This is a genomic window from Amycolatopsis sp. NPDC052450 (genome assembly GCF_044547565.1).
GTDB lineage: Bacteria > Actinomycetota > Actinomycetes > Mycobacteriales > Pseudonocardiaceae > Amycolatopsis.
The window spans coordinates 114,954-228,069 of sequence record NZ_JBIUAQ010000002.1 but is presented as its reverse complement, the minus strand read 5'-3'; the positions used below and the strand labels follow the sequence as shown (position 1 = coordinate 228,069).

Here is a 113,116-nt window from a genome sequence, read left to right as displayed (position 1 = left end):
GGCGCGGTGGCGTTCGGTCCGAAGACCCGCCCCGTCGCGGTCGGCCATCATCGCCGCGTGGTTCGCCGCTTTCCGGATCTGTTCCGAGTTCCTGCCCGGTAGCCGGTCTTCCAGTACCTCGTCCACCGCACGTGCGTCGTCGTCGGACAGCCACGCGGTGGCCGTGGCGACCTTCATCGCCTCGTAGCCGCCCACCTGCCCGCGATCCAGGAGCCCCAGTGTCCGTGGCAGCCGGGTGGTCAACGCCGCCGCCGTGGAGACCAGGCCGGCCGCGTGACCGTCCACAACAGACAGAGCGAACGCGACTTCCTGCGTCACACTGGACGCGCCGTCGCGGTGACGGTTCAGTTGCGCGAGAGCCCGGAAACGGACCGCTTCCAGTCGTGCGATTCCCTCCGACGCCGCCACGGCAGCGTCGACAGCATCCTTGTCCTCCAACGAATCCAGCGCGACATTGACCTCCTTCAACGCATCAGAAGAGGTGATTTCCTTGAGTAGCGCCACAGTGGCGTTGCGTGTGTCCACACAGAGAACATACGGCCGACCACCGACAGTTTCCGGATGCCGGAGCGTCGCCGATTTTCGGCAACAACGGGATCAGCCCTTCAGAACGCCTGAAGCCCGTTGCGCGCCACCACGTCCGCGTAGAACCGGGCACTGTCCTTGAGCACCCGTTCCTGCGTCTCGAAGTCGACGTGCACGAGCCCGAACCGCTGCGTGTACCCCATGGCCCACTCGAAGTTGTCCAGCAGCGACCAGGCCATGTAGCCGCGGACGTCGGCGCCCTGTTCGATCGCGTCGTGCACGGCGGCGAGGTGTTCGGCGAAGTACCGCACGCGTTTTACGTCGTGCACGCGCCCGTCGACGACCTCGTCCTCGAACGCGGCGCCGTTCTCGGCGATCACGAGAGGCAGGCCGGAGCAGTGTTCGTTCAGCCACAGCAACAGATCGGTGAACGACGACGGCCGTTGCTCCCAGCCGAGCGAGGTCAGTTCGCCGCGTGGTCGCTGGACGTCCATCCCGCGCAGGCCGGGTAGCGGGCAGTTGCTGTCGGCCTCGGGGTCGTCGAGCGGCACGGCGCGGGCCGGCGCGTAGTAGTTGACGCCCAGGACGTCCAGCGGCTGCGCGATGACCTCCAGGTCGCCGTCGGCGATCGCCGGTTCCAGTGTGCCGAGATGCGCCAGATCCGCCAGCAGTTCGGGCGGATAGCCGCGGCCGAGCAGGGGATCGAGGAAGAACCTGTTGTGCAGGAAGTCGAATTTGCGCGCGGCCTCTCGGTGCGCGGCGTCGTCCACGTCGGTCAGCACCGGGGCGAAGTTGAGCACGATGGACACTTCCTGGTCGCCGCCGCATGTCCGCAACGCCTGCGCGGCCCGGCCGTGCGCGAGCAGGAGGTTGTGCCCGGCGACCAGCGCCGCGCCCTCGTCCCGGATACCCGGCGCGTGGTCGCCGTTGCCGTAGCCGATGAAGGCGGCGCAGAACGGCTCGTTGATCGTGGTCCATTGCCGGACGCGGTCGCCGAGTGCTTTGTGGACGGTCAGCGCGTAGTCGGCGAAACGGTCCGCGAGATCGCGGTCGGGCCAGCCACCTTCCGCTTGCAGTGCCTCCGGCAGATCCCAGTGGTAGAGCGTCACCATCGGGGTGATCCCGTGCTCCAGCACCGTGTCGACAAGGCGATCGTAGAAGGCGAGGCCGCGGGGTTCGCTCGTGCGGCCGTCCGGCATCACCCGCGACCACGCGACGGAGAAGCGGTAGTACGGCACGCCGAGTCCGCTCAGCAGGCCGATGTCCTCGCGATAGCGCCGGTAGTGGTCACACGCCGGTTCGCCGGTGGCACCGTCGAGCACCCGGCCGGGCCGCGCGGTGAAAGTGTCCCAAATGGACGGTCCGCGGCCGTCGGCCGTCGTCGAACCTTCGATCTGGTACGCCGCCGTCGCCGTGCCCCAGCGGAACCCGGCCGGAAACCCGCGTGTCACGCCGTCCTCGCTCATTTGGCGGCCGCGGCGCGGCCCTCCGTCGAAGCCTGGTTCCATGCCTCGTCGAGCGATTGCCTTCCCTCCTCGACGCGGCCGAGCGCGTGGCCGTACACGGGCCGCACCTCGCCGTCACGCAGCCCGCGGTAGTTCGGCCGCAGCGCTTCGGCGGAGGCGGCGAAGATCTTGCCGACCGGCGCGTCACCGAAGTACTTGCTGGTGTGGGAAAGCACGGCACTGTCCTGGTAGGCGCCGAGCGCGCTGGGCAGCAGCCCGCTTTCCAGGAAGATCCGTTTCTGCTGTTCGGGCGCGGTGAGCCAGACGGCGAGGTCGTAGGCCTCTTTGCGGTGCGCGCCCTGCTTCGGCACGGTCAGGAACGAGCCGCCCCAGTTGCCCGCCTTGCCGGGAACCGCGGTGACGTCCCATTTGCCCGCCAGTTCCGGTCCGCCCGCCTCTTCGATCTGGGTGAGCATCCACGCGGGACAGGTGATGGCGGCGAACCGGCTCTGCTTGATCGCCACCGTCCACGGCTGCGTGAACGTGGTGACCGCCGCCGTCTCCTTCTTCAGCGCCATCCCGCCCGCCAGCTCGAATGCCTTGCGTACGTTGGGGTTCTTGTCCGCGACGAACGTGTCGTCCTTGGCGAAGTAGTTCTCCTCCGCCTGGTTGAGCATCGCCGTGTAGATCGTGCCCGCCGAGTCGGCGAATTTGACGTCTTCCGGCGCCTTGGCGCTGAACCGCTCCCCGGTTTCGGCGAACTTCTCCCAGGTCGGCCACAGCGCGGCCACCTGATCGCGGTCGGTCGGCAGGCCGGCGTTCGCGAACAGGTCGCGACGGTAGCAGAGGGCGAGGCTGCCCATGTCGGTGCCGAGGCCCATCACGAACTTCCCGCCGTCCGCGGTGCCCTGGTCCCATTTCCAGGCGGGCCACTGCTCGCGAAGACCCTGCGCGCCGAATTCGGACAGATCGGTGAACTTGTCCGTGGACTGGCGGAACTTGGGGAGGTACTGCTCCTCGATCGCGACGACGTCCGCGCTGCCGCGTCCGGCGCCGAGGCCGGTGGCGAGCTGCCGGTGGTGCGTTTCGAAGTCGGCGACCCGGCCCTCGACGGTGATGCCCGGATGCGCCTTCTCGTAGTCGTCGAAGAGTTTCTCGTATCCGAACTCGCCGAAGGTGGCGACGGTGAGCTTGATCGGGTCGCCGGGTTCCGGCGCGCCCGAACAGCCGGTGAGCAGCAGCACGACGGCCGTCAAGCCGGCCAGCACGCGGGTCATGGTTCTCCTCGGTCGTACGGTGATGATCGCCTTCACGCGAGCCGTCTGTGTCATCGCCTTCACGCGAGCCGTCTTGGCAGCTGATCGCCGACGGTCAGCCGGGAATCCGCGTGCAGTTTGGTCAGCACCCTCGACACCAGCGACTGCACCGTCCTCCTCGGCAGGCTCAGCTCCGCGGCGATCTCGGGATTGGACAGTTTCGCCGCCACCAGCCGCGCGACCCGCAGTTCCAGTGGCGACAACGCGCCGCTGTGCCGGGGTCCGCGTTCGGCGCGGCTCAGCACGCCGTAGCGGCGCAGCCGGTTTTCCGCGCGACGGATGCTCCAGGTGGCGCCCACTGGCCCGAGCACCTCACACGCCTCGGTGAGCGAGCGGGTGGCCGCTTCGAGGTAGCCGGCGCGGCCGAGCAGTTCGGCGGCGTCCTCCAGCGCGGCGGCGAGTTCGGTCGGGCGGCCGACCTCGCGGTAGTGATCGGCCGCGGACAGCATGCCTTCGGGATCGCCGTCGATCAGCGCGCGGCATCGGGCGGCGGCCGCGGCGGCCCTGGCGGGCACGGTCTCCTGGCTCGCCTCTTCGGCGCAGACGGCGAGTGCCTCCCGCGCGACGGTGTCGTTCCCGGCCGCGAGCGCGACGCGGACGACGTCGGGAAGCCATTGGTGGCGCAGCATCATCCGGGCGTAGTCGGGGCGCAGCACCGGCGCGATCAGCCGTAGCGCGTCGTCGAGCGCGCCGCGCTGTTCGGCGGCCATCGCCAGGGCGGCGAGGTAGAAGTCGCAGCTCTCGCGCTCGGACGAGTTCGACGGCGAATGCGCCTCGGCGGCTTCCAGATGGGCGCGGACGGAGACGCGTTCGCCCCGGTGGCCCGCGATGAGGGCGGCGACCCCGTGCAGCAACAGCGCGGCGGCGCCCGGCTCACGCACCCCGTAGAAGGTGATCGCCGGGCCGTCCTCGGTGACCGAGTCCAGTTCGGCCAGCGCCTCGTCCCAGCGGCCGGTCCAGTAGTAGTGCACGGCCGCCGAAACCTGCGGACCGGTCGGCAGGCCGTGCCGGGCCGCCGTCTCGTATCCGGTGTGCAGCGTCGCGTCGGCCTCGGCGAGCCGGTCGAGGTTCTGCAGGGTGAAGAGGCGGTTGTCGAGCAGGTCGAAGCGCAGGGTCGCCAGCTCGGCCTGGTCGCCGGTGGTCTCGAGCGCGGCGTCGATCGCGGTCAACGCCCGGTCGTGCTCGCGGCGGATCGAGTGCACGAGCCACAACGTCTGCTGCGCGTGCGCGGCGGGATAGCGTTCGCCCGCCTCGACGGCTTCGGTGTGCAGGCGCCGCGCGATCCGTTCGGTCTCGTCGAGATCGTCGAGGGTGCCGCGCCGGAAGTTGGCGAGCAGCGTCCGGGTGCTGGTGCGCCACAGTTCCGGTATCGATGGATCGTCCGCGGTGTCGGCGAGTGCCTCGATCGCGCCGGGCGTGTCGCCCCGGCGGTAGCGCAGTGCTGCGAGGAAATGCCGCATCTGCGCCAGATCCGCCTTGTCTTCGACGGTCTTCACCGCCTGCTCGGCTTCGGTCTCCGGCGCCTGTTCGAGACGGAACAGCACCCGCACCAGCGCGGCGATCAGCGTTCCCCGCTGTTCTCGGGTGGGCACCGTGCTGTCGAGCGCGCCGCGGAGGAGATCGGCCGCGATATGCGGGGCACGGTTGGACACCGCGACGTGGTTGGCGGTGAGCCAGCCCGCCAGCCACGGGTCGAACGGCACCGGCCCGGCGGCCAGCTGCTCGGCGACCCGTTTGACCGGCGCGCCCGCCCGCGCGAGCGACTCGGCGGCACGCCGGTGCAGCGCGGCGCGGACCGGTTCGGCGATGCCGCCGTAGAGCGCCTGTCGCTGGAACGGATGGTGGAAGGCGAGTTTGTCACCGGCGTACTCGATCACGCCCGCGGTGGTGGCCGGTTCCAGCTTCCGCAGCACCTCCAGCGGGCTCTTGCCCGCCAGCGTGGCGAGGTCCTCGACGGCGAATTCCGCGCCCAGCAGGGAGGCGGTGCGCAGGATCTCGGTCGTGGCCGGATCGAGGCAGCCCAGCGTGCGGGCCACCGCGGCGAGCAGTGACCGCGGCGCGTTCTCGGTGCCGTCCAGCGTCACCTCGGCCACGCCCGCCTTGATCAGCAGCGAGCCGGTGCGCACCAGGTCGTGCGCGATTTCCCTGGCGTAGAGCGGGTTCCCGGCCACACGCCGGACCAGCGGACGCAGGCTCGGCCCCAGCTTGGCCCCCAGCACCACTTCGAACACGGCGGCGATCTCGTCGTCGCTCAGCACCTCGACCGGCATGATCTCGCCGTCCCTCGCCTCGACCCCGCGGCGCAGCCGGGCGAGGTCCCGGCGGCCGTGCCCGGTACGCGTGGCGGCGACCAGCAGCAACGGCAGCTGGCGGGTGGCGGCGGCCAGTCGCTGCCACAGCAGCACACTGGCCTCGTCGGCCCAGTGGAGGTCGTCGATCACCAGCACCAGCGGGCCCGCCGCGCAGGTGTCGTCGACCAGTGCCAGCAGCTTGTCCACAGTGGACAGGATCGGGTCGGCGGGCCCCCAGTTCCCGTGCGCGGGCTCGGCATGCAGCTCACCGGCCAGCTTGGCCTTGGCCGGATCCGCCGCACCGTGGTGGACGCCGAGGCATTCCATGATCACCTGCAGCGGGAAGCGTTGCTGGAGCTCGTCGGCCGCGGTCCAGGCGAGCTGGCAGCCGCGTGCCGCGGCACCCGACAGCCCGGCGATCAGCAGCTCCGATTTGCCGATGCCCGGTTCGCCTTCGAGCCAGACCGGACGGCCGCGGCCGGCGAGCACGTCGGTGACGAACCCGTCCAGCCGTTCGACCTGCCGGTTCCGGCCGGGCAGCCGGCTCTGGCCGCCACGTTCGATCGCCTTGGCCACCGGCGGCGGCACGACCCGGATCGGGGCCGGTTTCGCGTCGGTGACCGGCTTTTCTGTGCCGCTCAGAATGCGCTGGTGCAGGTCACGCAGCGGGGCGCCGGGTTCGACGCCGAGCTCGTCCCGGAGTATTCGCCTGGCCTCGCGGTACGCGGCGAGCGCCTCAATCTGGCGCCCGCTGGCGTGCAGGGCACGCATGAGCGTCTCGTGCAGGGACTCGCGCAACGGATGCCGCCGCACCAGCGCGGTCAGCTCGGCCACCAGTTCGCGGTGGTCGCCGAGGCGGAGCAGCGCGGTGGCGCGCAGCTCGGTGGTGGTCAGCTGGAGTTCGGTCAGGCGGACGCGTTCCGCCTCCGCGAACGGGCCAGGTACGCCGGAATAGGCCTCGCCGCGCCAGACCCCGAGCGCGGTGGTGAGCCGCGCGGCCGCGCCACGCTGGTCGGCGTGGGCGAGCAGTCTCCTGGCCGCGGCGGCGTCCTGTTCGAACCGGTGGACGTCGAGCGACTCGCGGTCCAGCCGCAGGGCGTAACTCGATCCGGACGAACGCAGCATTTCGTGCGCGTCGCCGCCCGCCTTGCGGATCGCCCCGCGCAGGCCGGAGACGTAGGTGTGGACACTGCCGGTGGCGCTGGCGGGTGCCGACTCGCCCCAGACGCTCGAAATCAGTTCGCCGAGCGAGATCGCCTGGCCGCGGCGCGCCGCCAGGGTGGCGAAAACCGCGCGCTGACGGGCGGGCCCGAGCTTCAGCTCGACGTCTTCGAGCCAGGCACGAGGCGGCCCGAGCAGCTCGACGCGCAGCCCGTTCGTCACGCCGGCTCCGTTTCTCGTCATGCACCGAAAGTGGCCGGATCACTACTGTGTCCCCGCAGTTTAGGACGTCGTCGGCGTGGTCCGGTCGCGCACCCGGGCGAGCGCGTGCAGCGGCGTGCACCAGGGCTGGGCGGGCAAGGACGGCACGGTGTCCGTTCCGGGCAGCAGCAGCGCGGCGAGTTCGCCCGCCAGGTCCTGATGCTGCTCCTCGGTGAGATTCCGTTGGCGGGAAAGCAAATGGAGCAGCTCGACGGCGGGTCCGGCCGGCAACGCGCGGACGTTGCCGAGCACCCATCGCGGGATCCAGGGCGCCGTCAGTTCGTCGCCCGCCTGGAGCAGTTGCTCGGCGACCCGGTCCGCGGGCGCGCCGGAATCCGCCATGGTCGCGGCGATCTCCTGGTGCAGCACGGCGCGGATGGCGGGCGGGGTGTTCGCGGCGAAGACCGAAGCCACCAGCGGGACGCGGAACCGCAGGCGTTCTCCCTCGGATTCCAGCACGCGCGCGGCGAGCGCCTCTTCGACCGCTGTCGGTTCGCGGCCGGTGACGTCCGCGAGTTCGGCGACCGTGAACGACGAGCCGAGCAGCGCGGCCGAGTTCAGTGTTCGCTTGCAGGCCAAGGAAAGCGTGGCGAGTTGAGCTTCCACGATCGAGGCGATCCGGCTGTGCGGCGCGGTGGTCGTCTCCCGGCCGCCGGCGAAATCGGCGAACAGTTCGCACAGGTAGCCGACGTTCCCGGCGGTGTACTCGGCGGCGAATTCGAGGAAGTCCCGGCCGGGGTCCCTGGCCAGGGTCTCCTCGGCGAGCGCGGCGACGGCCGGGGCGTCGAACGGCGGCAGCGAGACGATCTCGCCGTCGAGCCCCGAGCGGAGGAGGTCGAGCAGGCCGCGCCGGGGGAGCGGGCGCGCCGAACCGACCAGCAGCAGCGGCAGCCGCGCGGTGAACCGGTGAAGCCGCTGCCAGGCGAGCAGGCTTTCCTCGTCGGCCCAGTGCAGATCTTCGAAGACGAGCACCAGCGGCCCGTCTTCGCACAGTTCGGTGACCGTTTTGCCGAGATCGTCGAGTGCTTGGCCGCCGAGGCTGTCGGCGATGAGGTTCAGCGGGACCGCGCTGGTCAGTTCGTCGGCCGTGACCCAGCGCGTGCGGCTTCCCACCGAGGCGAGGGCCTCCGCCAGAAGCGTGGTCTTGCCGCTGCCCGCCTCGCCGTCCAGCCAGACCGTCCCGCCGCGGCCTTCGTTCAGCAGGACGGACAGGTGCCGTCGCAGCCGGGCGAGTTCGAACCCGCGGCCGGCGAAAAGGGACGGCCGTCCGGGCGGCCGGTGCCGTTCCGGCTGGTCGCGGTGATGCAGCGACGGATCGTCGTCCAGGACGCGTTGCCGCAGCGCCAGCAGTTCCGGGCCGGGTTCGAGGCCGGACTGCTCGATGATCGTCTCGCGGGCGCGGTCGAACGCGGCCACCGCCTCGGCCTGCCTGCCCGCCCGGAACAACGCGGTGACCAGCATGCGGTGCAGGCCTTCGCGCAGCGGATGGCGCTCGACCAGCACCGTGAGCTCGTCCACGAGTTCGCGGTAGCCGCCGAGGTGCAGCGCGACCTCGGCCTGGCGTTCGAGCGCGCTCATGCGCAGTTCGCCCAGCCGGGCGCGCTGGGTCTCGGCGAACGGGCCGGGGATCCCGTCCAGCGCGGACCCCCGCCACTGCCCGAGCGCGAAGCGAAGCGACTCCAGCTCCCGCTGGTGCGCGCCGGCGAGCCGATGCGCGCGGGCGTGTTCCAGCTCGGCTTCGAAGACATGGACGTCGACCTGCTGCTTCGGCAGGTCGAGGCGGTAACCGGCGCGGCTGGCGACGAGCGGTTCGCCCACCGGCTCCAGCGCGCGGCGCAGCGCGGAGATGTAGGTGTACACGATGCCGGTGGCGCTGTCCGGCGGCCGCTCGCCCCAGACGGCGTCGATGAGCTCCTTGCGGGAGACGAACTGACCCGCGTGCAGGGCGAGCACGGCGAACACCGCTTGCCGCTGAGCCGGCCCGAGGGCGATCTCGCCGGCGTCGGACCGGGCAGGGGGGCCGCCCAGCAGCCGCACCGTCAGCGAGGAAACCTCGTCCATGACCTGCCGCCTGTGCGTCCGACTGCCGAAAAAAGGGGTCCTGCTCAGCGGAAAGCCTAGTGGCGCCGATGTGGGCTTCGCAATCGACCGGGCACCCACCGTGTGGGGTGACGGGCGAGTGGGCAAACCCGGACGTTCGCAGGGGCAAAGTGTCGTCCGGCGCTGGTGGCGGGTATGCGCGGCTGTGCATGCTGTGCCGGTGAGTCAGGATCAGGAGCTGTTCGCCGGAGATGTCCTGCTCAACCTCGCCCAGAACGGCGGGCTGGTGCTCGACGCCGACGAGGCCGAAGCACGCATCACCGAGCTTCGGCGCACGCTGGCCTTCGGTCACGCCCTGCTCGCCGACCCGGACTACACCGGACCCGAGGCCAGGCTCCGCGAAATCCTCGACGAGCTGCCGAAGTACGTGGAGGCGTTTCAGCTGGCCACGAAGTCCTTCACGCCTCGTTGAGAACTCGTGGAGACTTCGTGAAGAGCTCCTTCGCAGACTGTGTCCCATCCGACTGGGGCCGCGGACAAGCGGAGGGGACGAAGTGGACACGGAAACCCGACAGATCACCGTGGCGGTGCACGCGCCCGACCCGATCACCACGGCGGGCCTTGCCAGCCAGCTGGGCACGCAGCAGGGGATCGTCAGCCGGGATTGGGAGCGGCGCGCCGAGACCGACGTACTGGTGTTCGCCACGGAACGGCTGACGCCCGAGACGGTGCTCTGGCTGCGGCGGCTCGCCGCCGAGGACGGCAAGCCGGTGGTGCTCGTGGTGAGCCAGATCAGCGAGGCGGAACTCGTACCCGCCATCGAATGCCGGGTGGTGGCGGTGCTGCCGCGATCGGCCACGACCGGCGAACGGCTGGCGCACGCCGTCCGCGCCGCGGCCACCGGCGGCGGCGTACTCCCGCCGAGCCTGCTCGGCGAACTGCTCAAACACGTCGAACGGCTCCAGCGCGAAGTGCTCGACCCGATGGGCGTCAACACCGCCGGGCTCACCACGCGGGAGATCGACGTGCTGCGGCTGATGGCCGAGGGCAAGGACACCGTCGAGATCGCCGGCGAGCTCAGCTACTCGGAACGCAGCGTGAAGCACATCATCCAGGGCATCACCGGACGGCTGAAGTTGAAGAACCGGCCGCACGCCGTCGCCTACGCCGTACGGGCCGGGGTCATCTAGTTACGGGTTGTGCCGGGCCAGGCGTTCGGTGACGACGGCCAGTTCGAGCGGCTGGGCGCGTTCGCGGGCCAGCCAGAGGCATTCGCCGGCGGGCTCCTCGCCGAGGCAGGCCCGGACCAGGTGGCGATGCAGCAACACGCGTCCCGTCGGCATCGCGGTGGCGAGAGTCTCCAGCGCGTCGAGTGCCTGCTTCGCCGCAGCCCGGTCGTTTTTCCGCAACGCGAGTTCGGCGAGATCGGCCCAGGCCATGTCCGTGCCGACGGCGAGTCCGCGGGTGGCCGCGTGCAGGCGCCGGGCGGCGCGGCCGGTTTCGCCCGCCGCGATGTCGGCGCGGGCTTCCGCGATGTCGAGGAGATGCGCCAGCGTCGGCGCCGTGGCGCGGGCCGAGGCCAGCAGTTCCCGTGCCTCGGCGGGCCGCCCCCGTGACAGCAGGATCGACACGGTCGACAGGTACATCGCGGCCGATCCGATGTCGTAGCCGCGCGGCGAACGGTCGGCGACGGCGCGGCGGGCGAAGTCGATCGCCCGGGCGGGCCGGCCACGCATGGCCGCGAGCATCGAACGTTCGCCGTCCCGCAGACCGGATTCGGGGAAGGCCTCGTCGGAGAGCAGCTTTTCCGCGCGAGCTCGTTCGCCCAGCACCAGCAACGCGGAGACGTACGAGGTGATCTGCTCGTCCCGGTGCCGGGGCACTGTCCTCAACGGCCACCGCTCGCGTTCGGTCAGGTTCGCGCCGAATCGCGCGCAACGGCCGTCCCAGAGCTCGGCCAGGCCGCCGAAGAGCTCGCCCAACATGGCGGAAGCCGCCGATTCGGTGCGCCAGGAATCGTTCTCCGCCAACAGTTCCGCCGCTGCGGACCACCGGTCCCGCAGGCACAGCGCGATCGCGCTCGAGACCATCGAGTCGGTTTCCCGTACGGCGTCCACGCCTGCCATCGTGAGCCGGCAGGGCGTTCAAGACGTGGTACGTGGCGGAGTCTGGCCCGTATGGACGCCGGGTCGGCCCGAAAGCCGCGACGGTCAGGCCGCGAGCGGTCCGAAGACCAGGGTGCCCGGCGACTCGGCGTCGTCACCCGCCCAGAACTCCAGCCACAGCGCGGCGAACTCGTCCCGGGACAGCATTCCGTCGCCGTCGGAATCCAGCAGCGGGAAGGTGGTGTCGGTGTCGGTGGGGCGGCCGTTCCAGACCTCGATCAGCTGGTGGTACTCCGCCGCGGAGATGAGGTCGTCGCGGTTCTCGTCGATCGCTTCGAACATCGCGTCGGCGGTCGCGGTCACGGCCTCTGGCGTGTCCGGCAGCTTGTCCACCACCAGCAGGACCTCGTCGAGGGTCACCTTGTCGTCGCGATTCAGATCCGAGGCCGCCAGCAACGTCGTCCACCAGCTCAGCATGATGCCGGTCAGGAGCCGCTCGTCACCCGGCCCGCGTCGCCGCGCCCAGCGCTCGGCCAGCTCTCGGAAGTCCCGCTCCTGCAGGAAACCGTCGCCGTCGGCATCCATCGCGGCGAAAACGCCCGAGATCTTGCGCCGTTGCAAGTCGCTAGCCATGCGTCCGAACGATAGAACCGGACGCAGTAAAGGCATATCGGCCATTCAGGGGCCCGGCGAGCCACGATCGGGGGACGGCGGTTCACTGGTTCCCGAGGTCATTTCCCGGTGAGCGCCGCGAGGATCTTGCCCAGCGCGGACTGCGCCACCGCCGAGGTGTACGGACCGACGGCGACCAAGGAGGCGATGAGCGCCGAGGCTTCGCCCGGCGTCAGGGAGATCGGCGGCAGCACGGGCCGTGCGTCGATGCCATAGCCGCCGCGCGGCCCCCGGTTGATCGTGATGGGAACGCCCGCTTCGCGCAGACGGGTGATGTCGCGTTCCACGGTCCGCAGGCTCACTCCGGTCGCCTCCGCCAGGCTCGCGCCCGTCACCCGGCGCGGCGCCCGCACCCGCAGGAGTTCGATGATCGCGTGCTGTCGCTCGATCAGGGGCGCCGCCTGGTGCAGCTGGATCATTCCCGCGATCCCCGGGGAACCGACCGGCCGCTGGGGCATTTCCGCTCTCCTCGACTTCGAATAACCGACCCGGCTTTGACGTCTATTGGATCTTAGGCTCGATTTTCCTTCCAGTGATCGGATTTCGATGCCTTCATCTTTCGCGTTCCCCGGTGACTTCCGGCGCCTGTGGATCGGCCAGACGATCAGCGCGTTCGGCGACAAGGTTTCGCGGATCGCGTTGCCGACCGCCGCCCTGCTCGGGCTCGGCGGGACCGCATGGGACGTCGGACTGCTGGCCGCGCTGAGGTTTTTGCCGTTCGTTCTGATCGGCACCCTGGCGGGGGTGTGGGTCGACCGGCTCCCGCTCCGCGAGACGATGATCGGGGCCGACGCCGGCAGGCTGGTGGCGATGGGGTCGATCCCGGTCGCGTACCTGTTCGACGTTCTCACCCTCACCCAGTTGTTCGTGGTCGCCGGCGTGGTCGGCGTGCTGACGGTGTTCTTCGAAATCGCCGCCCAGTCCTTTCTGCCGGTACTCGCCGGACCTGAGGCCATCGTGGCGGGGAACGAACGGCTGCAGACTTCCCGCGCGGTCGCCGAGGTCGGCGGTGCGGCCGCCGCGGGCGGGCTGATGCAGATTCTCGGCACGGCGTTGGCGATCCTGGCCGACGCCTTGTCCTTTCTCGCTTCGTTGGTGACCTTGATGCTGATGCGCCACCGGGAACTGCCCCAGGCGCGGGCCGAAGAGCCGCGATCGGCGTTGAGAGAGGCCAAGGAGGGCCTGACGGTGCTGTTGTCCGACGCCAGGTTGCGCAATCTGATGTTCGCGAGCACGACGGTGAATCTCGGCGTGGCGACGGGGAACGCCCTCGTACTGGTTTTCGCCTACGGGGACGGGAAGTTGAGCCCGGGCGCCGTCGGCCTCGCGTTCGCGATCGGCACCCTCGGCCTGATCTTCGGCGCGGTGTCGTCCGGCGCGATCGCCCGCAGGCTCACCCTCGGCCGGACGCTGACCACCTCGATCCTGCTGACAGGGGCGGGCTTCCTGCTGTTGCCGATCGGCGGAAACGAAGCAGCGTTGACCATGTTGATCGTGAGCCAGTTCCTCATCGGGTTCGCCGACTCGGTCTTCAACATCCACGTGCTCAGCCTGGTTCAGCGCGTCACGCCGCCGGAGCTGATGGGCCGGGTCAACGGGACCGCGCTCTCCGTGGTCTTCGGCACCGGAACCCTGGGTGGTCTCGCCGCCGGCTTCGTCGGCACGGTCTTCGGCACGCTGCCCGGACTGGTGCTGTCGGCCGCGATCATCTGCTGTGGCGCGGTATTCGTGCTCCGTCAACCCGATGACGGGCGTACCGGCCCGAAAGTATGTATAACGACCTAGACGGCCGGACGTCGAACCCGGAGGTGGCGGATGACAGCCGAAGTCGAGCGGGCGGCGCACGCCTACTGCTCTGTCTGCAACCCGGATCCCGGCCTCGGTGAGCGGGTCACCGCGCTCTGCGGGGCCGTCCATCCCTACTGGGGCCGCCGCGAACGGCCGGTGAACAACTGCCCTGCGTGCGAAGCCCTCGTCGCGAAGACGGTGTTCCCGTGCGGCCACACGGGTGGCGAGAGATGAGGGCCACAGCGGATACGCCGTTTCCGGAGGCGGAGGCCGGGTACCCGGTGAGAGCCGACAACGAAGGGAGGCCCTGATGAACGACAAGGCCGAGAACAAGGTCGAAGAGCTCAAGGGCAAGGCCAAGGAGGCCGTCGGCGACGCCACGGACAACGAGCAATGGCAGGCCGAAGGCAAGACCGAGCAGGGCAAGGCGAACGTCAAGCAGGCCGGCGAGAAGATCAAGGACGCGGTGAAGGGCGTCCGCGACTGACTTGCGTGCCGCCGGCGCGTGAAGGCCCCCTTCCCTCGGCTCAGCGAAGGGAAGGCGGCCTTCACGCGCGGGCCCTGCGGTACGGTCCGGATCATGGACTTCCGGGATTTCGACGGCATCAAGGTGCGGCGCCCTTCGGTCGAGCGCGACGGCCTCGAAAGCGAACCCGCCGTGTTCCGGGGCGACTTCGACTTCGACTCGGTCCATCTCGACGGCGGTGACCAGGACGGGGTCCGTGGCGGCGGCGAGATCGCGCATTCCCTCGTCTCCGACGTCAGCCTGGCGAATGCCCGCCTCGACAGGCTTGCCCTTTCCGACGTGATCCTCGAAGGGGTCGACCTGTCGAACGCGGCGATCCGCGAACTGACCGCACGCCGGGTCGAAATCCTTCGCTGCCGGGCGATCGGGCTCGGGGTCGCGATCACTTCGGCCGTCGATCTCTACGTCGAGAACGCGCGGTTCGACTACGCGTCGGTGACGGTCGAACGGGTGAAGGGTCCGGTCGTGTTCTCCGGCTGTTCGTTCCGGGAGACGGTGTTCTCCGGTGACCTGTCCCGGCTGACCTTTGTGGACTGTGAGTTCACGGATACGGAATTCGCCGCGACGGGCGCGCTGGACTGTGATCTGCGCGGTTCACGGTTGTCCGGTGTCCGGGGGCTGGTGACGTTGCGCGGCGCGAAGATCACCGGCGAACAAGCCGTGTCGGTCGCGGGGATCCTGGCGACCGAGAGTGGATTGTCGGTCGTCGGATGACCACGACGCGGACGCCGCGGCCCGCGTACCGGGGCTCGGTTTCGCCTTGAGCGGAACGTCGCCCGCGCGTCCCGGCGCGATGTCACGATGACCGTATGGCGGACATCCTCCCTTTCCAGCAGAAGCGCCCCGAACCGGAGCCGCTGTGGCGTGACGTGCTCGGCAAGAGCCTGCGCGCCGCGCGGGAGGACCAGGGTGGCCGCCTCGTCGACATCGCGGAACGCGCCGGGATCTCGCCGCAGTACCTCTCCGAGATCGAACGCGGCCGCAAGGAACCGTCCAGCGAGATGATCGCCGCGGTCACCGGCGCGCTCGGAATCGACCTGGCCGACCTCCTCTTCGGTATCGCGGGCACGATCAGCCGGGGCGGCGGCACGGGTCTCGCGGTCGGCCGCCGCCCGCGAGGGCCCGTGCTCATGGCTGCCTAGGCGCTGTCCTGCGAGTCATGTTCGCGGTCTTCGCGCCCAGGCGGTTCCTGACGGCACGGGCGGACGCGGCCGAGTACGACCCGGTACGAGGCCGATCCGCCCGCACCGTCAGGAACCACCCGGATCACGAAGCCCATCGAACAGACTCACAGGACAGCGCCTAAGCTCGCTCGTCGAGGACGCGGTCCGCGAGTCCGTAGGCGACCGCGCCCGCCGCGTCGAACACGCGGTCCCGGTCGGTGTCGTGCCGGAGATCCGAGACGGCGCGGCCGGTGTGGGCGGAAAGGATCTCCTCCAGCTGCGTCCGCACCCGCACCACTTCGTCGGCCTGCAGGATGAGGTCCGGGATGGTGCCGCGGCCCTGCGCGGCGGGCTGATGCAGCACCACCCGGGTGTGGGGCAGCACGAACCGGTGCCCCGCCTCGCCCGCGGCCAGCAGGATCGCGCCGGCCGCGACGGCCTGGCCGACGCAGGTCGTCGCCACCGGCGCCTTGATGAAGCGCATCGTGTCGTACAGCGCGAGCATCGCCGACGGGTCGCCGCCCTCGGTGTTGATGTAGAGGTTGATCTCCTGCTCGGGGTTGTCCGCCTCCAGGTACAGCAGTTGCGTGATCAGGGCGTTCGCGACGCCGGAGTCGATCGCGGTCCCGAGATAGATGATCCGCTCCGACAGCAGATGCGAGTAGACGTCCATGATCCGCTCGCCGGCGGGACTGCGGGAGATGACGTTGGGGATGGTGTAGGTGCTCATGCGCCCGCACCCCTTTCCGTGCCGAGGCCGAGTTTGTGCGTGCGGACGGGGACGACCTGGTCGAGGCTTTCGACGATGTGGTCGATGAAGCCGTATTCGCGCGCCTGCTCGGTGGTGAACCAGCGATCGTGGAGGGAATCGGCGAAGATCCGGTCGATGGGCTGCCCGGTGTCGTCGGCGATGAGGCCGAGCACCGTGTCCCGCGTGTAGCGCAGGTCGTCCGCCTGCACCTCCACCTCGACGGCCGAACCGCCGATGCCCGCCGAACCCTGGTGCATCAGGATCCGCGCGTGCGGCAGGGCGAACCGTTTGCCAGGGGTGCCCGCGGAAAGCAGGAACTGCCCGGCACTGCACGCCAGCCCGAGTGCGAGGGTGGCGACGTCGCACGGCACGAGCCGCATCACGTCGCGGATGGCGAGCATTGAGGGGACCGAACCGCCCGGCGAATGGATCCACAACGCGATGTCCTTGCGGGGGTCTTCGCTCGCCAAGGACAGCAGCTGGGTGGTGAGGACCGTGCCGTTGTCGTCGTCGAGCGCGCCGTCGAGGACCAGCACACGCTGGCTGAAGAACCGTTCCCGGAGCCGTTGGTCGAAGAGTGGCTGTTTCTCGTAGTCGGTCATGCCCCGACCATGCCGCCGGGGCGCGGGCGGCCGCCGGTTTCTCTGCTGTGAGCGGATCAGCCCACAGCAGGACGCTTGGCCGGGACCAGCCAGACGACTCCGGCCAGGACGACGGCGAAGACGAGAACGAGGACATCGATGGTGAGCCCCGGCTGAACCGGGAGGCCGAGGTGCTCTCGATCGTCGCCGAGAAAGGTCAGCAGGCACAGCGAGAACAGTGTCAGCAGTGCGGAGACGCTGAGCATGATCTGCCCTGCCCGGACCTTGGCGAGCAGGCTCGCGCCACCCGCGACCGCGGCCACTCCGGCGAGGACCAAGCTGATGTCTCCCACGGTGATCGGCAGATGCGCGAACTCGAAGAAGTAGTACGCCTGGTGCACCAGCATCGCGTTCGCGAGCAGTGCGAAGCCGAGCACGATGCCCGCCACCCCGGCCAGGACCGCGAACACGGAGGGCGGGGTCAGCCCGGGCCGCCGCGGCGCGGCCAGGATCGGCACCGGGGTTTCGACCCCGCTCGCGGCCTGGGCCAGCAGCGGGAGCGCGTGATCCGGCAGCAGGCGGGCTTGCGGCGCTTTCGCCAGCAGGCCGCGGAGGACGTCCGCGAGCGGCCCGGGCGTCCGGGCGAAGGGCGGCTGCTCGTTGACGACGGCGTACAGCGTGGCCGCGACGTTCGCCCGCTGGAAGAAGTTCCCGCCCTCGCTCGCGCTGAGCAGGGTCACGCCGAGCGACCAGAGATCCGAGTGGGGAGTGCCCTCGTGCCCCGCGATCGTTTCGGGGGCGAGGAAGGCCGGGGTACCGACCGGGTCGAGGGCCTTGGCGATCCCGAAGCCGGTCAGTTTCACCGCGCCGTCGGGACCCACCAGGATGTTCGCGGGTCGCACGTCCCCGTGCACGATGCCCGCGGTATGCGCGGCGGCGAGCGCGCCGAGCACCTTTCCGCCGATTTCTGCCACGAACCGCGGCTGCATCGGCCCCGCCGACGCCAGTTCCTCCAAGGTCCGCGCCTCCACCAGGTCCATCACGATGAACGCCGTCCCGTTGTCGGCGACGACGTCGTGCACGGGCACCACCGACGGGTGATCCACCGCGACGCGGGTCTCCCGCTGGAGGCGTTCCACGAGGGCGGGCTCGTGGGTGGGCAGCGGCAGTTCCTTGATCGCGACCTGGCGGCCGTCCGGCCCGTCCTCGCCACGCCACAGCACGGCCGTCCCGTCGCGACCCAGCTCCTCGAGCAGGGTGTAGCGCTCGGCGATCGTGCGGGAAACTGCCGTCACAGTGGCTCTCCTCGAATCCTGAAGGGTCTCCGAGGCACGCTAACCAGCGCTCATGACAAAACGATGAAATGGCCGTTCATCCATAAAGGACGTACGCGGCTGGATATATTCACAGCCATGCTGACCCTGGCGGCCCTGGTCGACGACCCGGCGCTCGAACTGCGGGTGGTCGTCCCCGGCCGCGACGGGGCGCTCACCGAGCAGGTGCTGTGGGTGCACAACACCGAGCTTCCCGACCCCGGGCCGTACGTGCGCGAGCACGAGGTCGTGCTGACCAACGGCCTGTGGCTGGACCGCGTCGAGCCGGCGGAGTTCGTCGCACGGGTGGCCGGTGCCGGAGCGGCGGGGATCATCTTCGGGCTGCGCGTGGAGCAACGCGACACCCCGCCAGCACTCACCGAGGCGTGCCGGGAAGCCGGGTTGCCGCTGCTGGAGATCTCGGTGGCGGTGCCGTTCACGGCGGTCACCCGCGCGGCGGCGGCGATCCAGGCCGCGGACCGGCAGAACGCGCTGATGTCACTGGTGCGCCGAGGGGACGAGCTCACCTCGGCGCTGTCGAGGGGCGCGGGCACGTCCGGGGTGCTCGCGGTCCTCCGCCGTGAGCACGAACTGCCGCTGGCGGTCGTGGACCGCATGGGCCGGGAGCTCGCGTCCGCCGGTGCCGAACTGGACGCCGGGCAGTCACGCGCCGCGGCGGAGGCCTTGGCCGGTCGTCCGCCGCCACTGGAGGCGGATCTCGGCGCCGGGACGCGGGCGGCGTTGTTCCCGGTGGGTGCGATCGGCGACGCGGACGCCGCGTTGCTGTGCCTGCGTCCCGCGGCCGACCTGACTCGCGAGGAGCGGGACGCGCTGGAGCAGACCGCGCGCTACCTCAGCCTGGAGGTGGCCCGGCATCAGGCGGTGCAGGCGATCGAGATGCGGTTCGCCGTCGAACTGCTGGACATGGTGCTCTCCGGCGCGCAACGCGTCGCGGAGGTGCCCGGCAGGCTGCGTGCCTTCGGGGTCGATCCGGACGGGCCGCTGTCGGTGATCGCGCTGGCGTTCGCGGGAGACGACGCCGCGACGCCGGCGGGGATGGCGGAGGCCGTGACGGACTTCCTGCTGGCGGACGGGCTGCCCGCGGTCGTGGCGGCGGGCAGCCAGGACGTCGTCGCGGTGCTGCCGTTCCGGTCGGGAAGGCAGTCGCCCGCCGCGTTCGCGCCCCGGCTGGCGGCGGCGGTGTCGCACCGGCTCGGCGGCGGGCGCGTGGTCGTCGGGCTCGCCGACCCCGTATCCGGCGCGGCCGAACTGCGCGTGCCGTTGTCGCGCAGCCGCGAAGCCTGCCGCGTGCTCCGTGGCAGGCGGGGCGGTCCGGTGGCGGCGAGTTTCGCCGAACTGGGCAGCTACCGGCTGCTGCTGGAGTCGCACGACGAGCAGTGGCGGCACACCTTCGCCGACGCCCTGCTCGGCCCGCTGCGTGAGCACGACCGCGTCCGCGACGGCGACCTGGAGACGACCCTGCGGGCGTTCCTCGACCACGACGGCCAGTGGGCGGCCACCGCCGCGGCGCTGTACGTGCATGTCAACACCTTGCGCAACCGGCTGGCCAAGGTCACCGAGCTGACCGGCCGCGACGTCGGGCGGACCGCGGACCGGGTCGACCTGTTCCTGGCGCTGGAGGCGGCTCAATCCGGATAGACCTCGGGGTCGATTTCGAGGCGCCGCAACGGTTCCACGGGCAAGGCAGGGTCGGCCAGCGCCGCGGCGGCCACGTCACGGCACCGGGCGAACAGGACGTCGCCGAGGCCGAGCCCGAACTCGATGAGCGAGCGCACCGCGGCCAGGCGTCCGGGCCTGCCCGAAAGGAACGGGTGCAGGCACAGGTTGAACAGGCATCGGTAGCGGCGCATCGCGTCCAGCTCCGCGCGCCACATCTCCAGCACCCGCACCGGAGAGGTGATCACCGAGCCGATCTGCGGTGCGGGAAGGAACGCGTACTGCTCCCAGTCGTCGAGCGACCAGTGCACCGGCAATTCCGCGATCCGGCCCGCCCCGGTCTCGATCAGGTACGGCCGGTCGTCGGCCATCAGCGACGAGTCGTAGCTCAATCCATGCTCGGCCACCAGCGCCGGAGTGTCCCAAGTGGACTCCCAGCCCGCCGCGCGATGCCCGCTGATCTCGATGCCCTGTGCGGCGAAGACCGCCATGCCCCGTTCGAAATCGGCGCGTTGCCCGGCGGCGGTCATCGTGGTCGGCGGCCGGTGGCTGTAGGAGTGGTGGGCCACCTCGTGCCCGCGCTCCACGATCGCGGCGGCGAGGCCGGGCCGCTGTTCGGCGACCCAGCCCGGCACGAAGAACGTCGCGGGCACGGCCAGTTCGTCGAGCAGGTCGAGGATGCGCGGCACCCCGACCCTGGGCCCGTACGCCTGATGGGACATGGTCGACAGGTGTTCGGCGTAGCCCCCACCTCGGGCGAGGATCGGGGACTCCGCGTCCACGTCGAAGGTCAGGGTCGCGACCGCGGCCGCGCCGCCGTGCCAGCTTGCTTCCGTCACGCTTGCCGACTCTCCCGCCAGCGGCGCGCGTTCGCCACCGTGACCGTCGGGGAGACCATCGCCCGGTCGAACTCGGCCAGTGGCCGCGCCGCGGCGACGCGGGCGGGCAGATCGGGATTGGCCAGCGCGCCATGCCCGATCGACAGCAGGTCGGCGTGCCCGCCGGCGAGGACCTCGTGCGCCTGGGTGAGGTCGTGCATCCCGCCGTTGGCGATCACCGGCAGCCCGGTGACCTGCCGGGCGAGGGCGGTGATGGTGCCGCCGTCTGCCAGCTTCGCCGTCTCGAGCCAGTTCCGGCCCTCGCTGGCGATGTGGAGGTACTGCGCGCCCGCCTCGGCGACCGCGGCGAAGATCACCTCGGCGTCGGCGCGGCCGCCAGGCCAGCGGTAAGTGAAGTCGTTGACCTTCGTCTGCGACAGCCGCACACCGGTCACCAGCTCCGGCACGGCCTCGGCGACGGCGGTCACGACACGGGCGGTCAGCCGGATCCGGTTCGCGACCGGTCCGCCGTAGGAGTCCGTGCGATTGTTGGTGTAATCGGTGAGGAACTGGTCGAGGAGGTACCCGTTGGCCGCGTGCACCTCGACGCCGTCGAACCCGGCCTGACGGGCACGCACGGCCGCGGCCGCGAAGCCGTCGATGACGTCGTCGATCTCGGCGGTGGTCAGTTCGCGGGGGACCGGCCACGGCCCGGAGCCGCCGTACGCGGGCATCATCTCCCCGCGCGGCTGGACGGCCGAAGGAGCGACGGTGTGGTCACGGTGCGGATTTCCCTGGGAGATCGCCCCGGCGTGCATGAGCTGGGCGATCATCCGGCCGCCCGCCGCGCGCACTCCGGCGGTGACCACGCGCCAGCCGGCGACGTGCTCGTCCCGCGCGAGGCCCGGCTGGTTGAAGTAGCCCTGGCTGGCCGCGCTGTCGGGGTAGGTGCCCTCGCTGAACACCAGCCCGAAGCCGCCGCGGGCGAATTCGGCGTAGTAGTCGGCCATTTCGCCGGTCGGGGTGCCGTCCGGGCTCGCCGAGACGCGGGACATGGGGGCGACGGCGTAGCGGTTGCGCAGCGCGAGGCCACCGAGTGTGGCGGGGGCCAGCGCGGGGTGTCCGACGGTCGTGGTCATGACTGAGTTCCTCCATTGTGGACGGTTTCGATGGCGAGCGGGGAGAGTCCGGCGTCGCTGATACGCACGAGGTCCTGCGGGCACGCGGAGACCACGACCACGCAGTCCAGTTCGGCGCGCAGGGTCACCGCGTCGCCGGGCCGCGAAGACGCGGTCAGCCAGCTCAGGCGCCCGCCCTCGCCGACCGGGACACGCATGAAGACGTTGATCGGCTGCGGCGTCGGACCCGTGAAGCCCAGGCCCTCGTCTGCCAGCGCCTCACGCAGGTTCGCGGCACAGGACCGGTGACCCGGAGCGCCCAGCGCGGCGTACCGGGCCGGGTCACAGGCCGGGATGAGCATGTCGTGCTCGCCGGGTGAGGTGTCCTCGACGAGGGTCAGGATCGGGCGGCGCAGGCCGGTCAGGAAGGACTCGCCGACCGCGGGGAACAGCCGGTCGACCCCGGCGCGGGTGTGCGCCGCGCTGTGGTGCTCGGCCAGCTCGGCCCCGGTGTCGGTGAACGCGAACACGTCGCCGACCTGGCCCCCTTCGACGTCGATCACCCGGACGAGGTCTCCGGCGGCCACCCGGGCGGCCTTGGCGGTGCCCGGCGGGACTTGCGTTCTGCTCATGCCTTCAGCAAACAGGGGCGGGCCGGTGGCTCGCCATGGAGGTTCCTCCATGATCGAGGGAGGTGGATGGAGAAAGCTCCATGAGACAAAGGCGTAACTCGCGTGATTGAAGCCGTAACTCGCGTGATTGAAGGCGGAACACCGTCTTACGGCTCCAATCACGCGAGTTACGGCCAGCGATAGTTTCGACTTTGATTATTTTCGCGAAGCCGGGTTAGTGTTCGGTGATGGAAGACGTGGGCGCTGTGGACGCGGCCGGGCTCGATTTCTGGTCGTTCGTGGCGCTGGCGAACCGGCGGCTCGCGCAGGAGTACGGCTTCCGGCACCAGTTGGCGACCGAGGTGCTGCTGACCCTCAATCGTGCCTCCGACCTGGTGACTTACGATCTCGAAGCCGCGGTGCACCGGCCGCGCGGCCGGTCGTGGTCGGCGTTCCGGCTGCTGTTCGTGGTCTGGCTCGCCGGGCCGCTCGAACCGACCAGCGCGGCCCGGCTGACCGGGATGAGCCGGGCGGCGGTGTCGAATCTGGTCAAGACGCTGGTCGCGGAGGGGATGCTCCATCGGGTCCCGGACGAGCGCGACGGCCGGTCGGTGCAGCTCTCGCTGACCGAGGCGGGGCACGAGGAGATGGTGTCGGTCTTCCGCGAGCACAACGAGCGCGAGTTCGGCTGGACGAACGCGCTGACCGAGACCGAACAGCGCATCCTCGTCATGCTGCTGGGCAAGCTGATCACGAGCCGCGCCGAGTTCGGCACGCGGAGCCGCAAGTAGGCCTTCCCGTCGCGACGAAGACCGGACTACGCTGCCCGAGGGGTAGTCAAAGTGTGAACTAAATCGGCGAGGAGGAGACCATGGTGGACGGCGGACGGATTCCCGCGCTCTTCGCCGGGCTGTGCGACGACGCCGCGGTGTTCCCGCCGGGGCTGGCCCCGCTGCCGGACGCCGTCGTGGCGCACGACGAGCACGTCTCCGCCTGGTACGCCGATCTGGTCGGCCCGCTCGTCATAGCCGCCACCGCGCTCGGCGAGCTCGCCGAAGTGCTGGGTGACCGGGCGACCCCACTGGCGTTCTCGGTGACCCTGCCCGGCGGGCCGGCACAGCTCGACGGCGTGCTCGACGCAGTGGAGAAGCTCCCGGTGAACCTCGACGCGCTCGAAATCGCCGTCCCGGAGGGGATGGGCCCGGACGAGGTGCTCGCCGCGATTTCCGGTGCGACCGCACCGGTTTTCGTCGAGATCCCGCGTGACGACCGGCGTCTCCCGCTGCTGACCGCGCTTTCCGGAACCGGCCACCGCGCGAAGTTCCGCACCGGTGGTGTCCGGGCCGACCTGTACCCGGGCGAAGCCGAACTCGCCGCCGCGGTCCGGGCCGCCGTCGGGGCGGGCGTTCCGTTCAAGGCCACCGCCGGGCTGCACCACGCCCTCCGCAACACCGATCCGGAGACCGGCTTCGAACAGCACGGCTTCCTCAACCTGATGCTCGCCGCGGACGCCGTCCTCACCGATGGCGACGTCGAAGCCGTTCTCGCCGAACGAGACGGCGCCGTCATCGCCGGACGGCTTCGGGCACTGGACGCGGATCGCGTCGCCGCCGTCCGCGCCGCCTTCACGTCGTTCGGCACCTGCAGCATCACCGACCCCCTGACCGAACTGGCCGGACTCGGCCTGCTCGAGGCGCCCCAAGGAGAGGCATGACCACGATCGACATCCCCGCAGGCTCGCTGTTCGGGATCGACAACCTGCCGTACGGCGTGTTCTCCGTCGACGGCGATTCCCCGCGTGTCGGCGTGCGCGTCGGCGACTCCGTTGTCGACCTGGCCGCGGCGCTCGGCGACGACGTCTTCGCCGCGCCGACGCTGAACCCGTTCATGGCGCAGGGATACGACCGCTGGGTGGCGGTCCGGGAGCGGATCCGCGACCTGGTCGCCGGCGAGGTCCCCGACGGCGCGGTCCACGCGATCGAACGGGTGACCCTCCACCTGCCGATCGAGGTCGCGGACTACGTCGACTTCTACGCCTCCGAGCACCACGCCTCGAACGTCGGCAGGTTGTTCCGCCCGGACGCGGAACCGTTGCTGCCCAACTGGAAACACCTCCCGGTCGGCTACCACGGACGGTCCGGCACCGTTCTGGTCTCCGGTACGGACATCGTGCGCCCGAGCGGCCAGCGCAAGCCCCCGGCCGAAACGGCGCCGGTGTTCGGGCCGAGCACGCGGCTGGACATCGAGGCCGAGATGGGGTTCATCGTCGGCACCGGAACGCCGCTGAACACCCCGATCACCCCGGATTCCTTCCCTCGCCACGTTTTCGGCGCCGTCCTGCTCAACGACTGGTCGGCCCGCGACATCCAGGCGTGGGAATACGTGCCGCTGGGCCCGCACCTCGGCAAGAGCTTCGCGACGTCGATCTCCCCTTGGGTGGTGCCGATCCTGGCGCTGGAGGCCGCGCGGATCCCGCTGCCCGGCCAGACGGATCCGGAGCCGCTGCCGTACCTGCGGGAAAGCGACCCGTGGGGCCTCGACATCGACCTCGTCATCGCATGGAACGGCGAGGAGGTCAGCCGCCCGCCCTTCCGCGAGATGTACTGGTCGCCCGCTCAGATGCTCGCGCACCTGACGGTCAACGGCGCCTCCTCGCGCACGGGCGACCTGTACGGCTCCGGCACGATCTCCGGACCGGAGAAGAACCAGCGCGGCGCGTTCCTCGAATTGTCCTGGGGCGGCAAGGAACCGCTCACGGTCAAGGGGGAGGAGCGCACCTTCCTGCTGGACGGCGACGAGGTCGTGATCACCGGGACCGCGCCCGGCGCGAACGGCTCGCGGATCGGTTTCGGCGAGGTGCGCGGGCGCGTTCTGCCGGCGAACTGACTCAGCTGCCCGGAATCCCGTTGGGCGGCGGCCCGTCGTTCGCGGCGGAGTCGTCCGCCTTGATGGGCGCGTCGCCGAGGTCGGACACCAGGACCGGCGTCAGATCCTTGCCGACGCCTCCCTTGAGTTCGACCACCGACATCCCGGAGATGCCCAGGTGACTGTCGGCGGAGAAGCGGAACGGCGCCAGTCCCGGTCCCTGGAACGTCTTCCCGGACTCCTGGAGCACCTCGACGATCCGTTCCCGCGTGAGGTCCTTCCCTGCCGCCTGCAACGCCTGGACGAACGTGTATGCCTGCGCCATCCCGTAAATACGGTAGTTCGTCAGGTCGCCGCCCTTGCCGTGCGCCTTCCAGACGTTCTGCCACAGCTTCGTCCACGCGTTGTCCGGCGCGTCGACGCCCGGCAGGTATTCGGTGGTGATCACGCCGTCGATGAGCGACGCGCCGTTGGTGACCTTGCCTTCGGAGAACCGCGCGAGCAGTGAACCGACGAGCGCGGGATCGGAGCCGACGTTGCTGTAGACCCACTTCGGCTTGAACCCGATCTTCAGCGACGCCAGCTGGGAAAGCGCGGTGTACGACGGAACGGTGAAGCCCAGCACCACATCCACGCCCGCGGCCTTGAGTTTCGCGATCTGCGGCGCGATGTCGGTGTTGCCGGGGGAGTACTTCGCGACCTCCACGATCTGGTCGCCGAGGTACCGCCGCGCGCCCTTCTCGCCGTCACGGCCGAAGTCGTCGTCCTGGAGGAACAGGCCGACCTTGGCGTTCGGCAGGTTCTTCCGCACCCAGTCGCCGATGATCTTGCCTTCGATCTCGTAGTCCGGCTGCCAGCCGAAGGTGACCGGCGCCTTCTTCGGATCGTCGCCCCAGCGCAGCGACCCCGACGACACGAACAGGTCCGGCACCTTCGAGGTGTTCAGGAACTCGACGACGGCGCTGTGCGTCGGCGTGCCGAGGCCGCCGACCATCGCGAAGATCTCGTCCTTGAGCACCAGTTCGTTGGTGACGGCGCTGGTGTTGGTCGGGTTGTAGCCGTCGTCCTTCACCACGAACTCGATCTTGCGGCCGTTGACGCCGCCGTTCGCGTTCACGTAGTCGTAGTAGGCCTGATGCCCGCTCGGGATCTCGCTGTAGCCCGGCGCGGCGACGCCGGTCAGCGGGAAATGCGCGCCGATCTTGATGGTCGTGTCGGTGACGCCGACCGTCGAGCCCTTCTGCTCGCCCTCGGGTCTGCCGCCCGCGCCGCAGGCGGCGGTGACCGTGACGGCCAGGAAGACGGCCACGGCCTTGGTCCAGCGTTTCATGAACTTCTCCTCGAGTGGATGAGTTTCCGCAGCCCGCCGGCGAGGCCGGCGGGTGCGAGCAGCACGATCAGGACGGTGACCAGGCCGTAGATCAACGGCGCCAGATGCGCGGCCTGCACGTCGGAGAGGCCGAGATCCGTGCCCGCGCCGGTCACCAGCGGCGGCAGGAAGGTCAGCAGCGCCGCCCCGGCGAGTGCTCCGGTGAGGCTTCCGAGACCGCCGAGCACCACCGCGGACACCAGCAGCAGCGACAACGTCAGCGCGAACCCGCTCGGCGCCGCGAGCCGCGCCGACAACGCCATGAGCGCTCCCGCCAGCCCGGCGCAGCCCGCGCTGACGACGAACGCCCGCACCCGTGTGCGGCCGAGGTCGATCCCGGCCAGTTCGGCGGCCACGTCCTCGTCGCGCACCGCCCGCCAATCACGTCCGACGCGGCCACGGGACAGGTTCGCCAGCAGCACGAACACGACGATCACCGCGAGCCAGGAAAGGTAGGCGAGATAACGGATCGACGTGAGATCCCGGCCGGTGACGAAGTACGCGGCGTCGGCCAGCCAGCCGGGTATCTCCGGCATGCGCACGGGCAAGCCCTGCTCGCCGCCGAGCGTCTCACCGAAGAACAACGGGATCCCGGGTACGGCGACGGCGAGCGCCAGTGTCGCCCCGGCGAGATACGGGCCGTGCAGCCTGGCCGCGGCGACTCCCACGAGCGCCCCGACGGCGAGCGTGATCACCACCGCCAGCAGCAGGATCACCGGCAGCGGCAAGACCGCCGGCTTCAGCAGGAGCGCCGTCGAGTACGCGCCGACGGCCATCAAGGCGCCGTGTCCGAGCGAGAGCTGCCCGTTGAGTCCGGTGAGGACGGTAAGGCCGCCCGCCGCGATCGCGAGATACGCCATCGTGGTGAATTGCGCGGTGAGGAACGGCCCGGAAGTCTCCAGGACGAGTACGACGACGACCAGCGCGGCGAGCGCGCCCAGCAGATGACCGCGCGGCAAGTCAGACCCTCCGTTCACGGACGACGGCGAACAGGCCGCCGGGTTTGAGCAGCAGCACCACCATGAGCAGCACCAGCGCGGCGAGCGGCACCAGTTCCGCGCCGACGTAACCGCTCACCAGGCTCAACGACAGGCCGAGGACGACACCGCCGACGACCGCACCGACCGGGCTGTCCAGCCCGCCGAGCACCGCGGCCACGAAGCCGTACACCACCACACCGTCCATATAGGACGGATGGACGAGGCCGCCGCCGGCGATCAGCAGGCCCGACAGCGAACCGGCGAGAGCGGCCAGCGCCCAGCCGAGGGTGAGCATCCGCCCGACCCGCACGCCGAGCAGGCGGGCCACTTCCCGGTCGAACGCCGCGGCCCGCATCCGCAGGCCGAGATCGGTACCGCGGAACAGCACCACGAGCCCGATCAGCACCACGCCGACGGCGGCGATGGTGAACACGCCGAATCCGGTCAGCGCGATCGTCGTGTCACCGACCCGGAACCCGGTGAGCCCGAACGGCGCCGGGAACGACCGGTACCGCGAGCCGAACACCAGCGCCGCCAGCGCGTGCAACACGATGAACAACCCCAGGGTGAGGATGACGGCGTTGATCTCGGCCTTGCCGTCGACGAACCGGACGACGAAGCGTTCCACCAGCGCGCCGAGCACGAGCCCGGAAAGCAGGGCCACGGCGAAACCGGCCCAGTACGACCAGCCCGCGTCGATCAGGACCAGCGCCAGATAGGTGGTGATCATCGCCATCGGCGCCTGCGCGAAGTTCACGATCCGCGTCGCCCGCCAGATCAGCACCAGCGCCAGCGCGAACGCGGCGTACACCACGCCCAGCGTCAGGCCGGTGAGCGCGGTGGTGAGCAGTTGCTGCACAGTGCTCCCTTTCAGAATCCGAGGTAGGCGTGCCGGAGGTCGTCGTCCGCGACGAGCGCGGCCGCGTCCCGCCGGACGACGACCTCACCGAGGTTGAGCACGACGCCGTGGTCGGCGATGGACAGCGCGCTGCGCGCGTTCTGCTCGACCAGGACGACGGCCAGTCCTTCGTCGTGGACGAGACCGCGCAGCAGGCCGAAGATCCGCGCCACGATCCGGGGCGCGAGCCCCAAGGAGGGCTCGTCGAGCAGCAGCACCTTCGGCCGGGAAAGCAGCGCGCGGCCGATGACCAGCATCTGCCGTTCTCCGCCGGAAAGGACGTGCGCGGAACCGTTCTTGCGGTCGGCGAGCGCCGGGAAGAGGTCGTAGATCCGGCGGAGATCGGCCGCCGACGCGCGGCCGCGTGCGCCGAGGGCGCCGAGCCGCAGGTTCTCCTCGACGGTCAGTTCGGCCAGTACGCCGCGGCCTTCGGGCACATGCGCGAGCCCGAGCGCGGGAAGGTCCTCTGTGGACACTCGGCCCAGGTCCCGTCCCGCGAGCGATACACTGCCGCCCGTCGGCCGGACGAGTCCGGAGATGGTCCGCAGCAAGGTGGTCTTGCCCGCGCCGTTCGCGCCGAGCACCGCGGTGATCTCGCCTTCCGCGGCCGAAAGGCTCACGGAATCGAGCGCGCGCACCGGGCCGTAGCTCGCCGAAAGGTTCTCAACGGTCAGCACCGGCCACCTCCTCGCCGAGGTAGGCAGCCTGGACCGCCGGGTCCGCGCGGATCTCGTCCGGTGTCCCGCGGGCGATGACCCGGCCGAAGTCCAGCACCACGATCTCGTCGCAGACGCGCATCACCAGATCCATGTGGTGCTCCACGAGCATCACCGACATGCGTTCGGTCAGCCCGCGGACCAGGTCGCCGACCTCGGTGATCTCCGCCGACGACAGGCCGCCCGCCGGTTCGTCCAGCAGCAGCAGATCCGGTTCGGCGGCCAGCGCTCGCGCCAACGCGACCCTTTTCCGTACCGGATAAGGAAGAGCGGCGGGATAGCGGTGCGCGAGGTCGGCGATGCCGAACTCCTCCAACCGTGCCATCGCCCGTTCGGTCAGCGCCTTCTCGCTCTTCGTCATGCCCAGCAACGAAGTCCAGAAGCCGGACTTCGCATGCCTTCCCGCGCCTACGAGCACGTTCTCCAGCACGGTCATCCGGTCGAACAGGCCGAGTTCCTGCAGGCTGCGGGCGATGCCGAGGCCGGCGAGGTGATGCGGGCGCAGCCGCCGCAGTTCCGTGCCGCGCCAGGTCAGCGTGCCGGTGTCCGGGTGGACGAACCCGCACGCGACGTTGAACAACGTGGTCTTGCCCGCCCCGTTCGGGCCGATCACGCCGAGCACCCGGCCGGGTGCGACGCTCAGGGAGACGTCCGACAGGGCGACGAGACCACCGAAGGTCACCGACACGCCGGACATCTCGAAGGTCGACAGGGTCACGCAAGAACTCCCAACGGAGAGAGGAGGTCCCGGCGCGGGCGCGCCGGGACCCAGGACACTCAGGCGTGCGGACACGTGTCCCGGTAGTCGCTGATCGTGCGGTCGTCCGGGGCCGGGCAGAGGAACTGTTCGAAGCGGGTGTCGTTGTCCACGAACCGCTTCAGCCACGAGATCGTGTACTTGGCCATGGTCGTGTTCGCCGTGTTCGGGAAGAAGTGGCTCGCGTTGTCCAGTTCCATGTACGCCTTCTCCGCCGAAGCGGGAATGCTGGTGTAGAACGGAATCGAGTGCGACGCCACCGGCGCGACCGAGTCGGACTCGCCGCCGACGATGAACGTCGGCACCCGCAGCGAGGACCACGACTTCTGGGTGTTCCACGGCGCCAGCGGCACCGCGGCCTGCAGCGAAGGCCGGTCCAGCGCCGCTTCGAGCGAACCGCCGCCGCCCATCGAGTGGCCAGCCACCGCGAGCCGGGTGGTGTCGACGCGGGACCGGACCGTGCTGCGCTGGGTCAGGTAGTCGAGCGCGGCGAGCAGCTGGTCACCGCGGCTGTCGGGCTGGTCGTAGATCGTGTTGGTGTCGATCGTGAACACCACGAAGCCCTGCGACGCGAGCCGTGGGCCCATCCACGCGATACTCGACTGGGTCGCGGTGAATCCCGGCGAGATGGCGACCGCGCCGAACGTGCCCTGCGTGGTGCTGGTGGGGTAGTAGATGGTGCCGCCGCCGAAGCCGGTGACAGCCAGGCTCGACACGGAGGTCTGCGACACCGCGAACGAGCCGCGGGACGCTTCGATGCTGCTTTCCGTCGGGTCGGGTCCTCGTTCGTAGGGGTTCTCGGCGGCGTAGGCCGCGGGGGCGACAGTGAGTGCCGCGACGGTGGCCAGTCCACAAAGGATCCGGGTCGTACTACGCATGGTGCCGTCTCCGTTCGCCGTTGAACACAGTCCGTGGTGATGGACTGTGGCAAACGGCCGGAGCGGGCTGCATCGGTGAAATCGCCAGTCTTGATCCGCGACCGCCCCCGCCCGGCCGGTCGCCCGTACGATCGGCGATCGTGAACCCCTCAGCCGAGGACATAGTCCGCACCGCGGCGCGGTGGATCGATCGCGGCGTCCGCGTCGACACCTCCGCCTTCGCCCAGGACCTCGGCATCTCGCGCAGCACCCTGTTCCGCCGCGTCGGCAACCGGGAAGACCTGCTCGGTGATGCCCTCTACTACCTGTCCGAGCGCACCCTGACGGCCGCCGCGCGCACCTGGGAGCGCGAAGAGGGCGACGTGGTGCGCAACGCGGCCGGTGAACTGCGCTGTCTTTCGATCATGCGCGAGTACCGGTCCGTGCTGGCGGCGAGCGCCGGGTTCCGGCGCTTCCTCGACGACGAGCCGGTGCTGGCGATCCGGCTGCTGACCGACCCGGACGGACGCGTCCAGCCGAGAGTGATCGCGGCCCACGTCGAGTTGCTTCGCCGCGACGTCGAGGACGGCGGCTTCGTGCCCGCGGTCGGCCTGGACAGCCTCTGTTACGCGATCGTCCGGCTGGGGGAGGCCTTCCTGTACTCGGACGTCCTCGCCTCCCGGACACCCGATCTCGACGCGGCGTCGACACTGCTCGGAGCCCTCGTGGAAGGACGGGTGCCGAGCAGGACCTTGTGAAACACTTGCGCCTGGTGTTTCATCGAGGGGGATCTCGAGGAGGCGCCGATGCCCGTGTACCCGCTGCGGGGCAGGGACGACCTCTTCGGCGGGCTGCGGTCGCCCGCCGGCCGCGCCGTGCTGGTCCACGGCACGGAGGGGCTCGGTAAATCGGCCCTGCTCACCGCGCTGCGCGCCACCCTCGGCGTCCGTCTCGTCGGGGTGCGGGGCCTGCGAGCCGAAAGCACACTGCCGTATGGCGCCCTGCATCGGATGTTCGGCGCGGCCGTCTCCAGCGGAGCGGAGGCCAGGGACCGGCTCGGCGCCGTTTCGGCACCGACGATCTGCTGGGTCGACGACGCGCAGTGGGTCGACCCGGAGTCCTTGGCGGCCTTGGGTTTCGCGGGCAGGCGGCTGGCCGGGGCCCCGGTCGGCATGGTGCTGGCGTCGCGATCCGGATCCGACGAGTTCGATTCCGTCGAGCTGCCGCCGTTGACCGAATCCGCCGCCGACCTGGTGCTGCGCGATCGCGGCGTGCCCGCCGGGGTACGCCCGCAGCTGGTCGAACTCGGCGACGGGAACCCCGCGGATCTCGTCGCGCTGGCGGCTTCGTTGACGCCCGTGCAGGCAGCGGGACGGGAGCCGGTTTCGCCGATCCTCCGGGAGCGTTTGCCTCGCTACGCGGCCGAACTCGACGCGATGTCGTTCGAGGAACGCCTCCGGTTCCTCGCCACCTGCATGGACTCTTCCGCGACGAAGGCGACGTGGTACGCGGCGGCGTCACCGGCCGACCGCAGGGCGGCGCACGCACGGCTGGCCTCCGCCGAGGAGGGGCCGGACGCGCTCTGGCATCGCGCGATGGCGGCCGCCACGCCGTCCGCGCCACTCGCCGACGCGCTCGCCGCCGCACCGGCGGCGGATCACGCGGCCGCGGCGCGGCAGCTGGAACGCGCCGCCGCCCTGACCGCCGATCCGGCCACCCGCGCGGACCGGCTGCTGGCCGCCGCGGACGCGGCCTGGCAGGCGGGAAGACCGGGGTGGGCTCGTCTACTGCTGTCCAAAGTGGACAGCAAGCCGGGTGCGGTGGCGTTGCAGCACGGGGAGATCGAGCTGCGCGACGGCGATCCCGCCGTCGCCACCCACGAACTCGGCGCGGCGGCGGAACTCCTGCCCGATCCGGCCGCCGCGCTCCTGCTGGCGGGCGAGGCACGGCGGCTCGGCGGCGACCTGAGCGGCTACCGGGCACTCGCGCGGACGGTCCCCGCCGGCGAGGGGCTGGCCTACTCGCATTTCCGTGGTCTGACGTCGGTCTACGCCGGACGTCACGAGGACGCGGTCCTTCCCCTGAACGAGGCCGTCGGACGGGGGATGGCCGGCGCGGACGTCGCCGGAGCCGTCTGGGCCGCCGAAGCGGCCTTCGCCCGCGGGCATGCCGAACGGGCGCACGAATACGCGGCGGCCGCCGTGAGCCGAGCGAGGCTCGGCAAACGGCACGCGGAACTGCCGTGGGCGTTGATCTACCTGTCGCTTTCGGCCATCGCGCTCGACCGGATCCCGTGCGCGCGGGCGGCATCCCGTGCTGGTCTGCACGCGCCCCACAACCTGCGGATGGAACATCTGACGTTGCTGGGACTGGCCGCCGCGCTCCTCGGCGACCGCGTACCGGAACTGGACGAGGCGACCGAAGGCATCGCCGAACGCGGTCTCGGCAGGCCCGCCGCAGTCGCCGCGTGGGCGAACGCCTGCCTGGACCTGGCCGAAGACCGGCCCGACGACGCCCTGAGCAGGCTCGAAGATCTCGCGTCGGGCGTCTCCGGCGACCAGCCGGTGATCCGGGTGCTGGCCACTCCGCAACTCGTCGAGGCCGCCGTCAGTTCCGGGCGGCCCGAACGCGCGCTGGCCGCGCTGGAGGTGTTCGACCGCTGGACCCTGGCCGGAGCGGAACCCTGCTGGCTCGCGCTGAGCCACCGCTGCCACGCGCTGACCGCGCCGGATCCGGAGACCGCGGAACGGCGTTTCCGGCTGGCCATCGACGCGCACCGGCGGGCGGGCGGCGCGGTGGAACTCGCCAGGACCCGGTTCGCCTACGCCACCCTGCTGCGCCGTCACCGGCGGACCCGGGACGCGCGCGACCAGTTCCGCGATGCCCTGCGCGGCTTCGAAAACGTCGGCGCGAAACGGTTCGCCGAACGGGCCCGCGCCGGGTTGCGCGCCACCGGCGAGACCGTCGACGTGCCGCACCGCTCACTCGCCGGGCTCACGCCGCAACAGGACGCCATCACCCGGCTGGTCGCGGCGGGGGAGACGAACAAGGAGATCGCGCGGCGGCTGGTCATCAGCCACCGGACGGTGGATCACCACCTGCGGAACATCTTCACCGCACTGGGCGTCCGGTCCCGCGTGGAACTCGCGCGCCGCGTCGCCGCCGGCGAATGACGAACTCGCGTGATCGGAGCCGTAACTCACGTGATTAGGGCCGTAACTCGCGTGATCAGAGGCGTGATTCGTGTGTTACGCCTCTGATCACGCGAGTTCCGTCTTCAAGCACGCGAGTTACGGGCAGGCGAGGACCGGGGCCTGCGGACGGCCGCCGCCGTGCAGGTCGCTCAGCGGGACCCTGGCCAGGCCGAGGATCGCCTGCGCGGTCGCGCGCGGGGCGGTCGACGGGTTCAGGCCCGTGGCGTCGTAGGCGATCGCGCCGCGGTCCGTGTCGGTGCCGGCGCAGCCGGTCTGCAGTGACCGCAGGAATTCCCGCGCCTTGACGGCGGCGGCGGGACGGTGCCCGGCCAGCGCCTGGGCGGCGAGTCCGGTGCTGTTGGCGTTCGGCGCGTTGGTGGCGAAACCGAAGCCGCCGTTCGCATGCTGTTTGGTGACCAGCCACGCGGTGCCCTCGCCGGCGTTCACCGCGTCACCGGTGGCGCGCAAGGCCTGCACGACCGTCGCGGTCGCGTCGACGTCGCTCGTGCACGTCGCTTCGCCGAAGTTCTGCGGGAAACCGCCGTCGGGGCACTGGCTGCCCGCGAGGAACGCCACGGCCGACGCGGGAGCGACGCCGGAGGTGCGGTCCAGTGCCAGCAGGGCGAGCGACTGCGTGAGGGCGTTGGAATAGTCGCCGTATTCGGAGCGGTCGGAGAACCGGCCGGACGGCGTGAGCAACGAAAGCAGGCCCGCCTTCAGATCGACCCCGCCGAACGACGCCGGGTTCTTGCCGCGAACCTGCGCGGCGAGCAGCAGTTTCGCGTGCGCGCCCGCGTACGCCTCGGTGCCGCCGCCGACGTAGCCCGTGGTGATCTCCGGTTTCGCCAGCCAGGCGATCGCCTTGCCCGCGTTCGTGTCCGACACCCCGGCCGCGGCGAACGCGAAGATCGCGTCGATCGTCAAACCCTGGTCGGGGAACTTCTGGCCGCCGAAGTCGGCCTCGAACCTTTCCCCGTCGGCCATCTGCCTCGCGAGCCAGCCCGCGGCGGCGTCCGCCTTGTTGTGGATGGCCGCGGTCGCCACCGGAGCGGCGACCAGTCCGATGCCGCACAGCATGGCGACAGCGAAAACCAAACGTCTCATGAGAATCCTTCCCCCAATGACCGCGATGAACGAACCGAAGAGTCTCACCCCGGCCGAGCGCCGGGATACCGCCGGGCGCGAAGAGCCGATGTGATCCTGGCAACCGACCTGGTCAGCGGTGCCTGCCGGAAGTGATCGGGTGTTAACCTCGGCTGGCTCGACAACCGAACACCGCCGCCCGTGACGGGGAAGCCGGTCGAAATCCGGCGCTGTCGCGCAACCGTGGGCCCTTCACCAGGGCGAGCCGGGATACCGAACGGGCGGATGAACGAACCACTGTCGCGATAAACAGGGGTGACCGCGGCGTCCGCGCCTGTCCTCCGTCATGCCGCTAGGAGGAGTCATGCGCCGCCGGTCCCTCGCCGCAGTGGCGTTCGCCGTCAGTGTCGGCGTGGTCGCCGCACTGCTCACCGGGACGGCCGCCGCCGCGAACGATCCTGGCGCCGCGAAGGCGAATTCCCGCTGGCTCGCGACGAAGCTGAAGCCGGACGGCACGCTCGAGAACCCCAACGGGGGCGAACTGCCCGACCACGGCCTGATGCTCGACGTGCTTTTCGCGTTGTACGCGTCGGGTGACGGCGCGAAGGCCGAGCCGATCATGAAGTTCCTCGACGACGAAGGCCACGCGAGCGACTACTTCACCTGGGACGGGCTGGTTCCCGGTGCCGGATACGACAAGGTCATCGTCGGGGGCTCGCTCGCCAAGATGCTGGTCGCCGCCCAGGTTTCCGGCAGGAACCCGCGAAACGTCGACGGGTACGACCTGGTCGCCGAGACCCATGCCGCGGTCATGCGCAAGGGCCCCGACAAGGGGCGGATCAGCGACTACTCCAAAGATCCGGAGCACACCGGCGCGGTGAACAACGACGCGAACTCGTTCGGCCAGGCGCTCGGCGTCATCGGGCTCGCCGCGGCGGGCGAGAACGACCGGGTCGCCATCGACAGATTGCTGTCCCAGCAGTGTTCCGAGGGCTACTTCCGCCTCTTGTTCGAATACATCCCCACGAAGGAGACCGGCGACCACGTCACCCCGAGCGGTCACAAGGTTTCGACCTGCGACGAAGGCAAGCCGCTCGACCGTTCGCCGAAGGACGGCGACGCCACCGGTCTCGGGCTCTCGGCGCTGCTGGCAGCCCGGAAGGCGGGCGCGACCGGACTCGACGCCCCGATCGCCAAGGCCGTCTCGTGGCTCAAGGCGAACCAGACTTCCGGTGGCGGCTGGGGTGGTGGCGTCAGTACCGAGGCGCCGAACACCAACAGCACCGGCATGATCGTCCAGGCGCTCGCCGACGCGGGCGGCGCCGATGGGGCGGTGGACAAGGGCGTGCGGTACCTCAAATCCGCGCAGGCGACCGCCGCCGACTCCGGCACCAAGCTCGCGGGCGAACTCGGCGCGATCGCCTACAACCCCGCCGCCTACGAGGACGCGCGAACCTCGGGTATCAGCGGGGTCGACACCTGGATCCGCGCGGGAGCCCAGGCCTCGCTCGGGTTGTCGCAGGTCGGCTTCTACGCGCTCGCGAAGGGCAAGACTCAGCCGCCGACCAGCAGCGTCCCGGCTCCCACGACGACCACCACCATCATCACGACATCCGTGACACCGCCGCCCAGACCCAAGAAGGCAGGCACGCCCAGGGCGGCCACCGTCGTCCAGCCACCGGCCACGATCGCCACTCCGGACACGGCGACACCGGCCGCCCGTCTCGGCGCCTACCTGGCGAACCGGCTCACCGACGGTGACCACGTCGAGGTGACCGAGGACGGCAAGACCTACGTCGACTACGACGCCACCGCCGACGTGGTGCTGGCCCTGCGAGCGCTGGACCAGCAGCCGGACTCGGTCGCCCGCGCGTCGCAGTTCCTGGTGAAGCCGGAAGCCGTACAGGCTTATGCCCACGGCGCGCCGTACGAGCAGGGCGAGGCGTCGTATGCCGGACCGCTCGCGAAGCTCGTGCTCGTCGCCGAATTCGCCAAGGCGGATGTCGCCGGGCAGTTGCGCGCGGATCTGGTGAAGCTGCGTGGCATCGACGGCAAGTTCACCGACACCGGATCGTTCGCCGACGCCGACGAGACCGTGGAGCGGCACGCGTGGGCGGTGCTCGCCACCGCCGCCGACCCCGGTCCGGCGGTCGAACTGCTCCTTTCGCGCCAGTGCGCCGACGGAACCTTCCCGAAGCACCTCGACACCGCGGAATGCGGTTCCGGCGACCTGGGTGCCACCGCCGCCGCGGTCACCGCGCTCGCCGCCCGTCCGCACACCGACGCCGCGCCCTCGACCAGGCGCCCGGACGGCTGGAGCGAGCGGCGCGTGTCGGCGTTCGCCGCCGCCGTGGGCGCGCTCGGCGTCCGGCCGACCGGCGAGGGTGTGGTCACCGGAGAGGGCGGCGAGCCGGACGTCGCGCTGAGCGCCGCCGTCGCCGCCGCGCGGCAGACCGCCGGTCTCGACGCGAGCGGAACCGCGCGATCACTGGGCGAACTGGTCCAAGCCGATGGCGGTTTGACCAAGGGATCCGCCGGGGCGACCGACTTCCCGACCAGTCTGGCCGCCGCGCAAGGAGTCGCGGGCCGATCGTGGCTGACCGCGGCGGATTCGCCGCTCTCGCCCGCGATCCGGCTGCCGCTGACCGAGGCGAATCCGTCCGGCGCACCGGTACTGGCCGCGGAGCAGTCCGGCTCCCCGCCGTCATGGCTGATCTGGGGGCTCGCCGGGCTGGCCGTCCTGCTGCTGCTCACCGTGATCGCACTGGTTTTCGTACTTCGCCGTTTCACCAGGAAAAAGGGGGCAACACCATGAAGAGAACGCTGGCCGTGACATCCGTCCTCATCGGACTGATCGGGCTTTCCGCCGCACCCGCGAACGCGGTCGACACCACCAAGGGTTACGCCGGGGTCTGCACCGGCTCCGACGCGACCACCGGGGTCACCGTCGTGGTCGACTTCCAGGAACTGGACGGCAACGGCGGGACCGCCGCGCCGACGATCACCCGCTGCTCGCCCAACGCCGCGCCGGGTACCGCCCGCACGGGCATCAAGGCCTTGCAGGACGCGGGGATCGCGGTCGCCGGAACCGCCCGCTGGGGGCTCGGATTCGTCTGCCGGCTGGAAGGCCGCCCGGCCGCGACGGAGACCCTCCCGCTGTCGACCAACCCCAACTACAAGGAGGCGTGCGTCACCACTCCGCCCACCGGCGCGTACTGGGGTTACTGGCACGCCGACGGTTCCGGCTCGACCTGGACCTACAGCACCTCCGGCGCCGTCAACCGGAACGTGACGCCCGGCGGCTTCGAGGGCTGGTCGTTCTCACTGAACAAGTCGGCGGCCACCAACCCGCCGCCCGGCGTCACGCCGACGGCCCCATGAGAAGGGTCCTCGGTGTGGTGGCGGCGGTCTTCCTGATCGCCGCCACGGCGCCGTCCGCGCACGCCGTCGACCAAGGCAAGGGGTATCCCGGGTTCTGCAAGGACGGCACCGGGGTCACCGTGGTGGTGGACTTCCAGCAACTCGGCGGCACGACCATCGTGCGCTGCAATCCGCAGACCACCCGCGGCACCGGGCTGGACGCGCTCAAGGGCGCCGGTTTCCAGATCGCCGGGGTGCAGCGCTGGGGCGAGTCGTTCGTCTGCCGGATCGAGAACCGCCCTTCGGCGGCCGAGAACGTCCCGATCGCCGGTCGCGACCAGTACCGGGAGCCGTGTGTCGACACGCCCCCGGCGCAGGCCTATTGGTCCTACTGGAACGCCTCGAACAACTGCGCGTGGGACTACAGCCAGTGGGGCGTCAAGAACCGTGACTTCATCCCAGGTGGCTTCGAGGGCTGGTCGTACTCCTTGAACGCCACGACCGACGACAACCCGGTCCCGCGGATCGCCGCGGTGCGGCCGGGTACCGAAAGTCAGCCTTGCGTACCGCGCGAGGAGGCCAAGCCGGCCACCGGCGATCCCGGCGAGCGGCAACAGCGGCCGCAGCCGGGGAGCGGTCAGGCCGACGGCCCGCGACCGACGGCCGGTGCGGAGCCGGGCGCGGGGGAAACCCCCGCCGCGGGACCGAACTCCGGCGCGCTCCCGCCGCCGAAGCCGCGTCCGAGCGCGTCCGCGAGGCCGAAGGCGAAGGACCCGTCGTCGAACGTCGCGTTCACCGGCGGTGAGAACGCCGAGGACGTCAACGCGGTGATCGAACGCGAGTCCGGGGCCAGCGACTGGGCGTCCTGGGCCGCCGGCGGCGCGGTACTGGCGTTGTGCGTGGCAGGCTTCTTGGTGGCACGCAGACGCAAACGCGCACAAGGATTTTGATGACGTCCTACTTCCTGCCGCGCGACCTGCATCCGGCCGCCTGGTGGGTGTGGGCGCTGGGGCTCGCCGTCGCGGCGACCCGCACGACGAACCCGTGGCTGCTGCTGACCATCGTGGCCGTCGCGGGGTACGTCGTCGTCGCCAGGCGCAGTGAAGCGCCGTGGGCGCTGGCCTTCCGGCTCTACCTGTACCTCGGCGCGTTCATCGTCGTGATCCGCGTGTTCTTCCGTGTCGTGTTCGGCGGTGCCGAGGGTTCCACGATCCTCCTGCGGCTGCCGGAGATCCCGCTGCCGGAATGGGCGGCGGGGATCCGGCTCTTCGGCGACGTGTCCGCGGAATCGTTGCTGGGCGGGCTCTACGACGGGATGCGGCTGGCGGCGATGGTGATCTGCCTCGGCGCGGCCAACGCCCTCGCGAACCCGAAACGGCTGCTCAAGGCGATGCCGCCGGCGTTGTACGAGGTGGGGACGGCGGTGATCGTCGCGCTGTCGGTGTTCCCGCAGCTCGCCGAGAGCGTGTTGCGGGTCCGGCGGGCACGCAAGCTGCGCGGCGGCTCGGGCAAGAAGAAGGTAAAGGTCCTGCACACCGTCCTCATCCCGGTGCTGGAGGACGCGCTTTCCCGTTCATTGCAGCTCGCCGCGTCGATGGACTCACGCGGTTACGGCCGCGCGGGACTGGTCGAGGCGCGGGCGAGGCTGATCACGGGAACGCTGATGATCGTCGGCCTGATCGGCGTCTGCGTCGGTGTTTACGCCACTTTGGACGGTTCGACGCCCCGGTACCTCGCCGCGCCGGTGCTATCGGCGGGACTGGTGATCGGGCTGATCGGGTTCTGGTCGGCGGGCAAGCGGGTGCGCCGCACCCGCTACCGGCCGGATCGCTGGCAGCCGCCGGAAATCGTCGTCGCGGTCAGCGGAATCGGTGTCGCGGTGATCCTGTTCGTGACGTCCAGCGTGAACCCGATGAACATGAACCCGTCGCTGATCGACCTTTCCTGGCCGGCGCTTTCGTGGGGGCCGCTGCTCGGAGTCCTGATCGGCGTGCTGCCCGCCTTCCTGACCCCGGTCCCCGAACCTCCCTACGCCGCACTGGAAAAAGAAGCGCACGCATGATCGAACTGAAGAACGTCTCCTTCACCTATCACGGCCGCTCCGAGCCGGTGCTGGCCGACGTGACACTGTCCATCGGTGAAGGCGAACTCGTGCTGTTCGCGGGCCGGACGGGGGCGGGCAAGTCGACGTTGCTCGGCACGATCAACGGTCTCGTCCCGCATTTCACCGGCGGCCACCTCGAAGGAACGGTCTCCGTCGACGGTGTCACGACGCGATCCCGGCCGCCGCGCGAGTTCGCGCACCTGGTCGGCGTCGTCGGCCAGGACCCGCTCGCGGGTTTCGTCACCGACACGGTCGAGGACGAACTCGCGTACGGCATGGAGCAACTCGGCCTGAGCCCGCAGGTGATGCGCCGCCGGGTGGAAGAGACCCTCGATCTGCTCGGCATCGCGGAGCTGCGCAGGCGCGCGCTGCGGACGCTGTCCGGCGGGCAGCAGCAACGGGTGGCGATCGGCTCGGTGCTGACCACGCATCCGAAGGTGCTGGTGCTGGACGAGCCGACGTCGGCGCTGGACCCGACCGCGGCCGAGGAGGTGCTGGCGACGCTGGCCAGGCTGGTGGAGGACCTCGGCACGACGGTGCTGATGGCCGAGCACCGGATGGAACGCGTGATCCCGTTCGCGGACCGGATGATCCACGTCCCCGGCACCGGGGGAGTGATCGACGGGACACCGCCGGAGGTGTTGCGGGACATGCCCATCGCGCCGCCGATCGTCCACTTGGGACGGTTGGCCGGCTGGGATCCGCTGCCGATGTCGGTGCGTGACGCCCGGCGGCGCGCGTCGTCGCTGTCTCTCGGCGCCCCGCCCGCGCGAAGCACAACCGACGGCGAAGAGTTGTTGACCGCGTCCGGGATCGTCGTGCGGTACGGGCCGAAGGTCGCGGTGCGGGAGGTCGACCTGACCCTGCGCGCCGGCGAGGTGCTGGCGATGATGGGGCGCAACGGTTCCGGCAAGTCGTCGCTGCTGTGGGCGGTGCAGGGCTCCGGCCCCCGGCAGGGTGGCAAGGTCACCGTCGAAGGCCAGGATCCGAAGACGCTGAGCAGCGCCGCGGCCCGCACGCTCGTCGGCATGGTGCCGCAGACCGCGAGTGACCTGCTGTACCTGCAGACCGTCGCCGCCGAATGCGAGGCCGCCGACGCGGAATCGGGTACGGAGCCGGGGCACTGCCGGGATATGCTCGACAGGCTCGCCCCGGGCATCGATCCCGCGTCGCATCCCCGGGACCTTTCGGAAGGCCAGCGGCTCGCGCTCGTGCTCGCGGTGCAGTTGTCCGCCGCGCCGCGGATCATGCTGCTGGACGAACCGACCCGCGGCCTCGACTACACCGCGAAGTCGGCGCTGGCGCGGATGATCGCGTCGCTGACCGCCGAGGGCAGGGCGGTCGTCGTGGCCACCCACGACGTCGAGTTCGTCGCGACGATCGCGCACCGCGTGCTCGTGATGGCGGAAGGGGAGGTCGTCTCCGACGGTCCGACCGGCGAGGTGCTCGGCGGTTCGCCCGCGTTCGCCACGCAGATCGCCAAGATCCTCGGCGAGCCTTGGCTCACCGTCGAAGAGGTCCGGTCGGCGCTGCCGCAGGAGGTCCCGTGAAGACGGCGCCCGCGGTCCGGCTGGGGCCGCGCTCGGCGACGGTGCTCGGCCTCGCGTCACTCGCGGGGCTGATGATGTTCCTCTGGCCGCTCCTGGTCCGCGTCGAACCCCAGTCGATGCAGCACGGCACCGACGCGCCGTTCGTGTTCCTCGGGATCCTGCCGATCCTGATCGTCATCGTGCTGGCCGAAATGTCCGAAGGGGGCATGGATTCCAAGGCCCTCGCGATGCTCGGCGTGCTTTCGGCGGTGAACGCGGCCCTGCGGCCCCTCGGCGCGGGGACCGCGGGGATCGAGACCGTGTTCTTCCTGCTGGTGCTGGCCGGGCGGGTGTTCGGGCCCGGCTTCGGTTTCGTGCTGGGCTGTACGTCGATGTTCGCCTCGGCGCTGCTGACCGCCGGGGTGGGACCGTGGCTGCCGTTCCAGATGATGTGCTCCGCGTGGATCGGGATGGGCGCGGGACTGCTGCCGCGCCGCGTCACCGGCAAGGCCGAGATCGCGATGCTGGTGGCCTTCGGGATCTTCGTCGCGTACGTGTTCGGATTCCTGATGAACCTGTGGTTCTGGCCGTTCATCACCGACGTCGAAGTGCCGTACCACGACGGGCACATCTCGTACGTCCCCGGCGCCCCGGTGCTGGAGAACCTGCACCGGTTCGCCGTGTTCACGCTGCTGACTTCGACGGCGGGATGGGACACGGGGCGCGCGATCACCAACGCGGTGGCGATCCTGGTGCTGGGGCCCGCCGTGCTCGCGACGCTGCGCCGGGCTTCGCGGAAGGCCTCCTTCGGGGTGATTCCCTCGTTCACCGACAGCGTGCCCCGCAAGTATTGAGGCGTAAGGCAAACGTGTCGTGCTCTGGGGTTGGCTGGGTTGCGAAAGTGGCTTTCGCAACACCTCACTGAGGACTTGGGGGGCTGGTCACCCTGGCGGTGTGCGCGGGGGATCGGAAGCCGGGCCTGCTCCCAATGTGGCATTGGGGACGGTCAGCGTCCCCAATGCCACATTGGGGGCATCAGACCGCGGCGCGAGCCGACACCCCAGGCAACACGCCACGTTGCCTTACCCCGCAATTAGTCACCTGCTTGCGGCGGTCAGCAGTGGGATTCGGCGGTGGCTTTGAGGTCCTTCAGCCAGGCTTCGAGGCCCCAGCCGAGGAATCGGGTCGCGGTGGGGACGTCGGCTTCGACCTGGGCGCCGGACCAGTTCTCCTCGGTGCGGACGAGGACACCGCCCTTGACCTCGGTGAAGGTCCAGACGTGGATGCCGTTGTCGATGCTGAGGCCCTCGCCGATCGCGGGCCCGCTCCACCGGAGGCACTTGCCGCGCTGGAGCTGGTGGACGGTCGAGGTGATCGACAACGTGGTCGCCGGCGTCGTCGCCGTGGGCGGTGCCGGGGTGGTCCAGCGGAACCGGGAGTTCTTCCGGAGCGGGCCCCAGTCCAGGCGCTCGTTGCTCAGCACCGGCTCCTGCCACGCCGGCCAGCGTTCGACGTCGGTCTGAAGCCGCCAGATCTTGCTCAGGGGAGCGTTGATCAGGGCCTCGGTGCGGTAGTGGATCGGGGCCTTCGTGTCGATCGTCTTGCCCTGGCAGGAAAGCGGCGCCGGGGAAGCGGCGGTGGCTTGTGCGGGGCTGACGGCGAGGAGGCCGATCACCAAGGGAAGCGCGAGCGCGGCGGCCCTGGCGACGGTGCGGCGGCGGGTCTTGGTGTCCGGCATGGTTCCTCCAGCTGCTTAGTGATACTTGCGATAGTTAGAAGTTATAACCACGACAGGGTGAGTGTCAATAGGGATAGTGATAGCCTCTAACTGGAAGGAGGGAGCGGCCGATGGACGTGGACGGGAAGACCTCGCGTGAGCGTTACCGGGCCCAGGTCCGCGCGGAGATCAAGCGGTACGCGTGGGAGCAGCTGGCCACGACGGGCGTGTCCGCGTTGTCCCTCAACGCGATCGCCAAGCACGTGGGCATGAGCGGCCCGGCGCTGTACCGGTACTTCGCCAGTCGCGACGACCTCATCACGGACCTCATCCGTGACGCCTATCTAAGCCTCGCCGACACCGTCCAGGCGGCCGCGGCTTCCGGTGGCGTGGCCGAAGTCGCCTACGCCGTCAGGGAATGGGCGCTGGCGGATCCACAGCGATACCTGTTCATCTACGGAACCCCGATCCCCGGCTATCGCGCGCCCGGCGACACGACGGCGATCTCGAACGAGATCATGGCCGCGCTGATCGAAGTCCATGCCGCGTGCCCGGACGACGGACGGGTGACGCCGTTCGACGGCCATCTCGAGGACCATCGCGAATGGGCGGGTGGTTCGCCGGTGCCGTCCGCTGTGCTCCGCCGTGCCGTGACGTTTTGGACCCGGCTCCACGGCGTCCTGTCCCTCGAACTGGCCGGGCACTTCGGCGGCATGGGATTCGACCCCGCCTTGTTGTTCGCCGCCGAGCTGGACGATCTGCTCGACGGAGTGCCCCAATCCTCGTGATCGTTGTGCTAACTTCCGCGGATGCGCAAAGGATCCAGGGTTCCTTTCGGTCGTACGCTCGCGGTACTCGCTTCGGTGCTCCTGGCTTCGCTGATCGGCCCCGGTGCCGTCGCGAACGCGTCCGGCGGCCATCCGCCTCGGCACGGCTGCGAATGCGTCACCCCCTCGATCGACCGGTTGCAGCACTGGCTCGCTTCCGGTGAAGGAACCACGGTCCCGCCGACCGGCAGCCTGCTCGTCCGCGAACGCGGCGGTTACGCGGCCAAGGTCATCTTCCTCAACGCCGAATGGCACGTGGTCGTGGTGTGGCTGGGGAATCAGTTCGAAGCGCAGGCGGATCTCTCGAAATCCGCCGGTTTCTGGATGACCTACAGCGCGACCGACGACCTCTACGTCCAGCTGCGCCCGGCCTCGCATTGGAGCGGCGGCGACAAGTGGCTCACGAAGGTGCCGTCGACCGGCGGGAAGATCGTGAAGAAGTTCTTCAGCTTCAAGGCCGACGCGTGGACGACGCTGCCCGAACTGGGTACGCCCGGCTACTCCTTCGCTTCGGCGCTGACCGAAGCGCGGGGCCTGGTCTTCGTCGGCAAGACCCCGAACAAGCTCGACTTCCGCGGTCTCTCGATCGACCGCTACCGGCCGCCCTGCCGCTGAATTCTTGGCGGTATTCACCTGTCCGGAGCGGCGAGGGCAGCGCACCGTGACCGATTTGTCCTGTACGGTGAACTTTCAGCCGCCTCTGCACGATCGATCCGAGGAGTACCCCAGATGAGCCTGTTCGACTCGCTGAAGGAAAAGGCCGCCGAACTCCTTGGCGGCGCGGGCGACAAGGTCAGCGAGCTGACCGGCGTCGACCTTTCCGGCGCCGCCGACCAGGTCACCCAGTCCGCCGGCGGACTGGCCGAGACCGGTCAGGGTCTCGCCGAGAACGCCACCGCCGCGGGCCAGGACGCCGTCGACTCGGCCACCGCGGCCGGTCAGGGCGTCGTCGACTCCACCGGTGCCCTCGGTGACGCCGCCACCGGACTCGCCGGCGACGTGATCGACCCGAACGCCCGGGGCTGACCGCCCCCGGTCTCCCCGATATCCGTGGATATCGGGGAGACCGTCATGCTCCATTCCGGCGCTTCCCGAAAAAGGATGTCCGCTCACGAGTCGTTCGGCGCTAACCTGACGGAAACGACTTCATCTGCGGGGGAGCGGACATGGTCGGAATCTGGATAGCGCTCGGGGTACTCGTCCTGGTGATCGGCATCGCCGTCTTCACCGATCTGCGCGATCGCGGACGCGGCGGGACCCGCAAGTTCATGTTGCCGGATTGGGCTTCCCGGCGTGCCGACTACACGGAGAACGACCTCGTCCACGGGCGCTGGGTGGAGAAGTCGCCGCGTGAGCAGGAAGAGGAGCTCCAACGCCGGTACAAATCCGGCGAGGAGTAGGGGACCTACGCGGCGGGCCTGGTCCAACGCCACGCGGCGTGCAGCACGGCGATCAAGGCCTCGTCGTCGTCGAAGGTGGGTTCTTCCCCGACCGGTATCCAAGTACGGTCGACGATCTCACCCGACCTGCTCCGGATCACGGCGATCCCTGGGTAGGACAGCGCCGCGCGGCCGCCGGCCACGTGGCGGAACTCCCAGCGCAGCTGGACAACGCGATCAGCGCTCATCGACCACAACTTTCCGTACTCGCGTACCGGGTAAGTCGCCTGTCGGGGCCCGCGTGTTTCACGGCTGCTTTGTGACATGCACCCTTCGTACTGCGGATTCCCGTGTCGAATTCGATTCTTCGCATGAATTCCGCAGAAAGAATGGCAAAGCGCCAAAGCGGTGACCCCGATCACAATCGTTGGTGAAGATCGTGGGAACATAAGGGGCAAGGCTGCCGGATCCCGGAGGGTGAATGCTCCGCAGAATGCGTCGCTGGCTCGAATTGCTCAGTCTCGGCGGGTTGGCGGTGGCCGGCTTCGCGGTCGGGATCGCGGAACAGCTCGGCTTGCTGGACAAAGTGGCGCCGAAGGGCATCAGCACGCTGACCCTGATCATGGTCAGCGGCGTGGTCGTGGGGCTGCTCATCGAGCTGACCCCGTTGCGCGCGCTGGAAGACATCCGCGATCGCCTCGCCGGCCTCGACATCGACACCATCGCCGCGAGCCGACGCCGTTCGCACTACGGCGGCGTGGTCGAGGTGCACAAACGCTTTCCGGACGACGAGTTCGCCGCGCATATCGCGAAGGCCAAGCAGGTGACGATCCTGAACACCTGGATCCCCAACCTGCAACGCCTGGAAAAGGAACTGGAAGCCGCGATCGTCGACCGGCGGGCCCAGGTGCGGATCATGCTGCTGCACCCGAACTCGATGCTGGTGGGGCTGCGGGAAGCGGCACTCGACCGGAGCGACGGCGCGGGCAAGACCTTCGTGAGCACGGGGATCGGGGAGTGCCTGGAGACCCTCTCCCGCCTGCACCGGCGGCTGGCGAAGCGGCAGACCAACCTGAAGGTGCGAGTGTTCAACTCGCAGGCCTCGGTCTCGGTGTACCGGGCCGACGGGCGCTACCTGGTCAGCATGTTCCTGCACGGCCAGCTGGCGATCGATTCACCGCAGTTCGAGATCGAGGGCACGCACGACACCGTGCTCGGCGAACAGATCCAGCGCGAGCTCGACACGTTGTGGGACATCGGCCGCGACGTGGACCTCGGCGACTGGAACCGAAGCATCGACATGATCCGTTTCTGACCAAGAGGTGTAGTGATGCGCGAACTCGACGAGTTCGAAGACGGCTTGATCGAACGGTTCCGGAACCACCCGGCGCTGCGTGGCGTCACCGAGCTCTCGCAGGAGGACCTGCAAACCGTCCTGCTGCAGCGGCGTTTCCTGTCGCTGGCCTTCACCATGGCCTACGACCTGGCGATCGACCTGCTCACCGACGCACAGTCCAAACGGATCGCCCGCGTCATCATCCGTGAGGAGTACCCGGACACCACATCGCCCGGCAACACGCCTTCGCATCGCGAGGACATGATGGCGGACCTCCTCGCGCTGGGCGTCCCGCGGGAAGCGCTGGTGCGGTCGCGGAAGACACTGGCCACGACGGCCTGCGTCGACACCACGATGGAGCTGATCGCGTCGGCAGGCGACTCGAAGTACGCCGACGTCGAACTGCTGACCATCCTGCGCTTCTGGGGCGAGGTGCTGGTCTCCGTCGAGTACGGCGAACTGTGGCGCCGGATCGGCCCGGTGCTCGGCGACCGGTCCGTCTTCTATTACCCGCACCACGTGCACGACGCGAAGTCCCGCCCGCTCGCCGCCGCGTCCCCGCTCTCGCTCACGCATTCCGATCAGCTCGGGCTGAGGCTGGTACAGCTGATCGACTCGAACGAGTCACGGGAGCGGTTCCGGGAGACGGAGCAGGCGGTCGTCGCGATCAAAACGGCGTTCTACGACCAGTTCCTGCCCGGGTCGTAACCGGTAAGGATGGTTCTCTTGAGGGGAAAGTCGAACGTGTCGTGTCGCGGGGCCGGTGCCGGTGCCGCGTACGGCGTTCTCCTGGTAGTGAGGGCCTCCTTGCCTACGCTGAAGGTAGGGAAAGAGGCTTTCGCTACTTTCAGATGTGATCCCTGGTGACCGTGGGGCGGCTGTGTCCTCGGCGCCGGTCGTGAAGTAAGGCGTGACTCGCGTGCTTGGGGACGTGACTCGAGTGACTGAGGGGACGGCACGTGTGATCAGACGGACGACACGCGTGTCTGGATGGACGACACGCGTGCGGCCGGATTCCGCCTCGTGTCGTCCGCCCGATCACGCGTGTCGTCCGTCTGATCACGTGTGTCGTCCGTCCAGACACGCGAAACCGCGGTTACGGGTCACTCGGCGACGAGACCGGCGAACCGGCCCAGCGTCTCCTCGCGGCCCAGCGCCTGCGTGATCGAGTGCAGGTCCGGGCTCCGGGTCGAGCCGGTGATCGCGATCCGGATGATCTGCGAAGCCTCGCGAATGGAGCCGGGGAAGCCTTCGGGGTTCTTCTTGAACTCCTTGGCGTTCTTCGCGAAGCCGTGCTTCGCCGCGACCTCGCGGATCTGCTGGAACCATTCCTGGCCGTCGTCGAGCTGCTGGTAGCTGCCGACGAAGTCCCGCGCCACGGCCCGGACGACCTCACGGTCGACGCCGAGGGCGGTGATCCGCTCGTCGTCGGGGCTCGCGACGGCGGCGTGCAGCTGCGGGAAGAAGAAGCCGTAGACGGCGCGGAACTCGCTCCACTTCTTCAGGTCCTTGCGCGGGTTCTCGGCGCCGTCGCGTTCGACGGCGAGGGCGCGGAGCGCGAGGTCCGGCTCGGCGTCGAGGACGGTCTTCAGCTCGGGGTCGAACCGCTCCGCCCAGGCGCGGACCTCTTCGAGGATCTCGGCGCCGGACAGCGTGGCGATGTGGTCGGCCGAGATGTCGTCGAGTTTAACCAGGTCGACCAGCGGGCCGGCGACGCCGCACTCATCCAGGTTGATCGGCTCGGCCAGGGCCTGGTCGAGCGGCATTTCGGCGAGCCGGCCGTTGGCGAGGCCGCGCAGGTAGTAGAGGACGGCCTTGGTGGGGTAGCCGGACTCGATGTAGAAGTCGACGCTCGCTTCCGGGTCCTTGCGCTTCGACAGCTTGCGCTTGCTGCCGCCCTCCTGCTTCATCAGCGGGGCGATGTGCGCGTAGGTGATCGGGTCGAAGCCGAGCGCGTCGAACAGCTGCTGGTGCACGGGCACCGACGAGATCCACTCGTCGCCGCGGATGACCAGGTTGACGCGCATGAGGTGGTCGTCGACGGCGTGCGCGAAGTGGTAGGTCGGCAGTCGCGGGCTCTGGTCGGAGCTCTTGAGGATGACGACGTCGTTGCGGTTGGCCTCGGCCTCCAGCGGGCCGCGGATGGCGTCGGTGAACCGGGCACGGGCGCCGGTGTCGTCCGGCGCGCGGAACCGGACGACGTACGGGTCTCCGGCGTCGAGTTTGGCCTGGACGTCGGCGGGGTCGGCGTCGCGCCAGATGGCCCACGAGCCGTAGTAGCCGGTCGGCAGCTTCGTCGCCTGCTGCCGGGCGGTGATCGCCGCCAGTTCGTCCTTGGTGGCGAAGTCGAGGTACGCGCGGCCGGAGCGGAGCAGGTGACGGACGTAGGTCAGGTAGATCTGCTCGCGCTCGGACTGCTGGTACGGGCCATAGTCGCCGCCGCGGTGGATGTCCTCGTCGGCGGCGAGGCCGAAGTAGGCGAAGCCGCGCTCGAACTGGTCGATGGCGCCTTCGACCTCGCGGGAGCGGTCGGTGTCCTCGACCCGGACGAGGTAGCGGCCGCCGCTGCGGCGGGCGACGTCCTGGTCGATGGTGGCGACGTAGACGCCGCCGATGTGGACGAACCCGGTCGGCGAGGGGCCGAACCGGGTGACCAGGGCGCCCTCGGGGAGCTCGCGGGCGGGGTATCGCTGTTCCCAGTGCTCGGGCTCGGGCAGGTCGGCGGGGAAGAGGGCGTCGATGACTGCTCGGTCCAGCATGGCGGTTCAGATCTCCCGGCGTCGTGGTGCATGGCGGTTTTCGCCACCGAAGAGCCTAACCGTCCGGCCTCCCGGCCTGGTGAGGGTGGGTACCGAAGCCGGATCGAGACGTGCTTTTCCGTCGGTGTGTCCCGGTAAAATGGGCTTGCCGGACATTCGGGGAGGAAATCGGTGACCACCGATAGCTCGCTTCGTGAAGAACCACAGCTCACCATCCGACCAAAACCCTCGGCGTTTTTTCTCCGCCGTCGTTTTCTTCGCACTTTCGGGCCCGCGTTCGCGCTGGCCGTGAGCGGCCTGATCGCCCTGCTCCTGAGCGGGACGATCGTGGTGCCGTTCCAGCAGACCCTGGTCCTGCGCGGCAAGATGGGCTCCAAATCGGATCTCTTCGAGGACGCGAAGGTTCAGGAAATCCTGATGCGCCACCGCATCCGCGTCCACGTGACCAGGGCGGGATCGCGTGATGTCGCCACCCACGACCTCAGCCAGTACGACTTCGTGTTCATGTCCGGCGAGCCAGCCGCGAGTCTCGTCCGGCGGTCGAGGGCGAACGAGTGGACGGGCACCGCGCGGCAGCCGTTCACCAGTCCGATCGTCCTCGCCACCTATCGCCGTTACGCGGAAACGCTGGCGAGCAACAAGATCGCCACGAAACCGCTGGGACAGCAGGATCCGCTGTACTACACGCTGGACACCGAGAAGTTCATCCGGACGATGCGGCAGGAGCGCACCTGGGATGCACTGGGCGTCGGCAATTTCGGCGCGGAGAACGGGAACAGGGTACTGGCGCAGACGTCGAACATCTGCGACTCCAACTCGGGCGCGACGTACCTGATCTTGCTGGCGTTCCTGGAGAACGGCCGTCAGGTCCCGGTCGTCGACCCGCGCCCGGCGGGCGCGCCCGCGGGGCCGCCGAACCTGACGAGCGCGAAGGCACTGGCCGATCGGGTCAAACCGCTCGTGGCGGCGCAAGGCTTCCCGTCGGCGGATCTGTCGGAGTCGTACGCGAACCTCGCCGAGGGCGACAAGCCGATCGTCGTCATCTACGAGCATCAGTACCTCGCGATGCAGTTGCGCGCCAAGGCGCAGAGCGGGCGGCCGGATCTCGACCGGGTCCTGCTGTACCCGAAGGACAACATCCTGACGAAACCGCAGTTCCTGGCGTTGAAGCCGGAAGCGGAACGGCTGGGCGAGCTGATCACCTTCGATCCCGAGCTGCAACGCCGCGCGATGGAGCTCGGATTCGGCGTCGCGACCCCTGCGGGCACCACGAAAAGCGCGCGGCTGTACGACTTCCTGCGCGAACAGGGGCTGACGGCCCCGGAGATCGCGGACGACGACAGCACCACGCCGCTCCCCGACAATCCGGTGCTGGAAGAGATGATCAAGACCGTCGGGGACTGCCCGTGAAGCGGGTCCTCGCGCTCCTGTGCTGCCTGCTCCTGGTGGTCGCCGCCTGTACGAGCGGCGGGCAGAAGGTGAAACTGCGCGTGCTGGCCAGTTCCGAACTGGCCGACCTCGGACCGATTCTCGACGACCTTCGCGGGGAAACGGGAATCGAACTGGAAATGGATTTCCGGGGACCCGTCGACGCGACCACTTCCCTCACGCCGGGGAAGGCCACGCACGACCTCGCCTGGCTTTCCACCGACCGGTATTTCCAGCTCAAGTACCGGCAGGCCGCGGACAAGGGGGAACGGCCGCTCGCGACCAAGACCATGGTGTCGCCGGTCATCGTCGGGATCACCCCGGCGAAGGCGGCGGAGCTGCGCCGCGGCAAACCGGACGGCAAGCTCTCCTGGGCCGATCTGGCGGACGCGGCGGCCGGTGGCGGGTTCCGGTTCGCGATGGCGGATCCGGCCAAGTCGACCAGCGGGCTGACCTCACTCGTCGGAGTGGCGACGGCCGCCTCGGGCACCGGCGCGGCGTTGCGGCTCCAGGACGTGAAATGCGACAAGCTGCAGGGCTTCCGCACCGGGCACACGCTCACGGCGGACACGTCGGCCGCGGTGACCGACCGGTTCGCCGAGCGCCAGGACGTGGACGCGATCATCGGGTACGAGTCCACTTTGCTCACCCTCAACGCGAGCGGCAGGCTCAAGACGCCGCTGGAGCTGGTGTACCCGAAGGACGGCATCGTCCAGTCCGACTACCCGCTCCTCCTGCTCGACCCGGCCAAACGGGAGGCGTACGACAAGGTCGTCTCCTGGCTGAGAAGCCCGGCGACACAGAAGAAGCTGATGGAGCGGACTCTCCGGCGGCCGATCGCCGGGGAGGTGGCGCTCGACCCGAGGTTGCCCGCCTCGATCGGGAACTCGCTGTACTTCCCCGACGAGCAGGCCGTCGTGGACAAACTGCTCGACGACTACGCGGCCCCAGCCGGCCGGACGCCCGGACGCGTGATCTTCGTGCTCGACTTCTCCGGTTCGATGAAGGGGCCGCGGATCGCCGCGCTCCGGGCGACCTTCGCCGGGCTGAGCGGCGGCCCGGACGGCGGATTCGACCGCTTCTACCGCGGCGAGCGGATCACGGTCCTCCGCTTCGGCGGGAAGATAGTGGGGGACAAGGAGTTCACCATCGGCGGGCCGCAGGATCTCGACGCGTTGCGGGCCTTCATCGCCGCCGACGAGTTCGACGGCAACACGGCGGTCTGGTCGGCGCTCGGCGAGGCGTACGCGAAGGCCGGTGCCCATCGCCGTGCCGAGCCCGGCGGCGGTGTCTCGATCGTGCTGATGACCGACGGGGAGAGCAACACCGGCCCTGGTATCGAAGAATTCCTGCGCGCGCCAAGGGATCCCGGCGTGCACACGTACACGATCCGGTTCGGAGAGGCGAACCCCGCCGAACTGGATCGCGCGGCCGTGGCCACCGGTGGCCGGATGGTCGACGCGAACGCGACATCCCTGCTCGACGCCTTCAAGGAGATCCGTGGCTGCCGATAATCTGTGGTGGGAAGTCTGGGGACTGTGGCTCGCGGTCTGGGTGCTGACCGTGGTCGCCTTCGTCGTCGCGATCGTCGTCTTCGTACGGCATTGGCGCCGTGCGCGTTCCGACGGCGATCAGGGGATGGTCCGGGGCATCGGCTTCTACCTGCACACGAAATCCGTGATGGGCCTGTACCAGCTGCATCGCTACAACGAGGCGCTGGAACAGGAAGTGGAGAAACGGAAGAGCCGGGGCTGGCGGTTCCTGGGATCGGGCGGTGTCGGTCCGCTCAGAGGGGAATCGGAGCGCACCGACACCGACGAGGAGTTCCGGCGGTACATCCGCAAGGCGGAGCCGATCACGGTGATCGGCATCGTGACGAAGGTGCTGGAGAAGCACCACGACATCATCCACGTCGACCTGGCGAAGCAGGAACTCGTCCACAATCGCGCGCTGGTGAAGGAACTCGGCTGGTCCGACGGTCCCGAAAGCACGCGGCAGCTCCAGACCCGGCTGCGTGGTGTCGAGGCGTTCGTCTCCGTGAAGGGCCTGTTCCGTAAGCGCTCCCAGACCGACACCGAGACGGTTTTCGTCGCGCCGTACGGAAACCCGGACGATCCGTCGAAGAGCAGGAGGATCCGCTTCACCTGTGTGACCAGCGACCTGCGGGACTCCGCCCCGGCCGGCGCGTTCCGGGCGCGGTGCCTCGGCAAGGTCGAGGACTGGGATCCCGAGACCGGGGAACTCGTCGTCCATCCCATCGCCATCTTCAAGTAGCGCTCGGCTGCTCCGCTCGCGCCACCCGGTTGACACGGGTGGAGCAGTCGAAAGCCACACCCCGTCCATAGCGCTTCGCACTGTCGGCCGACGGGGGTGAACCTGCACGATTTCGGTATCAAACACCGCAGGTTCGAGGGAGATCTTTCATGAAGAGCGCCATTTCCGACGATATCCGCAGTTTCTTCGCCGACTCGGGTGTCGATGTCACCGCCGCCGGGCAGGCCGACGTCGAGATCGTGATCGATCACTTCGACAACTGGAAGAACACGTCAAGCGGAGGCACCTTCGGCTGCTTCACCGGTGCCTGCTGTCTCATGGCCTGAGTGATCGGCACAGAAGCAACCGACGCCCTTCGCGATCCAGTCCCGGCCTTCCCATTCGGGGTGGCGTTCGATCATCAGCGCTTCGACCTCGGCGGCGATGGTCTCTTCGGGGAGGGACGAGTCGCGCCGCGTCCAGGTCTCGTCACGCAGCAGTTCGAGGTACTCGCGGACGTCGGTCAGGATCCGGCGTCCGGAGACGTCGCCGTGGCCGGGGACGACGAGGTCCGGTCCGGCGGCGGCCAGCCGTCGCAGCACTTCGATCCAGCGCCCTCCCGAGACGTCGGTGTCGTACGGCGGGAACCACGGGAAGATCGAGAACTGGCCGGTCTCGACCAGATCCCCGGTGAACAGCACCCCCGCGTCGGGCACGGTCACCACCTGGTCACCCTTGCTGTGGGCGCGTCCGGTGGCCGCCATGCGTACGATCCGGCCGCCGAGATCGAGGTCGTACGTGTCCTCGTAGACCACGTCCGGGGCGACCAGGCCGACGCCGTCCAGCGCCCGGGCGACCGGGGTGCCGAGACCGCGGAACATCTCGAGATAACCCGGTCCTTTGTGGACCAGATCGGCCGCCTGCGCGCGGTTGACGAGGTAGGTCGCCTGGTCCGCGAAGGCCTGTGCGCCGAAAGCGTGCTCGGGATGGAAATGCGTCGTGGTCAGGTACAGCCTGCGGCCGCGGGCGTGTTCCGCGGCGAAGGCGAGCACCTTCTCGGCGTTGCGAGGACCGAGTCCGGTGTCGACGACGAGCACCGAATGGGAGCCGCCGATGACCCCGATGTTGGGGACGAGGTCGACGCCGAGATTCGGGATCACCACGAGGTCCCGGCCGATTTCGCGGGCCTGGCCCAGGTCGACGGCGGGGTCGTGGGTGAGGGGTTCGAAGGGCATGGCCTCACTGTTCCGCCGGTCTCCGCCCATCGTCCAAGTCCGATCCTCTGGGCTCGATACCTGATGGGTATCATCGCTGGTGATGGAGCTCCGACTGCTGCGCTACTTCGTGACCGTCGCCGAGGAAAGGCACTTCGGCCGGGCCGCCGCGCGGCTGCACATGACCCAGCCGCCGCTGAGCCGGGCCATCCGGCAGCTGGAGAACGAGCTGGGCGTCGTCCTGCTGCTCCGCTCGACCGCCGGCGTCGAACCCACCGCCGCCGGGACCATCCTGTACGACGAGGCCCGCGCCCTACTGGACCAGGCCGAACGCGCCCGCGCCCGGGTGACGGCGGCGGCGGGCCCCGCCACACTCACCATCGGCACCCTCGCCGACGGAGCGGGTGAGTCGGGCATTCGGCTGGCCGAGGCGTTCCGGCGGCGCCATCCCGAGGTCTCGATCCGCTTCCGCGAGGCGGATTTCACCGACCCCACCACCGGCCTGCTCGCCGGGCTGGCCGACGTCGCGCTGACTCGCGCGCCGTTCGACGAGACCGGCATCAGCGTTCGCGTCCTGCGCTCCGACCCGGTCGGGCTGGTCCTGCGCACCGGCGACCCGCTCGCCGGTCGTGAGTCGCTGACGCTGGCCGACGTCGCCGACCGGCCCTGGTTTCAGCTGCCGGACGGGACGGATCCGCGGTGGCGTGAGTACTGGAACGGCGCGGCGCCCACCGGGGAGCGGCCCGCCGGTCCGGTGGTGCGCACGGTCAGCGAATGCCTTCAGGCTGTCCTGTGGAACGGCTCGGCCGGGATCGCGCCGCTCGGGCACACGCTGCCCGACGGGCTCACCTGGGTGCCGCTGGCCGATATGCCGCCGAGCCCGCTCGTCGTCGCGTGGGCGACCGGGCGGGAGAGCCCGCTGATCCGCTCGTTCGTCCGGATCGCCGTCGCCGGGGTGTAAAGACGCCGGCTCCGGGGAAGTCATCGCCTATGCCGGACTCATCCCCAGAACCCGACGACGCGACCGTCGACGCCGTCGGAAAGCTGGTCTTCGCGCTCGAAACGGTCGAACAGGCGCGCGGCCACCTGTACGCCTTCCACCACCTCACCGGCACCGCCGACTTCGCGCTCGGCGAGGCCGTCGAAGGGCTCCGGAAGGCCGGGCACGCGGACTGGGCCGAGCGGATCGAGACCGAACTGATCGGGCTCAACGTGCTGCCGGACCGGTGGACCTTCCAGCTGATCGAGGAGTACGACGACGGCTACTACCGGGCCTACCGCGACCTGACCCGGGACGTCGCCGAAGACCTGACCGCAGGGCGGCGGCACCTGCACGAAGAGCGGATCAAGCGGCAACGGCGGACCGAGGGGCGGCCGGGACACGAAATGGGGCGGCCCAGCACCTGAGCTACTTGCAAGGGTCGTGTCCCCAGTTCATCAGCGAATGCCGCCAGGTCGTGTCCTCGACGTCGCCCGACGGACGCTGCGCGAGGTGCCGGTGCACGTAGCCGACCACCTTGCGCATGTGCTTTTCGTCCTCTTCGGACAGATCCGCCTTCTTCGTGCGCAGGATCGTGACGATCCGGCGGCCTGATTCGTGGCCGACCGACTCGCCGCCGTTCTTGTGCTGGCCCGCCTCGCGGGACTCGTCGGTCTTCAGCCACTTCTCGAGTTCACCCGCGGTCATGTTGACCGCTTCGCCGAACTCGGTCCGGACGTCCTTGTCCTCGCTCACATCTTCTCCAGTGCCTCGGGCTTGTGCACCGCTTCGCCGCCGCTCTTGTCGCTGCGCACCAGATACTGCGGCTCCTCTTCGGACGCGCGCACGGTGCGCCCGCCCGCCTCGGTATCCGAAGTGATCTCCTTCAGGACCTCACCTTCGGCCTGCCCGCCGTGACTGTTCCAGCGGACCTTGTCGCCTTTGCGGAAGCGCCGGGTCATCGCACTCCTTCTCGTCGTGGACGGTCCGACGCGGGCCAGACATAGGGCAGGTCGTCGGGGACGTCCGGAAACCTCGGGCGGTAGTGCTCTGGTTGTTTGCGGACGAGCGCGGACTGGTGGCTGCGGTGGAAGTCCGTGTCGCCGAGCCAGGGCGGGAGCTCTTTCGCGTCCGCGAGCCGCGCTTGGGTGCGGACCTCGTCAAGCCCGGTGGCACTGAGGAGATCGAGCCGGAGCGTTTCGCGGCAGGTGTCCTGGCGGCCGGTCTCGCACCAGACCTCGCAGATGTCGAAGCCGTACCGGGCGAGCGCCTCTTCATAGCCCGCCCACATCGCCGCGGCCGGGTGATGGCGCCAGCCGTACCCCGGCACCGTCAGCGCGCGCAGGACCTGGATCGTCTCCACGCGCTGCTTTCCGAGCCTCCGCTGGTCGAGCACGGAAGCGGAGGCCCGGAAATCGGCACACGGGAGAAAGGTCTGCACGCTGGTGGCTTCCCCGTCGCCGCGGGTTCAAACCGATCAGAAGATCGACCAGCCGGTCAGGGTCGTGAACCGGTCCAGCGCCGCGACACCCGCGACGGAGTTGCCGCGCGGGTCCAGTCCGGGGCTCCACACACAGATCGCGCACCGGCCGGGGACGATCGCGACGATGCCGCCACCGACCCCGCTTTTGCCGGGAAGCCCGACGCGGTAGGCGAATTCGCCCGCCGCGTCGTAGGTGCCGCACGTCAGCATCACCGCGTTGACCCGCTTGGCCGCGCTTCGTTCGAGCAGCCGGGTGCCGTCGTTGCGCACGCCGTGGCGGGCGAGGAACACCGCCGCGCGCGCGACGTCGCCGCAGTTCATCGCGATCGAACATTGACGCACGTACTGATCGAGGACGGCGGGTATCGGATGACGCATGTTCCGGTACGACGCCATGAAATAGGCGAGCGCGCGGTTGCGATCGGCGTGCGCGGCCTCCGAAGCGGCGACCTCGTCGTCGATCCCGATGTCCGCGCGGCCGCTTTCCGCACGGAGGAACCGAAGCAGTGTTTCCGCCGCGTCGCCGTGATGCGCCAGTTCGTCGGTCACCACCAGCGCGCCGGCGTTGATGAACGGATTGCGGGGGATTCCGTCCTCGTTCTCCAATTGCACCAGCGAGTTGAACGGGTTGCCGGACGGCTCACGGCCCACCCGCTCCCACACCCCGTCGCCATGGGAGAGCGCGAGCGCCAAGGTGAAGACCTTCGACATGCTCTGGATGGAGAACGGCGTCTCCCAGTCGCCGACGCCGTGCACCCGACCGTCCACTTCGGCCACCGCCATGCCGAACTGCCGGGGTTCGACCCTGGCCAGGGCGGGGATGTAGTCCGCGACGGAGCCGCGGCCGATCTCCGGCGCGACGTCGTCGGCGATCCGGTCCAGCAGCGCTGCGAGGTCCACGGCCGTAGCGTAGAAGTGCGTCTTCGCGCGCGAAGATCGGGGTTCGCGGGTGAACTTGTCAAATCGAAACGGGAAAATCCGGTTAAACCACCCGAGTGACGTCTCGCACACCTTAAGTCTTCCTTAGCACTGTTGGTGACGTGCCGCACACGCTCTAGCGTCTGGCAACCATGGATTCCTCGCTGCTCACCGAAAAAGGTGAAAGCTACTCAAAAGCACTGGGCAACCGCCAAGTGCAGATGATCGCCATCGGCGGCGCGATCGGCGTCGGGCTGTTCCTCGGTGCCGGCGGCAAGCTCCACCAGGTCGGGCCTTCGCTGGTCCTGTCGTACGCGCTCTGCGGTATCGCCGCCTACTTCGTGATGCGCGCCCTCGGTGAGCTCGTGCTGCACGAGCCGACCTCCGGCAGTTTCGTCACCTACGCCCGCAAGTTCATCGGGCCGTGGGCGGGTTTCGCCTCCGGCTGGATGTACTGGGTGAACTGGGCGATGACCGGCATCGCGGAGATCACCGCGGTGGCGATCTACGTGCACAAGTGGCTGCCCGACGTGCCGCAGTGGATCACCGCGCTGGTCGCGCTCGGCGTGCTGATCCTGGTGAACCTGCTGTCGGTGAAACTGTTCGGCGAGCTGGAATTCTGGTTCTCGGTGGTCAAGGTGCTGGCCATCGTGGTCTTCCTGGTCACCGCGACCGGGCTGGTGCTCACCAGCGCCGACATCGGCGGCACCACGGCGGGCGTGCACAACCTGACCGCCCACAACGGTTTCTTCCCGGCGGGCATCGGCATCGCCCTGATGACGCTGCAGGCGGTCATCTTCGCGTACTCGGCGATCGAGGTCGTCGGCATCGCCGCCGGTGAGACCAAGGACGCCCGCAAGGTGCTGCCGAAGGCGATCAACGGAGTGGTCTGGCGGATCGGCGTGTTCTACGTGGGCTCCGTGCTGCTGCTGGCGATGCTGCTGCCGTGGCCGTTCTACAACGGCGGCGAGAGCCCGTTCGTCACCGTGTTCAGCAGGCTCGGGATCCCGGGGATCGGCGACGTGATGAACGCGGTCGTGCTCACCGCCGCGCTGTCGAGCTGCAACTCCGGGCTCTATTCGACCGGCCGTATCCTGCGGGCGCTCGCGGACAAGGGCGAGGCGCCCAAGTTCGTCGGCAAGATGAGCGGCCGTCACGTGCCTTACGGCGGGATCCTGTTCACCTCGGGCGCGTACGTGCTCGGCGTGGTGCTCAACTACCTGGTGCCGAAGGACGCGTTCGACATCGCGATCGCGATCGCCTCGCTCGGCGTGATCACCACCTGGGCGACGCTGATCTTCTGCCAGCTGCGAATGCGCCAGGCGGCGCTGCGCGGGGAGCTGGAAAGGCCGTCCTACCGGATGCCGTGGGCGCCCTACAGCGGCTGGGCGACGCTCGGTTTCCTCGCGCTGGTGGTCGTCCTGATGGGCTTCTCCGACGGTGCCGAGAAGATCGCGTTCTACTCGATCCCGGTGCTGGTCGTGGTGCTCGCGGTCGGCTGGCGGATCGTCGGGAAGCGGCAACGTCAAGAGGTGGGCTGACCCCACTTCGCAATTGGTCACCTACTTGCGCGAGCGCAAGTAGGTGACCAATTGCGTGGGTCAGCTTGAGGTCGGGAAGTGGAAACCGGCGGCGGAGTGCGGCCATCGCGTCGTGACGACCTTCGCCCGCGTGTAGAACCGGACGCCCGCCGGGCCGTGGATCGGGCTGTCCCCGATGAGGGAGTCCTTCCAGCCGCCGAAGGAGTAGTACGACATCGGCACCGGGATGGGCACGTTCACCCCGATCATCCCCACCTTCACCTCCCGCTGGAAGCGCCGCGCCGCCTCGCCGCTCCCGGTGAAGACGGCGGTCCCGTTGCCGTAGGGGTTGGCGTTGATCAGCTCGATCGCTTCGTCCAGAGTGGACACCCGGACGATCCCGAGCACCGGCCCGAAGATCTCGTCGCGATACGTGGACATCCCGGTGGTCACCTTGTCCAAAAGGGACGGTCCGACGAAGAATCCCTTCTCGTGACCGCCGACGCTCAGCTCCCGGCCGTCGACCACCACGGTCGCGCCCTGCTCGGCCCCGAGGGCGACGGAGTCGATCACCCGCCGCCGCGCGGCTTCGGTGACCACCGGGCCCATGTCGTTTCCGGCTTCGTGGCCGGGCCCGACCTTGATCTCGGCCGCCTTGCGCTCGAGGATCTCGACCAGCCGGTCACCCGCCGAACCGACGGCGACGCCGATGGAGATCGCCATGCAGCGCTGTCCGGCCGAACCGAACGCGGCGGCCGTGAGGTGGTTCGCGGCGTACTCGAGATCGGCGTCCGGCAGGACGACGGCGTGGTTCTTGGCCCCGCCCAGCGCCTGCACGCGTTTGCCGGTGGCCGTCGCGCGTTCGTGGACGTACTTGGCGATCGGCGTCGAGCCGACGAACGACACGGCGGCGATACCGGGATGCTCCAGGATCGCGTCGACCGCGACCTTGTCCCCGTTGACCACGTTGAACACGCCGTCGGGAAGGCCGGCCTCGGCGTACAGTTCGGCGACCAGCCGGGACGCGGACGGGACCCGCTCGCTGGGTTTGAGCACGAACGTGTTGCCCGCCGCGATGGCGATCGGATGCATCCACAGCGGGACCATGATGGGGAAGTTGAACGGCGTGATCCCGGCGACGACCCCGAGCGGCTGCCGGAAGTCGTGCACGTCGACGTCGCGCGAGACCTGGTCGGAGAAGCCGCCTTTCAGCGCGTCGGCGATCCCGCAGGCGTACTCGACGATCTCGCGGCCGCGGACGATCTCGCCACGCGCGTCGTCGATCACCTTGCCGTGCTCGGAGGAGATGATCCCGGCGAGTTCGTCCTCGTGCTTCACCAGCAACTCGCGGAAGGCGAACATCACCTTGGTCCGCTGCGAGAGCGACGAATCACCCCACGTCTCGAAGGCCTTGCCCGCGGCGGACACCGCTGTGTCCACATCGGACGGTTCCGCGAGGAGTACCTGCGCCTGCGGGCGTCCCGCGGCCGGGTCGAACACCGGCGCGGTGCGGGTGGAGCCCGCCGTGGTCGCGGTGCCGTTGATCCAGTGGTCGATGGTCTTCACGCGTTGTCCTCCACAGGTGTTCACAGCAGTCCGACGGCCGTGTCGACGGCCTTGGCGACGTCGCCGTCGTGCGGGTAGAGCAGAGAGCGGCCGACCACGAGTCCTTGCACCGTCGGCAGCGCGAGCGCCCGTTGCCAGGCGGCGAACGCGGCGTCGGGATCCTTGACCTCGCCGCCCAGCAGCACGGCGGGCAGCGTCGAGGCGGCCAGCACACGTTCCATGTCCTCGACGACCGGGAGTTTCAGCCAGGTGTACGCCGACGAGCGGCCGAGCGCGGAGGCGATGGTGATCGACCGGATCACGGCATCGGGGGAGAGGTCGTTGCGCAGACGTCCGCCGGCCCATTCGGAGAGGAACGGCTCGACCATCGCGATCAGCTTCCGGTCGGCGAGGTCGTTGACAGCCTTCGCGGTGTTCTCGAGCGCGCTCGGCGTCGCCGGGTCGCTCAGGCAGATCCTGGTGAGCGTCTTGCCGCCGTCGAACCGCATCCGCTCGATCGTTTCGGCGTCGTAGCAGGCGAACCGGTCGTCGATCTCGAAACTCGATCCCGCGAGGCCGGTGCGGTTCATCGACCCGATGACGGTCTTGCCGTCGAGGGCGCCGAGGAGCAGCAGATCGTCGATGATGTCCGGCGTCGCCAGCACCCCGGTGACCCCGGGACGTTCCAGTGCCAGACCGAGGCGGCCGAGCAGTTCGCCGCGGTCGGCCATCGCGAGCGGATCGGCGCCGACACCGTTCGCACCACGCGCCGGATGGTCCGCGGCGATGATCATCATCCGGCCGTTGTCGTTGAACGGCGATTTCGCCCGGACCCGGGTGGCCGCGGCCACCGCGACGGCCCCCGGATCGCGTACCCGCGCGGCGACTATCCGGCGCACTGTGTCCGACACTTTCGTTCCTCCCGGCTCGCGTGGTGCTTCGACCCTCGCAAGCGCTCGGAGACTTTGTCAAGACATATGGACATAAGGTCATAGTGGCTCGTCGCGGTAGGCTCCGCGCATGAAACCCTGGGCACCCGGTGAGATCGTGGTGGATCCGAACGGCCCGGAGCCGCTGTACTCGCAGGTCGCCAGGCAGCTCGGCGCCGCGATCGAAGACGGCAGGCTGCCGAACGGCGCCCGGCTGGACAACGAGCTGGACCTGGCCGCGCGGCTGCACCTGTCGCGGCCGACCATCCGCCAGGCGATCCAGTCGCTGGTCAACCAGGGGCTGCTCGTCCGCAAACGCGGTGTCGGCACCCAGGTCGTCCGCACGAAAGTCGCCCGCCCGCTGCGGTTGAGCAGCCTCTTCGACGACCTCAGCGAACTCGGGGACAGGCCGGAGTCCGTCGTCCTCGTCAACCGGGTCGAGCCCGCGGACGACGAGGCGATCGAGCAGCTCGAGACACCGGGCCTGACCCATGTCCGGCGGCTGAAACGGGTGCGCTCGACCGGCGGCGAACCGCTGGCGATCATGAACAACTACCTGCCGGACGGCCTCATCGACCCGTCCGACGACGAACTGCGGGACAAGGGGCTCTACCAGTTACTGCGCTCGGCGGGTGTCCGGTTGCACGCCGCGCAGCAGAACGTCGGCGCCCGGCAGGCGACCGAAGAGGACGCCGAACTGCTCGACGAGGAGCCGGGCGCGGCGCTGCTCACCATGCGGCGCACCACCTACGACGAGTCCGGCAAGGTCGTGGAACACGGCTGGCACGTCTACCGCGCCTCGCGCTACTCGTTCAACCTCTCACTGACCAACAGTCTCTGACGGCTTCGGCGCGGCGTCGCGTTCCAGATCGGACTCCAGCGCCGCGTACACCGAGGGCCGGAACTTGCGCAGCCAGCCGGCGAGCGCCAGCCCGGCCAGCGCGACCACCAGGAGCAGCCACGGCAGGTGCGGGACAACGCCGTTGCTCGACCCGGCGAGCGTCGGGAAGTTGAGGATCGCCAGCGTCACGATGATCCCGAGCCCCACCGCGCCCAGCCCGGGGGCGATCAGCGTCTTCACCACCCGGCGATCCCGCGTCCGGCGGAAATAGACCAGGATCGCGACCGCCGCGAACAGTTGCAGGGTGAGAATGCCCAACGTGCCGAAGCCGGTCATGCTCGCGGTGAGGTCGGCGACCGGGTCGAGCCCGGCGAGCCGGAACGCCAGCGCCACCGCCGAGCCGAAGGCCAGCTGGACGATCGAGGCGTAGCGCGGTGCTCCGTTGCGCGGACTGGTCTTGCCCAGCAGTCGCGGCAGCACGCCGACCCGGCCCAACGCGTACAGATAGCGGGTCGCCGAATTGTGCAGCGCCAGCAACGCCGCGAACAGGCTGACCACCAGAAGCAGCAACATCACCTTGGTCAGCGGGCCGCCGAGATACTCCTGTGCCACCGAGAGCACGAGATCCCCGCTCGAAAGGTGTGCGACGGCCACGTCCTGCGCCTGTTCGGCGCCGATCGCGCTGACCACTGCCCAGGTCGTGAACGCGGCGAACACCCCGATGAACCCGATGGCGATGTAGGTCGCCCGCGGGATCGTCCGCTTGGGATCCTTGGCCTCCTCGCCGAACAGCGCCGTCGCCTCGAAACCGATGAAAGCGTTGGCGGCGAACAACAACGCCAGCCCGCCGGCGCCCTGGAACAGCACGGAGGGGCTGAAGGCGGCGAACGAGAAACCGTGCCGGAACAGCACGCTGAAGTCCATGACCAGCAGGATCGACACCTCGAGGATCAGCGAGACTCCCAGCACTTTCGCGCTCACCGCGATTCCCCGGCGGCTGAGCAGCAGGACCAGCACCACCGAAACCGCGCTCCAGAAGAGCCAATCGAGGTGGAGCCCGAAGACGTCGTCGATCGCCGTGGAGGTGAAGAACCCGCTCGTGCCGATCGCGCCCGCGACGAAACAGTTGTAGCCCAGCATCGCGACGAAACCGGCGACGAGCCCCGGTGTCCTGCCCAATCCCTTGACCACGAAGGCGTAGAAGCCGCCCGCGCTGGTGAGCACCCGCGACATTTGCGCGTAGCCGACCGCGAACAGCATCAGGACGACCGTGGCCAGCAGGAAGGCCGCGACCATCCCGCCGCCGTTCCCGAGCGCGATGCCGATGGCCGCGATCACGATCATGCCGGTCAGGGGCGCGACCGCGGCGAGCACGAGGAAGACGATGCCCGGCACGCCCAAGACGTTCTTCGCGAGCGACGTGTCGTCTCGGCTCATCCGCTGCTCCTCATCTCCGCTGGACGGCCAGTATGGGAGCGGTCGGGTCGGCGGGCTTTGCCTTTGCGCGCGCGGTGGTTGTCTCTGTGCGCGTATCGAAGCCCGATGTCCTGAAGGGTCCCTTTGAGACCTTCAGCGTCTCAAAGGGACCCTTCAGGACACGCCACGTTTGCTTGCGGCGCCGGGAACGAAGGCCATCGGTGCGGCTTGTCCAGAATCTCGATGGTCGCCTGGTCGACCAGGAAGTACTGCCCGCCGTCCTCGCGCGGATTCGTATACGCCGCCGTCGCGACCAGACGGTCGAAGTCGGCCATCACCGCGATGGGGTAGCCGCCGTCGAAGATCTCACCGTGCGCGGCCGTCGCGACGGTCCCGGTTTCGTACCAGGTGACGAAGTACTGCGCCGGCCCGGTTTCGAAGACCCGCAGTGTCGCTTCTTTCTGCCGGACACCGGCGAAGTCGCCGGACACACCCGTCCAGATCATCGTGGTCCGGTCCGCGTAGTGCTGCTCCAGCACGTTTCCGGAGCCGTAGTGGAAGTTCGCGCGGAGTCCGACGAGGTCGGTGCTGAGCGGGTGAGTCCCGGTCACGGGGAAGAAGCGGACGTCGAGTTGCACGGGCTGAAACCTCCGGATCGCTGGTATCCGCAGGTTTAGCAGCCCGAAGCAGCCCGATCGTTGTCCGGCGAAGCGGTCCTGTTGTCGCTGGACGCGAGGATCAGTCGAACATGCCGGGCTGGTAGTCGCCCGCCGGCGTCCTGGCGATGACGTTGAGCCTGTTGTACGCGTTGATCGTGGCGATCAGCGCGATCAGGGCGCCGATCTGCTCGTCGTCGTAGTGCTTGCGCACCTGCGCCCAGGTTTCGTCGCTGACGCCGTGGTGCGCGTCGGCGATGCGGGTGCCCTCCTCGGTGAGCGCCAGCGCCGCGCGCTCGGGCTCGGTGAACACGTTCGCCTCCCGCCAGGCGGCGACCAGGTTGAGCCGCACCGAGGTTTCGCCGGCGTGCGCGGCGTCCTTGCTGTGCATGTCGGTGCAGAAACCGCAGCCGTTGATCTGGCTGGCACGCAGCTTCACCAGTTCCTGGGTCGCGTGCGGCAGCGAGGACTCTTCGATCGGCCGGTTCGCGGCGCCGAGACGCTTGGCGTACTTGAGGATGACCTCGTTCTCGAACAGGTTGACGCGCGGTTCCATGATCTTTCCTCTCTGTCGGTTCCTGCACACATGACGAGGGGGACGGAGAGGTTGTGACAGCTTCGCACGTGACGCCGGTCACGGGTGGAGGAGGCCGGCGAGGATCTCCGTGCCGTCGACGACACGGGGTCCGGGCCGGTTGAAGTAGGCCGGTCCGTCCAAGACGTGCACGGCCGGGATGTCGTCCCAACCCGGCAGGCCGGTCAGCAGATGAAGTTCCGCTTCGGTCCGTTCGGGCGGGAAGCCGCAGGGCATGAGCAGCAGCACGTCGGGCCGTGCCTCGACGACGGCGTCCCACGTGATCGGGCGGGTGTGTTCGCCCGCGGCGGCGAGCAACGGGACGCCACCGGCGGCTTCGATCTGCTCCGGGACCCAGTGCCCGGCCGGCCAGAGCGGATCGAGCCATTCGATGGCGGCCACCCGCGGGCGAGGTCGTCCCGCGACCCGGGCGCGGACCGCCTCCACTCGTTCCCGGAGGAGGCGGGCTTCGGCGGCCGCGCGCTCCGGGACGCCCAGCACCTCGCCGAGCGTGGACAAGCAGGTGAAGACGCCGTCGAGCGTTCGCGGTTCGAGGCTGACCACCCGGGTGTCGCCGTCCAGCGTGCGCACGGTCTCCGACACTTGCCGATAGGAGACCGCGCAGACGTCGCAGAGATCCTGCGTGAGCACGACGTCGGGTTCGGCGGCCGCGAGCAGGCCGGCGTCGAGGGAGTACAGGCCCGAACCGCGATGCTCGCCTCCGACGGCCGCCGAAATCTCCCGGCTCGACAGCACGTCGTGGTCGATCGCGCTGCTCGTGACCACCGGGACGTCGTCGAGCGCGCCGGGTGGCCAGTCGCATTCGTGGGTCCGGCCCGCCAGCGACGGCAGGAGCCCGAGGGTCGCCACGAAGTCGGTCGCGGCGGGGAGCAGCGAGACGATTCGCATCCGTCCACGGTAGGCGACCGGCCCATCCTGCACATCTGCGCGAGCCAAATGCGTGAAAGTGCGCTAACAGAGCATTGACGTTGCACAAAACTGCACCTAACGTGACAGCTATTGCGCACAACTGGCACGGATGGGGAGTTCATGAGCGGGACCTTCATGGCGGCGGAGATCGCGAGCCAGCCCGGCTGCTGGCGGGAAGCGGCGGCGCTGGCCTCGGCGAACAGTGATCTGCTGCCGCCGCCGGGCGCGCGGGTCGCGATCGTCGGCTGCGGCACGTCGTGGTTCATCGGCCAGGCGTACGCCGTCCTTCGCGAGTCCGCGGGGCTCGGCGAGACCGACGCCTTCGCCGCCTCCGAGTTCCCGGCGGGCCGTGGTTACGACCACGTCGTGGCGCTGACCCGGTCGGGTACGACGACCGAGGTCCACGCCTTGCTGGTGAAGCTGCGGGGCAAGACGCCGACCATCGCGATCACCGGTGTGCCGCGCGAGATCGAGGCCGCCGCGGACACGATCGTCGACCTTTCCGTCGTGGACGAACGCTCGGTCGTGCAGACCCGGTTCGCGACGACGGCGCTGGCGATGCTGCGCGCGCACCTCGGCGAGGACCTGGCCGCGGTCGCCGACCAGGCCGAACGCGTGCTCGCCGAACCGCTGCCCGCCGAACTGGTCGCGGCGGAGCAGTTCAGCTTCCTCGGCACCGGCTGGTCGGTGGGCATCGCGAACGAAGCCGCGCTCAAGTTCCGCGAGGCGTGTCTGCTGTGGACGGAGTCGTATCCGGCGTGGGACTACCGGCACGGGCCGATCAGCATCAGCGAGCCCGGCCGCGTGACGTGGATGTTCGGGCAGGCGCCGGAAGGGCTGGCCGACGACGTCGCCCGCGCGGGCGGCCTGTTCGTCGAGAGCGGCCTGGACCCGCTGGCGGACCTGGTCCGCGCGCAGCGTGTCGCCGGGGCCATCGCCGCCCGCAAGGGACTCGATCCGGACAACCCGCGCAGCCTCACCCGTTCCGTAGTCCTGACCTGAGGCAGCCGTGATCGTCACCGTCACGCCGAACACCGCGCTGGACGTCACGTACACAGTGGACGGTCTCCGGCCCGGTGACGTGCACCGGGTGCGGGAAGTGCGGCACCGGGCGGGCGGCAAGGGCGTCAACGTCGCCCGGGTGCTGCACACGCTCGGCGCCGACGTCCGCGCGATCTTCACGGCGGGCGGCGCGACGGGAACCGCCGTCGCCGGCGACCTCGCGGCGGCGGGCATCCCGGCCACCGCGGTCCCGATCGGCGGGGAGACCCGGCGCACCACCACGGTTCTGGCGGACGACGGCTCGGTCACACTGCTGAACGAACCCGGGCCGCGGCTCACCGAAGACGAGTGGCAAGCGTTTGCGGCGGCCGTCCGAGCCCGGAAACCGGACGTGCTCGTCTGCTCGGGCAGCCTTCCGCCGGGCGCCGGGGGATACGCCGGACTCCTCGGCCGGGCACTGTCCATCTTGGACACTTCCGGCGAGGCGCTGCTCGCCGGACTGGCCGGGCGGCCGTCCGTGGTCAAACCGAACGCCGACGAACTGCGCGAGGTCACCGGCCTGCGGGACCCGGTGGCCGCCGCGACCGAACTGCGCGAGGCAGGCGCCGGCGCCGTCGTCGTCTCGCTGGGCCCGGAGGGGCTGCTGGCGGTGACCGGATCCGGCATCTGGCACGCGGCACCGTCCACTGTGCTCAGTGGCAATACCACCGGCGCCGGTGACGCCGTCGTCGCGGCGCTGGCGCTGGGGCTGAGCCGCGCCGAACCGTGGCCGGACATCCTGCGCCGCGCCGTCGCGTTGTCCGGGGCGGCCGTGCTGGGCCCGCTGGCCGGGGACGTCGACCTCGCGCACTACGAAGCCGAACAGGGGCTGGTCGCCGTGCGCGCCCGCCCGGATTAGGAGACGTCATGCCTCTGGTGGGAACCGGGGAGATCGTCGGTGCCGCCGCGGCGGCCCGGCACGGCTGCGGCGCGTTCAACGCGATCCAGCTCGAACACATCACCGCGATCGTCGACGGCGCGGCCGCGGCGGAAGCGCCGGTGATCCTGCAACTGAGCCAGAACGCCGTGAAGTACCACGGTTCACTGGCACCGGTGGGCTCCGCGGCGCTGGCCGCGGCGAGAGGCGCCGTCACTCCGGTCGCGGTGCATCTCGACCACGCCGAATCGGCCGATCTCGTCCGTGAGGCGGTCTCGCTCGGCTTCGGCTCCGTCATGTTCGACGCGTCCAAACTGGACTACACCGACAATGTGCGCGTGACCAGGGAAGTCGCCGCGTACTGCCACGACCACGGGGTCTGGGTCGAGGCCGAACTCGGCGAGGTCGGTGGCAAGGACGGCGTCCACGCGCCCGGCGCGCGCACCGATCCGGACGAGGCGGCGCGGTTCGTCGCGGCCACCGGCATCGACGCGCTCGCGGTGGCGGTGGGCAGTTCGCACGCCATGCTCACCCGTGACGCCGCCTTGGACTTCGAGCTGATCGCAAGGCTGCGGGAGCGGGTGCCGGTGCCGCTGGTGCTGCACGGTTCGTCGGGTGTGCCGGACGAGGGGCTGGCCGAGGCCGTGCGGGCCGGGATGACGAAGATCAATATCGCCACCCAGCTCAACAAGGTGTTCACCGCCGCGGCCGCGGATGACTGGCGCGCGCATCCGGAGCGCGTCGACCCGCGGAAGTACCTCGGTGCGGGAAGGGCGGCGGTGGCCGTCGAGGTGCGGCGGCTACTGGGAGTGCTCAAGCTTGATCAGGTTGAACCGGTCAAGGTGACGATTGAGCAGACTTTGCGCGATTGAGTGTTGACATGTGCGTGAAACCTCACAAAACTGCGCAACAACAAGCAGAACTTGTGTGATCTTCGATCCAGGTGGTGGCGGATGCGGGTAGGCAGGCTGACGGCATTGACGGCAGGGGCGGCGCTCCTGCTCGCGGGATGCGGCGGCGGGGACGTGGCCGGTGGCACCGGCGAGAACGCGCTCCCCGGCGTCGACCAGTTCCTCAACGCGCCCTGTCCGGAAGCGGGAGTGAAACCCGCGACGGACAAGGAATTCACGTACTGGTCCATGTGGACGGCCGACGAGCCCCAGGGCAAGGTCCTCCAGAAGGCCTTCAAATGCTTCCAGGAGAAGACCGGCGTCAAGGTCGACGTGCAGTGGCTGGGCCGCAAGGCCTACACCCAGAACCTGGTGCCCGCGCTGAACACCGACGCGGTACCGGATCTGTTCGATCAGGACGTCAGCAAGGTCGGCGCGGCGGTCATGACGCCGGGCGGCACGCAGAGCGTCGACGACGTGTTCGCGATGAAGGTCGGCGAGGGCGACAAGACCGTCAAGGACGTGCTTTCGCCCAGTTCGTACGACTTCCCGCAGAACAAGGACCGCGAGGGCCACAACTTCATGGTCCCGTACACGATCCAGTCGAGCGCCTGGTGGTTCAACAAGGACACCGCCGGCGACATCCAGCAGCCGAAGACGATGGACGAGCTGATCGCCCTGTTCGACAAGGCGAAGTCCGACGGCAAGGCCGCCATCAGCCTCGACGGCGACATCCCGTTCTACAACATGTACTACTACACCCAGCTCGCCGAGCGGTTCGTCGGCGCGGGCGGGCTGTACAAGGCGGCGACCGACAAGACCGGCCAGGCGTGGAAGACCGAGCCCGGTTTCCTCAAGGCCGCCACCGAAACCGCGAAGCTGCCCAAGTACTTCATCGACGGCTGGGACGCGGCGAAGTTCCCGCAGGTGCAGCAGCGCTGGGCCGACGGCGACTCCCGGTTCCTCTACGTCGGCAGCTGGGCGCCGAGCGAGACCCGTGAGTACCTGGACAAGCAGGGCGCCGGGACGAAGATCAACTACAGCTCCTTCCAGTTCCCGATGCCGGAAGGCGCCACGCACGACACCGTCGAGCAGATGTCGATCGGCTTCTCGGTGACCAAGAAGGCCAAGCACGCCGAGGCGGCCAAGGCGTTCATCGCCTACTTCCTCAACAAGGACCTGCTCGCCGGGATCCCGATCGTGGCCGACAACCTCGTGCCGCGCGCCGACCTCGCCGTGCCGGACGACCTCAAGCAGGTCAAGGCCGCGCTGGACGACCCGAAGAAGGAGCACGTCCTGCAGTACGACGGGATCGACGGCATCGCCGGCGGCAAATGGCAGACCGACGTCTTCGACCCCGCCGACATCGCGCTGCTGAAGGGCCAGCTCACCCCGCAGCAGTTCGTGGACCAGCTCGCCGTCAAGAGCGCCGAGTTCTGGAAGAACCAGGGCTGATGGCGACGGTCACGACGCCGACGACGCCGACAACACCGCCGGCGCGGGCCGTGAAGGCCGGGGCTCATCTGCGCCGCAAGAAACGGCTGTTCTGGCCGTTCGCCGCGCCGGCGCTGGTGCTGTACCTGGCCTTCCTGGTCCTGCCGACGATCGCGACCGTGGTGCTGAGCTTCACCAGCTGGGCCGGGGCGGGGGACACGCCGGAACCCAACGGCGTCACCAACTACACGCAGATGTGGTCGAGCGACTCGTTCCAGTACGCCTTCCGCAACACGCTGATCTACGTGTTCCTCGGCGGGATCGGCACGTTCGCGCTGGCCTTCCTGTTCACCATGGTGCTGCGGGACATGAAGGGCGGCAAGATCGTCCGCGCCATCCTGTTCTTCCCGAACATCGTGGCGCCGGTGGCACTCGGCATGTTCCTCGGCTTCGTGTTCAAGTACCAGCCGGGGAAACAGGGGCTGGCGAATTACGTGCTGGAAAGCCTCGGCGCGGACGCGGTGAAGTTCCTCGCACCGTCCAATGTGACCGGTGTCGTGACGGCTTCGCTGATCTGGGCCAGTTCGGGCTTCTACATCACCATCCTGATGGCCGCGGTCGACCGCATCCCGCCGTATCTCTACGAGGACGCCGAACTGGGCGGCGCGTCGCCGTGGCAGAAGTTCAGGAACATCACGCTGCCGATGACCTGGGACGTCGTCGGCGTCGCCGGGGTGCTGTGGACGATCAACGCGCTCAAGATCTTCGAGCTGGTGTTCGTGCTGGCCGGTCCCGGCACCTACGCCCCGCCCAACGAGGCGTGGACGCTGGGGATCTACGTGTTCGACCGGACCTTCGGCTCGAACGGCACACCGGACTTCGGTGCCGCCTGTGCCTGCGCGGTGGCGATGATCGTGCTGGTGTCCGTACTCGTCGTCCTGCTCCGCCGTCTGATGCGCCGTGACGCGATCCAGTTCTGAGGGAGATCCCATGTCCGTCACCGACGTCGAGGCGCCCGCGCGCCCGTCGCCGAAACCGGTGCGCAAGCCGCCACGCAAACCGCGCCCGGCGCCCGGCTCCCAACGGTTCAGCCCGTTGCGGGTACTGGGCACCACGATCGTCTGGCTGTTCACCGCGGGCAACATCCTGGTGCTGTACTGGCTGCTCACGGCGTCGTTCAAGACACCGGTGGAGATCTTCACCAAGCCGTTCGACCTGCCGTACCAATGGTTCAAGAACGGCAAGCCGTTCCGGAACTTCGTCTACGCCTGGAACAACGCGGGTTTCGGCGACGCGGTGCTGACCACCGTGGTCCTGGTCGGGCTGGCGACGGTCGTGACCGTCGTCGTCTCGGCGCCCTGCGCGTACGCACTGACCAGGCTCGGCGTCCGCGGCGCCGGTCCGATGACCAACGTCGTCGCGATCGGCATGGGCGTGCCGTTCCAGACCGTGATCATCCCGCTGTTCGTGGTGCTCAGCAAAGTGCACATGGACAACGAGTACGGCCTGTTCGTGCTGTACGTGGCCCTGTCCATCCCGTTCACGGTGTTCCTGATGACCGGTTTCTTCCGGTCGCTGCCGGACGAACTGGAGGAGGCGGCCGCGCTCGACGGCGCCTCGCCGACGCGCACGTTCTTCTCGGTGATGCTGCCGCTGACCCGCGGCGGCATGATCACCGCGTTGACGCTGAACGCCATCGGCCTGTGGAACGAGACGCTGCTGGCGATCGTGTTCCTCAAGGACCAGGCGCATTTCACGCTGTCCCGCGCGCTGTTCACCTTCTACGGGGCCGCGAGCTACCAGTCGGAGTACGGCGGCCTGATCGCCGGGGTGGCGATCGTCGTGCTCCCGATGCTCGTGCTCTACCTCGTACTCGCCCGCCGGATCATCACCGGCATGACCCTCGGCGCCGGAAAGTAGGACCAGATGGCCACCGTGACCTTCTCCGACACCACCCGGTTCTACGCCGGCGTGGAACGTCCCGCGGTCGACGGCCTCGACCTCGAGGTCGCCGATGGCGAGTTCCTGGTGCTGGTCGGCCCGTCCGGCTGCGGGAAGTCGACCACGCTGCGGATGCTCGCCGGGCTGGAAGGCGTCGACGACGGCTCCATCCACATCGGCGATCGTGACGTCACCGAGCTGCCGCCGAAGGAACGGGACATCGCGATGGTGTTCCAGAACTACGCGCTCTACCCGCATATGACGGTGGGGGAGAACATCGGCTTCCACCTGAAGCTGGCGAAAATGGCGAAGGCCGAACGCGAACGCAAGGTGCGCGAGGCCGCGGCCGTACTCGACCTGACCGAGTACCTCGACCGCAAACCCGCGAAGCTGTCCGGCGGCCAGCGGCAGCGCGTCGCGATGGGGCGCGCGATCGTGCGCGAGCCGAGTGTGTTCCTGATGGACGAGCCGCTGTCCAACCTGGACGCCAAACTCCGGGTGCAGACGCGGACGCAGATCGCTTCCCTGCAACGGCGGCTGGGCATCACCACGCTCTACGTCACGCACGACCAGGTCGAGGCGATGACGATGGGGGACCGGGTCGCCGTGCTGAAGGACGGGATCCTGCAGCAGTGCGACACGCCCGTCGGGCTGTTCGCGAAGCCGGTCAACGTCTTCGTCGCCGGGTTCATCGGCTCGCCCGCGATGAACCTGCTGGAGACCACTGTGGACAGTGGCGGTGCGGTCGCCGGTGGCACGCGGCTGCCGCTGACCCCGGCGCAGCGGTCGGCGCTGACCGGCCCCGGCGTCGTCGTCGGTGTCCGGCCCGAGGGCTGGACGATCGGCGACGGCGGTTTCGAAGCCGTCGTCGAGGTCGTCGAGGAACTGGGAAGCGACCAGTACCTCTACTGCCGGGACGGCGATCGCGTGCTGACCGTTCGCACGCCGGGGATGGCCCCGTGGCAGCGTGGCGAGCCGATCTCCCTGAGCCCGCAACCGGGTGCGGTGCACCTGTTCGACGCCGCGACGGGTGACAGGCTCCCGGACGCATGACCCGCCTGTACCGCACCGGTCTGCTGCTTCCGGCCGCCGAGCTGGGGCCGGAGAACCCGTTGCCACCGCTCCGGAAACCCGAAGCGGTGGCCAAGGTGTCCAATGTGGACGAGCTGCCGCCGGATCTGGCGGAGAACATCGGCTACGGTCGTCTCGACACACCGTTGCCGTGCCTGCTTCAGGACGGCTACACCCGGGAGCGCACGGAACGCGAGCTCCCGGCGTTGGTGCTGGAGAACGACAAGCTGCGCGCCACGGTGCTGCCGTCACTGGGCGGGCGGCTGTACTCGCTGGTCCACAAGCCGTCCGGACGCGAACTGCTCTATCTCAATCCGGTGTTCCAGCCCGCGAACCTCGCCCTGCGGGACGCGTGGTTCGCCGGCGGCGTCGAGTGGAACCTCGGGAGCACCGGGCATACGACGTTGACCTGCGAGCCGATGTTCGCCGCCGGGATCGAGGGCCCGGACGGCACACCGGTGCTGCGGTTGTGGGAGTGGGAACGTACCCGCGACCTGCCGTACCAGATCGACTTCTGGCTGCCGGAGGGGTCGGATCAGCTGCTCGTCGCCGTGCGGGTGCGGAACCCGCATCCCTACGACGTCCCGGTGTACTGGTGGTCGAACATCGCGGTGCCGCAGCACGAAGGCACCCGCGTGCTGGCACCCGCTACCCAAGCTTGGCACTACGGCTATTCGGGACGGCTCGATCTGGTCGACGTCCCCGGCGAGCTGACCTATCCGGCCCGCGCCGAAGCCGCGGCGGACTACTTCTTCGAGGTGACCGGAAGGCCGTGGGTCGCGGCCGTCGAGGCGGACGGGACGGGGCTGGCCCAGCTGTCCACCGGCCGGTTGCGCGGCCGGAAACTGTTCCTGTGGGGCGAGTCCAGCGGTGGGCGTCGCTGGCAGGAATGGCTTGCCCCGGGGGCCGGCGGTTACCTGGAGATCCAAGCCGGGCTGGCCCGCACCCAGCTGGAGCATCTGCGCTTGCCGCCGGGGGAGAGCTGGGACTGGCTGGAGGCCTATGGCCCGGTCACCGCGGATCCCGCGGCGGCACACGGGGAAGACTGGGCGACGGCGCGTGAGGCCGTCGCCGCCGGTCTGCCGTCGGCGGAAGCCATGGACGAGTACCACGACGACTGGCGGAAGATCGCCGACGTCACCCCGGAATCCTTCCTGGCCACCGGTTCGGGCTGGGGCGCGCTGGAGAACCGGCGCGCGCCGATGTGCCTGCCCGGCACGCCGTTCCCGGACGAATCGCTCGGGCCCGACCAGGAGCCGTGGCTCGCTCTCCTCGACGGGACGCCGCCGGACGGGGATCCGCTCGCGGTGCCCCCGCCGACGCTGGTGAACCGGTACTGGACGGATCTCATGGAGTACGCCCCGAAGAACTGGCTGACCTGGTATCACCGCGGTGTCGCGCACTGGGCGGCCGGACGGCATTCGGATGCGGTCCGCGCCTGGCGTGAATCGGTCTCGGTGGACGAGAACCCTTGGGCCCTGCGGAATCTCGCGGTCGCCACGGCCGGGCACGAGGCCGCCTGGCTGTACCGTCGGGCGGTCGCTCTGGCACCCTCGGTGCGGCCACTGGTCGTCGAGGCGATCGCGGCGCAACTCGCGGCGGGCCTCCCGGAAGAGGCGAGCGCGCTGCTGGAGGGGCTTCCCAGGGAGGGGCGGATCGCCTTGCTGACCGCCCGCACCCTGCTCGCCCGAGGCGACGTCGCCGGGGCCAAGGCCGTGTACGACACCGGTTTCGAAGTCGCGAACATCAGGGAAGGGGAAACGTCTTTGTCGGACACTTGGGCGGCGGTTTCGAACGAACCGCTGCCGGAACACCTTGACTTCCGGATGAAGTGAGCGGCCGGGCCACTCGACCGGCGTGCCGCTCGCGGCGGACAACCGCGATGCAGCATACTGCTCGAAACAGTGGCCAACAGCGCAACGTCATGCGCGATAGGCCGCAGCGAGCTAGGAGTGGCGCCGATGGCCCGGCACGAACGGCTGAGCACCCTGCTGGACCTGCTGGGGCAGCGGGAAAAGATCGACGTCGAGGACGTGGCCGAGGAGTTGAACGTCTCCGCGGCCACGATCCGGCGCGACCTCGATCATCTGGCGGAGCAGCAGTTGCTCACCCGCACCCGGGGTGGTGCGGTGGCCAACGATCTCGCCTACGACCTGCCGTTGCGCTACAAGACCGCGCGGCACGTGCCCGAGAAGCAGCGGATCAGCGTCGCCGCGGCGGCGCTCGTGGCGCAGGGCATGGTGGTCGGCCTCAACGGCGGGACGACCACGGCCGGAGTCGCGCGGTCGCTGGCCACGCGGTCCGATCTCGCCGGTCTCCGTGATTCGCCCGGACTGACCGTGGTCACGAACGCGCTGAACATCGCGCACGAACTGGCGGTGCGGCCACACGTGAAGATCGTGGTCACCGGCGGGGTCGCGCGTCCGCAGTCGTTCGAGCTCAGCGGTCCGCTGGCCACCCGCGTCCTCAGCGAACTGACGATCGACCTGCTGTTCCTCGGCGTCGACGCGTTCGACGCGGACGCCGGTGCGTTCGCGCACCACGAGGGCGAGGCGAGTATCAACCGGCTGATGGTCGAGCGGGCCGAACGCGTCGTCGCGGTCGCCGACGGCTCGAAGCTGGGCCGTCGCGCTTTCGCGCGGATCTGCGCGACTCCGCAGGTGCACGCCCTGGTCACCGATTCCAACGCCGACCCGAAGGTGCTGGCGGCGTTCGAGGCCGCAGGGGTCGAGGTCCAAGCCGTCTGACCGCTCCGCTCCCGAGTGTCATGAAAGGGTCGTTCAGGACATCTTTTGTCCTGAACGACCCTTTCATGACATCCAGGGGCGCACACACCCGTTGCCCCATAAGGATCTTCGTGCGACCCGACGAAAGTCGGCAGCACCGCTTCGGCGGATGACTTTGCGTGAACCGTGCGCTATACAGAGACCATCTTGCGTATTCATGCGCGAAAGGTGTCTCGAATGAGCAGAGTTGCGCAATCCCTGAGTTGTTTGGCCGCAGTGGCCTTACTCGGGCTTTCCCCGGTCGCCGCCCACGCCGATCCGGCCGCGGCCGCGTCCGGCAAGCTGGGCGAGCTGACCGGGATCTCCGGCGACGGCGCCACGGTCACCCTGAATTCGGGAAGCGCCGCGGTGCGCGTCAGCTTCCCGGCCGAAGGCGCCGTCCGGGTCTGGCTGGCGCCGGACGGCACGTTCACCGATCCGGCCGGGAGCAAGATCGTGCTGCCGCGCACTGGCGACCCGGTGACGCCGAAGAGGACCGACAAGGGGGACTACTGGGCGGTTTCCACGGCCAAGGCGACGTTGCGGGCGTACAAGCACCCGTTGCGGCTCGCGTTGTACGACGGCGCGGACCGCAAGCGGCTCTGGGAGGAGTCGGCGCCGCTGTCCTGGACCGGCAAGCAGACCACGCAGACCCTGGCGCGAACCGCGGCCGAGCAGTTCGTCGGCGGCGGTGAGCAGAACGGCCGGTTCAGCCACCGTGACCAGACGATCCGGATCTTCGCCGACTACAACTGGAACGACGGCGGAGCACCGAATTCGCAACCGTTCTACGCCTCCACGGCGGGATACGGCGTCCTGCGCAACACCTTCGCGCAAGGCACCTACGCCTTCACCGAACCGGTGCGCACCACGCACGACGAGCGCCGTTTCGACGCCACGTACGTCGTCGGCGACGGGCTCAAGGACGTCATCACCGGCTACACCGATCTGGTCGGGAAGCCTTTCCTGCCACCGCTCTACGGTCTCGAACACGGCGACGCCGACTGCTACCTGCACAACGCCAACCGCGGCGAGCGCCACACCCTGGACGCGGTGAAGGTCGCGGAGGGATACACCGAGCACGGGATGCCCAACGGCTGGATGCTCGTCAACGACGGCTACGGCTGCGGGTACGAAAACCTCCAGCAGACCGGCGAAGGCCTCCGCAAGAACAACATGCAACTCGGGCTGTGGACCGAGAACGGCGTGCCGAACCAGGTCGAAGAGGTCAAGGCCGGGGTCCGGGTCCGCAAACTCGACGTCGCGTGGGTCGGCCCGGGATACCAGTTCGCGCTGGACGCCTGCGACACCGCGCACAAGGGCATCGAGGACAACAGCGACGCGCGCGGCTTCGTCTGGACACCGGTCAGCTGGGCGGGCGCGCAGCGCTGCGGCGTGCTGTGGAGCGGTGACCAGGCCGGTTCCTACGACTACATCAAGTGGCAGATCCCGACCTACGCCGGCGCCACGACGTCGGGAATCGCCTACAACACCGGCGACATCGACGGCATCTTCGGCGGCAGCCCGCAGACCTACGTCCGCGACCTGCAGTGGAAGGCATTCCTGCCGGTCTCGATGACGATGGACGGCTGGGCCGCGTCGGACAAGCAGCCGTGGCGGTACGGCGAGCCGTACACCTCGATCAACCGCAAATACCTGCTGCTCAAGGAACGGCTGCTGCCCTACACCTACAGCCATTCGGTGGAGGCGCACAAGACCGGCGTCGGCCAGGTCCGCCCACTGGCGCTCGAATACCCGGACGACCCGAACGTCTGGGGCGAGAAGGCGAAGTACGAGTTCCTGTCCGGCAAGGACTTCCTGGTCGCCCCGGTGTACGAGAACTCGACCGTGCGCAACGGCATCTACCTGCCGAAGGGCACCTGGGTCGACTACTGGAGCGGCAAGACCTACACCGGACCGACCACTGTGGACGGTTACGACGCACCGCTCGACACGCTGCCGCTGTTCGTCCGCGCCGGAGCCGTGGTGCCGATGTGGGCCGAGGGCACGAAGTCGTGGCAGACCAGGGACAAGGGCGTCCTCGATCTCGACGTCTACCCGCAGGGCAAGGGCTCGTTCACGCTCACCGAGGACGACGGCGTGACCCGCGCCTACAAGAACGGCGACCAGGCGAAGCAGACGTTCACCGTCGACGCGCCGACGTCCGGGCTGGGCACGGTGACGGTCGGGATCGGCGCCGGTTCCGGTTCCTACGCCGGGAAACCGGCGTCGCGGAACTACCAGCTGACCGTCCACACGGGAAGCAAGCCCGCGACCGTACTGGCCGGGACCTCGATCCTGCGGCAGTACGGCAGCAAGGCCGAACTGGACGTGGCGGCGTCGGGCTGGTGGTTCGACCCGGCCGCCGGTGGGGTCGCGCGGGTCAAGACCGGCAAGATCGGCGCCGGCGACCGTCAGGACGTCCGGCTGTTCGGCACGAGCGCGGTCGGCGGGATCTTCCCCGAGGACCGCAACGGCTCGGTCGCGCTCTCGGTACCGGCGGTCGCCGGCCCCGGGCAGACCGCGACGGGCACGCTGAGCTTCACCAACGGCACGCCCCTGCCGGTCCGGAACGTCAAGTTCTCCCTGCCCGTCAACGGTTTCCGCGCCGAGGTACCGGCCGGGCCGCGACTGGTGATGCCCGGCGAGACCGTGCGTGTGCCGGTGAAGGTGACGCCGGACGCGGGAATCAAACCGGACGACTACCAGCTCACCGCGTCGGCGTCGTACCAGGCGCGGCTCGGGGAGAACCGGGTCACCGACTCGGTGACGGTCACCGTGCCGCACGCTTCGCCGGCCGCGGCCTACGGCAACGTCGGCGTCACCGACGCGGCCCACGTCGCGGTAGGGGACATCGACGGCGGTGGCAGCAGTTTCCGCGCGGAAGGGCTCGCCGAAGCCGGTCTCAAACCCGGTGCCGGCTTCTCCGCGCTCGGTGCTCAGCTGACCTGGCCGCAAACCGGCGCAGGGCAAAAGGACAACGTGCTCGCGTCCGGTCAGACCATCGCGGTGCGGGGGACGGGCGCCAAGCTGGTGCTGGCGGGAACCGGTACGGGCACGGCGAAGGGCACTGTCGTCGTCCGCTATGCCGACGGTAGTACCAGTCAAGCCGAGCTCGGGTTTCCCAACTGGTGCTGCGCCGATCCGGCCCAGTACGGCGCGACCACGGTGGCGACCGTGCTGGGCAAGAACACCCGCGCCGGGGCGGCGTATCCGACCACGCCGTACCGGGTGTTCGCGAACTCCGTCCCGCTGACCGCGGGGAAGGAGGTCGTCGCGGTGACGCTTCCGTCGAACACCGCGATGCACGTGTTCGCGGCGGGCATCGGCTGAGTCAGCGGTCCGTGAAGGCTTCCTTGAGGGGAGGCCTTCACGGCGATATACATGTCCGCATTCAGATACAGATGTGTATATTCGTCGCCATGAGCGAGATCTGGACGTGGTCCGCGGCGAAGATCGCCGACGCGGTTCGCGGCGGAAAGGTGTCGGCCCGCGTGGTTCTGGAGGTCCACGCGGCCCGTATCGCCGAGGTCAATCCGCTGGTCAACGCGGTGACGGCCGAATTCGGTGAGGCGGCGAGCGAAGCCGATCGGATCGACGCGCTGGTCCGCGATGGCGTGGACCCCGGCCCGCTCGCGGGGGTTCCGGTGACGGTGAAGGAGAACATCGACGTCGCCGGTCATCCGACGACCCATGGCGTCCCGCGTTTCCAGGACGCCGTGGCGAGCGCGGACGCGCCGCCGGTCCGGCGGTTGCGCGCGGCGGGCGCGATTCCGCTCGGGCACGGCAACATGCCGGACCTGTCGCTGGCGGGCAACGTCACGGTGAGCCAGTTGTTCGGCGAGACCGTCAATCCCTGGGGAGCGATCCGGACGCCCGGGGGAAGCAGCGGTGGCGACGCGGCCGCGGTGGCCTCGGGGATGGCGGCGATCGGCCTCGGCAACGACTCCGGCGGCTCGGTCCGGCTACCCGCCTTGTTCTGCGGTCTGACCGCGTTGAAGCCTTCGTACGGGCGGGTCGCGACGGACCACCGGATCGGCGGGTCCGATCCGACGCTCGCCTCGCAGCTGTTCCCGGTCGACGGTCCGATCGCTCGGACCGTCGAGGACCTCGCACTGGCCTTCGACGTGCTCGCGGGCACCGACCCGGCCGATCCTCGGGCCATCCCGTACGGCGGGCGGCTTCCGGAGTTGCCGCGCCGGGTCGCCGTCTGCGCGGACCCCGCCGGACTCGGTGTCGACCCCCGGATCCGGGCCGAGATCGACAAAGCCGCCGCCGCGCTGGCCGAAGCGGGTTACGAGGTCGAGGAAGCCGAACCGCCGCGACTGGCGGACGCGCTGACCTCCTACGGCACGCTGATCACCGCGGAGTTCAGCCGCCGCTGGCCGTCGATCCGGCAGCTGCTCACCGAAGAATCGGCGCAGCACATGGAACTCTCGTTCGCTCAGCGTCCTGAAGCGACACTCGACGACTATCTGGACGCGACCGCCACCCGCTTCGGCGTGATGCGCGAATGGGCGGCCTTCGCCGAGCGATATCCGGTGATTCTCGGCCCGGTGTCGACCTGGCGCCCGTTCGACGCCGACCCGTTCGACCCGGAACAGGGACTGCGGGTCATGTTCGGCATGCGGCTGTGCACCGCCACCACCTGTGTCGGGGTTCCCGCCGTCGCCGTGCCGACCGGGATCGACGACGGCCAGCCGCTCGGCGTGCAGCTGATCGGGCCGCGCCTTCGCGAAGATGTCTGCCTGACCGCCGCCCGCGAACTCGAAGCCCGCTTCGGGACCTTCGGCCCCGTCCGGGAACCTCGATGACTCCCCTCGCAATGTTCAAGCGGCCACTGGTGTCCACAAAGCGTCGATGACGCGTTCGGCCTCGGCCTGACTGGCCTCGGCCAGTGGGATGAGGTCCGCCATCGCCGGGTTGGTCTTCGCCATGGTCAGCTCGGCGGTGACGAACCGCGGTTCGAGGCCGGTCAGCGAGACGCCGTGCGGGATCCACGACTGCGCGTGGTCCCAGCCTTCGCGCGGGGTGCCTTCGCCGTAACCGCCGCCGCGTGAGGTCACCACGATGAAGTCGCGGTCGCCGAGCAGCCCTTCCCTGGTCTCGGCGTCGAGCGTCAGCCCGGGCACGATCAAGTGGTCGACCCAGGCCTTGACCGTGCTCGGCGCGCCGAAGTTGTACAGCGGCAGGCCCAGCAGGATCGTGTCGGCCGACCTCACCTCGTCGACCAGTTCCGTGATGAGCCGCCACGCCTCGGCCTGTGCCGGAGTGTGCTGCTCCGGCGGCACGAACTTGGCGGTGTTGGCCGCCGCGCCCAGATGTGGCAGCGGGTCGGCGCCCAGGTCGCGGTAGGTGACGGTGCCCTCCGGATGCGCGGCGCGCCAGGCGGCCGCCGCCCGGGCGGTGAGGCGGCGGCTGGTCGAGTGCTCGCCCGTGATGCTCGAGTCGATGTGCAGCAGGTTCGTCATGTCCATTATCTTGCACAGATAGTTTGTGTAACGCAAACCATTGATGCTGTGGCGGTCATCATGTGGGAACGTACACTTGACGAGTGCCCGAACTCCCGGTCGTGAACCAGCCCCCGCATCGCTGCGGCGCGCTGCTCGACCACGTCACCCGCCGGATCCGGCTGCGCAGCGAGTCCGTCCTCGCCCCGCTCGGCCTGCGGCCCCGGCATCTCGTCGCGCTGACCGTGCTGCGGGATTTGCGCGGCTGCTCGCAGCAGGACCTCGCGAAGACGCTGGAGATGGACAGCACGAACGTCGTCGGACTGCTGAACGACCTCGAGTCCGCGAACCTGATCGAACGCAGGCGATCACCGGAGGACCGGCGGCGGCACATCGTCGAACTCACCGACGTCGGCGCCAAGCAACTCGCCAAAGCCGAGTTCGCCCTCGCCGCCGTCGAGGACGAGGTGCTCGGAGCGCTCGACAAGGATCAGCGTGAGACGCTCTACACCCTGCTGTACCAGGCGAGCAGCCGGCCCGAGCCCGCCGCCTGCGTCGACGCCGCACACCTCGAAAACTGCTAGGCCCCGAGTTCGAACAGGTCGTGAAGCTGCTTCGTGGCCTCGGCGCCGTACATGACGCTTCCGACCGGGACCTCGCTTCCCACCGCGTCGATCACCCGCGCCGTCCACACGGGACCGAACGCGCCGCACAGCTCGATCAGCTGCGCCCCTTCGTCGACCAGCCGCCGGGACGCGGCGACGACCTGGTCCACGCGGCCGACCCCGATCAGCACCGTCAGGCATTCCCCACTGTCCACACGGGACACATCGCGTGCCGGGTCGCAGCCATCGGCCAAGTACACGAAACCCCACTGTCGCATGACGATTCTCCTTCGTTCTCGATCACCGTGAGGTAATCGCGAAACGTGGGGTGCCGTCCACGAGGCGGATCCGTACGGCCGTTCGGGATCACCGAACAGGGGAGGCCGGGCGGGCAGCGCGGAAATCCGATGTGGGCGCTGTCATATCAGTGCCGCGATCCGATCCGAAAATTCGTGCGCCGGATCCCAGACGAGCGCGTGCCGGACGACCGGCGCCTCCCGCAGCGGCAGCCAGCGCAGACCTTCGGCCGGTTCCTCCTGGGGGCGCAAGGCGACGACGTCGCCGCCGTGCCGCAATTCGGCGACGAACAGCGACCGCCGAGGCGGCCCGGCGCGGACGTGAGCCGGCCGCCAGCCCGCCGCCGCGCAGTCCGCGAGCAGCGCGTCGTGATAGCCGGGAGCCAGCTTTCGTTCGTACAGAAGGAGGTCCAGCCCGGCGAGGTCGTCCCAACCGACGTCCTCGAGCCGCGCCAGTGGATGAGCGTCGGAGACGAGCACCCCCAACGGCCTCTCACTCACGACGACCACCCGCAGACCGTCCGCGTCTTCCGGCAGGGCGAGCAGACCGGCGTCGAGCGCGCCTCGGCGGAGGAGCTCTAGCTGCCGTGCGGCGGACAGGTCGTCGATCTCCGCCCCGTCCGAGTACAGAGCGGAGAGCACGGACGGCGGCGCGCCGGTGTCACGCCGATACGGAGCGGCCGGCCCACGGTGTCGCGGACGGCCCGCGCACCGAGGTCGGCCTCCTCCAGCATCCGGCGCGCGTGGGGGAGCAGCGCCAGCGCGGCGGCCGTGGGCGTCATCCCCGCCTGGGTGCGCACGAACAGGGTCGCGGCCAGTTCCCGTTCCAGCGCGATGATCTGCTGGCTGAGCGACGACGCCCGGATGCCGAGACGCTCCGCCGCGCGGGTGAGATGCCCTTCCTCCGCCACGGCACACAGATATTGAAGTCGTCGTAACTCCACAGCCGCAGAGTAGCCCCGGACCAGGCAGAATCGGCGGGGTGCGCATCGGAATCGTTCGAGGTCTCGCGGCGGCCGTCCTCCTGCTCGCCGGGTGCTCCGCCGAGCAAGAACAGCCGCCCGCCAAACCCGTCTACGACTTGCCCGCCAGGGAGGCCAGGCCGGACGAGACCGCCCTGCACCTGCCACCGGCGACGAACGGGGAGACCGAGTTCTCCCTCATCGGGTTGGCCGCCGGACTGCCCAGTCTCACCGGCAGCCACACCGAATTCGAGGCGAAGGGACAGTTCGTCCGGCTACGGCTGGTGGTCACCGGGAAAGGCCTGTCCGGGATCCTCTTCGACACCCGGCGCCAGCAACTGGTGACCGATTCCGGCGCGGTGATCGCGGTCGACAACCAGGCCATGACGATCAAACGGCAGCCGGACAAATTCGAGCTCGGGCGGGGTGTGCGGGTCGAGTTCGACCTCTACTTCGACCTTCCCAAGGAGGCGAAACCCGTGCTGCTGCGGGCTTTCGGCGGCCCGACGCTGACCGACATGAAGAACCTCACCGGAACCGACATCAAGCTGGGATGAGGGTACGTCGAACGCGATGCGAGCTCCGGGCATGTCGCGAAAGCCACTTTCGGGACATCCAACGTCTCGAAAGTGGCTTTCGCGACATGGCCACCGAACGCCACGCCTTGATTTACTCCGCAATGAGAAAGGGCCCCGCCGCGAAAGCGACGGGGCCCTTTCGAAAGGCGTCAGACGCCCAGGTCACCGCCGAGGTAGGCGGCCCGCACCTGCGGGTCGTCCAGCAGCTCGGCACCGCGGGCGCTCTTGACCACTTGACCGGTCTCCAGCACGTACGCGCGGTCGGAGAGCTTCAGCGCCTGCTGCGCGTTCTGCTCCACCAGCAGGACCGTGGTCCCGCGCTTGTTGATCTCGCGGATGATGTCGAAGATCTGCGCGATCAGCATCGGCGCCAGACCCATGGACGGCTCGTCGAGGAGCAGCACCTTGGGCTTGGTCATCAACGCGCGGCCGATGGCGATCATCTGCTGCTCGCCACCGGACATCGTGCCGCCGAACTGGGTCTTGCGTTCGTTCAGCCGCGGGAACAGCTCGTAGACCTCCTCGAGGTCGGCCGTCAGGTCGTCCTTGCGGGTGTAGGCACCCATCAGGAGGTTCTCCTGCACCGTCATACCGGGGAACACGCCCCGGCCTTCCGGTGACTGGCCGATCCCGAGTTCGACCCGTTTGTGACCGGGGGTCTTCGAGATGTCCTTGCCGTCGAAGAGGATCCGGCCGCTGGTCAGCGGACGCAGCCCCGAGATCGTCTTCAGCGTCGTGGTCTTGCCGGCGCCGTTGGCCCCGATGAGCGAAACGATCTCGCCCTCGCCGACCTCGATGCTCATTCCCTTGAGCGCGGCGATCTTCCCGTAGTGGACGTTGATGTCCTGAACCTCAAGAAGCATCTTCCGCCACCCCCAGGTACGCCTCGATCACCTTTTGGTTGTTCTGCACCTCGTGGGGGAGCCCTTCTGCGATCTTCTGGCCGAAGTCGAGCACGGCCAGCCGGTCGGCGATCTGCATGACCAAGCCCATGTCGTGCTCGATGAGCAGCACGGTCCGGCCGTCGTCACGGATCTTGCGGATCAACTGCTGCAACGAGTTCTTCTCCGCCGGGTTCATGCCGGCGGCGGGCTCGTCGAGCAGCAGCAGCTTCGGGTCGGTCGCGAGCGCACGCGCGATCTCCAGACGGCGCTGGTCGCCGTAGGAGAGGTTCTTCGCGGTGTTGTGCTCGACCCGGCCGATTCCGACGAAGTCCAGCAGGTCCCTCGCCAGCTCACGGCCCCGCTTCTCTTCCTTGCGGTGCACGGGCAGGCCCAGCGTCGCCGAGATCGCGCCGGTCTTGTGGTGCGAGTCCGCACCGACCATCACGTTCTCGAGCGCCGACATGTTGTGGAACAGCCGGATGTTCTGGAACGTACGGGCGATCCCGGCCTGGTTGATCTTGAACCGCTTCATCCCGTCGACCCGGGTGTCGCCGAAGCGCACCTGGCCTTCGGTCGGCCGGTAGACACCGGTGACCACGTTGAAGACCGTGGTCTTCCCCGCGCCGTTCGGGCCGATCAGGGCGAAGATCTCACCCTGGTTGATGGTGAGGTCGACTTCCTTCAGAGCCGTGACACCGCCGAAGCGCATGGTCACGTTGTCGAACTCGAGCAGTGCGCTCATTTCGTCACCTCCGCCGAAGCCTCGGAATCCGGACCCGCGACTTCGGCGCCCATGGCACCCATCCCGCCCGTTCCTTCGTGTAGTTCCGCCTTGCGCTGCCGCGAAGGCAGCAGACCCTCCGGCCGCAGCGCCATCATCAGCACCAGCACACCACCGAAGATCAGGATGCGGTACTCGGACAGGAACCGGAACCGCTCCGGAAGCCAGGCCACCAGGAAGGCACCGAGCATGACACCGGGCAGGTTGCCCGCACCACCGAGCACCACGGCCGCGAGGATGGTCGCGGACAGGATGAACGGGAAGTTGTTCGGCTCGATGAAGACGGCCTTGCTGGCGTAGACCACACCGGCCATACCGCCGAGCATGGCGCCGATGGCGAACGCCAGCAGCTTGAACTTGAACGTCGGGACACCCATCAGCTCGGCGGCGTCCTCGTCCTCGCGGATGGCCGCCCACGCCCGTCCGACACGGCTCTTGTGCAGCCGCACCGAGAAGATGATCGCGACCACGATCGCCGCGAGGATCAGGTAGTAGTACGGCGCCGGGTCGAGCAGGAACTCGGTCCCGAACATCGGCTCCGGGTGCGGGATGTTGGTGATACCGCGGGCGCCACCGATGGCGTCGGTGTTCGTCGCGGTGATCCGGACGATCTCACCGAAGCCGAGGGTCACGATGGCCAGATAGTCACCGCGCAGCCGCAGCGTCGGAGCGCCGAGGATCACCCCCGACATCGCCGCCAGGAAGATGCCGAGCACGAGCGTGCCCCAGAATCCCCAGCCGTGCTGGGTGCCCATCACGGCGAGCGTGTAGGCGCCGATCGCGAAGAACGCGACGAAACCGAGGTCGAGCATGCCCGCGTGACCGACGACGATGTTCAGGCCGATCGCCAGCAGGATGTACACCCCGACCGGGAAGATCAGGACCGTGGTCCAGTCCGATTCCGGGGACATGAACGAACCGATCGCGGGCGCGGGCAGGATCAGCGCGCCGATGATCAGGGCGAGGTACACGCCGTAACGCTGCCAATGCGGAGCGCGTGCCCACCAATCCCGCATGCCGTCCACGGGGTGAAAGCCGGCGCGTCCGGCCGTGCCGTTCTCTGGGGACTTTTCAGCCACTTCTTCGTTGCCCTTCATGCGCGTGCCCGCTGCAGCGATTCACCGAGGATGCCGGTGGGTCGGAACATCAGGACCAGCACCAATACCACGAAGGCGGTGACGTCCTTCCAAGCTGAACCGAAGAAGATGGAACTCCAGTTCTCCACCAAGCCGAGCACGATGCCACCGAGCAAAGCGCCGCGCAGGTTGCCGATACCTCCCAGCACGGCGGCGGTGAACGCCTTGATACCGAGGAGGAAACCGATGCGGTAATCGGTGTTCTCGTACTCCATCACGTACAGCGCGGCGGCGACACCGGCCATCGCGCCACCGAGCAGGAACGTGAGGCGCACGATCTTGTCGATGCTGACGCCCATCAGCACGGCGGCTTCGGGATCCTGCGCCGTGGCGCGGATACCTCGGCCGATGCGGGTGCGGCTGACCAGCTGGTCGAGGACGATCATCATGATCACGGCACCGACGACGACGAACACGTGGTCCGTGCGGACCACACCGTTGCCGATGTGGAACAGCTCCTCGTGCGGGATGAAGCGCGGCGCGTTCTGTTGCACGCGGCCGGATTTGTCGGTGATCCATTCGATGATCTCGAGGCCGAACAGTTCCTGCAGGAACAGCGAGGCGCCGATGGCGGAGATCAGGGCGGCGAGCCGGGTCGCGCCCTTCTTGCGGAGCGGCCGATAGGCCACTTGCTCCAGCAGGACCGCCGCACCGCCGGACACGGCGGCCGAAGCGATGATGATCAGCAGCAGTACCGCGATCATCCCGAACACGCCGAGCGTGATCGGGGCGGTGCCACCCGCGATGGTGATCAGGACGAACAGGGACGTGACCGTCCCGATCATGAAGATTTCGGAATGCGCGAAGTTGATGAGCCGGAGTACGCCGTAGACCATTGTGTAGCCCAGGGCGATGAGGGCGTAGATGCTTCCGGCGACCAGTCCGCCGATGGTGCTACCGAGGAACTGGGCTTGCAGATCTTGAAGCATGACGTGGATGCCTTACGGGACGGGGCGAGGATTTCTTTCGCCACATTTGCGGGAAGCGGGGGTGCTGTGCCTGCACAGCGCCCCCGCTTCCGTTAGGTGTTCCTATCTGCTCCGTCAGCCGTTGAGCTTGGCTTCGGTCGAGACGCCGAGGTTCTTGAGGACGCCACCGGTGACCTGGTAGATGTTGATCGCGTCCGTCGACGGTTCGCCGTTCTCCTTGAACTTGATCTGCTTCGAGGCACCCTTGAAGTCGATCGTCTTGAGGGCCTCGTTGATCTTCTCCGAGGTGGTGGCGCCGGCCTTGACCGCGTTGATGATGGCGGTCGCGGCGTCGTAGCCCTCGCTCGAGTAGATCGCCGGGTCGACGTTGTACGCGGCCTTGTACTTGGTGCTGAACTCGTCGGTGGAGCCGGCGTCCGGGATGTTGCAGGGGCAGCCGACGACGGCCTTCTCGGCGGCCGCGGCACCCGCACCGCTGACCAGCTGGGCGTCGAGCGAACCGTCACCGGTCGCGAAGGTGGCGGTCACGCCGCCGTCACGCAGCTGCTTGAGCAGACGGCCACCCTGGGCGTAGTAGCCACCGAAGAGGATGATGTCCGGGTTCGCGGCCTTGACCTTCTGCACGGTCGAGGAGTAGTCCGACGCGTCCTTGGCGAACTTGTCGCGCTCGGACGGGACGTTCTTCTCCTTCAAGGTCTTCTCGAAGTTGTCGGCCAGGCCGACACTGTATTCCTGGTCGTCCGAGATGATGTACGCCTTCTTGGGCGACTTCGCCGTGATGAGGAAGTTGGCGATGGCCGGGCCCTGGCTGGCGTCGCTCGCGACGACGCGGTGCCAGTACTTCCATCCGTTCGAGGACAGACCCGCGTTGGTGGCCGACGGCGAGACGCTCGGGATCTTGTTCTGCTCCAGCTGACCGCCGATCGCCTTCGACTCACCGGAGAAGGCGGGGCCGATCAGCGCGGTGATCTTGTCCTGGCCGACGGCGGTCGCGATCAGCGACGTCGCCTGCTCGGGCTTGCCCTGGCTGTCGTACTCCTTGAGTTCCAGCTTCGTCGCCGGGTTCGTCTTGTTGTACTCGTCGATAGCGAGCTTCGCTCCGTTGCGGGGCGGGATCACGATCCCGGAGTTCTCACCGGTGAGGTCACCCATGAACCCGATCTTCAGCGTGCTGCTGTCACCGCTGCCGGACGAGCTGCTGCCGCCTGCACAGCCCGCCAGCGCCAGCGACGCAGCCGCCGCGACGGCGAAAACCCGTCCAAAACGCACTCCTGACACCGACTACCTCCCATGACCAACCAGCCGCCGGTAGGCGTTGCCCCCGACACAGGGGCTAGGTTAGGGCAGGAAGATATCCCCCTACGCCATGATCTGCCCAGACGCCCATCACTCTGTGTCCACATCGTGACGGTCGAAACCAGAACGAATTGCACGAAAAGGCGAATGTTGCCGGTTGGCGAGTCTCCGCTGGTCACGCTGGGGATTCACCGGTACCACGCCGATCATGCTCGTGGGTAATGATCATGTTTCGGCCGCGTATCTTGCGCTTTTTCAGCTCCTTCGTGGGCGGCCGTTCGTCGTAGCAATGCTGCCCCAAAGGGCGTCAACCGTGCCCCCGCTTCTCTTGCGCGTGACAACCGATGGTTGTCGTCGCGGTCCGAATGGCTGTTGGATCTCGGCCCTGACCTCGCGATTAGCTGTCTCCAGAGCCGAAAACGAGGACAGGGGAGAACATGACGATGAGCGTCGAAGCGATCGAAGGCGTGGCCGCGGGAGTTCCGTTCGTGGCGTTGCCGCCGTCGGACCGGGAGCGTCCGGCGCCGTTGGTGCTGACCTGGCATTTGCTGGGCGCGCCGTTCAGCGAGGCGGCCATGGCGGCGGCGCTGCCCATGCGCGGACTGCACGCGTGGCGCGTGCACCTCGGGTTGCCACTGACCGGGAAACGGTTCCCCGAAGGCGGTTTCGAGGGGTTCTTCCGCCTCGCGAGCGAGGACAACGTGCTCAACGTCGTCGAACCGCTCACCAAGCAGGTCGAGGCGGAGTTCCCGGCGGCGGTGGCGGAGCTGCGCTCGCGCCTGTCCATTGAGGACGGTCCGGTCGGGCTGGCCGGCGGTTCGCAGGGTGGCGCGGTCGCACTGCAGATGCTGACCCACGCCGAGATCGAGGTGGCGGCGGCCGCGCTGGTGAACCCGGTGACGCAGCTGGCGCCGGTGATCGCGGCGAACGAACGGGTCTACGACGTCACCTACCACTGGTCGGACCGGTCCCGCGCGGTCGCGAACGAGTACGACTACGTGCGGCGGGCCGAAGAACTGACCGCGCCGGTGCTGCTCGTCATCGGCGAAGAGGATGACGTCTCGATCACCGAACCGGCCGAAGCCCTGCACAAGGCGTTGGGGGAGCGGCGATCCGAACTCGTCACCATCCCCGGGATGGCGCATGGGTTCGCCGAGACGCCCGGCCTCGAACCCGCTCCGCAGACGGACCACGCGAAGCTGGTCGACGCCGAGCTCACGCGCTGGTTCGCCCGGCACCTAGCTGTCTGAGGTCGTCGTCCGGCAGCCAGGACCGCGCGGGATCGTAGGCGCACCAACCTTCTTCGTGGCTGGTCCGGCCCGCGAGCGCCAGCAGGCGCCGCAGGGCCGGGCCTTCGCCGCGCCGCCACACCACCGACCACGGGAACAGCGGCGACGGCTCGAAGGGCAGGACGCGCAGATTGAGGTCGGAAGCGAGGTCCATGTCGGCGCCGGCGAGGGTCACCCGCTGCTTCCCGTAACGGGTCTGTTCCAGTGTGTGCCGGAGGTCGTAGCTGACCCCGGAGTCGTCGATCGGGACGTCGAATTCTTTGCATAGGCGTTGCAAATAAGAAAGCCATTCGATCGGCCCGCCCAATTGCGGAATCCAGATACCGTCGCTCCGCAGATCCGGCAGTTTCAGCGTTTCGTTGCTCGCCAGCGGATGTTCCGGGGCGAGAAGGGCGACCAGCGGTTCGAGCCGGACGAGCCGATGATCGAGTTCCGCGGGCACCTCGCGGCCGAGGTCCGCGACCCGGCCGAACGCGAGGTCGATCTCGCCGCGGACCAGCGGATCGAGGGCGTTGGCCAGCCCGCGCCCGGCGACCCGTTCGACCGCCAGGGCCGGGTCGCGCTCGGCGATGCGCCGCAGCATGAACAACGGGGACAGTCGCGGGTCGATGACGTCGAGTCGCGGCGGGCGGTCCTGCAGGCCCATCGCGGCGACGGCGGCGTCCGCGGCCCGGATCAGCTCGCGCGCGTGCGGGAGGAAGCGGTCACCGTCGGAGGTCAGTTCGACGGACCGGTTGGTGCGCCGGAAGAGCTGGACCGACAGGGCGTCCTCGAGCTTCCGGATCCGCTTCGACAGCGCCTGCTGGGTGAGGAACAGAGATTCTGCCGCGCGACCGAAATGGCCGTGGTCGGCGGCGGCGGCGAACGCCCGCACCTGAGCCGTGTCGAGATCCACGCCCTCAAAGTACGTGAAGGACCCCTTCATGTACTTAGACGCAAGGAAGGACCCCTTCATGTACCTCCGGCGCGTACCGCCGACCTCCGGCCCCGGCGCTGGCCTCCGGACGTAGTGAGGGCCTCCTTCCCTACCCTCAAGGTAGTGAAGGGGGCCCTCACGGACTTCCAGCAGGCGGTCACCGATGTCATGAAAGGGTCGTTCAGGACAAAAAACGTCCTGAACGACCCTTTCATGACATTTCGAGAGCCGGCCAGGCTCAGACGCCCGGCGGCCGTTCCCGCACCACGCACGTCAGCCGCGCCGTGCAGGACCGGCGCCCCTGGTCGTCGGTCAGCACGATCTCGGCGGTGACGGTCCCGCGGCCGACGTGCACCGGGGTCGCGACCCCGGTCACCCGTCCGGACCGGACCGCCCGGTGGTGGGTGCAGGAGAGTTCGAGGCCCATCGTCGCCTTGTCGGTGCCGGCGTTGAGCGCGCACACCATCGAGCCGAGCGCCTCGGCGACGACTGCGTTCGCTCCGCCGTGGAGGAGGCCGTACGGCTGGAGGTTGCCCTCGACCGGGATGCTGCCCACGACGCGTTCGGGACCGAATTCGCTGATTTCGAGCCCGAGCTTGTCGTTGAGCTGCTGTCCGGCGAAGGCCGGGTCGATCCCGGCGAAGGATTCGAGGGCTTGTTCGGTCACGCAGCGCTCCTTAACATTCGTGAACCCGCGACCGCGTCGCCGGGGCGCACGTTATCGAGTTTTTCTCACGTCCTGCCCTCAGGACGCCTTGCCGCCCCGATCGCGGGGCCTGGCGGTTTCCGGTGCCGAGAGGGCCGAGCGGCGTCACCGACAGCCCGCAACCGACACGACAGGAGAACTGTCAGACCCTCACCCTAGACTCGCTCCCGTGAGCCCGAGTGAGAACACGACCGTTGCCAACGCCACACCCGTCACCGCACAGGCCGAGCGGCCCAAACTGCTGCTGATCGACGGCCATTCGATGGCGTATCGCGCGTTCTTCGCGCTGCCCGCGGAGAACTTCAAGACGAAGACCGGGCAGACGACGAACGCGGTGTTCGGGTTCACCTCGATGCTCATCAACCTGCTGCGCGACGAGGCGCCGACCCACCTCGCCGTGGCGTTCGACCTCTCCCGCAAGACGTTCCGCTCGGAGACGTTCAAGGACTACAAGGCCAACCGCAGCGCCACGCCGGACGAGTTCAAGGGCCAGGTCGGGCTGGTCGAGGACGTGCTGAAGGTCCTCGGCATCCCGGCGCTGACCAAGGAGAACTACGAAGCCGACGACATCATCGCCACGCTCACGACACAGGCGACCGCCGAAGGTTTCGACGTCCTCATCTGTACGGGCGACCGTGACGCGCTCCAGCTGGTGACCGACCAGGTCACCGTGCTGTACCCGAAGCGCGGCGTGTCGGAGATGACGCGGTTCACCCCGGAGGCGGTCGAGGAGAAGTACGGCCTCACCCCGGCGCAGTACCCGGACTTCGCCGCCTTGCGCGGAGACCCCTCGGACAACCTGCCCAGCATCCCGGGCGTCGGCGAGAAGACGGCCGCGAAGTGGATCAGGCAGTTCGGCTCCTTCAACGACCTGATCGACAGGGTCGACGAGGTCAAGGGCAAGGTCGGCGACGCGCTGCGCGAACACCTCGGCGCGGTCATGCTGAACCGCCAGCTCACCGAGCTGATCCGCGACGTCGAGCTGGAGCTCGGCCCGACCATGCTCGAACTGCGCCCGTGGGACCGCGAGGCCGTGCACGCGCTGTTCGACGAGCTCGAGTTCCGCGTCCTGCGAGACCGTCTCTTCGCCACTTTGCAGAGTGCCGAGCCCGAGGCCGAAGAGGGCTTCGAGGTCAGCGGCTCGAAGCTCGCCCCGGGCGCGCTGACGGAATGGCTGTCCGCGCACACCGGCCAGGACCAGCCGGTCGGCCTGGCGTTCCGGACCACCGGGGCTTCGGTCCGCGCGGATCTGAAGGCCATCACCTTCGCGGCCGCGGATGGCGAAGGCGCGTACGTCGACGTCACAGCGATGGACGCCGAGGACGACAAGGCGCTCACGGCCTGGCTCGCCGACGCGAAGATCCAGAAGATCGGCCACGAGCTCAAGGTCCCGCTGCACGCCGTCCGGGCGCGAGGCTGGACGTTCGCCGGGCTCGTCATGGACACCGCGCTCGCGGCGTACCTGGTCCGCCCGGGTCAGCGCACCTTCGAGCTCGACGACCTGGCCCTGCGGTACCTGCACCGCGAGCTGCGTTCCGAGGCCGACACCGGGGACGGGCAGCTTTCGCTGCTCGACGGCGGCGCCGAGGACATGGAGCAGAAGGAGATCCAGGCCGAGCTGGTCAAGGCCCGCGCGGTCGCCGAGCTCGCGGGCGCGCTGACCAAGGAACTCGAAGAACTCGGCGGCGCGCAGCTGCTCGCCGAGCTCGAACTGCCGCTGCTGCAGGTGATCACCGGGCTCGAAGCGGCGGGGATCGCGGTCGACATCGAGCATCTGACCGATCTGGAAGCGCACTACCTCAACCGGGTCACGCAGGCCGCGGAAGAGGCGTACGCGGTCATCGGCAAGCAGGTCAACCTCGGATCGCCGAAGCAGCTCCAGGTCATCCTGTTCGACGAGCTCGGCATGCCGAAGACCAAGCGCACCAAGACCGGTTACACCACCGACGCCGAGGCGTTGCAGAGCCTGTTCGAGAAGACCGAGCACCCGTTCCTGCAGCACCTGCTGGAGCACCGGGACGCGACCCGGCTGCGCACCACCGTCGAGGGCCTGATCAAGTCGGTCGCCGACGACGGCCGCATCCACACGACGCTTTTGCAGACGATCGCCGCCACCGGACGGCTCTCCTCGGTCGACCCGAACCTGCAGAACATCCCGATCCGCACCGAGGAAGGCCGCCGCATCCGCGACGCTTTCATCGTCGGCGACGGATACACCGAACTGATGACGGCGGACTACAGCCAGATCGAAATGCGGATCATGGCGCACCTTTCGCAGGACGAGGGCCTGATCCAGGCCTTCAACAGCGGTGAGGACCTGCACACGTTCGTGGCGTCGCGCGCGTTCTCGCTGCCGCCGGAGGAGATCACGCCGGAACTGCGTTTCCGCGTCAAGGCGATGTCGTACGGCCTGGCGTACGGGCTTTCGGCGTATGGGCTTTCGCAGCAGCTGCGGATCTCGACCGAAGACGCCAAGGAACAAATGGAGGCGTACTTCTCCCGCTTCGGCGGCGTACGCGATTACCTTCACTCTGTCGTGGGTGACGCGGCGAAGGTCGGCTACACCGAGACGATCTTCGGCCGCCGTCGTTATCTGCCGGACCTCAACAGCGACAACCGGCAGCGCCGCGAGATGGCCGAGCGGATGGCGCTCAACGCCCCCATCCAGGGCAGCGCGGCCGACATCATCAAGGTCGCCATGCTCAACGTGCACAAGGCGCTGACCGAGGCGAAGCTGAAGAGCCGCGTGCTGCTGCAGGTCCACGACGAACTCGTCCTGGAAGTCGCCGACGGCGAGCGCGAGCAGCTGGAAGCGTTGGTGCGCCAGGGAATGGGCTCTGCCTACGAACTGGCCGTGCCGCTGGAGGTCTCGGTCGGGTACGGACGGTCCTGGAACGACGCAGCGCATTAGAGCCTGTTGGCGGAGCTGAAGACGGACCCTGAAACAGGATCGAACGCTGAACCCGCCCCGGCCGAAGGCCCCGCTATCGCGGTGGCAGGGCGCCTTTGCCTGCCACCGGGACGTGGATGATCAGGTAGCGCCCTGCCGACGTCGGTCGCGGACGCGGGTTCACCACCAGACAATTAGGCCTCGTGAGTGGTAATGACGGTCAGAGCCGTCATTACCACTCACGATCGGTAGGGTCTTCGGCGTGACTTCCGAGCGCAGACGCTGGCGGGTGCGGCTGCGCGATCATCGTGGGCGGATCCTGGGCGCCGGGACCATGCTCGACGGTGAACACCTCCTCACCTGCGCTCATGTGATCGAAGGCCACGACGGCGTCGCGGTGGATTTCGTGGCGCTTCCCGGTGTGGAGCCGGGAATCGCGACGATCGTCGCGCAGGCGGCGCCCATCGGCGACGACGGCGGGGACATCGCGCTGCTCCGATTGCGTGACCCCGAGGAGCAGATCACCGGCGCCCCGCTCCACCGGACCGCGCTCGAGGACGGCCAGCGCGTCCGCGCGTTCGGCTTCCCGTCCGGTTCGGACGGCATGTGGTCGCTGGCGACCGTCGTCGGCGACGGCGGCCACGGTCTCGAACGGGTACAGCTGCACCGCACTCCCGACACCGAGCCGATCACCCACGGATTCAGCGGTTCCGCGGTGATCGCCGACAAGACCGGGCACGTCGTCGGCATGGTCGCGACCCGGTACGCGACCGAGGCAGCCCGCGTCTCCTGGATGATCCCGGTCGAGACCATGCTCGGTTACCTGCCGGAACTGCGTCGCTGGGCCGAGGGCAGCCCCGCGATCGACCCCGGTTTCGTCCAGCACCCGGCGACGCCCGCGATGGACGTGCTGTTCGCGCGAGAATTCGCCCGCTGGCTCGGCGGCCACGGCCAGGCGGACGTCCGGGTGATCATCATGGGCGAGGACGATTCCGCCGTCGCCGCCTCGTTGCGGCGCGCGGTCGTCCTCGCCGACCGCGAACACGGAGCGGGCCGGAGCGCGACCGGGCCGACGGTGCCGCCCGTGGGCAGTGTCGCGCTCGCCGTCGACGCGGTCGGCAAGACCGCGGACGAGGTCCGGCGCCGCATCTCCGACCGGCTCGACGTCGCCGCGGACTCGCCCGCCGGCCGTCACGGGTCCGGCCGCACCGTCGTCGTCTACGGGATCGACGAAGCGGCCGAACCCGACGAACTCGTCGGCGACGTGCTCGTGCCGCTGGCCCAGCGCGCGCACGAACTCGGGCTGCGGCTCGCGCTGGCCTTCCGCGAGGAGACCTCGCCGGGGGTGAGTGTGGTCCGGTCGAGCACCGACGTGCTGCCCGCCGGCGACGACGACATCGAGGGCCGTCTCGCCCTGCTGGAAATCCGATTGGGTGAACTTGCCCGGCTGGAGAAGGACAATCTGGGTGATGCGCCCCGCTTCACCGAGGTCCCGCAAGTCCATGCCAAGGCGCGACGGCTGACAGGCGCGTTGACGCAACTGCGGTCCGCGGAGCAGGACGGCGACTCCGAGTGGGTGAAACGGCAGCTTCCGGTCTGCGAGCGAGCGGTCGCCAGGACCATCGACCGCGCCCGCGACTTCCGCCGCCTTCTCGACGAGAATCTCGCCCGGCGCGCGGAATTGCGCGCCCGGCTCGACGCGTACGGGGAAATGGCCCGTAACAGTGGCTTCGTCGAAGACGTCGAACTGGATGCCGCCTACGCCCCCGCGTGGCGGACGCTCTTCGAAGGACCGTGCGACCTCGCGGCCGCGGCGGCCGCCGTCGAGCGATACGCGGACACCGTACGGAAACGGATCGACGGATGACGGCCTGCGGACACGACGGCTGCCCTGGCATGCTCGGCAAGACCGGCTTCTGCAAGATCTGCGGGCTGCCGCCCGGAACACCCGAAGAGCCCCCGCCGCGGGAGAAGCCGACCTTGGTCATCCCCGGTCCCGGTGAGGCACCGACTCGGATCACCAGCACGGTGGTCACCCGCTCCCAGCAGATCGCGGGCCACGCGACCGCGGACGACCGGGTTCCGCTCCCGATCGTCGAACTGCCCGACCTCGCGGGCCGCCTGCTGACCGAACCGCATGTCCCGGAAGAGGAGCGGTTCTGCGGCAAGCACGGGTGCACGGCCACCCCGGTCGGCCGCTCGATCGGCGGCGGGCCCGCGCCCACCGAGGGATTCTGCCCGGTCTGCCGGACGCCGTTCTCCTTCTCGCCGAAGCTCGCGGCGGGTGACGTGGTCGACGGCCGCTACCACGTACTCGGCTGCGTCGCGCGCGGTGGACTCGGTTTCGTCTATCTGGCAACGGATTCCGGGCTCGGCGACCGGTACGTCGCGCTCAAGGGCCTGATCAACACGAACAACACCGCCGCCGTGCGGATCGCGGAGACCGAAAGCCAGGTGCTCACCGCGCTGGACCATCCGAACGTCGTCCGGATCCTCGACGTGGTCGAGCATGCGGCGTTCCGCTACATCGTCATGGAGTTCGTCGACGGGCTTTCCTTGCGGGAGATCAAGAACCGCGGCCGGGCCGGGCTGGATTCGAGCGAAGGGCGGCTGCTGGTCGAGCACGTCGTGGCGTACGGGCGCGAGATCCTGACCGCGCTCGACTACCTGCACGGTGAGGGCCTGCTGTACTGCGACATGAAGCCGGACAACGTGATCCACGGCGAGAAGCGGATCAAGCTCATCGATTTCGGCGCCATCCGCAAGATCTCCGACGACGAGAGCCCGACCGTCGGGACCGAGCACTATCAGGTGACCCCGCGCGAACGGGCGAAACACGGCCTCACCGTCCGGTCCGACATCCACACCGTCGGCGTGACGTTGCGGGAACTCTTCCAGGCCAGCGACGGCTGGTCGGTCACCACGGACGCGCGCGGCGTCCGGTTCGGCATCGAATCGTTCATCCGCGTCCTCGACCGGGCGACCGCGCCGTTCGAGCAGCGGTTCGCGACCGCCCGCGAGATGCTGGCCCAGCTCGACGGCGTGCTCAGCGAAATCCTTTCCTTGCGGGACAAGCAATCCCGGCCCGCCGGATCGACACTGTTCGCCGAAGGGGCGGTTCTGCTCGACGCGGGACTCGGCCAGGCGCCGCCGCTGGAGCACTGGACGCGGGGGACACCGGTCTCGCTCGGCGCGCGCCCGGCCGCCGCGGAGATCGCCCTCGGCCTGCCGGTGCCGCGTGAGGATCCGGACGATCCGCAGGCGAACTTCCTCCGTGCCGTCCGGGCCCCCGACGCGGGGCGGCTGCTGAAGAAACTCGACAAGGTGCCGGGTTCGGTGGAGGTCGGATTCCGCCGGTGCCGGGCACAGCTGGAACTCGGTGCGACCATCGAGGGCGCACTGGCGGTGGCGGAGGCCGAACGGCTGCTCGGCGAGCGCGCCGCCCATGACTGGCGGGTGGCGTGGCATCGGGGCCTGCTCGCGCTCGGCGCGGGCGATTTCGCCGCGGCCAAGGAGAAGTTCACCGCCGTGTACCGCGACATCCCCGGCGAGGAGCCGCCGAAACTCGCGCTGGGCCTCTGCGAAGAGCACCTCAACGGCGCGGCCGCCGCCGAGCGGTACTACGACGCCCTGTGGGTTCGGGACCGGTCCCAGGTCAGCGCGGCGTTCGGGCTCGCGCGGGTCCGGTTGCAGCGGGGTGATCGGGCCGCCGCCGTCGAAATCCTCGACCAGGTCCCGGAGTTCTCTCGCTACGACGAGGCCGCGCGGATCGCCGGGGTGCGGGTGCTGTCCGCGCCGATGCCGGGCACGGTGGACTTCCCGTCGTCGGCCGAACTCGACGACGCCGTGGTCCGGCTGGCCGCGTTGGACCTCGACGGCGACTCCCTCGACCGGCTGGTGACGGCCGTGCGCGAGACGGGACTGGCGGCGGTGCTCCTCGGGCAGGACGGGATCACCGGCGGCGAGATCCTGCGGGCGGACGAGACGGGCGCCCGCACCGTGCTGGACAAGTCGTACCGGCGGCTCGCCCGCCACGCGCCCGCGCCGGAAGCGCACGACGTGCTGATCGACCTCGCCAACTCGGTGAGATCGGTGACCTTGGTGTGAAGGGGGACTGATGAGCGGGGAGCCGAGTCTGGGTCTTGAGGTGCATCAGAACAAGTTCCTGGCCGAACGGGACCGGGCGATGACGGCGATCGTCCGGGTGGTCTCCCGAGGCGGTGAGGCGTCCGTCGCCAGGACGGCCGCCGAAGTCCTGATGATCGACTGCTCCAGTTCGATGCGCTTCCCCAGCACCAAGATCGGCGAGGCACGACGGGCAGCGGTGGCGGCCATCGACGTCCTTCCCGACGGCGTGCGGTTCGCCGTCATCCAGGGCACCGACCGCGCGAAGATGATCTACCCGGCCGAGGACGGCCTGGTGACCGCCTCCGCGGCGACCCGGGCGGAGGCACGCGCCGCGGTCGAGCACCTGGCGGCCGTCGGCGGCACCGCGATGGGCGCCTGGCTCGCGAAGGCGCGCGACCTTTTCGAAGGCGCACCCGACGCCGTCCGCCACGCGATCCTGCTCACCGACGGCCGCAACGATTCGCAGACCAGGGCCGACCTGATGAGTGTGCTGAACAGCTGTGAGGGCCGGTTCGTCTGCGACGCCAGGGGGATCGGCGACGGCTGGGAACCCGCCGAACTCACCCAGATCGGCCGGGTGCTGCGAGGGAACGTCGACTCCGTCGTCGAGGACGACAAACTCGCGGAGGATTTCCGGCAGCTGATCGAAAACGCGATGACGAAGGTGCTGCCCGAGGTCCGGCTGCGTGTCGGCACCATGCCGTTCAGCAGGTTGCGGTCGATCAAGCAGGTGTTCCCGGACGAGTACGACCTCACCGACCGGTGCCACGAGGTCGCCGTCCGCGAACTGGAGCTCTCGCTCGGCTCGTTCGCGAGCGATGAGACGCGGGATTACCAGCTGATCCTCGATCTCGATCCGGACCTCGAACCCAGCCACGGGCAGGACCGTCAGCTCGCGTGGACGGAACTCGTCCCCGTTCCCGGCGCCACGATCGAGGAGGACGCGCTGGCCATCGCTGGGCGATGGACCCACGACCCGATCCCGCCGACGCTGATTCACCCGATGGTCTCGAAGTACGCGGCGCAGGCCGATCTCGGCGAGGCGCTGACCGCGGGCGGTGACGCCTACGCGGCGGGTGACCGGGCCGGGGCCGAACGGGAGTGGGGCCGGGCGGTCGCGCTGGCCACCGCCGCGGGTGACGAAGAAACACTCACCCGTCTCGCGGGGGTGGTGGAGATCGTGGACGCGGAGAACGGGGTCGTGCGCCTGCGCCCGGACGCGACACGCAGCCACGCGTTGCACGTCGTCATCCCGTCGAGGGTTTCGGAAATCGCCCTTCCGCAGGAAGATCGGCCGATGCCCGACGCGTCACCGGTCGCCTGTGCCGGCTGTCCCGCCCTTTCCCCCGCCGGGGCGAACTTCTGCGTCGGGTGCGGAAGACCGTTCGGCGAGGCGGTTTCGTGACGGCGACCCGCGTACGGCTGGTCCGGCTCCGCACCGCCCTGCTCGCGCTCACCCTCGCGGTCCTGGTGGTCTCGCTGTGGGCGTTCCAGAACGTCCAGAAGACGGCCGAGACCGTCCGCGACCGGAGCGCGCAGGCGGTACTCGAAGTGACCGCCGCGCGCGCCGCGCTGGTGGCCGCCGACGCCGCCGCGATCACGAGTTTCGCCTCCGGCGAGGCGAGGCTCGCCGGTCCGGGGCAGGAATACTCGAACCAGCTGGCGCTGGCGAGCCAGAGCCTCGCGAGGGTCGCGGAGTTCAACCAGGCGGGTGAGGCGGGCGGTAACGCGCTGCAGGTGGTGGAAAGCCAGGTCGCGGCCTACTCGGGCTCCATCGGCCAGGCCGACGTGCACTTCCGTCAGCCGGACGCCGCCGTGCTCGGCGCTGTCGACCTCTGGCACGCCTCACGGCTCCTGCACGCCGCGGGCGGTGTCCTGGAGGAGCTGGAAGCGTTGCAAGTCAGGCAGCGCGAGGCGCTGAACCGGCAACTGTCGGCCACCGGGATGAGCCCCGCGATGCTTCCGCTCTGGCTGCTGCCGGTGCTCGCCCTCTTGGTGCTGCTGGTGCTCACCCAGCTGTATCTGCGGAAACGGTTCCGCCGCGTGGCGAACGTCCCGCTGCTCGTGGCGACCGCGCTGATCGCCGCCATCGGGGTCGCCCTGGTGTTCACCCTGGTCAGCCGTGACCGCCTGGACTCGGTCGGGGAACGGCTCGACGGCGTCGCCGCCGCGCGGTCCGCGCAGATCAAGGCGGCCGACGACGCCGGCCAGCGACGGCTCGCCGACCTGCTGGCCGAGTACTGCGACGAGGAGCAGGGATGCGGAGTGACCGTCGACGAGTTCCGGGCGCGGGCACGGCAGGCCACCACGGTGGCGACGGACAACACCCGGGTGACCACCGCGGGCGCGAAGGCGGTGGCGGCCGACGCCTCCGCAGCGGCCGAATCCGGCGGGCGGGAGTTCCTGATCCCGGCGGGCACCCTGCTCGCGGGCGCGCTGGTCCTGCTCGGGCTGCACGCCCGGATCGACGAATACCGGTACCGCCCGTGAACCGCCTGCTGGCCGTGCTGATGGCGCTCTCGCTCGTCGCGGGCGGCTGTTCGGCGTCGGCGGACGACGGGCCGGTCGTCGTACTCGCGTCCTGGACAGGGGAGGAGGAGAAGGCGTTCCGGCAGGTGCTGGACGCGTTCAAGGCCGACACCGGGATCGACTACCTCTACGAAGGCACCCGCGCGGTCGACCAGGTGCTGGCTTCGGACGTCCAACGCGGTACGCCGCCGGACGTGGCCGTCCTGCCCAACGCCGGGGTGCTGGCGAAGTACCAGAAGTCGGGCGATCTGCTGCCGCTCGACGACGCCCTCTCCGCCGCGGTGACGCGGTCGTTCAGCTCGCAATGGGTCACCCTGCAGCAGATCGGCACCCAGAAGCTGTACGCCGTCGCGGTGAAGGCCGATCTCAAGAGCCTGATCTGGTACGACCCGGCGCGGCTGACCGGGATCCGCCCGACGACGTTCGAGGGGCTTCGCACGTATTCCGCCGGACTGACCGCGGCGGGCGGCACGCCATGGTGCGTCGGGATGGGTGCCCCGCCGGCCTCGGGCTGGCCGGGGACCGACTGGATCGAGGACATCCTGCTGCACTCGGCGGGACCGGACAAGTACCGGCAATGGGCGTCCGGCGGTCTGCCGTGGACCTCGCCGGAGGTCGAACAGGCCTGGCGCGACTGGGGTTCCGTGCTCGAGCCCGCCGCCATCCGCGGCGGCACCGCGGCCGCGCTGCTGACCGACTTCGGCGACGCGGGCAAGGCGATGTTCGCCGAGCCGCCGGGCTGCGCGCTGGAACACCAGGCGTCGTTCATCATGAGCCGCTACCAGAACTTCAAGCGAGCGGACGGGACGTTCCCCAAGCCGGGCACCGATTTCGACTTCCTGTCCTTCCCGGGACGCGACGTCTCCGAGGTCGCCGCCGATCTCGCCGGAATGTTCCAGGACACGCCCCAGTCGCGGAAGCTGATCGAATTCCTGGCCTCGGAGAAGGCACAGCGGATCTGGCCGTCGATTCCCCGTGCGAACGCGTTTTCCGCCAACCGGCAACTCGGCCTCGACGTCTATCCGGATCAGGTGAGCAGGCGGGTCGCGGACAGGATCACCTCGGCGTCCGCCCTGTGCTTCGACGCCTCGGACCTGATGCCCGCGACGATGACCGGCGCCTTCCACCGCGCCGTCCTGGAGTACCTGAGCAACCGCGACCGGCTGGGCACCCTGCTGAAACAACTCGAAGACGTCCGGAAGAGCATCCAGCCGGGCGAATGGTTGAAGATCCCCTGTGGACAGTGAAGGAGCATCGGTGAACGACCTGGCTCGGTTCCCGCTCGAAGGCGGCGGTTCGGTGGTCGTCGAGATCGACCCCGTCCCCGGCACCTCCCGCGTCTCCCGGCGCGACGACCTGGTCGAGGACGCCAAAGGGTCGTTCGAGGCGGCGCTGGCGAACGTGAAGGAGGCGGCCACGGCGGCACTGGACACCTTCCGGTCGATGACAAGGGGACCGGACGAGGTCGAGCTCAAGTTCGGCGTCAAGCTGACCGCTCAAGCGGGCGCGGTGATCGCGAAAACGGGCCTGGAAGGCAACTTCGAGGTCAAGCTCAAGTGGACCCGGGACACCGAAGCCTGAACCCCGATCACGCGAGTTACGAGTCCGATCACGCGAGTTACGGCTTCAAGCACGCGAGTTACGGCTAACGCCCGAGGCCCCGGACCAGCACCATCACCGATTCCCGCACGTCCGCCCGCGTCCGCTTCGGCTGGAACACCTGCCAGTCGAGGGCGACCACCAGCATCGTGCCGAACAACCCGGCCGCGGCCGTCGGGATCTGGACGCCGTCGGGCAGTCGCCCGGCGGCGTCCAGCCGGTGGAGCTGATCGCGCACGATCGAGATGATCTCCTCGCGCAGCAGCGTCAGCGTCTCGTGCCAGGTCCCTGGCGTGCGCCACATCTCGCTCACCAGGATCTGCGAGAAACCGGGGTATTCGGCGATGAACTCCAGCGCACCGTCCACTTGCGACTCGATCACGTCCATCGGGTCGCCGTCGCCGGTGGCCGCGCGCAGCCGGTCCGCGAGCACGCCGACGCCGTAGCGCAGCAGCGCGTCGACAAGACCGTCCTTGCTGCCGAAGTTGTAGTAGACGGTGCCTTTGGCGACCTTCGCCTCGGCCGCGATGTCGTCCACCGTCAGCCCGACGAGGCCGCGGCTGGCGGACAGCCTCAGCGTCGCCTCGAACAACTTCTGCTTCGTCGCCTCACCCCGGGGACTCACAACGCCAGCTCGGGTTTCAGCGCCGACACCGTCCAGGTGCGTCGTTTCCGCGCCGCCAGCGTCGAAACCAGGATCCCGCCGACGAGATACGCGACCAGGACACCGATGTCACCGAGGATCTCCATCGAGGCGCCACTGTAGAGCAGGTGCCGGAACCCGTCGATCGCGTAACCCATCGGCAGCACGATGTGCAACGGGTACAACGCGTCCGGGATGGTCTGCCACGGGAACGTGCCGCCCGCGCTGACCAGTTGCAGCACCAGCAGCACCAGGCCGAGGAACTTCCCGACGGCACCGAAGAAGGCATTGAGCGCGTGCACCACGGCGGTGAAGGTGAGCGAGACGAGGATGGCGAACCCGATCGCGCCGAGCGGATGTGCCACATCGATGCCGACCAGCCAGGTCACCGCGCCGAACAGCACGATCACCTGCGCGATCCCCAGCAGCGCCGAGGACAGCCAGCCGCCGAGCGCGACCTTGAACGGCGACGCGCCGGCGGTCAGCGCGCGGGTCGAGAGCGGGCGCAGCAACAGGAACAGCACGAACGCGCCGATCCAGGTCGCGAGCGAGATGAAGAACGGGGCGAGCCCCGCGCCGTAGGTGCCCGCCGAGGCGACGCCGGAGGAGTTGACCGCGACCGGGTCGGCGATGGTGTTGGCGGTCGCCGCGCGGGTGGGGTCGTCGGGGTTCGGGATCTCCTTGAGCCCGGCGGCGAGTCCGTCGCGCAGTTGCACGGCGCCGTCGGCGAGCTGGTTCGTGCCGGTCACCGCGGTCTTCTCGCCGTCGTTCAGCTTCGCGGCGCCGTCCCGGATCTGCACCGAAGCGTCGGCGGCCTGCGCGATGCCGCTCGTGAGCTGCGGCGTGGCGGAGGCCAGCTGGTGCGCGCCGTCGGACACCTGCCGCGCGCCGGAGGCGAGCTGGATGAGCTGGCTGTTCGCGCCCTGGATCTTCGTGTTCGCCTGGTCGACCGGCGACCGGAGGGTGTCGAGGCGGCTGAGGATCTCCTGCACCTTCGTCTCGGGGAGGCCGGCGTCGCGCAGGTCCTGCGCGAGCTGGGTGCGGTAGCCGTCGAGTTTGGCCTGGATGTCCCCGGAGGCCGTCGCCGCGAGCGAGGCCGCGTCGGCGACCTTCTGGTTGCCGTCGGCGACCTGACCGGCGCCGTCGGCCAGTTTCTTCGTCTGCGCAGGGAGCTGGGCGGTACTGGATTTCAGGGTGCCGAGCCCGGTCGCCAGCTGGGAGCTGCCGGAGGCGAGCTGGGAGGCGCCGTCGGCCAGCTGCTGTTGACCCGATTTGAGCTTGCCCGCGCCGTCTGCGAGCTGCGAAGCGCCCGTCGAGGCTTCTTGGATCTTGCCGTAGATCGTGGAGAAACCGACCAGGAACTTGTCCGCCGCCTCGCTGCCGACCTTCTCCGCGATCGTCTTGCGGACCTGTTCGGCCACCTGTTTCGCGATGGTTCCCGACAGATAGTTGTTGGCGTCGTTGGTGGTCAGCGTGATGGTCGCCTGCTGGGGCTGGAAGTTGCCCGAGGACAGCAATGCCGCGGAGAAGTCACGCGGGATGCCGATGGCGAACGAGTACTTGTCGTCGCGGACGCCCTTGGCGGCCTCCTCGGGGGAGACCTCGTGCCACTGGAACGTGCCGGACTTGACCAGCTCGTCGGTCACTTCGCGGCCGACGTTGCGCTCCGCGCCGGCGGAGTCCTTCGAACCGGCGTCCGAGGTGAAGACGGCGGCGGGCAGCTTGTCCAGGCGCGAGTACGGGTCGAAGTTCGCGTAAAGGTAGAAGGACGCGTACAGCAGCGGCACCAGGACGAGCGCGGCCATGGCGAGTTTCGGCAGGGTGCCGCTGCTCAGCCGGCGCAGCTCGTTCGCGGCGATCCGGACGGGGTTCATTCCTGGTCTCCTGAAGTCTTCGCGGTCTCTTCGGTTTCGTCCGGCTCGGCCTCCGCCTCGACGGGTGCGCAACGCACGGGGGCGGGCTGCTCGAGAGCGCCGCACCGAGCGGGCTTCTCCGGCAGGGCCGAAACCGGGGTGGTGGCGGTCAGCACGATCACGGCGAGGCCGCGCTCGGCGTGCTCGCGGGCGAGCGTCGCCCAGCTGTCGACGTCGCTGGTGTGCCTGTCCGGGGTGTCGAGCACCAGTACGCCGACGCCCTCACGGCCGGCGGCCAGCGCGGTGAGCAGCCGGGTGCGCGTCACCGCTTCGAGGTTCTCGAAGCGGGTGGTGGCGAAGGCGGCGGCGTCGTGCTCGGCCAGCCAGCTCGCGACGGCGGCCTTGTTCGCCGGGCGCTTCGCGAGTTCGAGTTCCTCGCCGACGACGACCTGCAGCGACAACGCGCCGTCCGGGTCGCTCACGCCGGGGGAGTCGACGATCGCGACGACCTTCCGCGGGTCGCCGCCCTCGACGGTCACCGTTCCGGTGGCGGGCTTCAGTCTGCCTGCCAGCGCCAGCCCGAAGGCGGTGACGCCGACCCCTGGCTCGCCGTGCACGATCGCCAGCTCACCGCCCGAAACCGTGAGCGAAGTAGGCGACAGCAACGTGCCGTGGGGTCCGGTCACGGACACCCTGTCGGCTTGAACCCGCACGAAGAACTCCCAGGTCGGTGACTCGCGGAACTTTAAACTGACTGGTCAGTTCAAAAGTTAGCCCTGACCTGGGAGGTATACAACCGTGGGGGGCCCATGTCACACGCAAGAGTGACGAAACCTCCGCAAACCGGACGACTCGCCGTGCCTTTCGATCAGCGCAGCGCCGAAGCCGGGTGGACCTCCCAGGACGTCCACAGTGGACGATAACCCTGCCGGTGCCAGAACACCGAAGAGAGCGGGTTGGTCGGGTTGTAGTAGAGGTACGTGCCGTCCGCGCCGTCGCCCGCGAACTCCTCGTGCACCACGGACATCAGGGCGCGGCCGAGCCCGCTCCCGCGCAGGCCCGCCACGGTGACGACGTTGTTCACGTATCCCCAGCGGCCGTGGGGGAGCAGTTCGGCCTCCGCCGACCCCGGTGACGAAATCACCCAGGCGGCGTGCGCGAACGCGGCGACCGTGCCGTCCCGTTCGGCCAGCCACAACAGCGGAGCGTCCTTGTCGAGCGCGCGTTCCAGCGCCGGGGCGAGCAGCTCGGCGGCGTTCGAGCGGTGCCGGGTGGCGACCTGGCCGATGTAGTCGTGGGTCGACACGGCCATCGCGAGCACGTCGTCGAAGTCCGCGTACCGGGCCCGGCGGACGGCCACGCCGTCGCCTGCCGGGTCTTCGCGGCGGTGGTCGGTGCGCACGGCGAGCGCGGACATCGGCACCAGGCCGTGGTCGAGGAAGGCCCGGATCGCCTCGGCGTCCCGGCTCGGCCAGTTGACCACGCACGACGAATCCTCGCCGGGGGATTCGGCGTCCATCCACGTCCGCCACGCGCGCAGCAGCACGTCCATGCCCTCGGTGCCGGTGCCGCCGATGAACGGGAACAGCTGCCGCACGTCGGCGGCCGACCAGAGCAGGGGGACGTCGTCCGGACCGTGCAACTGCCGCTGCACCACGCCGGTGACCTGGACGCCCGACGACGTGGCGGCGTCCACGCGCTCGCCGACGACCGGGGGCGGAGCCGCTTCGGGCAGGAGCCTGTCGATCGCCGCGAACCGGGCGCGGTGCGCGTCGAGCAGCTTCTTCTCGATTTCCATCCCGTCCCCAGGGTCGACCGCGCCGGGCACCGCTACCGCAGGGCCGCCGCGGGCCCCGCCGCCCACGTCGTCCACAGTGGACGATAACCCTGCCGGTGCCAGAACACGGGGGAAAGCGGATTGGCCGGATTGTACGAGACGAAGGTACCGCGCAGCGACGGCGAGAACAGTTCGTCGTGCGCGACGGCGGTCAGCGCGCGCCCGATCCCGCGGCCCCGCGCGGCGCCGGTGACCGCGAGCGTCCCGACATAGCCCCACTCGCCCGGCGGCAGCCGCCCGGCGAGCGCGTCACCGGGGATCGGGGAGCGCTTTCCGCTGGTCACCATCCCCACCGTGATCCCTTCCTCCTCGGCGATCCAGACGCGGCCGCCGAACTGCAGGCCGCGCCGGACCTCCTCCGCGAGCAGCGCCTTGGCCCCTGGCCGGACGACACCGTGGCCGACGAACGAGGTGTAGCGAAGTTCTTCGAACCGGAGCTCGACGATCTCCTCCAGGTCGCCGCCGGAGGACTCCCGGACGGTCACGCCGGGCACGGTGTGCGCGTCGCCCTTGGCGGGCGCGCGGACGGCCAGCGCCAGTTGCGGCGCGAGCCCGTGGTCGAGAAAAGCTCGCATGACGGCGACGTCCCGGCTGGGCCAGGTGACCGTGCACGCCGAATCGGGTTCGGCGTCGGCGAGCGCGATCCGGTCACGCCAGGCGGACAGCAGCGCGCTCATTCCCGCGCCGGCGTCGGCGGGCAGGACCGCCGACAGGATCTGGAGATGTGCCGGACCCCAGAGCCGCTGCCAGGAACCCGCGGCGAACCGTACGTGCGCGATCGTCCCGATGGCGCCGCCTGCCTCCAGGGGCTCGCCGGGCGGGAGCGGGGGCGGCGACGGAAGCAGCGGGTCGAGCGCGGCGAACCGCGCCCGTTGCCGCTCCGCCGCCGACGTCATCCCCGTTGGGCGCAGAAGATCGCGGTGCCGGGAAAGAGCTTGCCGCGCAACGGGCTCCACTGCCCCCAGGTGCGGGAGTGCCCCTCCGGCCAGGCGGGCTCGATGAGGTCCGTCAGCGCGAAACCGGCGTCGGCGAGCGCGCGGACGTAGTCGCCGATGGTGCGGTGGTACTCGACATAGGTCGCGACGCCCTCTTCGTCGACCTCGACGTACGGCGTGCGGTCGAAGTACGGCTGGGTGACCGTGAGGCCCTGCGGACCGGGGTCGTCGGGGAAGATCCAGCGCATCGGATGGGTCACCGAGAACACCCAGCGGGCACCCGGCTTGAGCACCCGGTGGACCTCGGCGAACACGACGTCCACCGACGCCACGAACGGGACCGCGCCGAAGGCCGAGCAGGCCGCGTCGAAGCTCGCGCCGGCGAACGGGAGCGACTCCGCCGTCGCCTGTACGAGCGGCACGGGGGTGCCGGTGCGCTCGTTGCCCTCCCTCGCGTGCCGCAGCATGCCCGCCGACAGATCGGTCGCTACCGCCTCGGCGCCCTGCGCGGCGAGCCAGCGCGAACACGCCGCCTGCCCGCAGCCGACCTCGAGGATCCGCTTGCCGCCGACTTCACCCAGAAGTGCCACGTCGGCCTCGCGGACGCCCTCCGGGCACCAGACGAAGTCCGCGTCGCCGAGGAAGCCGCCGTGGGTCGCCTGATAGTCGTCGGCGTCGGCGTCCCACCACGCCAGGTTCGCGGCCGTCGCCTCGGGGGCGGAGACCGCCCGGTAGGCGACCCCCGCGGTGCCGAGCCGCTCCTCGGCCTCTGCGTGCCGTTCGGGCTCGGTGGCGGACTGCTGGCTCAAACCGATATCCTTTCCCCAGGTCAGGGCTTCGCCGGACAGTTTATCCGCCCGCCGTGATCGCGGGGGCGACCCTGATTGTGCCGTGTACAGGGGGCCGCGTAGGATATCTGTTAGCGCAGTGGGTTCGCGCTACTCTTTCCCCCGGTTCGCTCAGCGTCCGGGTCAGGGGGTCGCGCACCGGATGCGGTGATGCTCGCGGTCGTTCCCTGTGGACGTTTGCTTGTGCGGTCACCTCATGCCGGAGAGCCCATGGTGCCCTAACCGCAAACCCACTACTTCCCATCCACCGGAGCAACCCGCCTAATGACGACCGACACCGCCACCGCCCCGACCGCCCCCATTGGGGCCCCGCAGGTCGCTATCAACGACATCGGGTCGGAGGAAGATTTCCTCGCAGCGATCGACAAGACGATCAAGTACTTCAACGATGGCGACATCGTCGAAGGAACCATCGTCAAGGTTGACCGTGACGAGGTCCTGCTCGACATCGGCTACAAGACCGAGGGTGTCATCCCCTCGCGCGAGCTCTCCATCAAGCACGATGTCGACCCGGCTGAGGTTGTCACCGTCGGCGATGAGGTCGAAGCCCTGGTCCTCCAGAAGGAGGACAAGGAAGGCCGTCTGATCCTGTCCAAGAAGCGTGCGCAGTACGAGCGCGCCTGGGGCACGATCGAGGAGCTCAAGGAGAAGGACGAGCCCGTCAAGGGCACCGTCATCGAGGTCGTCAAGGGCGGCCTCATCCTGGACATCGGCCTGCGCGGCTTCCTGCCCGCGTCGCTGGTCGAGATGCGCCGTGTGCGCGACCTGCAGCCGTACGTCGGCCGCGAGCTCGAGGCGAAGATCATCGAGCTGGACAAGAACCGCAACAACGTGGTCCTGTCCCGCCGCGCCTACCTGGAGCAGACCCAGTCCGAGGTGCGCAGCGAGTTCCTCAACGCGCTCGCCAAGGGCCAGGTCCGCAAGGGTGTCGTGTCGTCCATCGTCAACTTCGGTGCCTTCGTGGACCTGGGTGGCGTCGACGGCCTGGTGCACGTCTCCGAGCTGTCCTGGAAGCACATCGACCACCCGTCCGAGGTCGTCGAGGTCGGCCAGGAGGTCACGGTCGAGGTTCTGGACGTCGACATGGACCGCGAGCGCGTCTCGCTGTCGCTGAAGGCGACCCAGGAAGACCCGTGGCGTCAGTTCGCCCGCACCCACGCGATCGGCCAGATCGTGCCGGGCAAGGTCACCAAGCTCGTTCCGTTCGGTGCGTTCGTGCGCGTCGAAGAGGGCATCGAGGGCCTGGTGCACATCTCCGAGCTGGCCGAGCGCCACGTGGAGATCCCGGAGCAGGTCGTCCAGGTCAACGGCGACGTGATGGTCAAGGTCATCGACATCGACCTCGAGCGTCGTCGCATCTCGCTGTCGCTGAAGCAGGCGAACGAGGGCGTCACGCCGGAGACCGAGTTCGACCCCACTCAGTACGGCATGGCCGCCGAGTACGACGCCGAGGGCAACTACATCTACCCCGAAGGCTTCGACCCGGACACCCAGGAGTGGCAGGAAGGCTTCGACAAGCAGCGTGAGGAGTGGGAGCGTCAGTACGCCGAGGCTCACACCCGCTACGAGGCTCACATGAAGCAGGTCGTCAAGGCCGCCGAGGCCGACGCCGAGGCCGCTGCGGACGCCGCGACCGGTGTCACCTCTTCCTCGAGCGACTCGGGCGAGCAGAGCTACACCTCCGCTCCGGCCGAGGCCAAGAGCGGCGGCACGCTCGCCAGCGACGAGCAGCTCGCGGCTCTCCGCGAGAAGCTCTCGGGCGGCGCTGCCTGATCCAGGCGCTCAGCCAGTAGCTGACAGAAAGCGGCCCCGGTCCTCCACGGACCGGGGCCGCTTTCTTACGCAATTCGGCACCTGGTTGCGATCCTTGCGCGCGCAAGGATCGCAACCAGGTGCCGAATTGCGTGAAAGATCAGGAGGTGGCGGGCCGGACGGCCGGCACCCAGACGCGGTCGAGCGCGGCGGCGCGCGCCCTGCGACGGAGTCCGGCGAAGCTGTGCTTGGCCGGGACCAGGAGCGCGCTCAGCCACGTGCGCCGATATTCGGCGAGGGCCTCGGCCACGGGACGATGGAGGACACAGTGCACCAGCCCCGGCGTTCCGAGCCGGTGCCTTCCGACGTGCTTGCCGTCTGCCATCTTTCCTCCGTGTGGGCTACCTTCGCCGCGCACGGTACGCAATCAAGCTCCCGAAGCCGCGTAACCGCCCGGCGTGTCACCCATAAAGGTCGTGTAACGCGTCACTATGAACTTGCGTTTTGTATCCGGCTGTGCCCGGCGTGGCCGTTCCGTGACCCTGAGCGGTCGGCGCTGGCCGCGCCACTAGGCTGACCGCATGCTGCGTGTGGGCCTGACCGGCGGAATCGGCGCCGGAAAATCGACGGTGGCGAACCGGCTTTCCGAGCACGGCGCCGTCCTCATCGATTCCGACAAGATCGCCAGGGAAGTCGTCGAGCCGGGGACGCCGGGACTCGCCGAGCTCGTCGAGGCGTTCGGCGAAGACATCCTCGCCTCCGACGGTTCGCTGGATCGGGCCGCGCTCGCCGCCAAGGCGTTCGCCGACGAGGAGTCCCGCAAGCGGCTGAACTCGATCGTCCACCCGAGGGTCGGCGCCAGGACCGCGGAGTTGATGGCGGCAGCGGCGCCGGACGCGATCATCGTCCACGACATCCCGCTGCTGGTCGAAGGCGGCCTCGCGCCGATGTACCACCTCGTCGTCATGGTCGACGCGCCGGAGGAGGTCCGCGTCCGCCGTCTGGTCGAGGCGCGGGGCATGGCCGAGACCGACGCGCGTGCCCGGATCAAGGCGCAGGCGACGACCGATCAGCGCCGGGCCGTGGCCGACGTCTGGTTCGACAACAGCGGGGCGCCCGACATCGTGCTCGCCGACGTCGACGCGTTGTGGGCGGACAGGCTGACTCCGTTCGAGGCGAACGTACGGCTTCGCAAGCCGCGTGCGCCGATGTCGCCGAAGATCGCGCCGTACGACGAGACATGGCCGGCGCAGGCCGAGCGGGCGCTCGCGCGGATCCGTGTGGTGGCCGGTGACGACGCCGTGCGGGTCGATCACATCGGTTCGACCTCCGTGCCGGGGCTGCCCGCCAAGGACATCCTCGACCTCCAGCTGACGGTGTCCACTTTGGACAAGGCCGACGAGCTGGCCGAACGGCTGTCCGACGCCGGATTCCCGCGCGCGGAAGGCGAATGGTTCGACGACGCGCACGGCGAAGAGGGGACTTGGCCGAAGCGGTTTCACTTCGGTGGCGATCCGCGCCGCCCGGTCAACCTGCACGTCCGCTCCCAGGAGACACCGGCCTGGCGGCTCGCACTGCTGTTCCCGGAATGGCTGCGGCGGAACCCGGACGAACGCGACGCCTACGCCGCGGTCAAGAACGCCATGGCCGCGAAGCACGCCGGCGACGGGACGGTCG

At 69.3% G+C, this 113,116-nt stretch carries 109 protein-coding genes and 1 riboswitch (2 of these 110 only partly in view); of the genes, 56 read left to right on the top strand and 53 right to left on the bottom strand.

The window, feature by feature from the left end; genetic code table 11:
• From ACIHAO_RS05915 to ACIHAO_RS05895, 5 genes are all read right to left on the bottom strand, one after another.
• Positions 1–468: the 5' portion of a DUF222 domain-containing protein gene (locus ACIHAO_RS05915; RefSeq protein ID WP_396555380.1), read on the bottom strand. 714 nt of this gene lie to the left of the window's left edge; the window shows 468 of its 1,182 coding nt (coding positions 1–468); it begins with the start codon at positions 466–468; the stop codon falls past the left edge of the window.
• A 137-nt stretch (positions 469–605) separates the two neighbouring features.
• Complete coding sequence (locus ACIHAO_RS05910) at positions 606–1,976, bottom strand: GH1 family beta-glucosidase (protein WP_396554984.1); 1,371 nt, start codon at positions 1,974–1,976, stop codon at positions 606–608.
• 11 nt (positions 1,977–1,987) lie between these two features.
• Positions 1,988–3,247 carry an ABC transporter substrate-binding protein gene (locus tag ACIHAO_RS05905; protein ID WP_396554983.1) on the bottom strand — a complete coding sequence of 420 codons (1,260 nt, stop codon included), beginning with the start codon at positions 3,245–3,247 and terminating at the stop codon, positions 1,988–1,990.
• Positions 3,248–3,306: 59 nt separating this feature from the next.
• Positions 3,307–6,960: a BTAD domain-containing putative transcriptional regulator gene (locus ACIHAO_RS05900; RefSeq protein ID WP_396555378.1), complete on the bottom strand. Its 3,654-nt coding sequence runs from the start codon at positions 6,958–6,960 to the stop codon at positions 3,307–3,309.
• Positions 6,961–7,020: 60 nt separating this feature from the next.
• Positions 7,021–9,060, bottom strand: coding sequence for a BTAD domain-containing putative transcriptional regulator (locus ACIHAO_RS05895; protein ID WP_396554982.1), 2,040 nt, complete (start codon positions 9,058–9,060; stop codon positions 7,021–7,023).
• A 199-nt stretch (positions 9,061–9,259) separates the two neighbouring features.
• Between ACIHAO_RS05895 and ACIHAO_RS05890 the strand changes: the two genes are divergently transcribed.
• Positions 9,260–9,511: a hypothetical protein gene (locus ACIHAO_RS05890; protein WP_396554981.1), complete on the top strand. Its 252-nt coding sequence runs from the start codon at positions 9,260–9,262 to the stop codon at positions 9,509–9,511.
• Between the two features lie 82 nt (positions 9,512–9,593).
• Positions 9,594–10,229, top strand: coding sequence for a response regulator transcription factor (locus ACIHAO_RS05885; protein ID WP_396554980.1), 636 nt, complete (start codon positions 9,594–9,596; stop codon positions 10,227–10,229).
• Here ACIHAO_RS05885 and ACIHAO_RS05880 read toward each other — a convergent pair whose 3' ends face one another.
• The 3 genes from ACIHAO_RS05880 to ACIHAO_RS05870 form a co-directional block, all read right to left on the bottom strand.
• Positions 10,230–11,156 (bottom strand): hypothetical protein, encoded by a 927-nt coding sequence (locus ACIHAO_RS05880; protein WP_396554979.1) that lies wholly within the window; start codon positions 11,154–11,156, stop codon positions 10,230–10,232.
• A 93-nt stretch (positions 11,157–11,249) separates the two neighbouring features.
• On the bottom strand, positions 11,250–11,777 hold the full coding sequence (locus ACIHAO_RS05875; protein ID WP_396554978.1) for an EF-hand domain-containing protein: 528 nt from the start codon (positions 11,775–11,777) through the stop codon (positions 11,250–11,252).
• Between the two features lie 98 nt (positions 11,778–11,875).
• On the bottom strand, positions 11,876–12,274 hold the full coding sequence (locus ACIHAO_RS05870) for a helix-turn-helix transcriptional regulator (RefSeq protein ID WP_396554977.1): 399 nt from the start codon (positions 12,272–12,274) through the stop codon (positions 11,876–11,878).
• Between the two features lie 88 nt (positions 12,275–12,362).
• Here ACIHAO_RS05870 and ACIHAO_RS05865 point away from each other — a divergent pair, with 88 nt between their 5' ends.
• From ACIHAO_RS05865 to ACIHAO_RS05845, 5 genes are all read left to right on the top strand, one after another.
• Positions 12,363–13,601, top strand: coding sequence for an MFS transporter (locus ACIHAO_RS05865; protein ID WP_396554976.1), 1,239 nt, complete (start codon positions 12,363–12,365; stop codon positions 13,599–13,601).
• Positions 13,602–13,631: 30 nt separating this feature from the next.
• Positions 13,632–13,838, top strand: coding sequence for a hypothetical protein (locus ACIHAO_RS05860; RefSeq protein ID WP_396554975.1), 207 nt, complete (start codon positions 13,632–13,634; stop codon positions 13,836–13,838).
• 76 nt (positions 13,839–13,914) lie between these two features.
• Complete coding sequence (locus tag ACIHAO_RS05855) at positions 13,915–14,091, top strand: CsbD family protein (RefSeq protein WP_125787480.1); 177 nt, start codon at positions 13,915–13,917, stop codon at positions 14,089–14,091.
• Between the two features lie 93 nt (positions 14,092–14,184).
• A complete protein-coding gene (locus ACIHAO_RS05850) occupies positions 14,185–14,844 on the top strand; it encodes a pentapeptide repeat-containing protein (protein WP_396554974.1) in 660 nt (219 codons plus the stop codon).
• Between the two features lie 95 nt (positions 14,845–14,939).
• Positions 14,940–15,272, top strand: coding sequence for a helix-turn-helix domain-containing protein (locus tag ACIHAO_RS05845; protein WP_396554973.1), 333 nt, complete (start codon positions 14,940–14,942; stop codon positions 15,270–15,272).
• Between the two features lie 160 nt (positions 15,273–15,432).
• Here ACIHAO_RS05845 and ACIHAO_RS05840 read toward each other — a convergent pair whose 3' ends face one another.
• From ACIHAO_RS05840 to ACIHAO_RS05830, 3 genes are read right to left on the bottom strand one after another with little or no spacing between them, the layout of a single operon-like run.
• The gene (locus tag ACIHAO_RS05840; protein ID WP_016335566.1) at positions 15,433–16,023 is read right to left on the bottom strand and encodes a ClpP family protease; all 591 of its coding nucleotides are present in this window, start codon (positions 16,021–16,023) and stop codon (positions 15,433–15,435) included.
• Complete coding sequence (locus ACIHAO_RS05835) at positions 16,020–16,646, bottom strand: ATP-dependent Clp protease proteolytic subunit (RefSeq protein ID WP_340688205.1); 627 nt, start codon at positions 16,644–16,646, stop codon at positions 16,020–16,022. The genes ACIHAO_RS05840 and ACIHAO_RS05835 overlap by 4 nt, the downstream gene beginning before the upstream one ends.
• Before the next feature lie 56 nt (positions 16,647–16,702).
• A complete protein-coding gene (locus ACIHAO_RS05830; protein WP_396554972.1) occupies positions 16,703–17,920 on the bottom strand; it encodes a serine/threonine-protein kinase in 1,218 nt (405 codons plus the stop codon).
• Between the two features lie 117 nt (positions 17,921–18,037).
• Between ACIHAO_RS05830 and ACIHAO_RS05825 the strand changes: the two genes are divergently transcribed.
• Positions 18,038–19,597: a PucR family transcriptional regulator ligand-binding domain-containing protein gene (locus ACIHAO_RS05825; RefSeq protein WP_396554971.1), complete on the top strand. Its 1,560-nt coding sequence runs from the start codon at positions 18,038–18,040 to the stop codon at positions 19,595–19,597.
• Here the strand turns inward: ACIHAO_RS05825 and ACIHAO_RS05820 are convergent.
• From ACIHAO_RS05820 to ACIHAO_RS05810, 3 genes are read right to left on the bottom strand one after another with little or no spacing between them, the layout of a single operon-like run.
• Positions 19,585–20,454 carry a polysaccharide deacetylase gene (locus tag ACIHAO_RS05820; protein ID WP_396554970.1) on the bottom strand — a complete coding sequence of 290 codons (870 nt, stop codon included), beginning with the start codon at positions 20,452–20,454 and terminating at the stop codon, positions 19,585–19,587. The two genes, ACIHAO_RS05825 and ACIHAO_RS05820, sit on opposite strands and share 13 nt — an antisense overlap.
• Positions 20,451–21,572, bottom strand: a complete 1,122-nt coding sequence (locus ACIHAO_RS05815; RefSeq protein WP_396554969.1) for a tRNA-dihydrouridine synthase — start codon at positions 21,570–21,572, stop codon at positions 20,451–20,453. The genes ACIHAO_RS05820 and ACIHAO_RS05815 overlap by 4 nt, the downstream gene beginning before the upstream one ends.
• The gene (locus tag ACIHAO_RS05810; protein ID WP_396554968.1) at positions 21,569–22,183 is read right to left on the bottom strand and encodes a DUF1989 domain-containing protein; all 615 of its coding nucleotides are present in this window, start codon (positions 22,181–22,183) and stop codon (positions 21,569–21,571) included. The genes ACIHAO_RS05815 and ACIHAO_RS05810 overlap by 4 nt, the downstream gene beginning before the upstream one ends.
• Positions 22,184–22,410: 227 nt before the next feature.
• Here ACIHAO_RS05810 and ACIHAO_RS05805 point away from each other — a divergent pair, with 227 nt between their 5' ends.
• The 3 genes from ACIHAO_RS05805 to fahA all read left to right on the top strand — a co-directional run bounded on the left by ACIHAO_RS05805 (position 22,411) and on the right by fahA (position 25,048).
• Complete coding sequence (locus tag ACIHAO_RS05805) at positions 22,411–22,953, top strand: MarR family winged helix-turn-helix transcriptional regulator (protein ID WP_396554967.1); 543 nt, start codon at positions 22,411–22,413, stop codon at positions 22,951–22,953.
• A gap of 80 nt (positions 22,954–23,033) precedes the next feature.
• A complete protein-coding gene (locus tag ACIHAO_RS05800; protein WP_396554966.1) occupies positions 23,034–23,876 on the top strand; it encodes a hypothetical protein in 843 nt (280 codons plus the stop codon).
• Positions 23,873–25,048 (top strand): fumarylacetoacetase, encoded by a 1,176-nt coding sequence (fahA, locus tag ACIHAO_RS05795; RefSeq protein ID WP_396554965.1) that lies wholly within the window; start codon positions 23,873–23,875, stop codon positions 25,046–25,048. The genes ACIHAO_RS05800 and fahA overlap by 4 nt, the downstream gene beginning before the upstream one ends.
• 1 nt (position 25,049) lies before the next feature.
• On the opposite strand, the gene ACIHAO_RS05790 is transcribed toward fahA, so the two are convergent.
• Genes ACIHAO_RS05790 through ACIHAO_RS05765 form a run of 6 tightly spaced genes read right to left on the bottom strand, consistent with a single transcriptional unit; the run spans position 25,050 to position 30,625 of the window.
• On the bottom strand, positions 25,050–26,357 hold the full coding sequence (locus tag ACIHAO_RS05790; RefSeq protein ID WP_396554964.1) for an ABC transporter substrate-binding protein: 1,308 nt from the start codon (positions 26,355–26,357) through the stop codon (positions 25,050–25,052).
• On the bottom strand, positions 26,354–27,355 hold the full coding sequence (locus tag ACIHAO_RS05785; protein ID WP_396554963.1) for a branched-chain amino acid ABC transporter permease: 1,002 nt from the start codon (positions 27,353–27,355) through the stop codon (positions 26,354–26,356). The genes ACIHAO_RS05790 and ACIHAO_RS05785 overlap by 4 nt, the downstream gene beginning before the upstream one ends.
• Before the next feature lies 1 nt (position 27,356).
• Positions 27,357–28,235 carry a branched-chain amino acid ABC transporter permease gene (locus ACIHAO_RS05780; RefSeq protein WP_396554962.1) on the bottom strand — a complete coding sequence of 293 codons (879 nt, stop codon included), beginning with the start codon at positions 28,233–28,235 and terminating at the stop codon, positions 27,357–27,359.
• An 11-nt stretch (positions 28,236–28,246) separates the two neighbouring features.
• Positions 28,247–28,951 carry an ABC transporter ATP-binding protein gene (locus ACIHAO_RS05775; protein ID WP_125795261.1) on the bottom strand — a complete coding sequence of 235 codons (705 nt, stop codon included), beginning with the start codon at positions 28,949–28,951 and terminating at the stop codon, positions 28,247–28,249.
• Positions 28,938–29,708, bottom strand: a complete 771-nt coding sequence (locus tag ACIHAO_RS05770; RefSeq protein ID WP_396554961.1) for an ABC transporter ATP-binding protein — start codon at positions 29,706–29,708, stop codon at positions 28,938–28,940. Before ACIHAO_RS05770 ends, ACIHAO_RS05775 begins: the two co-directional genes overlap by 14 nt.
• Before the next feature lie 59 nt (positions 29,709–29,767).
• Positions 29,768–30,625, bottom strand: coding sequence for an alpha/beta hydrolase family protein (locus ACIHAO_RS05765; protein ID WP_396554960.1), 858 nt, complete (start codon positions 30,623–30,625; stop codon positions 29,768–29,770).
• A 140-nt stretch (positions 30,626–30,765) separates the two neighbouring features.
• Here ACIHAO_RS05765 and ACIHAO_RS05760 point away from each other — a divergent pair, with 140 nt between their 5' ends.
• Both ACIHAO_RS05760 and ACIHAO_RS05755 read left to right on the top strand, forming a co-directional pair.
• Positions 30,766–31,362 carry a QsdR family transcriptional regulator gene (locus ACIHAO_RS05760; protein ID WP_396554959.1) on the top strand — a complete coding sequence of 199 codons (597 nt, stop codon included), beginning with the start codon at positions 30,766–30,768 and terminating at the stop codon, positions 31,360–31,362.
• A gap of 48 nt (positions 31,363–31,410) precedes the next feature.
• Positions 31,411–33,777 carry a LuxR C-terminal-related transcriptional regulator gene (locus ACIHAO_RS05755; RefSeq protein WP_396554958.1) on the top strand — a complete coding sequence of 789 codons (2,367 nt, stop codon included), beginning with the start codon at positions 31,411–31,413 and terminating at the stop codon, positions 33,775–33,777.
• Between the two features lie 117 nt (positions 33,778–33,894).
• Here ACIHAO_RS05755 and ACIHAO_RS05750 read toward each other — a convergent pair whose 3' ends face one another.
• Complete coding sequence (locus ACIHAO_RS05750) at positions 33,895–34,902, bottom strand: prenyltransferase/squalene oxidase repeat-containing protein (protein ID WP_396554957.1); 1,008 nt, start codon at positions 34,900–34,902, stop codon at positions 33,895–33,897.
• 186 nt (positions 34,903–35,088) lie between these two features.
• Positions 35,089–35,156, top strand: a riboswitch (cobalamin riboswitch).
• 89 nt (positions 35,157–35,245) lie between these two features.
• Between ACIHAO_RS05750 and ACIHAO_RS05745 the strand changes: the two genes are divergently transcribed.
• The 6 genes from ACIHAO_RS05745 to ACIHAO_RS05720 are packed head-to-tail and all read left to right on the top strand — an operon-like array spanning position 35,246 to position 42,728.
• On the top strand, positions 35,246–37,696 hold the full coding sequence (locus tag ACIHAO_RS05745) for a hypothetical protein (RefSeq protein WP_396554956.1): 2,451 nt from the start codon (positions 35,246–35,248) through the stop codon (positions 37,694–37,696).
• Positions 37,693–38,262, top strand: a complete 570-nt coding sequence (locus tag ACIHAO_RS05740; protein ID WP_396554955.1) for a flagellar hook-length control protein FliK — start codon at positions 37,693–37,695, stop codon at positions 38,260–38,262. The genes ACIHAO_RS05745 and ACIHAO_RS05740 overlap by 4 nt, the downstream gene beginning before the upstream one ends.
• Positions 38,259–39,191, top strand: coding sequence for an ABC transporter substrate-binding protein (locus ACIHAO_RS05735; protein WP_396554954.1), 933 nt, complete (start codon positions 38,259–38,261; stop codon positions 39,189–39,191). The genes ACIHAO_RS05740 and ACIHAO_RS05735 overlap by 4 nt, the downstream gene beginning before the upstream one ends.
• Positions 39,191–40,303, top strand: a complete 1,113-nt coding sequence (locus ACIHAO_RS05730; protein WP_396554953.1) for an energy-coupling factor transporter transmembrane component T — start codon at positions 39,191–39,193, stop codon at positions 40,301–40,303. The genes ACIHAO_RS05735 and ACIHAO_RS05730 overlap by 1 nt, the downstream gene beginning before the upstream one ends.
• Positions 40,300–41,895 carry an ABC transporter ATP-binding protein gene (locus ACIHAO_RS05725; protein WP_396554952.1) on the top strand — a complete coding sequence of 532 codons (1,596 nt, stop codon included), beginning with the start codon at positions 40,300–40,302 and terminating at the stop codon, positions 41,893–41,895. The genes ACIHAO_RS05730 and ACIHAO_RS05725 overlap by 4 nt, the downstream gene beginning before the upstream one ends.
• The gene (locus tag ACIHAO_RS05720) at positions 41,892–42,728 is read left to right on the top strand and encodes an ECF transporter S component (protein WP_396554951.1); all 837 of its coding nucleotides are present in this window, start codon (positions 41,892–41,894) and stop codon (positions 42,726–42,728) included. The genes ACIHAO_RS05725 and ACIHAO_RS05720 overlap by 4 nt, the downstream gene beginning before the upstream one ends.
• 260 nt (positions 42,729–42,988) lie before the next feature.
• Here the strand turns inward: ACIHAO_RS05720 and ACIHAO_RS05715 are convergent, their stop codons facing one another.
• Positions 42,989–43,612, bottom strand: coding sequence for an SRPBCC family protein (locus tag ACIHAO_RS05715; RefSeq protein WP_396554950.1), 624 nt, complete (start codon positions 43,610–43,612; stop codon positions 42,989–42,991).
• A 110-nt stretch (positions 43,613–43,722) separates the two neighbouring features.
• Here ACIHAO_RS05715 and ACIHAO_RS05710 point away from each other — a divergent pair, with 110 nt between their 5' ends.
• From ACIHAO_RS05710 to ACIHAO_RS05695, 4 genes are all read left to right on the top strand, one after another.
• Positions 43,723–44,379 (top strand): TetR/AcrR family transcriptional regulator, encoded by a 657-nt coding sequence (locus ACIHAO_RS05710; RefSeq protein WP_396554949.1) that lies wholly within the window; start codon positions 43,723–43,725, stop codon positions 44,377–44,379.
• 21 nt (positions 44,380–44,400) lie between these two features.
• On the top strand, positions 44,401–45,033 hold the full coding sequence (locus ACIHAO_RS05705) for a hypothetical protein (RefSeq protein WP_396554948.1): 633 nt from the start codon (positions 44,401–44,403) through the stop codon (positions 45,031–45,033).
• 114 nt (positions 45,034–45,147) lie between these two features.
• Positions 45,148–45,444, top strand: coding sequence for a hypothetical protein (locus ACIHAO_RS05700; protein WP_219150826.1), 297 nt, complete (start codon positions 45,148–45,150; stop codon positions 45,442–45,444).
• A 140-nt stretch (positions 45,445–45,584) separates the two neighbouring features.
• Complete coding sequence (locus ACIHAO_RS05695; protein ID WP_396554947.1) at positions 45,585–45,818, top strand: hypothetical protein; 234 nt, start codon at positions 45,585–45,587, stop codon at positions 45,816–45,818.
• 5 nt (positions 45,819–45,823) lie between these two features.
• Here ACIHAO_RS05695 and ACIHAO_RS05690 read toward each other — a convergent pair whose 3' ends face one another.
• Positions 45,824–46,045, bottom strand: coding sequence for a hypothetical protein (locus ACIHAO_RS05690; RefSeq protein ID WP_396554946.1), 222 nt, complete (start codon positions 46,043–46,045; stop codon positions 45,824–45,826).
• A gap of 233 nt (positions 46,046–46,278) precedes the next feature.
• Here ACIHAO_RS05690 and ACIHAO_RS05685 point away from each other — a divergent pair, with 233 nt between their 5' ends.
• Positions 46,279–47,112 (top strand): hypothetical protein, encoded by an 834-nt coding sequence (locus ACIHAO_RS05685; protein ID WP_396554945.1) that lies wholly within the window; start codon positions 46,279–46,281, stop codon positions 47,110–47,112.
• Positions 47,113–47,127: 15 nt separating this feature from the next.
• A complete protein-coding gene (locus ACIHAO_RS05680; RefSeq protein WP_396554944.1) occupies positions 47,128–47,841 on the top strand; it encodes a hypothetical protein in 714 nt (237 codons plus the stop codon).
• A 395-nt stretch (positions 47,842–48,236) separates the two neighbouring features.
• On the opposite strand, the gene ACIHAO_RS05675 is transcribed toward ACIHAO_RS05680, so the two are convergent.
• A complete protein-coding gene (locus tag ACIHAO_RS05675) occupies positions 48,237–49,892 on the bottom strand; it encodes a glutamate--tRNA ligase (protein ID WP_396554943.1) in 1,656 nt (551 codons plus the stop codon).
• Positions 49,893–50,063: 171 nt separating this feature from the next.
• Between ACIHAO_RS05675 and ACIHAO_RS05670 the strand changes: the two genes are divergently transcribed.
• From ACIHAO_RS05670 to ACIHAO_RS05655, 4 genes are all read left to right on the top strand, one after another.
• Complete coding sequence (locus ACIHAO_RS05670; RefSeq protein WP_396554942.1) at positions 50,064–51,302, top strand: hypothetical protein; 1,239 nt, start codon at positions 50,064–50,066, stop codon at positions 51,300–51,302.
• On the top strand, positions 51,299–52,834 hold the full coding sequence (locus ACIHAO_RS05665; RefSeq protein ID WP_396554941.1) for a substrate-binding domain-containing protein: 1,536 nt from the start codon (positions 51,299–51,301) through the stop codon (positions 52,832–52,834). Before ACIHAO_RS05670 ends, ACIHAO_RS05665 begins: the two co-directional genes overlap by 4 nt.
• The gene (locus ACIHAO_RS05660) at positions 52,821–53,594 is read left to right on the top strand and encodes a hypothetical protein (protein WP_396554940.1); all 774 of its coding nucleotides are present in this window, start codon (positions 52,821–52,823) and stop codon (positions 53,592–53,594) included. Before ACIHAO_RS05665 ends, ACIHAO_RS05660 begins: the two co-directional genes overlap by 14 nt.
• Positions 53,595–53,743: 149 nt before the next feature.
• Positions 53,744–53,920, top strand: coding sequence for a hypothetical protein (locus tag ACIHAO_RS05655; protein WP_396554939.1), 177 nt, complete (start codon positions 53,744–53,746; stop codon positions 53,918–53,920).
• Here the strand turns inward: ACIHAO_RS05655 and ACIHAO_RS05650 are convergent.
• On the bottom strand, positions 53,867–54,808 hold the full coding sequence (locus ACIHAO_RS05650) for an MBL fold metallo-hydrolase (RefSeq protein WP_396554938.1): 942 nt from the start codon (positions 54,806–54,808) through the stop codon (positions 53,867–53,869). The genes ACIHAO_RS05655 and ACIHAO_RS05650 overlap by 54 nt on opposite strands.
• 82 nt (positions 54,809–54,890) lie before the next feature.
• On the opposite strand from ACIHAO_RS05650, the gene ACIHAO_RS05645 reads away from it, so the two are divergent.
• Entirely contained in the window at positions 54,891–55,748 is an 858-nt protein-coding gene (locus ACIHAO_RS05645; protein ID WP_396554937.1) for a LysR family transcriptional regulator, read from the top strand.
• Between the two features lie 29 nt (positions 55,749–55,777).
• Positions 55,778–56,194: a hypothetical protein gene (locus ACIHAO_RS05640; protein ID WP_396554936.1), complete on the top strand. Its 417-nt coding sequence runs from the start codon at positions 55,778–55,780 to the stop codon at positions 56,192–56,194.
• A gap of 1 nt (position 56,195) precedes the next feature.
• Here ACIHAO_RS05640 and ACIHAO_RS05635 read toward each other — a convergent pair whose 3' ends face one another.
• The 4 genes from ACIHAO_RS05635 to ACIHAO_RS05620 are packed head-to-tail and all read right to left on the bottom strand — an operon-like array spanning position 56,196 to position 58,149.
• Positions 56,196–56,522 (bottom strand): DUF3140 domain-containing protein, encoded by a 327-nt coding sequence (locus ACIHAO_RS05635; protein WP_396554935.1) that lies wholly within the window; start codon positions 56,520–56,522, stop codon positions 56,196–56,198.
• The gene (locus ACIHAO_RS05630; RefSeq protein ID WP_396554934.1) at positions 56,519–56,728 is read right to left on the bottom strand and encodes a DUF2945 domain-containing protein; all 210 of its coding nucleotides are present in this window, start codon (positions 56,726–56,728) and stop codon (positions 56,519–56,521) included. Before ACIHAO_RS05630 ends, ACIHAO_RS05635 begins: the two co-directional genes overlap by 4 nt.
• The gene (locus tag ACIHAO_RS05625) at positions 56,725–57,207 is read right to left on the bottom strand and encodes an MSMEG_6728 family protein (RefSeq protein ID WP_396554933.1); all 483 of its coding nucleotides are present in this window, start codon (positions 57,205–57,207) and stop codon (positions 56,725–56,727) included. Before ACIHAO_RS05625 ends, ACIHAO_RS05630 begins: the two co-directional genes overlap by 4 nt.
• Positions 57,208–57,243: 36 nt before the next feature.
• Positions 57,244–58,149, bottom strand: a complete 906-nt coding sequence (locus ACIHAO_RS05620) for a glutaminase (RefSeq protein ID WP_396554932.1) — start codon at positions 58,147–58,149, stop codon at positions 57,244–57,246.
• 170 nt (positions 58,150–58,319) lie between these two features.
• On the opposite strand from ACIHAO_RS05620, the gene ACIHAO_RS05615 reads away from it, so the two are divergent.
• Entirely contained in the window at positions 58,320–59,708 is a 1,389-nt protein-coding gene (locus tag ACIHAO_RS05615) for an amino acid permease (protein WP_396554931.1), read from the top strand.
• A gap of 60 nt (positions 59,709–59,768) precedes the next feature.
• Here ACIHAO_RS05615 and ACIHAO_RS05610 read toward each other — a convergent pair whose 3' ends face one another.
• Together ACIHAO_RS05610 and ACIHAO_RS05605 are read right to left on the bottom strand one after the other, a co-directional pair.
• Complete coding sequence (locus ACIHAO_RS05610; RefSeq protein ID WP_396554930.1) at positions 59,769–61,253, bottom strand: CoA-acylating methylmalonate-semialdehyde dehydrogenase; 1,485 nt, start codon at positions 61,251–61,253, stop codon at positions 59,769–59,771.
• A gap of 20 nt (positions 61,254–61,273) precedes the next feature.
• Positions 61,274–62,143: an aldolase gene (locus tag ACIHAO_RS05605; protein ID WP_396554929.1), complete on the bottom strand. Its 870-nt coding sequence runs from the start codon at positions 62,141–62,143 to the stop codon at positions 61,274–61,276.
• A 109-nt stretch (positions 62,144–62,252) separates the two neighbouring features.
• On the opposite strand from ACIHAO_RS05605, the gene ACIHAO_RS05600 reads away from it, so the two are divergent.
• A complete protein-coding gene (locus ACIHAO_RS05600) occupies positions 62,253–63,002 on the top strand; it encodes a GntR family transcriptional regulator (protein WP_396554928.1) in 750 nt (249 codons plus the stop codon).
• On the opposite strand, the gene ACIHAO_RS05595 is transcribed toward ACIHAO_RS05600, so the two are convergent.
• The 4 genes from ACIHAO_RS05595 to ACIHAO_RS05580 form a co-directional block, all read right to left on the bottom strand.
• Positions 62,982–64,439, bottom strand: coding sequence for an APC family permease (locus ACIHAO_RS05595; RefSeq protein ID WP_396554927.1), 1,458 nt, complete (start codon positions 64,437–64,439; stop codon positions 62,982–62,984). The two genes, ACIHAO_RS05600 and ACIHAO_RS05595, sit on opposite strands and share 21 nt — an antisense overlap.
• A gap of 140 nt (positions 64,440–64,579) precedes the next feature.
• Positions 64,580–65,056, bottom strand: a complete 477-nt coding sequence (locus ACIHAO_RS05590) for a MoaF C-terminal domain-containing protein (RefSeq protein WP_396554926.1) — start codon at positions 65,054–65,056, stop codon at positions 64,580–64,582.
• Between the two features lie 100 nt (positions 65,057–65,156).
• Positions 65,157–65,630 (bottom strand): carboxymuconolactone decarboxylase family protein, encoded by a 474-nt coding sequence (locus tag ACIHAO_RS05585; RefSeq protein WP_125800165.1) that lies wholly within the window; start codon positions 65,628–65,630, stop codon positions 65,157–65,159.
• A 78-nt stretch (positions 65,631–65,708) separates the two neighbouring features.
• Positions 65,709–66,557, bottom strand: a complete 849-nt coding sequence (locus ACIHAO_RS05580) for a cobalamin-binding protein (RefSeq protein WP_396554925.1) — start codon at positions 66,555–66,557, stop codon at positions 65,709–65,711.
• A 141-nt stretch (positions 66,558–66,698) separates the two neighbouring features.
• Here ACIHAO_RS05580 and ACIHAO_RS05575 point away from each other — a divergent pair, with 141 nt between their 5' ends.
• From ACIHAO_RS05575 to ACIHAO_RS05525, 11 genes are all read left to right on the top strand, one after another.
• Positions 66,699–67,580 (top strand): SIS domain-containing protein, encoded by an 882-nt coding sequence (locus ACIHAO_RS05575; RefSeq protein ID WP_396554924.1) that lies wholly within the window; start codon positions 66,699–66,701, stop codon positions 67,578–67,580.
• 7 nt (positions 67,581–67,587) lie between these two features.
• Positions 67,588–68,478: a 1-phosphofructokinase family hexose kinase gene (locus ACIHAO_RS05570; RefSeq protein WP_396554923.1), complete on the top strand. Its 891-nt coding sequence runs from the start codon at positions 67,588–67,590 to the stop codon at positions 68,476–68,478.
• 8 nt (positions 68,479–68,486) lie between these two features.
• Complete coding sequence (locus tag ACIHAO_RS05565; protein WP_396554922.1) at positions 68,487–69,368, top strand: ketose-bisphosphate aldolase; 882 nt, start codon at positions 68,487–68,489, stop codon at positions 69,366–69,368.
• 81 nt (positions 69,369–69,449) lie between these two features.
• A complete protein-coding gene (locus ACIHAO_RS05560; protein ID WP_125800170.1) occupies positions 69,450–70,841 on the top strand; it encodes an ABC transporter substrate-binding protein in 1,392 nt (463 codons plus the stop codon).
• On the top strand, positions 70,841–71,800 hold the full coding sequence (locus tag ACIHAO_RS05555; RefSeq protein WP_396554921.1) for a carbohydrate ABC transporter permease: 960 nt from the start codon (positions 70,841–70,843) through the stop codon (positions 71,798–71,800). Before ACIHAO_RS05560 ends, ACIHAO_RS05555 begins: the two co-directional genes overlap by 1 nt.
• Positions 71,801–71,810: 10 nt before the next feature.
• Positions 71,811–72,740 carry a carbohydrate ABC transporter permease gene (locus ACIHAO_RS05550; protein ID WP_396554920.1) on the top strand — a complete coding sequence of 310 codons (930 nt, stop codon included), beginning with the start codon at positions 71,811–71,813 and terminating at the stop codon, positions 72,738–72,740.
• 6 nt (positions 72,741–72,746) lie between these two features.
• The gene (locus ACIHAO_RS05545) at positions 72,747–73,814 is read left to right on the top strand and encodes an ABC transporter ATP-binding protein (protein ID WP_396554919.1); all 1,068 of its coding nucleotides are present in this window, start codon (positions 72,747–72,749) and stop codon (positions 73,812–73,814) included.
• Positions 73,811–75,667, top strand: a complete 1,857-nt coding sequence (locus ACIHAO_RS05540) for a DUF5107 domain-containing protein (protein ID WP_396554918.1) — start codon at positions 73,811–73,813, stop codon at positions 75,665–75,667. The genes ACIHAO_RS05545 and ACIHAO_RS05540 overlap by 4 nt, the downstream gene beginning before the upstream one ends.
• A 126-nt stretch (positions 75,668–75,793) precedes the next feature.
• On the top strand, positions 75,794–76,579 hold the full coding sequence (locus tag ACIHAO_RS05535; RefSeq protein ID WP_396554917.1) for a DeoR/GlpR family DNA-binding transcription regulator: 786 nt from the start codon (positions 75,794–75,796) through the stop codon (positions 76,577–76,579).
• Between the two features lie 216 nt (positions 76,580–76,795).
• Entirely contained in the window at positions 76,796–79,930 is a 3,135-nt protein-coding gene (locus ACIHAO_RS05530) for a TIM-barrel domain-containing protein (protein WP_396554916.1), read from the top strand.
• Between the two features lie 89 nt (positions 79,931–80,019).
• Positions 80,020–81,411 (top strand): amidase, encoded by a 1,392-nt coding sequence (locus ACIHAO_RS05525; protein ID WP_396554915.1) that lies wholly within the window; start codon positions 80,020–80,022, stop codon positions 81,409–81,411.
• Between the two features lie 15 nt (positions 81,412–81,426).
• Here ACIHAO_RS05525 and ACIHAO_RS05520 read toward each other — a convergent pair whose 3' ends face one another.
• The gene (locus ACIHAO_RS05520; RefSeq protein ID WP_396554914.1) at positions 81,427–82,068 is read right to left on the bottom strand and encodes an FMN-dependent NADH-azoreductase; all 642 of its coding nucleotides are present in this window, start codon (positions 82,066–82,068) and stop codon (positions 81,427–81,429) included.
• Between the two features lie 83 nt (positions 82,069–82,151).
• Between ACIHAO_RS05520 and ACIHAO_RS05515 the strand changes: the two genes are divergently transcribed.
• On the top strand, positions 82,152–82,631 hold the full coding sequence (locus ACIHAO_RS05515) for a MarR family winged helix-turn-helix transcriptional regulator (RefSeq protein ID WP_396554913.1): 480 nt from the start codon (positions 82,152–82,154) through the stop codon (positions 82,629–82,631).
• Here ACIHAO_RS05515 and ACIHAO_RS05510 read toward each other — a convergent pair.
• From ACIHAO_RS05510 to ACIHAO_RS05500, 3 genes are all read right to left on the bottom strand, one after another.
• Positions 82,628–82,930: a DUF6506 family protein gene (locus ACIHAO_RS05510; RefSeq protein WP_396554912.1), complete on the bottom strand. Its 303-nt coding sequence runs from the start codon at positions 82,928–82,930 to the stop codon at positions 82,628–82,630. The genes ACIHAO_RS05515 and ACIHAO_RS05510 overlap by 4 nt on opposite strands.
• 141 nt (positions 82,931–83,071) lie before the next feature.
• Entirely contained in the window at positions 83,072–83,590 is a 519-nt protein-coding gene (locus tag ACIHAO_RS05505) for a LysR substrate-binding domain-containing protein (protein ID WP_396554911.1), read from the bottom strand.
• Positions 83,527–83,892: a LysR family transcriptional regulator gene (locus ACIHAO_RS05500; RefSeq protein ID WP_396554910.1), complete on the bottom strand. Its 366-nt coding sequence runs from the start codon at positions 83,890–83,892 to the stop codon at positions 83,527–83,529. The genes ACIHAO_RS05505 and ACIHAO_RS05500 overlap by 64 nt, the downstream gene beginning before the upstream one ends.
• Before the next feature lie 38 nt (positions 83,893–83,930).
• Between ACIHAO_RS05500 and ACIHAO_RS05495 the strand changes: the two genes are divergently transcribed.
• Positions 83,931–84,467 (top strand): hypothetical protein, encoded by a 537-nt coding sequence (locus tag ACIHAO_RS05495; RefSeq protein WP_396554909.1) that lies wholly within the window; start codon positions 83,931–83,933, stop codon positions 84,465–84,467.
• 170 nt (positions 84,468–84,637) lie between these two features.
• On the opposite strand, the gene ACIHAO_RS05490 is transcribed toward ACIHAO_RS05495, so the two are convergent.
• From ACIHAO_RS05490 to ACIHAO_RS05470, 5 genes are all read right to left on the bottom strand, one after another.
• Positions 84,638–85,351, bottom strand: a complete 714-nt coding sequence (locus ACIHAO_RS05490) for an ABC transporter ATP-binding protein (protein ID WP_396554908.1) — start codon at positions 85,349–85,351, stop codon at positions 84,638–84,640.
• Complete coding sequence (locus ACIHAO_RS05485; protein ID WP_037313341.1) at positions 85,341–86,114, bottom strand: ABC transporter ATP-binding protein; 774 nt, start codon at positions 86,112–86,114, stop codon at positions 85,341–85,343. Before ACIHAO_RS05485 ends, ACIHAO_RS05490 begins: the two co-directional genes overlap by 11 nt.
• Positions 86,111–87,250, bottom strand: coding sequence for a branched-chain amino acid ABC transporter permease (locus tag ACIHAO_RS05480; RefSeq protein WP_396554907.1), 1,140 nt, complete (start codon positions 87,248–87,250; stop codon positions 86,111–86,113). The genes ACIHAO_RS05485 and ACIHAO_RS05480 overlap by 4 nt, the downstream gene beginning before the upstream one ends.
• On the bottom strand, positions 87,247–88,218 hold the full coding sequence (locus ACIHAO_RS05475; RefSeq protein WP_396554906.1) for a branched-chain amino acid ABC transporter permease: 972 nt from the start codon (positions 88,216–88,218) through the stop codon (positions 87,247–87,249). The genes ACIHAO_RS05480 and ACIHAO_RS05475 overlap by 4 nt, the downstream gene beginning before the upstream one ends.
• Positions 88,219–88,332: 114 nt before the next feature.
• Complete coding sequence (locus ACIHAO_RS05470; RefSeq protein ID WP_396554905.1) at positions 88,333–89,487, bottom strand: branched-chain amino acid ABC transporter substrate-binding protein; 1,155 nt, start codon at positions 89,485–89,487, stop codon at positions 88,333–88,335.
• A 464-nt stretch (positions 89,488–89,951) separates the two neighbouring features.
• Here ACIHAO_RS05470 and ACIHAO_RS05465 point away from each other — a divergent pair, with 464 nt between their 5' ends.
• Complete coding sequence (locus tag ACIHAO_RS05465; RefSeq protein ID WP_396554904.1) at positions 89,952–90,764, top strand: alpha/beta hydrolase family protein; 813 nt, start codon at positions 89,952–89,954, stop codon at positions 90,762–90,764.
• Here the strand turns inward: ACIHAO_RS05465 and ACIHAO_RS05460 are convergent.
• Positions 90,730–91,698 (bottom strand): LysR family transcriptional regulator, encoded by a 969-nt coding sequence (locus tag ACIHAO_RS05460; RefSeq protein WP_396554903.1) that lies wholly within the window; start codon positions 91,696–91,698, stop codon positions 90,730–90,732. The genes ACIHAO_RS05465 and ACIHAO_RS05460 overlap by 35 nt on opposite strands.
• A 259-nt stretch (positions 91,699–91,957) precedes the next feature.
• Positions 91,958–92,386 carry a PaaI family thioesterase gene (locus ACIHAO_RS05455; RefSeq protein WP_125795325.1) on the bottom strand — a complete coding sequence of 143 codons (429 nt, stop codon included), beginning with the start codon at positions 92,384–92,386 and terminating at the stop codon, positions 91,958–91,960.
• 208 nt (positions 92,387–92,594) lie between these two features.
• On the opposite strand from ACIHAO_RS05455, the gene polA reads away from it, so the two are divergent.
• The 7 genes from polA to ACIHAO_RS05420 all read left to right on the top strand — a co-directional run bounded on the left by polA (position 92,595) and on the right by ACIHAO_RS05420 (position 103,553).
• Positions 92,595–95,336, top strand: a complete 2,742-nt coding sequence (polA, locus tag ACIHAO_RS05450) for a DNA polymerase I (protein WP_396554902.1) — start codon at positions 92,595–92,597, stop codon at positions 95,334–95,336.
• Positions 95,337–95,577: 241 nt separating this feature from the next.
• Positions 95,578–97,182, top strand: coding sequence for a serine protease (locus ACIHAO_RS05445; protein WP_396554901.1), 1,605 nt, complete (start codon positions 95,578–95,580; stop codon positions 97,180–97,182).
• Positions 97,179–99,422: a tetratricopeptide repeat protein gene (locus ACIHAO_RS05440; protein WP_396554900.1), complete on the top strand. Its 2,244-nt coding sequence runs from the start codon at positions 97,179–97,181 to the stop codon at positions 99,420–99,422. Before ACIHAO_RS05445 ends, ACIHAO_RS05440 begins: the two co-directional genes overlap by 4 nt.
• Before the next feature lie 10 nt (positions 99,423–99,432).
• A complete protein-coding gene (locus ACIHAO_RS05435; protein WP_396554899.1) occupies positions 99,433–100,848 on the top strand; it encodes a VWA domain-containing protein in 1,416 nt (471 codons plus the stop codon).
• Positions 100,845–101,933, top strand: coding sequence for a hypothetical protein (locus ACIHAO_RS05430; protein WP_396554898.1), 1,089 nt, complete (start codon positions 100,845–100,847; stop codon positions 101,931–101,933). Before ACIHAO_RS05435 ends, ACIHAO_RS05430 begins: the two co-directional genes overlap by 4 nt.
• A complete protein-coding gene (locus ACIHAO_RS05425; protein WP_396554897.1) occupies positions 101,930–103,219 on the top strand; it encodes an ABC transporter substrate-binding protein in 1,290 nt (429 codons plus the stop codon). The genes ACIHAO_RS05430 and ACIHAO_RS05425 overlap by 4 nt, the downstream gene beginning before the upstream one ends.
• A gap of 10 nt (positions 103,220–103,229) precedes the next feature.
• Complete coding sequence (locus ACIHAO_RS05420) at positions 103,230–103,553, top strand: CU044_2847 family protein (protein WP_125783214.1); 324 nt, start codon at positions 103,230–103,232, stop codon at positions 103,551–103,553.
• A 64-nt stretch (positions 103,554–103,617) separates the two neighbouring features.
• Here ACIHAO_RS05420 and ACIHAO_RS05415 read toward each other — a convergent pair whose 3' ends face one another.
• The 6 genes from ACIHAO_RS05415 to ACIHAO_RS05390 all read right to left on the bottom strand — a co-directional run bounded on the left by ACIHAO_RS05415 (position 103,618) and on the right by ACIHAO_RS05390 (position 109,648).
• Positions 103,618–104,196: a TetR/AcrR family transcriptional regulator gene (locus ACIHAO_RS05415; RefSeq protein WP_125795332.1), complete on the bottom strand. Its 579-nt coding sequence runs from the start codon at positions 104,194–104,196 to the stop codon at positions 103,618–103,620.
• The gene (locus tag ACIHAO_RS05410; protein ID WP_396554896.1) at positions 104,193–106,088 is read right to left on the bottom strand and encodes a YhgE/Pip family protein; all 1,896 of its coding nucleotides are present in this window, start codon (positions 106,086–106,088) and stop codon (positions 104,193–104,195) included. The genes ACIHAO_RS05415 and ACIHAO_RS05410 overlap by 4 nt, the downstream gene beginning before the upstream one ends.
• A complete protein-coding gene (locus ACIHAO_RS05405) occupies positions 106,085–106,780 on the bottom strand; it encodes an ABC transporter ATP-binding protein (RefSeq protein ID WP_396554895.1) in 696 nt (231 codons plus the stop codon). The genes ACIHAO_RS05410 and ACIHAO_RS05405 overlap by 4 nt, the downstream gene beginning before the upstream one ends.
• Before the next feature lie 155 nt (positions 106,781–106,935).
• The gene (locus ACIHAO_RS05400) at positions 106,936–107,865 is read right to left on the bottom strand and encodes a GNAT family N-acetyltransferase (RefSeq protein ID WP_396555376.1); all 930 of its coding nucleotides are present in this window, start codon (positions 107,863–107,865) and stop codon (positions 106,936–106,938) included.
• A gap of 32 nt (positions 107,866–107,897) precedes the next feature.
• Positions 107,898–108,800 carry a GNAT family N-acetyltransferase gene (locus ACIHAO_RS05395; RefSeq protein WP_396554894.1) on the bottom strand — a complete coding sequence of 301 codons (903 nt, stop codon included), beginning with the start codon at positions 108,798–108,800 and terminating at the stop codon, positions 107,898–107,900.
• Positions 108,797–109,648, bottom strand: a complete 852-nt coding sequence (locus tag ACIHAO_RS05390) for a class I SAM-dependent methyltransferase (protein WP_396554893.1) — start codon at positions 109,646–109,648, stop codon at positions 108,797–108,799. The genes ACIHAO_RS05395 and ACIHAO_RS05390 overlap by 4 nt, the downstream gene beginning before the upstream one ends.
• Before the next feature lie 303 nt (positions 109,649–109,951).
• On the opposite strand from ACIHAO_RS05390, the gene rpsA reads away from it, so the two are divergent.
• The gene (gene rpsA / locus ACIHAO_RS05385) at positions 109,952–111,460 is read left to right on the top strand and encodes a 30S ribosomal protein S1 (protein ID WP_125783201.1); all 1,509 of its coding nucleotides are present in this window, start codon (positions 109,952–109,954) and stop codon (positions 111,458–111,460) included.
• Positions 111,461–111,599: 139 nt separating this feature from the next.
• On the opposite strand, the gene ACIHAO_RS05380 is transcribed toward rpsA, so the two are convergent.
• Positions 111,600–111,824, bottom strand: coding sequence for a hypothetical protein (locus ACIHAO_RS05380; protein ID WP_396554892.1), 225 nt, complete (start codon positions 111,822–111,824; stop codon positions 111,600–111,602).
• A gap of 196 nt (positions 111,825–112,020) precedes the next feature.
• Here ACIHAO_RS05380 and coaE point away from each other — a divergent pair, with 196 nt between their 5' ends.
• Positions 112,021–113,116, top strand: the 5' portion of a protein-coding gene (coaE, locus tag ACIHAO_RS05375) for a dephospho-CoA kinase (RefSeq protein ID WP_396554891.1). Its footprint extends 89 nt past the window's final position; only the first 1,096 of its 1,185 coding nucleotides appear in the window; the start codon lies at positions 112,021–112,023; its stop codon lies beyond the right edge, outside the window.

Bases quoted from the DNA above. Each gene is read 5' to 3' on its own strand.
- ACIHAO_RS05905 (WP_396554983.1), bottom strand. From the start codon at position 3,247: ATGACCCGCGTGCTGGCCGGCTTGACGGCCGTCGTGCTGCTGCTCACC.
- ACIHAO_RS05895 (WP_396554982.1), bottom strand. From the start codon at position 9,060: ATGGACGAGGTTTCCTCGCTGACGGTGCGGCTGCTGGGCGGCCCCCCT.
- ACIHAO_RS05875 (WP_396554978.1), bottom strand. From the start codon at position 11,777: ATGGCTAGCGACTTGCAACGGCGCAAGATCTCGGGCGTTTTCGCCGCG.
- ACIHAO_RS05870 (WP_396554977.1), bottom strand. From the start codon at position 12,274: ATGCCCCAGCGGCCGGTCGGTTCCCCGGGGATCGCGGGAATGATCCAG.
- ACIHAO_RS05865 (WP_396554976.1), top strand. From the start codon at position 12,363: ATGCCTTCATCTTTCGCGTTCCCCGGTGACTTCCGGCGCCTGTGGATC.
- ACIHAO_RS05860 (WP_396554975.1), top strand. From the start codon at position 13,632: ATGACAGCCGAAGTCGAGCGGGCGGCGCACGCCTACTGCTCTGTCTGC.
- ACIHAO_RS05855 (WP_125787480.1), top strand. From the start codon at position 13,915: ATGAACGACAAGGCCGAGAACAAGGTCGAAGAGCTCAAGGGCAAGGCC.
- ACIHAO_RS05850 (WP_396554974.1), top strand. From the start codon at position 14,185: ATGGACTTCCGGGATTTCGACGGCATCAAGGTGCGGCGCCCTTCGGTC.
- ACIHAO_RS05845 (WP_396554973.1), top strand. From the start codon at position 14,940: ATGGCGGACATCCTCCCTTTCCAGCAGAAGCGCCCCGAACCGGAGCCG.
- ACIHAO_RS05840 (WP_016335566.1), bottom strand. From the start codon at position 16,023: ATGAGCACCTACACCATCCCCAACGTCATCTCCCGCAGTCCCGCCGGC.
- ACIHAO_RS05835 (WP_340688205.1), bottom strand. From the start codon at position 16,646: ATGACCGACTACGAGAAACAGCCACTCTTCGACCAACGGCTCCGGGAA.
- ACIHAO_RS05825 (WP_396554971.1), top strand. From the start codon at position 18,038: ATGCTGACCCTGGCGGCCCTGGTCGACGACCCGGCGCTCGAACTGCGG.
- ACIHAO_RS05815 (WP_396554969.1), bottom strand. From the start codon at position 21,572: ATGACCACGACCGTCGGACACCCCGCGCTGGCCCCCGCCACACTCGGT.
- ACIHAO_RS05810 (WP_396554968.1), bottom strand. From the start codon at position 22,183: ATGAGCAGAACGCAAGTCCCGCCGGGCACCGCCAAGGCCGCCCGGGTG.
- ACIHAO_RS05805 (WP_396554967.1), top strand. From the start codon at position 22,411: ATGGAAGACGTGGGCGCTGTGGACGCGGCCGGGCTCGATTTCTGGTCG.
- ACIHAO_RS05800 (WP_396554966.1), top strand. From the start codon at position 23,034: ATGGTGGACGGCGGACGGATTCCCGCGCTCTTCGCCGGGCTGTGCGAC.
- fahA (WP_396554965.1), top strand. From the start codon at position 23,873: ATGACCACGATCGACATCCCCGCAGGCTCGCTGTTCGGGATCGACAAC.
- ACIHAO_RS05790 (WP_396554964.1), bottom strand. From the start codon at position 26,357: ATGAAACGCTGGACCAAGGCCGTGGCCGTCTTCCTGGCCGTCACGGTC.
- ACIHAO_RS05765 (WP_396554960.1), bottom strand. From the start codon at position 30,625: ATGCGTAGTACGACCCGGATCCTTTGTGGACTGGCCACCGTCGCGGCA.
- ACIHAO_RS05755 (WP_396554958.1), top strand. From the start codon at position 31,411: ATGCCCGTGTACCCGCTGCGGGGCAGGGACGACCTCTTCGGCGGGCTG.
- ACIHAO_RS05750 (WP_396554957.1), bottom strand. From the start codon at position 34,902: ATGAGACGTTTGGTTTTCGCTGTCGCCATGCTGTGCGGCATCGGACTG.
- ACIHAO_RS05745 (WP_396554956.1), top strand. From the start codon at position 35,246: ATGCGCCGCCGGTCCCTCGCCGCAGTGGCGTTCGCCGTCAGTGTCGGC.
- ACIHAO_RS05740 (WP_396554955.1), top strand. From the start codon at position 37,693: ATGAAGAGAACGCTGGCCGTGACATCCGTCCTCATCGGACTGATCGGG.
- ACIHAO_RS05735 (WP_396554954.1), top strand. From the start codon at position 38,259: ATGAGAAGGGTCCTCGGTGTGGTGGCGGCGGTCTTCCTGATCGCCGCC.
- ACIHAO_RS05730 (WP_396554953.1), top strand. From the start codon at position 39,191: ATGACGTCCTACTTCCTGCCGCGCGACCTGCATCCGGCCGCCTGGTGG.
- ACIHAO_RS05725 (WP_396554952.1), top strand. From the start codon at position 40,300: ATGATCGAACTGAAGAACGTCTCCTTCACCTATCACGGCCGCTCCGAG.
- ACIHAO_RS05715 (WP_396554950.1), bottom strand. From the start codon at position 43,612: ATGCCGGACACCAAGACCCGCCGCCGCACCGTCGCCAGGGCCGCCGCG.
- ACIHAO_RS05710 (WP_396554949.1), top strand. From the start codon at position 43,723: ATGGACGTGGACGGGAAGACCTCGCGTGAGCGTTACCGGGCCCAGGTC.
- ACIHAO_RS05705 (WP_396554948.1), top strand. From the start codon at position 44,401: ATGCGCAAAGGATCCAGGGTTCCTTTCGGTCGTACGCTCGCGGTACTC.
- ACIHAO_RS05700 (WP_219150826.1), top strand. From the start codon at position 45,148: ATGAGCCTGTTCGACTCGCTGAAGGAAAAGGCCGCCGAACTCCTTGGC.
- ACIHAO_RS05695 (WP_396554947.1), top strand. From the start codon at position 45,585: ATGGTCGGAATCTGGATAGCGCTCGGGGTACTCGTCCTGGTGATCGGC.
- ACIHAO_RS05690 (WP_396554946.1), bottom strand. From the start codon at position 46,045: ATGAGCGCTGATCGCGTTGTCCAGCTGCGCTGGGAGTTCCGCCACGTG.
- ACIHAO_RS05685 (WP_396554945.1), top strand. From the start codon at position 46,279: ATGCTCCGCAGAATGCGTCGCTGGCTCGAATTGCTCAGTCTCGGCGGG.
- ACIHAO_RS05680 (WP_396554944.1), top strand. From the start codon at position 47,128: ATGCGCGAACTCGACGAGTTCGAAGACGGCTTGATCGAACGGTTCCGG.
- ACIHAO_RS05675 (WP_396554943.1), bottom strand. From the start codon at position 49,892: ATGCTGGACCGAGCAGTCATCGACGCCCTCTTCCCCGCCGACCTGCCC.
- ACIHAO_RS05655 (WP_396554939.1), top strand. From the start codon at position 53,744: ATGAAGAGCGCCATTTCCGACGATATCCGCAGTTTCTTCGCCGACTCG.
- ACIHAO_RS05650 (WP_396554938.1), bottom strand. From the start codon at position 54,808: ATGCCCTTCGAACCCCTCACCCACGACCCCGCCGTCGACCTGGGCCAG.
- ACIHAO_RS05645 (WP_396554937.1), top strand. From the start codon at position 54,891: ATGGAGCTCCGACTGCTGCGCTACTTCGTGACCGTCGCCGAGGAAAGG.
- ACIHAO_RS05640 (WP_396554936.1), top strand. From the start codon at position 55,778: ATGCCGGACTCATCCCCAGAACCCGACGACGCGACCGTCGACGCCGTC.
- ACIHAO_RS05630 (WP_396554934.1), bottom strand. From the start codon at position 56,728: ATGACCCGGCGCTTCCGCAAAGGCGACAAGGTCCGCTGGAACAGTCAC.
- ACIHAO_RS05615 (WP_396554931.1), top strand. From the start codon at position 58,320: ATGGATTCCTCGCTGCTCACCGAAAAAGGTGAAAGCTACTCAAAAGCA.
- ACIHAO_RS05600 (WP_396554928.1), top strand. From the start codon at position 62,253: ATGAAACCCTGGGCACCCGGTGAGATCGTGGTGGATCCGAACGGCCCG.
- ACIHAO_RS05595 (WP_396554927.1), bottom strand. From the start codon at position 64,439: ATGAGCCGAGACGACACGTCGCTCGCGAAGAACGTCTTGGGCGTGCCG.
- ACIHAO_RS05585 (WP_125800165.1), bottom strand. From the start codon at position 65,630: ATGGAACCGCGCGTCAACCTGTTCGAGAACGAGGTCATCCTCAAGTAC.
- ACIHAO_RS05580 (WP_396554925.1), bottom strand. From the start codon at position 66,557: ATGCGAATCGTCTCGCTGCTCCCCGCCGCGACCGACTTCGTGGCGACC.
- ACIHAO_RS05575 (WP_396554924.1), top strand. From the start codon at position 66,699: ATGAGCGGGACCTTCATGGCGGCGGAGATCGCGAGCCAGCCCGGCTGC.
- ACIHAO_RS05565 (WP_396554922.1), top strand. From the start codon at position 68,487: ATGCCTCTGGTGGGAACCGGGGAGATCGTCGGTGCCGCCGCGGCGGCC.
- ACIHAO_RS05560 (WP_125800170.1), top strand. From the start codon at position 69,450: ATGCGGGTAGGCAGGCTGACGGCATTGACGGCAGGGGCGGCGCTCCTG.
- ACIHAO_RS05555 (WP_396554921.1), top strand. From the start codon at position 70,841: ATGGCGACGGTCACGACGCCGACGACGCCGACAACACCGCCGGCGCGG.
- ACIHAO_RS05550 (WP_396554920.1), top strand. From the start codon at position 71,811: ATGTCCGTCACCGACGTCGAGGCGCCCGCGCGCCCGTCGCCGAAACCG.
- ACIHAO_RS05545 (WP_396554919.1), top strand. From the start codon at position 72,747: ATGGCCACCGTGACCTTCTCCGACACCACCCGGTTCTACGCCGGCGTG.
- ACIHAO_RS05540 (WP_396554918.1), top strand. From the start codon at position 73,811: ATGACCCGCCTGTACCGCACCGGTCTGCTGCTTCCGGCCGCCGAGCTG.
- ACIHAO_RS05535 (WP_396554917.1), top strand. From the start codon at position 75,794: ATGGCCCGGCACGAACGGCTGAGCACCCTGCTGGACCTGCTGGGGCAG.
- ACIHAO_RS05530 (WP_396554916.1), top strand. From the start codon at position 76,796: ATGAGCAGAGTTGCGCAATCCCTGAGTTGTTTGGCCGCAGTGGCCTTA.
- ACIHAO_RS05525 (WP_396554915.1), top strand. From the start codon at position 80,020: ATGAGCGAGATCTGGACGTGGTCCGCGGCGAAGATCGCCGACGCGGTT.
- ACIHAO_RS05520 (WP_396554914.1), bottom strand. From the start codon at position 82,068: ATGACGAACCTGCTGCACATCGACTCGAGCATCACGGGCGAGCACTCG.
- ACIHAO_RS05510 (WP_396554912.1), bottom strand. From the start codon at position 82,930: ATGCGACAGTGGGGTTTCGTGTACTTGGCCGATGGCTGCGACCCGGCA.
- ACIHAO_RS05490 (WP_396554908.1), bottom strand. From the start codon at position 85,351: ATGCTTCTTGAGGTTCAGGACATCAACGTCCACTACGGGAAGATCGCC.
- ACIHAO_RS05485 (WP_037313341.1), bottom strand. From the start codon at position 86,114: ATGAGCGCACTGCTCGAGTTCGACAACGTGACCATGCGCTTCGGCGGT.
- ACIHAO_RS05480 (WP_396554907.1), bottom strand. From the start codon at position 87,250: ATGAAGGGCAACGAAGAAGTGGCTGAAAAGTCCCCAGAGAACGGCACG.
- ACIHAO_RS05475 (WP_396554906.1), bottom strand. From the start codon at position 88,218: ATGCTTCAAGATCTGCAAGCCCAGTTCCTCGGTAGCACCATCGGCGGA.
- ACIHAO_RS05465 (WP_396554904.1), top strand. From the start codon at position 89,952: ATGACGATGAGCGTCGAAGCGATCGAAGGCGTGGCCGCGGGAGTTCCG.
- ACIHAO_RS05440 (WP_396554900.1), top strand. From the start codon at position 97,179: ATGACGGCCTGCGGACACGACGGCTGCCCTGGCATGCTCGGCAAGACC.
- ACIHAO_RS05435 (WP_396554899.1), top strand. From the start codon at position 99,433: ATGAGCGGGGAGCCGAGTCTGGGTCTTGAGGTGCATCAGAACAAGTTC.
- ACIHAO_RS05410 (WP_396554896.1), bottom strand. From the start codon at position 106,088: ATGAACCCCGTCCGGATCGCCGCGAACGAGCTGCGCCGGCTGAGCAGC.
- ACIHAO_RS05400 (WP_396555376.1), bottom strand. From the start codon at position 107,865: ATGGAAATCGAGAAGAAGCTGCTCGACGCGCACCGCGCCCGGTTCGCG.
- ACIHAO_RS05395 (WP_396554894.1), bottom strand. From the start codon at position 108,800: ATGACGTCGGCGGCGGAGCGGCAACGGGCGCGGTTCGCCGCGCTCGAC.
- rpsA (WP_125783201.1), top strand. From the start codon at position 109,952: ATGACGACCGACACCGCCACCGCCCCGACCGCCCCCATTGGGGCCCCG.
- ACIHAO_RS05380 (WP_396554892.1), bottom strand. From the start codon at position 111,824: ATGGCAGACGGCAAGCACGTCGGAAGGCACCGGCTCGGAACGCCGGGG.